General features: G+C 73.1%; 104 protein-coding genes and 4 pseudogenes. 48 read left to right on the forward strand and 60 right to left on the reverse strand.

Annotated elements, in window-relative coordinates:
* On the reverse strand, positions 1-672 hold a 672-nt coding region (locus tag ABZ899_RS28365; protein ID WP_361351229.1), incomplete at its 3' end, for a transposase.
* A gap of 25 nt (positions 673-697) precedes the next feature.
* Here ABZ899_RS28365 and tnpA point away from each other — a divergent pair.
* Both tnpA and ABZ899_RS28375 read left to right on the forward strand, forming a co-directional pair.
* Positions 698-1,128 (forward strand): annotated as a pseudogene (gene tnpA / locus ABZ899_RS28370) (IS200/IS605 family transposase).
* 290 nt (positions 1,129-1,418) lie between these two features.
* Positions 1,419-1,811, forward strand: a complete 393-nt coding sequence (locus ABZ899_RS28375) for a luciferase family protein (protein WP_361351231.1) — start codon at positions 1,419-1,421, stop codon at positions 1,809-1,811.
* Positions 1,812-1,826: 15 nt separating this feature from the next.
* Here the strand turns inward: ABZ899_RS28375 and ABZ899_RS28380 are convergent, their stop codons facing one another.
* The 5 genes from ABZ899_RS28380 to ABZ899_RS28400 form a co-directional block, all read right to left on the reverse strand.
* On the reverse strand, positions 1,827-3,155 hold the full coding sequence (locus ABZ899_RS28380; protein WP_361351233.1) for an enolase C-terminal domain-like protein: 1,329 nt from the start codon (positions 3,153-3,155) through the stop codon (positions 1,827-1,829).
* A gap of 68 nt (positions 3,156-3,223) precedes the next feature.
* Complete coding sequence (locus tag ABZ899_RS28385) at positions 3,224-3,688, reverse strand: TIGR03668 family PPOX class F420-dependent oxidoreductase (RefSeq protein ID WP_361351234.1); 465 nt, start codon at positions 3,686-3,688, stop codon at positions 3,224-3,226.
* A gap of 36 nt (positions 3,689-3,724) precedes the next feature.
* Positions 3,725-3,988, reverse strand: a complete 264-nt coding sequence (locus ABZ899_RS28390) for a hypothetical protein (RefSeq protein WP_361351235.1) — start codon at positions 3,986-3,988, stop codon at positions 3,725-3,727.
* 174 nt (positions 3,989-4,162) lie between these two features.
* Entirely contained in the window at positions 4,163-5,053 is an 891-nt protein-coding gene (locus ABZ899_RS28395) for an SDR family oxidoreductase (protein ID WP_361351237.1), read from the reverse strand.
* 118 nt (positions 5,054-5,171) lie between these two features.
* The gene (locus ABZ899_RS28400) at positions 5,172-5,573 is read right to left on the reverse strand and encodes an SseB family protein (RefSeq protein WP_361351239.1); all 402 of its coding nucleotides are present in this window, start codon (positions 5,571-5,573) and stop codon (positions 5,172-5,174) included.
* Between the two features lie 192 nt (positions 5,574-5,765).
* Here ABZ899_RS28400 and ABZ899_RS28405 point away from each other — a divergent pair, with 192 nt between their 5' ends.
* Both ABZ899_RS28405 and ABZ899_RS28410 read left to right on the forward strand, forming a co-directional pair.
* Positions 5,766-6,419 carry a phosphoribosyltransferase family protein gene (locus tag ABZ899_RS28405; protein ID WP_361351241.1) on the forward strand — a complete coding sequence of 218 codons (654 nt, stop codon included), beginning with the start codon at positions 5,766-5,768 and terminating at the stop codon, positions 6,417-6,419.
* Between the two features lie 45 nt (positions 6,420-6,464).
* Positions 6,465-7,037: a GNAT family N-acetyltransferase gene (locus ABZ899_RS28410; RefSeq protein WP_361351243.1), complete on the forward strand. Its 573-nt coding sequence runs from the start codon at positions 6,465-6,467 to the stop codon at positions 7,035-7,037.
* A 21-nt stretch (positions 7,038-7,058) separates the two neighbouring features.
* On the opposite strand, the gene ABZ899_RS28415 is transcribed toward ABZ899_RS28410, so the two are convergent.
* On the reverse strand, positions 7,059-7,838 hold the full coding sequence (locus ABZ899_RS28415; protein WP_361351245.1) for an SDR family oxidoreductase: 780 nt from the start codon (positions 7,836-7,838) through the stop codon (positions 7,059-7,061).
* Between the two features lie 103 nt (positions 7,839-7,941).
* Between ABZ899_RS28415 and ABZ899_RS28420 the strand changes: the two genes are divergently transcribed.
* On the forward strand, positions 7,942-8,505 hold the full coding sequence (locus tag ABZ899_RS28420; protein WP_361351247.1) for a hemerythrin domain-containing protein: 564 nt from the start codon (positions 7,942-7,944) through the stop codon (positions 8,503-8,505).
* A gap of 10 nt (positions 8,506-8,515) precedes the next feature.
* Here the strand turns inward: ABZ899_RS28420 and ABZ899_RS28425 are convergent, their stop codons facing one another.
* The 3 genes from ABZ899_RS28425 to ABZ899_RS28435 form a co-directional block, all read right to left on the reverse strand.
* A complete protein-coding gene (locus ABZ899_RS28425) occupies positions 8,516-9,043 on the reverse strand; it encodes a hypothetical protein (protein WP_361351249.1) in 528 nt (175 codons plus the stop codon).
* Between the two features lie 192 nt (positions 9,044-9,235).
* On the reverse strand, positions 9,236-11,452 hold the full coding sequence (gene katG, locus ABZ899_RS28430) for a catalase/peroxidase HPI (RefSeq protein WP_361351251.1): 2,217 nt from the start codon (positions 11,450-11,452) through the stop codon (positions 9,236-9,238).
* 24 nt (positions 11,453-11,476) lie between these two features.
* A complete protein-coding gene (locus ABZ899_RS28435; protein ID WP_361351253.1) occupies positions 11,477-11,926 on the reverse strand; it encodes a Fur family transcriptional regulator in 450 nt (149 codons plus the stop codon).
* A 209-nt stretch (positions 11,927-12,135) separates the two neighbouring features.
* Between ABZ899_RS28435 and ABZ899_RS28440 the strand changes: the two genes are divergently transcribed.
* Complete coding sequence (locus ABZ899_RS28440) at positions 12,136-13,509, forward strand: alpha-lytic protease prodomain-containing protein (protein WP_361351255.1); 1,374 nt, start codon at positions 12,136-12,138, stop codon at positions 13,507-13,509.
* Between the two features lie 60 nt (positions 13,510-13,569).
* Here ABZ899_RS28440 and ABZ899_RS28445 read toward each other — a convergent pair whose 3' ends face one another.
* From ABZ899_RS28445 to ABZ899_RS28465, 5 genes are read right to left on the reverse strand one after another with little or no spacing between them, the layout of a single operon-like run.
* Positions 13,570-14,643 carry a serine hydrolase domain-containing protein gene (locus tag ABZ899_RS28445; protein ID WP_361351257.1) on the reverse strand — a complete coding sequence of 358 codons (1,074 nt, stop codon included), beginning with the start codon at positions 14,641-14,643 and terminating at the stop codon, positions 13,570-13,572.
* Positions 14,640-15,560 carry a hypothetical protein gene (locus tag ABZ899_RS28450; RefSeq protein ID WP_361351259.1) on the reverse strand — a complete coding sequence of 307 codons (921 nt, stop codon included), beginning with the start codon at positions 15,558-15,560 and terminating at the stop codon, positions 14,640-14,642. Before ABZ899_RS28450 ends, ABZ899_RS28445 begins: the two co-directional genes overlap by 4 nt.
* Positions 15,557-16,522 carry a hypothetical protein gene (locus ABZ899_RS28455; RefSeq protein ID WP_361351261.1) on the reverse strand — a complete coding sequence of 322 codons (966 nt, stop codon included), beginning with the start codon at positions 16,520-16,522 and terminating at the stop codon, positions 15,557-15,559. Before ABZ899_RS28455 ends, ABZ899_RS28450 begins: the two co-directional genes overlap by 4 nt.
* On the reverse strand, positions 16,519-17,226 hold the full coding sequence (locus ABZ899_RS28460) for a hypothetical protein (RefSeq protein WP_361351263.1): 708 nt from the start codon (positions 17,224-17,226) through the stop codon (positions 16,519-16,521). Before ABZ899_RS28460 ends, ABZ899_RS28455 begins: the two co-directional genes overlap by 4 nt.
* Positions 17,227-17,256: 30 nt before the next feature.
* The gene (locus tag ABZ899_RS28465) at positions 17,257-17,442 is read right to left on the reverse strand and encodes a hypothetical protein (RefSeq protein WP_086872279.1); all 186 of its coding nucleotides are present in this window, start codon (positions 17,440-17,442) and stop codon (positions 17,257-17,259) included.
* A gap of 310 nt (positions 17,443-17,752) precedes the next feature.
* Here ABZ899_RS28465 and ABZ899_RS28470 point away from each other — a divergent pair, with 310 nt between their 5' ends.
* The 4 genes from ABZ899_RS28470 to ABZ899_RS28485 all read left to right on the forward strand — a co-directional run bounded on the left by ABZ899_RS28470 (position 17,753) and on the right by ABZ899_RS28485 (position 21,455).
* Positions 17,753-18,226, forward strand: coding sequence for a carboxymuconolactone decarboxylase family protein (locus tag ABZ899_RS28470; protein ID WP_361351265.1), 474 nt, complete (start codon positions 17,753-17,755; stop codon positions 18,224-18,226).
* A 74-nt stretch (positions 18,227-18,300) separates the two neighbouring features.
* Entirely contained in the window at positions 18,301-19,227 is a 927-nt protein-coding gene (locus ABZ899_RS28475; RefSeq protein ID WP_361351267.1) for an RNA polymerase sigma-70 factor, read from the forward strand.
* Positions 19,228-19,352: 125 nt separating this feature from the next.
* Positions 19,353-20,777: an amidase gene (locus ABZ899_RS28480; RefSeq protein WP_361351268.1), complete on the forward strand. Its 1,425-nt coding sequence runs from the start codon at positions 19,353-19,355 to the stop codon at positions 20,775-20,777.
* Between the two features lie 231 nt (positions 20,778-21,008).
* Positions 21,009-21,455 carry a type II toxin-antitoxin system PemK/MazF family toxin gene (locus ABZ899_RS28485; protein ID WP_361351269.1) on the forward strand — a complete coding sequence of 149 codons (447 nt, stop codon included), beginning with the start codon at positions 21,009-21,011 and terminating at the stop codon, positions 21,453-21,455.
* Here the strand turns inward: ABZ899_RS28485 and ABZ899_RS28490 are convergent.
* Positions 21,440-22,264, reverse strand: a complete 825-nt coding sequence (locus ABZ899_RS28490) for a TIGR02452 family protein (RefSeq protein WP_361351271.1) — start codon at positions 22,262-22,264, stop codon at positions 21,440-21,442. The genes ABZ899_RS28485 and ABZ899_RS28490 overlap by 16 nt on opposite strands.
* 313 nt (positions 22,265-22,577) lie before the next feature.
* Between ABZ899_RS28490 and egtA the strand changes: the two genes are divergently transcribed.
* The 5 genes from egtA (at position 22,578) to ABZ899_RS28515 (ending at position 27,260) form a co-directional block, all read left to right on the forward strand.
* Positions 22,578-23,912, forward strand: a complete 1,335-nt coding sequence (gene egtA, locus ABZ899_RS28495) for an ergothioneine biosynthesis glutamate--cysteine ligase EgtA (RefSeq protein ID WP_361351273.1) — start codon at positions 22,578-22,580, stop codon at positions 23,910-23,912.
* The gene (egtB, locus tag ABZ899_RS28500) at positions 23,909-25,228 is read left to right on the forward strand and encodes an ergothioneine biosynthesis protein EgtB (RefSeq protein ID WP_361351275.1); all 1,320 of its coding nucleotides are present in this window, start codon (positions 23,909-23,911) and stop codon (positions 25,226-25,228) included. Before egtA ends, egtB begins: the two co-directional genes overlap by 4 nt.
* On the forward strand, positions 25,228-26,019 hold the full coding sequence (gene egtC / locus ABZ899_RS28505) for an ergothioneine biosynthesis protein EgtC (protein WP_361351277.1): 792 nt from the start codon (positions 25,228-25,230) through the stop codon (positions 26,017-26,019). Before egtB ends, egtC begins: the two co-directional genes overlap by 1 nt.
* Entirely contained in the window at positions 26,016-26,978 is a 963-nt protein-coding gene (gene egtD / locus ABZ899_RS28510) for an L-histidine N(alpha)-methyltransferase (protein WP_361351279.1), read from the forward strand. Before egtC ends, egtD begins: the two co-directional genes overlap by 4 nt.
* 66 nt (positions 26,979-27,044) lie before the next feature.
* On the forward strand, positions 27,045-27,260 hold the full coding sequence (locus tag ABZ899_RS28515) for a dodecin (RefSeq protein WP_361351281.1): 216 nt from the start codon (positions 27,045-27,047) through the stop codon (positions 27,258-27,260).
* 10 nt (positions 27,261-27,270) lie between these two features.
* On the opposite strand, the gene ABZ899_RS28520 is transcribed toward ABZ899_RS28515, so the two are convergent.
* Positions 27,271-27,762 carry a hypothetical protein gene (locus tag ABZ899_RS28520; RefSeq protein WP_361351283.1) on the reverse strand — a complete coding sequence of 164 codons (492 nt, stop codon included), beginning with the start codon at positions 27,760-27,762 and terminating at the stop codon, positions 27,271-27,273.
* A 77-nt stretch (positions 27,763-27,839) separates the two neighbouring features.
* Here ABZ899_RS28520 and ABZ899_RS28525 point away from each other — a divergent pair, with 77 nt between their 5' ends.
* Both ABZ899_RS28525 and ABZ899_RS28530 read left to right on the forward strand, forming a co-directional pair.
* Positions 27,840-28,838, forward strand: a complete 999-nt coding sequence (locus tag ABZ899_RS28525) for an LLM class flavin-dependent oxidoreductase (RefSeq protein ID WP_361351285.1) — start codon at positions 27,840-27,842, stop codon at positions 28,836-28,838.
* Between the two features lie 90 nt (positions 28,839-28,928).
* Complete coding sequence (locus ABZ899_RS28530; RefSeq protein ID WP_361351287.1) at positions 28,929-31,262, forward strand: excinuclease ABC subunit UvrA; 2,334 nt, start codon at positions 28,929-28,931, stop codon at positions 31,260-31,262.
* Here the strand turns inward: ABZ899_RS28530 and ABZ899_RS28535 are convergent.
* Entirely contained in the window at positions 31,252-32,169 is a 918-nt protein-coding gene (locus ABZ899_RS28535) for a lysophospholipid acyltransferase family protein (RefSeq protein ID WP_361351289.1), read from the reverse strand. The genes ABZ899_RS28530 and ABZ899_RS28535 overlap by 11 nt on opposite strands.
* Entirely contained in the window at positions 32,166-32,936 is a 771-nt protein-coding gene (locus ABZ899_RS28540) for a GNAT family N-acyltransferase (RefSeq protein WP_361351290.1), read from the reverse strand. Before ABZ899_RS28540 ends, ABZ899_RS28535 begins: the two co-directional genes overlap by 4 nt.
* A 216-nt stretch (positions 32,937-33,152) precedes the next feature.
* Here ABZ899_RS28540 and ABZ899_RS28545 point away from each other — a divergent pair, with 216 nt between their 5' ends.
* From ABZ899_RS28545 to ABZ899_RS28580, 8 genes are read left to right on the forward strand one after another with little or no spacing between them, the layout of a single operon-like run.
* Positions 33,153-33,476 (forward strand): gas vesicle protein, encoded by a 324-nt coding sequence (locus ABZ899_RS28545; protein WP_361351292.1) that lies wholly within the window; start codon positions 33,153-33,155, stop codon positions 33,474-33,476.
* 35 nt (positions 33,477-33,511) lie between these two features.
* The gene (gene gvpJ / locus ABZ899_RS28550; protein WP_361351294.1) at positions 33,512-33,982 is read left to right on the forward strand and encodes a gas vesicle protein GvpJ; all 471 of its coding nucleotides are present in this window, start codon (positions 33,512-33,514) and stop codon (positions 33,980-33,982) included.
* 2 nt (positions 33,983-33,984) lie between these two features.
* Positions 33,985-34,734: a GvpL/GvpF family gas vesicle protein gene (locus tag ABZ899_RS28555; protein ID WP_361351296.1), complete on the forward strand. Its 750-nt coding sequence runs from the start codon at positions 33,985-33,987 to the stop codon at positions 34,732-34,734.
* Positions 34,735-34,738: 4 nt separating this feature from the next.
* Positions 34,739-35,002 (forward strand): gas vesicle protein GvpG, encoded by a 264-nt coding sequence (locus ABZ899_RS28560; RefSeq protein ID WP_361351298.1) that lies wholly within the window; start codon positions 34,739-34,741, stop codon positions 35,000-35,002.
* On the forward strand, positions 34,999-35,343 hold the full coding sequence (locus ABZ899_RS28565) for a gas vesicle protein (RefSeq protein WP_361351300.1): 345 nt from the start codon (positions 34,999-35,001) through the stop codon (positions 35,341-35,343). The genes ABZ899_RS28560 and ABZ899_RS28565 overlap by 4 nt, the downstream gene beginning before the upstream one ends.
* On the forward strand, positions 35,340-36,200 hold the full coding sequence (locus ABZ899_RS28570) for a GvpL/GvpF family gas vesicle protein (protein ID WP_361351302.1): 861 nt from the start codon (positions 35,340-35,342) through the stop codon (positions 36,198-36,200). Before ABZ899_RS28565 ends, ABZ899_RS28570 begins: the two co-directional genes overlap by 4 nt.
* Positions 36,197-36,445 (forward strand): gas vesicle protein, encoded by a 249-nt coding sequence (locus ABZ899_RS28575; protein ID WP_361351304.1) that lies wholly within the window; start codon positions 36,197-36,199, stop codon positions 36,443-36,445. Before ABZ899_RS28570 ends, ABZ899_RS28575 begins: the two co-directional genes overlap by 4 nt.
* Positions 36,442-36,735, forward strand: a complete 294-nt coding sequence (locus tag ABZ899_RS28580) for a gas vesicle protein K (protein ID WP_361351305.1) — start codon at positions 36,442-36,444, stop codon at positions 36,733-36,735. The genes ABZ899_RS28575 and ABZ899_RS28580 overlap by 4 nt, the downstream gene beginning before the upstream one ends.
* Positions 36,736-36,834: 99 nt before the next feature.
* Here the strand turns inward: ABZ899_RS28580 and ABZ899_RS28585 are convergent, their stop codons facing one another.
* The 3 genes from ABZ899_RS28585 to ABZ899_RS28595 are packed head-to-tail and all read right to left on the reverse strand — an operon-like array spanning position 36,835 to position 40,198.
* Positions 36,835-37,581 (reverse strand): succinate dehydrogenase/fumarate reductase iron-sulfur subunit, encoded by a 747-nt coding sequence (locus ABZ899_RS28585; RefSeq protein ID WP_361351307.1) that lies wholly within the window; start codon positions 37,579-37,581, stop codon positions 36,835-36,837.
* On the reverse strand, positions 37,578-39,524 hold the full coding sequence (locus ABZ899_RS28590; RefSeq protein ID WP_361351309.1) for a fumarate reductase/succinate dehydrogenase flavoprotein subunit: 1,947 nt from the start codon (positions 39,522-39,524) through the stop codon (positions 37,578-37,580). Before ABZ899_RS28590 ends, ABZ899_RS28585 begins: the two co-directional genes overlap by 4 nt.
* A gap of 2 nt (positions 39,525-39,526) precedes the next feature.
* Entirely contained in the window at positions 39,527-40,198 is a 672-nt protein-coding gene (locus tag ABZ899_RS28595) for a succinate dehydrogenase (protein ID WP_361351409.1), read from the reverse strand.
* Between the two features lie 119 nt (positions 40,199-40,317).
* Between ABZ899_RS28595 and ABZ899_RS28600 the strand changes: the two genes are divergently transcribed.
* Positions 40,318-41,202, forward strand: a complete 885-nt coding sequence (locus tag ABZ899_RS28600) for a LysR substrate-binding domain-containing protein (RefSeq protein WP_361351311.1) — start codon at positions 40,318-40,320, stop codon at positions 41,200-41,202.
* A gap of 3 nt (positions 41,203-41,205) precedes the next feature.
* Here ABZ899_RS28600 and ABZ899_RS28605 read toward each other — a convergent pair whose 3' ends face one another.
* The 4 genes from ABZ899_RS28605 to ABZ899_RS28620 all read right to left on the reverse strand — a co-directional run bounded on the left by ABZ899_RS28605 (position 41,206) and on the right by ABZ899_RS28620 (position 45,721).
* Positions 41,206-41,391, reverse strand: coding sequence for a hypothetical protein (locus ABZ899_RS28605; RefSeq protein ID WP_361351312.1), 186 nt, complete (start codon positions 41,389-41,391; stop codon positions 41,206-41,208).
* Between the two features lie 102 nt (positions 41,392-41,493).
* On the reverse strand, positions 41,494-43,629 hold the full coding sequence (locus ABZ899_RS28610) for an EAL domain-containing protein (RefSeq protein WP_361351314.1): 2,136 nt from the start codon (positions 43,627-43,629) through the stop codon (positions 41,494-41,496).
* Positions 43,626-44,438: an SAM-dependent methyltransferase gene (locus ABZ899_RS28615; RefSeq protein WP_361351316.1), complete on the reverse strand. Its 813-nt coding sequence runs from the start codon at positions 44,436-44,438 to the stop codon at positions 43,626-43,628. Before ABZ899_RS28615 ends, ABZ899_RS28610 begins: the two co-directional genes overlap by 4 nt.
* Before the next feature lie 299 nt (positions 44,439-44,737).
* Positions 44,738-45,721, reverse strand: coding sequence for an SCO0930 family lipoprotein (locus ABZ899_RS28620; RefSeq protein ID WP_361351318.1), 984 nt, complete (start codon positions 45,719-45,721; stop codon positions 44,738-44,740).
* A 360-nt stretch (positions 45,722-46,081) separates the two neighbouring features.
* On the opposite strand from ABZ899_RS28620, the gene ABZ899_RS28625 reads away from it, so the two are divergent.
* From ABZ899_RS28625 to ABZ899_RS28635, 3 genes are all read left to right on the forward strand, one after another.
* Positions 46,082-46,648, forward strand: coding sequence for a hypothetical protein (locus ABZ899_RS28625; protein WP_361351411.1), 567 nt, complete (start codon positions 46,082-46,084; stop codon positions 46,646-46,648).
* 17 nt (positions 46,649-46,665) lie between these two features.
* Positions 46,666-47,430, forward strand: coding sequence for a hypothetical protein (locus ABZ899_RS28630; RefSeq protein WP_361351319.1), 765 nt, complete (start codon positions 46,666-46,668; stop codon positions 47,428-47,430).
* A 226-nt stretch (positions 47,431-47,656) separates the two neighbouring features.
* Positions 47,657-48,169 (forward strand): hypothetical protein, encoded by a 513-nt coding sequence (locus tag ABZ899_RS28635; protein ID WP_361351321.1) that lies wholly within the window; start codon positions 47,657-47,659, stop codon positions 48,167-48,169.
* A 98-nt stretch (positions 48,170-48,267) separates the two neighbouring features.
* Here ABZ899_RS28635 and ABZ899_RS28640 read toward each other — a convergent pair whose 3' ends face one another.
* Positions 48,268-48,756: a hypothetical protein gene (locus tag ABZ899_RS28640; protein ID WP_361351323.1), complete on the reverse strand. Its 489-nt coding sequence runs from the start codon at positions 48,754-48,756 to the stop codon at positions 48,268-48,270.
* A gap of 331 nt (positions 48,757-49,087) precedes the next feature.
* Between ABZ899_RS28640 and ABZ899_RS28645 the strand changes: the two genes are divergently transcribed.
* Positions 49,088-49,747, forward strand: coding sequence for a class F sortase (locus ABZ899_RS28645; protein ID WP_361351325.1), 660 nt, complete (start codon positions 49,088-49,090; stop codon positions 49,745-49,747).
* A 31-nt stretch (positions 49,748-49,778) separates the two neighbouring features.
* Here ABZ899_RS28645 and ABZ899_RS28650 read toward each other — a convergent pair whose 3' ends face one another.
* Entirely contained in the window at positions 49,779-50,630 is an 852-nt protein-coding gene (locus tag ABZ899_RS28650) for a polysaccharide deacetylase family protein (protein WP_361351326.1), read from the reverse strand.
* Between the two features lie 92 nt (positions 50,631-50,722).
* Positions 50,723-54,004 (reverse strand): bifunctional lysylphosphatidylglycerol synthetase/lysine--tRNA ligase LysX, encoded by a 3,282-nt coding sequence (gene lysX, locus ABZ899_RS28655; RefSeq protein WP_361351328.1) that lies wholly within the window; start codon positions 54,002-54,004, stop codon positions 50,723-50,725.
* An 89-nt stretch (positions 54,005-54,093) separates the two neighbouring features.
* Here lysX and ABZ899_RS28660 point away from each other — a divergent pair, with 89 nt between their 5' ends.
* A complete protein-coding gene (locus tag ABZ899_RS28660) occupies positions 54,094-54,555 on the forward strand; it encodes a universal stress protein (RefSeq protein ID WP_361351329.1) in 462 nt (153 codons plus the stop codon).
* Between the two features lie 18 nt (positions 54,556-54,573).
* Here ABZ899_RS28660 and ABZ899_RS28665 read toward each other — a convergent pair whose 3' ends face one another.
* Entirely contained in the window at positions 54,574-55,389 is an 816-nt protein-coding gene (locus ABZ899_RS28665) for an alpha/beta hydrolase (RefSeq protein WP_361351331.1), read from the reverse strand.
* Between the two features lie 57 nt (positions 55,390-55,446).
* Here ABZ899_RS28665 and ABZ899_RS28670 point away from each other — a divergent pair, with 57 nt between their 5' ends.
* On the forward strand, positions 55,447-55,920 hold the full coding sequence (locus ABZ899_RS28670; RefSeq protein WP_361351333.1) for a MarR family transcriptional regulator: 474 nt from the start codon (positions 55,447-55,449) through the stop codon (positions 55,918-55,920).
* Positions 55,921-55,926: 6 nt separating this feature from the next.
* Here ABZ899_RS28670 and ABZ899_RS28675 read toward each other — a convergent pair whose 3' ends face one another.
* Entirely contained in the window at positions 55,927-57,072 is a 1,146-nt protein-coding gene (locus ABZ899_RS28675; protein WP_361351335.1) for a CapA family protein, read from the reverse strand.
* 212 nt (positions 57,073-57,284) lie between these two features.
* On the opposite strand from ABZ899_RS28675, the gene ABZ899_RS28680 reads away from it, so the two are divergent.
* The 3 genes from ABZ899_RS28680 (at position 57,285) to ABZ899_RS28690 (ending at position 59,297) form a co-directional block, all read left to right on the forward strand.
* Positions 57,285-57,830, forward strand: a complete 546-nt coding sequence (locus ABZ899_RS28680) for a sigma-70 family RNA polymerase sigma factor (RefSeq protein WP_361351336.1) — start codon at positions 57,285-57,287, stop codon at positions 57,828-57,830.
* Positions 57,831-57,976: 146 nt separating this feature from the next.
* Positions 57,977-58,492, forward strand: coding sequence for a hypothetical protein (locus ABZ899_RS28685; protein ID WP_361351338.1), 516 nt, complete (start codon positions 57,977-57,979; stop codon positions 58,490-58,492).
* A gap of 151 nt (positions 58,493-58,643) precedes the next feature.
* Entirely contained in the window at positions 58,644-59,297 is a 654-nt protein-coding gene (locus tag ABZ899_RS28690) for a zf-HC2 domain-containing protein (RefSeq protein WP_361351339.1), read from the forward strand.
* Positions 59,298-59,478: 181 nt separating this feature from the next.
* On the opposite strand, the gene ABZ899_RS28695 is transcribed toward ABZ899_RS28690, so the two are convergent.
* Both ABZ899_RS28695 and ABZ899_RS28700 read right to left on the reverse strand, forming a co-directional pair.
* Complete coding sequence (locus tag ABZ899_RS28695) at positions 59,479-60,342, reverse strand: DNA-formamidopyrimidine glycosylase family protein (protein ID WP_361351340.1); 864 nt, start codon at positions 60,340-60,342, stop codon at positions 59,479-59,481.
* 34 nt (positions 60,343-60,376) lie between these two features.
* The gene (locus ABZ899_RS28700; protein WP_361351342.1) at positions 60,377-62,467 is read right to left on the reverse strand and encodes a SpoIIE family protein phosphatase; all 2,091 of its coding nucleotides are present in this window, start codon (positions 62,465-62,467) and stop codon (positions 60,377-60,379) included.
* 166 nt (positions 62,468-62,633) lie between these two features.
* Here ABZ899_RS28700 and ABZ899_RS28705 point away from each other — a divergent pair, with 166 nt between their 5' ends.
* On the forward strand, positions 62,634-64,055 hold the full coding sequence (locus ABZ899_RS28705; protein WP_361351344.1) for a lipase maturation factor family protein: 1,422 nt from the start codon (positions 62,634-62,636) through the stop codon (positions 64,053-64,055).
* 141 nt (positions 64,056-64,196) lie between these two features.
* On the opposite strand, the gene ABZ899_RS28710 is transcribed toward ABZ899_RS28705, so the two are convergent.
* The 3 genes and pseudogenes from ABZ899_RS28710 to ABZ899_RS28720 all read right to left on the reverse strand — a co-directional run.
* Positions 64,197-64,505 (reverse strand): L-rhamnose mutarotase, encoded by a 309-nt coding sequence (locus ABZ899_RS28710; protein WP_361351346.1) that lies wholly within the window; start codon positions 64,503-64,505, stop codon positions 64,197-64,199.
* Positions 64,502-65,473 carry an aldo/keto reductase gene (locus ABZ899_RS28715; protein ID WP_361351348.1) on the reverse strand — a complete coding sequence of 324 codons (972 nt, stop codon included), beginning with the start codon at positions 65,471-65,473 and terminating at the stop codon, positions 64,502-64,504. Before ABZ899_RS28715 ends, ABZ899_RS28710 begins: the two co-directional genes overlap by 4 nt.
* Positions 65,474-65,556: 83 nt before the next feature.
* Positions 65,557-65,790 (reverse strand): annotated as a pseudogene (locus ABZ899_RS28720) (short-chain dehydrogenase); the annotation flags it as partial.
* 57 nt (positions 65,791-65,847) lie between these two features.
* Between ABZ899_RS28720 and ABZ899_RS28725 the strand changes: the two are divergent.
* Positions 65,848-66,033: pseudogene (locus tag ABZ899_RS28725) on the forward strand (GntR family transcriptional regulator); the annotation flags it as partial.
* Positions 66,034-66,095: 62 nt separating this feature from the next.
* Here ABZ899_RS28725 and ABZ899_RS28730 read toward each other — a convergent pair.
* Genes ABZ899_RS28730 through ABZ899_RS28755 form a run of 6 tightly spaced genes read right to left on the reverse strand, consistent with a single transcriptional unit; the run spans position 66,096 to position 75,535 of the window.
* On the reverse strand, positions 66,096-69,110 hold the full coding sequence (locus tag ABZ899_RS28730; protein ID WP_361351350.1) for a glycoside hydrolase family 38 C-terminal domain-containing protein: 3,015 nt from the start codon (positions 69,108-69,110) through the stop codon (positions 66,096-66,098).
* Between the two features lie 36 nt (positions 69,111-69,146).
* Complete coding sequence (locus tag ABZ899_RS28735) at positions 69,147-71,147, reverse strand: endo-beta-N-acetylglucosaminidase (RefSeq protein ID WP_361351352.1); 2,001 nt, start codon at positions 71,145-71,147, stop codon at positions 69,147-69,149.
* Positions 71,144-72,400 (reverse strand): glycosyl hydrolase, encoded by a 1,257-nt coding sequence (locus ABZ899_RS28740; RefSeq protein ID WP_361351354.1) that lies wholly within the window; start codon positions 72,398-72,400, stop codon positions 71,144-71,146. Before ABZ899_RS28740 ends, ABZ899_RS28735 begins: the two co-directional genes overlap by 4 nt.
* A gap of 37 nt (positions 72,401-72,437) precedes the next feature.
* Positions 72,438-73,346 carry a carbohydrate ABC transporter permease gene (locus tag ABZ899_RS28745; protein ID WP_361351355.1) on the reverse strand — a complete coding sequence of 303 codons (909 nt, stop codon included), beginning with the start codon at positions 73,344-73,346 and terminating at the stop codon, positions 72,438-72,440.
* The gene (locus ABZ899_RS28750) at positions 73,343-74,236 is read right to left on the reverse strand and encodes a sugar ABC transporter permease (RefSeq protein ID WP_361351357.1); all 894 of its coding nucleotides are present in this window, start codon (positions 74,234-74,236) and stop codon (positions 73,343-73,345) included. The genes ABZ899_RS28745 and ABZ899_RS28750 overlap by 4 nt, the downstream gene beginning before the upstream one ends.
* Positions 74,237-74,242: 6 nt before the next feature.
* Positions 74,243-75,535 (reverse strand): sugar ABC transporter substrate-binding protein, encoded by a 1,293-nt coding sequence (locus tag ABZ899_RS28755; protein WP_361351359.1) that lies wholly within the window; start codon positions 75,533-75,535, stop codon positions 74,243-74,245.
* Between the two features lie 252 nt (positions 75,536-75,787).
* Here ABZ899_RS28755 and ABZ899_RS28760 point away from each other — a divergent pair, with 252 nt between their 5' ends.
* A complete protein-coding gene (locus ABZ899_RS28760; protein WP_361351412.1) occupies positions 75,788-76,798 on the forward strand; it encodes a LacI family DNA-binding transcriptional regulator in 1,011 nt (336 codons plus the stop codon).
* A 31-nt stretch (positions 76,799-76,829) separates the two neighbouring features.
* Here ABZ899_RS28760 and ABZ899_RS28765 read toward each other — a convergent pair whose 3' ends face one another.
* Positions 76,830-77,936 (reverse strand): serine hydrolase domain-containing protein, encoded by a 1,107-nt coding sequence (locus ABZ899_RS28765; RefSeq protein WP_361351361.1) that lies wholly within the window; start codon positions 77,934-77,936, stop codon positions 76,830-76,832.
* Between the two features lie 212 nt (positions 77,937-78,148).
* Between ABZ899_RS28765 and ABZ899_RS28770 the strand changes: the two genes are divergently transcribed.
* Entirely contained in the window at positions 78,149-79,492 is a 1,344-nt protein-coding gene (locus tag ABZ899_RS28770) for an amidase family protein (protein WP_361351362.1), read from the forward strand.
* A 19-nt stretch (positions 79,493-79,511) separates the two neighbouring features.
* On the opposite strand, the gene ABZ899_RS28775 is transcribed toward ABZ899_RS28770, so the two are convergent.
* The 8 genes from ABZ899_RS28775 to ABZ899_RS28810 form a co-directional block, all read right to left on the reverse strand.
* A complete protein-coding gene (locus tag ABZ899_RS28775) occupies positions 79,512-80,693 on the reverse strand; it encodes a GDSL-type esterase/lipase family protein (RefSeq protein ID WP_361351363.1) in 1,182 nt (393 codons plus the stop codon).
* 16 nt (positions 80,694-80,709) lie between these two features.
* Entirely contained in the window at positions 80,710-81,288 is a 579-nt protein-coding gene (locus ABZ899_RS28780; RefSeq protein ID WP_361351365.1) for a WHG domain-containing protein, read from the reverse strand.
* Positions 81,289-81,511: 223 nt separating this feature from the next.
* The gene (locus tag ABZ899_RS28785; protein WP_361351367.1) at positions 81,512-81,685 is read right to left on the reverse strand and encodes a hypothetical protein; all 174 of its coding nucleotides are present in this window, start codon (positions 81,683-81,685) and stop codon (positions 81,512-81,514) included.
* Between the two features lie 450 nt (positions 81,686-82,135).
* On the reverse strand, positions 82,136-83,656 hold the full coding sequence (locus ABZ899_RS28790) for an SDR family NAD(P)-dependent oxidoreductase (protein ID WP_361351369.1): 1,521 nt from the start codon (positions 83,654-83,656) through the stop codon (positions 82,136-82,138).
* 121 nt (positions 83,657-83,777) lie between these two features.
* A complete protein-coding gene (locus ABZ899_RS28795) occupies positions 83,778-85,118 on the reverse strand; it encodes a wax ester/triacylglycerol synthase family O-acyltransferase (RefSeq protein ID WP_361351371.1) in 1,341 nt (446 codons plus the stop codon).
* A 226-nt stretch (positions 85,119-85,344) separates the two neighbouring features.
* Positions 85,345-86,565, reverse strand: coding sequence for a glucose-1-phosphate adenylyltransferase (glgC, locus tag ABZ899_RS28800; protein WP_361351373.1), 1,221 nt, complete (start codon positions 86,563-86,565; stop codon positions 85,345-85,347).
* 51 nt (positions 86,566-86,616) lie between these two features.
* Positions 86,617-87,768, reverse strand: coding sequence for a glycogen synthase (gene glgA, locus ABZ899_RS28805; RefSeq protein WP_361351375.1), 1,152 nt, complete (start codon positions 87,766-87,768; stop codon positions 86,617-86,619).
* Between the two features lie 38 nt (positions 87,769-87,806).
* On the reverse strand, positions 87,807-88,526 hold the full coding sequence (locus ABZ899_RS28810; RefSeq protein WP_361351377.1) for a (2Fe-2S)-binding protein: 720 nt from the start codon (positions 88,524-88,526) through the stop codon (positions 87,807-87,809).
* A gap of 229 nt (positions 88,527-88,755) precedes the next feature.
* Here ABZ899_RS28810 and ABZ899_RS28815 point away from each other — a divergent pair, with 229 nt between their 5' ends.
* Positions 88,756-89,799, forward strand: coding sequence for a DMT family transporter (locus tag ABZ899_RS28815; RefSeq protein WP_361351379.1), 1,044 nt, complete (start codon positions 88,756-88,758; stop codon positions 89,797-89,799).
* Here the strand turns inward: ABZ899_RS28815 and ABZ899_RS28820 are convergent.
* Positions 89,789-90,925: a transglycosylase family protein gene (locus ABZ899_RS28820; protein WP_361351381.1), complete on the reverse strand. Its 1,137-nt coding sequence runs from the start codon at positions 90,923-90,925 to the stop codon at positions 89,789-89,791. The genes ABZ899_RS28815 and ABZ899_RS28820 overlap by 11 nt on opposite strands.
* A gap of 290 nt (positions 90,926-91,215) precedes the next feature.
* On the opposite strand from ABZ899_RS28820, the gene gndA reads away from it, so the two are divergent.
* Positions 91,216-92,655, forward strand: coding sequence for an NADP-dependent phosphogluconate dehydrogenase (gene gndA / locus ABZ899_RS28825; protein ID WP_361351383.1), 1,440 nt, complete (start codon positions 91,216-91,218; stop codon positions 92,653-92,655).
* 801 nt (positions 92,656-93,456) lie between these two features.
* Positions 93,457-95,019, forward strand: a complete 1,563-nt coding sequence (locus ABZ899_RS28830) for an alpha/beta hydrolase (protein ID WP_361351385.1) — start codon at positions 93,457-93,459, stop codon at positions 95,017-95,019.
* Between the two features lie 395 nt (positions 95,020-95,414).
* Here the strand turns inward: ABZ899_RS28830 and ABZ899_RS28835 are convergent, their stop codons facing one another.
* Complete coding sequence (locus ABZ899_RS28835) at positions 95,415-95,759, reverse strand: GNAT family N-acetyltransferase (RefSeq protein WP_361351387.1); 345 nt, start codon at positions 95,757-95,759, stop codon at positions 95,415-95,417.
* 22 nt (positions 95,760-95,781) lie between these two features.
* The gene (gene panD / locus ABZ899_RS28840; RefSeq protein WP_361351388.1) at positions 95,782-96,204 is read right to left on the reverse strand and encodes an aspartate 1-decarboxylase; all 423 of its coding nucleotides are present in this window, start codon (positions 96,202-96,204) and stop codon (positions 95,782-95,784) included.
* Positions 96,205-96,760: 556 nt separating this feature from the next.
* On the opposite strand from panD, the gene ABZ899_RS28845 reads away from it, so the two are divergent.
* Genes ABZ899_RS28845 through ABZ899_RS28865 form a run of 5 tightly spaced genes read left to right on the forward strand, consistent with a single transcriptional unit; the run spans position 96,761 to position 101,324 of the window.
* Positions 96,761-96,871 carry a keywimysin-related RiPP gene (locus ABZ899_RS28845; protein WP_107407388.1) on the forward strand — a complete coding sequence of 37 codons (111 nt, stop codon included), beginning with the start codon at positions 96,761-96,763 and terminating at the stop codon, positions 96,869-96,871.
* A gap of 26 nt (positions 96,872-96,897) precedes the next feature.
* Positions 96,898-98,748, forward strand: coding sequence for a lasso peptide isopeptide bond-forming cyclase (locus ABZ899_RS28850; protein WP_361351391.1), 1,851 nt, complete (start codon positions 96,898-96,900; stop codon positions 98,746-98,748).
* Between the two features lie 37 nt (positions 98,749-98,785).
* Positions 98,786-99,040: a lasso peptide biosynthesis PqqD family chaperone gene (locus ABZ899_RS28855; RefSeq protein WP_361351392.1), complete on the forward strand. Its 255-nt coding sequence runs from the start codon at positions 98,786-98,788 to the stop codon at positions 99,038-99,040.
* Entirely contained in the window at positions 99,037-99,474 is a 438-nt protein-coding gene (locus tag ABZ899_RS28860; protein WP_361351394.1) for a lasso peptide biosynthesis B2 protein, read from the forward strand. The genes ABZ899_RS28855 and ABZ899_RS28860 overlap by 4 nt, the downstream gene beginning before the upstream one ends.
* Entirely contained in the window at positions 99,471-101,324 is a 1,854-nt protein-coding gene (locus ABZ899_RS28865; protein WP_361351396.1) for an ABC transporter ATP-binding protein, read from the forward strand. The genes ABZ899_RS28860 and ABZ899_RS28865 overlap by 4 nt, the downstream gene beginning before the upstream one ends.
* 174 nt (positions 101,325-101,498) lie before the next feature.
* Here the strand turns inward: ABZ899_RS28865 and ABZ899_RS28870 are convergent, their stop codons facing one another.
* The 4 genes from ABZ899_RS28870 to ABZ899_RS28885 are packed head-to-tail and all read right to left on the reverse strand — an operon-like array spanning position 101,499 to position 104,676.
* Entirely contained in the window at positions 101,499-101,831 is a 333-nt protein-coding gene (locus tag ABZ899_RS28870; protein ID WP_361351398.1) for a putative quinol monooxygenase, read from the reverse strand.
* 37 nt (positions 101,832-101,868) lie between these two features.
* Positions 101,869-102,894 (reverse strand): NAD(P)-dependent alcohol dehydrogenase, encoded by a 1,026-nt coding sequence (locus ABZ899_RS28875; protein WP_361351400.1) that lies wholly within the window; start codon positions 102,892-102,894, stop codon positions 101,869-101,871.
* Positions 102,891-103,673 carry an iron-sulfur cluster assembly protein gene (locus ABZ899_RS28880; RefSeq protein ID WP_361351401.1) on the reverse strand — a complete coding sequence of 261 codons (783 nt, stop codon included), beginning with the start codon at positions 103,671-103,673 and terminating at the stop codon, positions 102,891-102,893. The genes ABZ899_RS28875 and ABZ899_RS28880 overlap by 4 nt, the downstream gene beginning before the upstream one ends.
* Position 103,674: 1 nt before the next feature.
* The gene (locus tag ABZ899_RS28885; RefSeq protein ID WP_361351403.1) at positions 103,675-104,676 is read right to left on the reverse strand and encodes an amidohydrolase family protein; all 1,002 of its coding nucleotides are present in this window, start codon (positions 104,674-104,676) and stop codon (positions 103,675-103,677) included.
* Positions 104,677-104,849: 173 nt separating this feature from the next.
* On the opposite strand from ABZ899_RS28885, the gene ABZ899_RS28890 reads away from it, so the two are divergent.
* The gene (locus ABZ899_RS28890) at positions 104,850-106,424 is read left to right on the forward strand and encodes a GAF domain-containing protein (RefSeq protein WP_361351405.1); all 1,575 of its coding nucleotides are present in this window, start codon (positions 104,850-104,852) and stop codon (positions 106,422-106,424) included.
* Here the strand turns inward: ABZ899_RS28890 and ABZ899_RS28895 are convergent.
* Entirely contained in the window at positions 106,366-106,758 is a 393-nt protein-coding gene (locus tag ABZ899_RS28895) for a DUF2267 domain-containing protein (protein WP_361351407.1), read from the reverse strand. The two genes, ABZ899_RS28890 and ABZ899_RS28895, sit on opposite strands and share 59 nt — an antisense overlap.
* A 241-nt stretch (positions 106,759-106,999) precedes the next feature.
* A pseudogene (locus ABZ899_RS28900) lies at positions 107,000-107,410 on the reverse strand (cyclic nucleotide-binding protein); the annotation flags it as partial.

Below are 107,410 nucleotides of genomic sequence, written 5' to 3' on the forward strand. Positions count from 1 at the left end.
CAGCTTCTTCTGTGCGCGTCGCAGGAAGCGCGGGGAGTCGATCTTCGTGCCGTCGGACAGGACCGCGAAGTGCGTCAGGCCGAGATCGATACCGACGATGCGGTCGGTGTCGGGCATCCGGGTCGCATCGACGGCGGGATCGTTGTCGATGACGAAGGAGGCGAAATACCTGCCGGCCGCCTCCTTGACGACGGTGACGGAGGTGGGGGTGGCGGGCAGGGTGCGGGACCAAGTCACCTTCACCGCGCCGATCTTCGGCAGGTCCAGACGGCCACCGCCGGTGATGCTCCAGCGGGCGTTGGCGGTGAACCGGACCGACTGCCGGGCGTCCTTGCGGGACTTGAAACGGGGCGGACTGATCTTCGGACCCTTGCGGGTGCCTTTGAGGGAGGCGAAGAAGTTGCGGTAAGCGCTCTCGGCGTCCCGCAGGGACTGCTGGAGCACTACCGCGGAGACCTCACCCAGCCAGGACCGCTCGGCAGTCCGTTTCGCCTCGGTGATCAGGCGCGTGGACAGCTGACCGACCGTCGGGAAAGGCTGCCCGGCCCTACGGGCGTCCTCACGGGCACGCACCGCGTCGTTGAACACGACACGGGCGCACCCGAACGCCTTCGCCAACGCCCTCTGCTGGCCGGCATCCGGGTACAGGCGAAAGCTGTACCGAAGCTGCACGACCGTCACCCTACATACGTGGGTTATGGATGAGATGCAGGAGATCAGAACTGGCCGGCACTGTGCTTTCGTGATGCATGTGCACTTGGGTCTCGTGACGAAATTCCGGCACAAGGTGTTCACCCATGCCCACTTGAGGCGTATGGAGGAGATCATGCAGTCGGTGGTGCGGACTTCGAGTGCGAGCTGGTGGAGTTCAACGGCGAGGACAACCACGTCCACCTGCTGGTGAACTTCCCGCCCAAGGTCGCCGTGACCAAGCTGGTCAACTCCCTCAAGGGTGTCTCCTCCCGAAGGCTCCGCCAGGAGTTCCCCGACCTGGTACGCCACTACTGGCGGGCCAGCAAACACTGGTCCGGGTCCTACATCGCCGGAACCGTCGCCGGCGCCCCGCTCTCCGTGATCAGGCAGTACATCGAACAGCAGAACCGACCGGTGTCAGCACCACCCGGCTGAACCGGGAAAAGCCCTCGCGACGCTCCTCGCCGCAGGCAAAGAGCCACGCCGTCCGGCTCCGCCGGACCTGAATCCGCGACGCTCCGCGTCGCGACCAGTAGATCCGCTTCACCACCGGCCTGAAGGCCGATCACTGCGAATGAATTCTGGTAGCCGGTCCCCCTCCGGAGCACCTGCCGCGGGGCACGCCGCCCACCGCTCCGGCCGCGGGCGGCGTGTGCGACCTCACGCGCCGGTTACGGTTCGTCCAACCTCTGGTTGCCGGGCCGTGATCGCGCCACTATGGGGCCATGACACTGGCCCAACGCGCCATGGAACGCCTGGAAGTCTGGCCCGATCTCAGTGCGGGTCCGGCCGGCTGCGGCGCGGGGCGGGCACTGCGCTCAGCCCACAGCGAGATCGTGCACTTCCACTCGGACCGGGAGGTGGATCTGCATCTCACCCTTCCCGCGATCCAGCGTTTCGGGCGGGGCCTGTGGGACTCCACGGCGGTGCGGCTGGTGCCGGGTTCGCGCTGGGTGACGCTCCATCTGGGCTGCGAGGCGGACGTCGACCTGCTGATGAGCCTGGTCAGTGTCGCCCTGAAGGCCCATCAGGGCGGGCCGCCGGCCGACGGGCCTCCGCACCGGGCGGCGTGCAACTTCCGCCGGGTGACGGTGCTTCCGCGCGCCGAGGCCGGCTGACCCGGGCGAAGCCGGTCAGCGCACGAGGCAGGGCCGCTTGGGGTCGAAGGTCCAGCCCTCGATCAGATGCCGCATGCCGGCGGCGTCGTCCCGGCCCGACAGGGCCTTCTCCCGGTGGAGTTCATGGGCGGCGAGGAGCCGGTCCCGGTCCAGCCGGACGCCCAGTCCGGGGGTGTCCGGCACGGCGACCTCGCCGCCGGTGATCCTCGGCGGCTCGACGGTGAGCCGTTCGCGGCCCTCCTGCCAGATCCAGTGGGTGTCCAGGGCGTTGTACTCCCCCGGCGCCGCGGCGCCGCAGTGGGCCATCATCGCCAGCGAGATGTCGAAGTGGTTGTTGGAGTGGCACCCCCAGGTCAGTCCCGTCGCGTGGCAGAGCTGGGCGACGCGCACCGACCCCCGCATGGTCCAGAAGTGCGGGTCGGCCAGCGGGATGGACACCGAGTGCAGGGCGAGCGCGTGGGTGAGCTGCCGCCAGTCGGTGGCGACCATGTTGGTGGCCGTGGGCAGTCCGGTGGCCCGGCGGAACTCCGCGAGGACCTCCCGGCCCGAGTAGCCGTCCTCCGCCCCGCACGGGTCCTCGGCGTAGGCCAGGGTGCCGACGAGCGGACGGCACAGCTCGACGGCCTCGCGCAGCGACCAGGCACCGTTGGGGTCCAGGGTGATCCGCGCGTCCGGGAAGCGGTCCTTGAGCGCGCGGACGGCCTCCACCTCCCGCGGGCCGGGCAGGACACCGCCCTTGAGCTTGAAGTCCTGGAAGCCGTACAGGGCGTGGGCGGCCTCGGCCTGCCGGACGATCGCCTCCGGGGTCAGCGCCTCCTCGTACCGGACGCGGTACCAGTCGACCGGTGAGCCGGGGTCGCGCACGTAGTCCAGGCCGGTGCGGTCCGCGTCGCCGACGTGGAAGAGGTAGCCGAGCATGCGGACCGTGTCGCGCTGCTTGCCGTCGCCGAGCAGGGCGGCGACCGGGACCTCCAGGTGCTGCCCGAGCAGGTCCAGCAGGGCGGACTCGACGGCCGTGACCGCGTGCACGGTGGTGCGCAGGTCGAAGGTCTGCGCCCCGCGCCCGCCGGCGTCGCGGTCGGCGAAGGCGGCTTCGATCGCGCGCAGGATCTGCTTGTAGTCGCCCACGCGGGCGCCGACGACCAGCGGCCCGGCGTCGCGCAGGGTCCGGGTGATCGCCTCGCCGCCCGGCACCTCCCCCAGTCCGGTGCGGCCCTGGGAGTCCTCCAGGACGACGACGTTGCGTGTGAAGTACGGGGCGTGCGCGCCGGACAGGTTGAGGAGCATCGCGTCCCGTCCGGCGACCGGATACACGGACAGGCGGGTGACGACGGGCTGGGTCATGACGGGACGCCGATCTCGGGAGCTGTCTACATATGGAGACGGAGGTTACGTCCGTGGACAGCTCAGGGTCAATGGCCCGGTGGGCGGCTCCCCGGCGCGAACCTCCAGCCCGTCCAGCGCAGGACGGACACCGCGACGACCGGCCCCTGCGGCGGTCGTTCCACGTACTGCGGATACTTGGCCCGCAGCAGCTCCACCGCGTCCGCGTGCCCCGCGCGGGTCTCCTCGTCGGGCGCGCCGGGTTCGAGGACGCGGGCACCTCCGTCGGCCCGCACCCACCACAGCCGCTCCCAGTCCTCGTCGTACAGGTCCGCGAGCAGGCAGACGGCCGGGTGGACGGCGATGTCGCGCAGCCGCGCCGGGCGGAGGGTGCGCTTGGGCTTGTGGTCGATGGCGGTCACCACGACGTCGCCGCGCAGCGCGAAGACGACCGGCACCAGATGCGGACGCCCCGACGGGGCGATCGTCGCCAGTCTCGCGACCCGCTCCGCGGCGAACCGCTCCCGCGCCTCGTCCTGCTCCATGTCCGGCATGCCGGCTCCTTCGGCCAGGGGGCGCGGGCCGCGGCGTTAGGGGTCGGGCGACGCGTCCGCGGTGTCGTCCGACGCGCTGTCCGCGCTCCGCGCTGTCCAGTCGTAGGGCCCGCCGCCACGCCATTCGATCAGCTCGGGGTCGTCGACGGCCCGGTCCTCCGAGGGCAGGCCCGCGCGGTGGACCAGGTCCATGACGTCGAACAGGCTGTACGCGGTGCCCGTGGTCTCGCCACGGATCGTCACCGGACGTCCGCCGTCCGGCTGCGGCGGCTGCACCACCACGGGGGGACGCGTGCTCATGACACCACCATGCGCTCTCGACGGCCGCCGCGCAGCCCGGCGTACCGGACGGTCAGTCGGACGGCCCAGCGTCCTCGGGCGGGTCTGCTGCCAGTCATGCCGCCGCCCTACCCACGGACGCGGGACCCACACCCGGCGGCGGGTGAGAATCCCGTGTGCGCGGCCGGCGAGACGTTACGGCAGCGGGGTGCCGCCCGTCGCGTTGAGGATCTCCGCCGTGATGAAGCTGGCCTCCTGGGAGGCGAGATAGACATAGGCGGGGGCGATCTCGGCCGGCTGGGCCGGGCGGCCCATGGGGCTCTGCTTGCCGAACTCGGCCGTGTCGGGCAGCGTCGCCGGGATCAGCGGCGTCCACACCGGGCCCGGCGCCACCGCGTTCACGCGGATGCCGCGCTCGACGAGCATCTGGGCCAGGCCGTGGGTGAAGGTCACGATCGCGCCCTTCGTCATGGCGTAGTCCAGCAGGTGGGGGCTGGGCTGGTAGGCCTGGACCGACGTCGTGTTGATGACGCTGCCGCCCTCGGGGATGTGCGGCACGGCGAACTTGGTCAGCCAGAACATCCCGTAGAGGTTGGTGCGCATCACGCGGTCGAACTGCTCCGTGCTGATCGCCTCGATGCCGTCCGGCTGGGACATCTGGTAGGCGGCGTTGTTCACCAGCACGTCGATCCGCCCGAACTCCTCGACGGCCCGGTCGATCAGCGCCCGGCAGTTCTCCTCGTCCCGGATGTCGCAGGTCACGGCGACCGCCTTGCGGCCGGCCTCCTCCACCAGCCGCGCGGTCTCGCGGGCCTCGTCGGCCTCCTCCTCCAGGTAGGTGAACAGGACGTCTGCGCCCTCGCGGGCGAAGGCCAGCGCGACGGCCCGCCCGATACCGGAGTCGCCGCCGGTGATGACGGTCGCACGGCCCTCCAGCCGGCCGGAACCGCGGTAGCTGTCCTCGCCGTGGTCGGGCGGCGGGTCCATCGGGCCGGTCCAGCCCGGGTGCGGCTGGTCCTGTTCGGGGAAGTCGGGCTGCGGGTGCTGGGTGGCCGGGTCTTGCTGCCGGTGCTGCGGGTCGGTCACGACGGCCTCCTGGACCGGTCGAACGGGCACGATCCGGGACCGGGTTCCCGCTCGGCCGGAAGCCAAAAGCGATCAAGCCGGACGTCCCCCGGATGCCGGCGCGCCCCGCGCCCCGCCCTCAGGCGTCCTGGTTCCGGTCGAGCAGCGCCCGGACGCCCTGCGCGGTCAGCGCCAGTTGCTCGGGCGACCCGGCGTCGATGACCAGGGACAGTTCGTCGGACGGCCAGCCGTGGGCCAGCGCGCCGAGCCGGACCGTGTGGTGCCGGCGCGTCTGCGGCATGGCCTCCTCCAGCCGGTCCGACGACGTGAAGACCGGCACCAGGGAGGTGCCGTCCTGCTGTTCGAACACCGGCAGGGTCAGGGCCGCCGGGCCCGGGCCCTCGCCGTCCGCCGCGGCCGGGACCAGCACCTCGCTGTCCGCCAGCGTGCTCAGCGCCGTCTGGTCGGCGCCCTTCTCCACGACCGTGCGCAGGGCGTCCTGCGCGGCCGCTGCCGAGTTGTCGAAGTGGGGGTCGGTCATGGTGCGTCCCCTAGCCCTGGGAGTCGCCGCGGACCGGGTCACGGGCGGTGCGTCCGGTACGCGGCCGGACGCACCGGGTACCCCCGGCACGGCACCGTATGTGGGCGGGCGCCGGGCGGTCGGCCCCGTCCGGCGTTTCGCCGCGGGCGGGCCGGGCACCCGGCGCCCGCGCAGACGCCGAGGAGGAGTGCCATGTCCTTCCGCGACCGCACCCACGCCGGACGGGAGCTGGCCCTGCGGCTGACCGGCGGGACGGGCCCCGGTGATCCGTTCGATCCTGTCGTGCTGGCCCTGCCCCCCGGTGGTGTACCGGTGGCCGCCGAGGTGGCCCGCGCGCTGCAGGCGCCCCTGGACGTCCTGGTGGCCGGGGAGATCAGGACGCCGGTCCGGCCGGAGACCACGATCGGGGCACTCGTCGCCGACGACCCGCCGCTGTACGACCGCAACAGCCTGGCCATGATGCACCTGTCCGAGGACCGGCTCGGCGACATCGTCGTGAACGAGCGCAACGCGCTGCACCGGCGCGAGTACCGGTACCGCGGCCGACGCCCGCTGCCGTCCGTCGCGGGCCGCACGGTCTTCCTCGTGGACGACGGACTGACGACCGGGCTGACGGCCACCGCGGCCCTGCGGTTCCTGCGCCGTCACGGTCCCTCGCGCCTGGTGCTGGCGGTGCCCGTCGGCAGCCCTCGCACGGTCCGGGCTCTGCGGGCCGAGTGCGACGACCTCGTCTGTCTCGTGCAGCCGCCGCGGCTGCACGCGGTCGGCGAGTGGTACGAGGACTTCGGCGCCGTCTCCGAGGAGGAGGTCACCGGGACACTGCAGGCGTTCCGGACCCCCGCCTGACGAACGGCCCGCGCCCCGGCGGCGGCTCGTGGCATCGTGCCCGGCATGGAGTTCGATGTGCGCCCCGCCGAGGTCTTCGAGGACGTCCGTACCCTGATCGGTCCCCGGTCGCCGACGGCGAGCGTCTGCTGGTGCCTGAGCCACCGCCTCCCCGCGACGATCGAGAAGCGGTTGCGCGGCCCGGACCGCGGCGCGTACGTCGCCGGGCTCTGCCGCGCCGACCCGCCGCCCGGGGTGATCGCCTACGACGGCGACGAACCGGTCGGCTGGGCGGCGGTGGCGCCGCGCGCGGCCACGTCCTACGCCCGCAGCCGCACGATCCCGCACCTCGACGATCTGCCGGTCTGGTCGCTGTGGTGCCTGCGGGTGCGGCCCGGTCACCGCAAGCGGGGGGTCACCCACTCCCTGATCGCCGGGGCCGTCGCGTTCGCCCGCGACCGGGGCGCGCCGGTGCTGGAGGCGTACCCCCTGGACAACGGGGACGCCCGGGTCGACGTGACCATGGCCTACGCCGGCCTGCGCCGCAACTTCGAGCGGGCCGGGTTCGCGTACGCCGCCGGCACCACCTCCGTCCTGGCCGGGCACCCCCGCGTCCTCATGCGGCTCGACCTGCGTTGACGGGACGTTCGCGACCGCGCCTCAGTGCACGGAGAGACCACCGTCCACGAAGATCGACTGCCCGGTGACATAGGCGGAGGCGCGGCTCGCGAGGAACACGGCGGCGCCCGCGAAGTCCTCCGCCAGGCCGTTGCGCCCCAGGAGGGTGCGCGCGGCGAGCGCGGCGACCTTCTCCGGGTCGGACGACAGCTTGGCGTTCAGGGGCGTCATGACGAACCCGGGCACGAGCGTGTTGCAGGTGACGCCGTACGGCGACCACGCCTCGGCCTGGGAGCGGGCCAGCGACTCCAGGGCGCCCTTGGAGACGCCGTAGGCGCCGCTCTGGACGAAGGCGCGGTGGGCCTGCTGCGAGGTGACGTGGACGATGCGCCCGAAGCCCCGCTCGGCCATGCCGGGTCCGAACCGCTGCCCCAGCAGGAACGGCGCCTCCAGGTTCACGGCCATGGTGGCGTCCCAGACGTCCTCGCCGAGCTCGTCCAGCGGGGGACGCAGGTTGATGCCGGCCGAGTTGACCAGGATGTCGGGCTCGCCGAACACCGCGGCGGCCTCCTCGGCCGCGGTCCGCACGCCGTCGCGTGTGCTCAGGTCCCCGCTGACCCAGGCCGCACGGCAGCCGCGCTCCTCCAGCGCTTCGACCGTGGCGGCGAGCTCCGCCTCCCGGCGGGCGACGACCACGACCCGGGCGCCGGCGCGCGCCAGGGCCTCGGTGATCGCGCGGCCGATGCCGGAGCTGCCGCCGGTCACGACGGCGACCCGGTCGTCCAGGGAGAACAGTTCGGAGAGGTAGGTCTGCGAGGTCATGACCGCACCCTACGGTCGGGCCGTGTGAGCGCGGCCGGCGCGGGGCACTCGACGTCCGCGGCGGCCCGGCCGGGGCCGCCCGTGCGGACCGGAGGTGGAGAACATGGGGCACGGCGGAAACGTCATCGACGAGCTGATGACCGATCACCGCGAGGTCGAGGAGCTCTTCGGCAGGATCGAGGCTCTTCCGCCCGGTGACAAGAAGCGCAAGCTGTACGCCGACCAGGTCACCATCGAGCTGGTCCGGCACTCGGTGGCCGAGGAGGAGTATCTGTACCCGGCGGTTCGCAAGCATGTGGCGGGCGGAGACGCGATCGCCGACCGGGAGATCGAGGACCACGCCGAGGCCGAGCAGATCATGAAGGACCTCGAGGGCTGCGACGTCGAGGACACCGCGTTCAACCGGCTGATCAACCGGCTGACGACCGAGGTGCGGGCGCACATCGCGGACGAGGAGCAGAACCTCTTCCCGAGGCTGCGCGCGGCCTGCCCGCCGGAGGCGCTGGACGAGCTGGGCGACAAGGTGCGGCTGGCGAAGAAGACGGCGCCGACCCGGCCGCACCCGGCGGCCCCGGACAAGCCGCCGGCCAACAAGCTGCTGGCACCGGGCGTGGGCCTGGTCGACCGGATGCGCGACGCGCTGTCGGGCCGCGGCAAGAAGGCGTGAGCGCGCCCGCCTAGGCGACCAGGGGGGCCCGGCCCGGGTCCAGGCGCTCGTGCAGGGCGGGTCCGTGCAGCGCGGCCACGGGGGCCACGAGGTCGGGGTGGCGCAGCAGCGCGGCCGCCTCACGGTCGTACGGGTCGGGCGACACCAGACGGCGGAACTCGGCGGGCACCGAGGTCGCGTGGCCGACCTCGGCCGTCGCGGCCACGGCCCGCCGGGCCAGTTCGGGGTCGGTGAGCAGGCAGGCCGCCCAGCTGGCCACGACCTCGTCGACCCAGGAGCGCCAGGCGCTGTCCGTGTCGTCGGGGGCGGCCGCGTCGGCGCCGGTGATCCAGTCGAGGCCCGCCGAGCCGCCCGGGCCGGCCATCGACAGGAGCGCGACGTCGGTCGGGGTGGGGTAGCGCAGCCAGGCGGCGACGGTCACGGCCTGCCGGGCCTGGACCTCGCCGAGGGCGTCGGCGAGGGCGCCGCCGCACGCGGGATAGGAGCGGATCAGCCACTGGGTGGTCGCCGCTATGAGCGGGGAGAGATCTGCGAGCACTGCGGGACCGTCCGGGACTCACGAGGTGCTGGGGTCGCCGACACCGTAGCTCCGCGCCCTCGTCCGGGGACGTGGCCGCCGCCACGTTCTGCGCGTGGCCTCCCCCACACCTCCGCGCACCCGTGAGTACCGCCGCGTACGAGAACGTCCGGGCCGGCCGATGCGGCCGGCCCGGACGTCGCGCGGGAGTGATCAGACCAGGTCGTACCGGTCGAGGTTCATGACCTTGACCCAGGCGTCGACGAAGTCCTTCACGAACTTCTCCTTCGCGTCGTCGCTCGCGTAGACCTCGGCGAGCGCGCGCAGCTCGGAGTTGGAGCCGAAGACCAGGTCGGCGCGGCTGCCGGCCCACTTCAGCTCACCGGTCGCGGCGTCCCGGCCCTCGAACGTGGTCTGGTCCGAGGACGTCGACTTCCACGCGGTGCCCATGTCGAGCAGGTTGACGAAGAAGTCGTTGGTCAGGGCACCGGGGGTGTCGGTGAAGACGCCCAGCTGCGACTGCTGGTGGTTGGCGCCCAGCACGCGCAGGCCGCCGACCAGGACGGTCATCTCGGGGGCGGTCAGCGTGAGCAGGTTGGCGCGGTCCAGCAGCAGGTACTCGGCCGGCAGGCGGTTGCCCTTGCCGAGGTAGTTGCGGAACCCGTCGGCCGACGGCTCCAGCGCTGCGAACGACTCGACGTCGGTGTGCTCCTCCGTCGCGTCGACGCGGCCCGGCGTGAACGGCACCTGGACGTCGAACCCGCCGTCCTTGGCGGCCTTCTCCACGGCCGCGGAGCCGGCGAGGACGATCAGGTCGGCCAGGGAGACCTTCTTGGCGCCGGTGTTGAACTCGCTCTGGACGCCCTCCAGGACCCGCAGGACCTGGGCGAGCTGGTCGGGGTCGTTGACCTCCCAGCCGCGCTGCGGCTCGAGGCGGATACGGGCGCCGTTGGCACCGCCGCGCTTGTCACTGCCGCGGAAGGTCGAGGCCGACGCCCAGGCGGTGCTGACCAGCTGTGAGACGGTCAGGCCCGACTCCAGGATCTTGGCCTTGAGGACCTCGACGTCGGAGGCGTCGATGGGCTCGCCCTCGGCCTCCGGCAGCGGGTCCTGCCACAGCAGCGTCTCCTCGGGGACCTCGGGGCCGAGGTAGAGGGACTTGGGGCCCAGGTCGCGGTGGGTCAGCTTGTACCAGGCGCGGGCGAAGGCGTCCGCGAACTCCTGCGGGTTCTCGTGGAAGCGCTTGGAGATCGGGCCGTAGATCGGGTCGAAGCGCAGCGCCAGGTCGGTGGTGAGCATCGTGGGCAGACGCTTCTTCGACGGGTCGTGGGCGTCGGGGATGATCGCCTCGGCGTCCTTGGCGACCCACTGCTTGGCGCCGGCCGGGGACTCGGTGAGCTCCCACTCGTGGCCGAACAGGATGCCGAAGAAGTCGTTGGTCCACTGGGTCGGCTTGGTGGTCCAGGTGACCTCCAGGCCGGAGGTGATGGCGTCGCCGCCCTTGCCGGTGCCGTAGGTGGACTTCCAGCCGAGCCCCTGCTCCTCCATGGAGGCGGCCTCGGGGTCGTTGCCGACGGCGTCGGCCGGGCCGGCGCCGTGGGTCTTGCCGAAGGTGTGGCCACCGGCGATGAGGGCGACGGTCTCCTCGTCGTTCATCGCCATGCGGCGGAACGTCTCACGGATGTCGCGGGCCGCGGCGACCGGGTCCGGGTTGCCGTTGGGGCCCTCGGGGTTGACGTAGATGAGGCCCATCTGGACGGCGCCGAGCGGGTTCTCCAGCTCGCGGTCGCCGCTGTAGCGCTGGTCGTCGAGCCAGGTGGTCTCGGGGCCCCAGTAGACGTCCTCGTCGGCCTCCCAGACGTCGGCACGGCCGCCGCCGAAGCCGAAGGTCTCGAAGCCCATGGTCTCCAGGGCGACGTTACCGGTGAGGATCATGAGGTCGGCCCAGGAGATGGACTGGCCGTACTTCTTCTTGACCGGCCACAGCAGACGGCGGGCCTTGTCGAGGTTGCCGTTGTCCGGCCAGCTGTTCAGGGGGGCGAAGCGCTGCTGGCCGCGGCCGGCGCCGCCGCGGCCGTCGCTGATGCGGTAGGTGCCGGCGCTGTGCCAGGCCATACGGACCATCAGCGGGCCGTAGTTGCCGAAGTCGGCCGGCCACCAGTCCTGCGAGTTGGTCAGGACCTCGGCGATGTCGCGCTTCACGGCGTCGAGGTCGAGGGCCTCGAACGCCTGGCGGTAGTCGAAGTCCGCGCCGAGCGGGTTGGCGACGACCGGGTCCTTGGCGAGGATCTTCAGGTTGAGCCGTTCAGGCCACCACTGGCGGTTTCCGCCGCCCTGGGTCGGGTGCGCTGCGCGATCGTGCGCGACGGGGCAGCCGCCTGTGCCCTCCGCCTTCGCATCGGTGACGATCGCATCGGAGTTCTCAGCCATGGGAAACCTTCCGGACTAGGTGAATCACAGTGCGCGGGGCGCACCGGTGGGGGTGGAGCAGTCGGGGCACAGGCCCCAGTAGATGACCTCGGCCTCGTCGATGGCGAAGCCGTGGTCGTCGGAGGCGGTCAGACAGGGTGCCTCGCCGACCCCGCAGTCGACGTCGGCGACGACACCGCACGAACGGCAGACGACGTGGTGGTGGTTGTCACCGACGCGGCCCTCGAACCGGGCGGGGCTGCCGGCCGGTTCGATACGACGTATGAGTCCGGCCGCGGTGAGGGCGTGCAGCCCTTCGTACACGGCCTGGAGGGAGACATGACCGACGCGATCGCGCACCCCCGAGGCGATGGCCTCGACGCCGAGGTGGTCACCGGCGCGGACGGCTTCCAGCAGCGCGACACGCGCGGCGGTCACCCGCAGGCCGGCGCCGCGGAGCTCCTCGGCGGGGGTGGGGGTCTGGGCTGCGGTCATGACCACAACCTATCGCGCTAAACACGAACGACTCAAGAAAACGAACGATGAAAGTCTGAGGGCCCAAGAGGCCCGGCCACTGGTGCACATGACACTTCACGAGACCCCCCATAGCGCTAAAAAGCATTTTTTCTGACATTTACTGATCACTTCGCGTCAAGGCCTCCCCTTGGTCGCAGACCAAGCGAACTCGATGGAGGTACTCACGCATGCTCGGCAGACCCACAGACGGCCGCCGCGCCGCCCTGACCGCTCTCGGCGTCCTCGCCGTCACCGCGATGACCACGGCCGCGGCGGCCGCACCGCCCCCCGCGCCGCTGCCCGCGTCCACCGCCGCCCAGACGGTCGGCGCCGACCGGCCCCCGGCCCAGGTGCTGCGGGCCCTGGAGCGGGATCTGAAGCTGACGTCCGCTCAGGCGGCCGAGCGCCTCGTCAACGAGGCCGAGGCGGGTGCGCGCGCGGGCCGGCTGCGTCTCTCCCTCGGGCAGCGGTTCGCCGGCGCCTGGCTGACGGGGGCGACCGCCGCCGAGCTGACCGTGGCGACGACGCACTCCTCGGACGTGTCGGCCATCGAGGCGCAGGGCGCGAAGGCGGCCGTCGTGAAGCGGCCGCTCGCCGACCTCGAGGCCGTCAAGGAGAGGCTGGACAAGGCCGCCGCCGGCGCCGCGACGAAGGACGCCCCGGTCTGGTACGTGGACATGCCGTCGAACCGGGTCGTCGTGCGGGCGGCCCGGCGCGCGGCCGCCACGTCGTTCATCAAGGCGGCCGGCGCCCAGGACGCGGGCGTCGCCGTCGTCGTCTCGGCCGAGCGGCCCCGGCCGCTGGCGGACCTCGTGGGCGGCGAGGCCTACTACATCGAGAACTCCGCCCGCTGCTCCATCGGGTTCTCCGTCACCAAGGACCAGCAGCAGGGCTTCGTCTCCGCGGGCCACTGCGGCAACCCGGGCAACACGACGACCGGCGCCAACCAGGCCGCGCAGGGCGAGTTCCAGGCGTCCACGTTCCCCGGCAAGGACATGTCCTGGGTGGCCGCGAACAGCGACTGGACCGCCACCGCCGACGTCAAGGGCGAGGGCGGGCAGAAGACCCAGGTCACCGGCTCCGTCCAGGCGCTCGTCGGGGCGTCGATCTGCCGTTCCGGCTCCACCACCGGCTGGCACTGCGGGACCATCCAGCAGCACGACACGAGCGTCCGCTACTCCGAGGGCACGGTCGGCGGGGTCACCAGGACCACGGTGTGCGCCGAGCCCGGCGACTCCGGCGGCCCCTACCTGTCGGGGTCGCAGGCCCAGGGCGTGACCTCGGGCGGCTCGGGCGACTGCACGAGCGGCGGCACCACGTACTACCAGCCGGTCAACCCGATCCTGAGCGACTTCGGCCTGGTCCTGAAGACGGCGACCGCGCAGAAGGGCACGCAGGCCACGCAGGACGAGGCGGCGAACGACCAGTGGGCGGCGGGCCGCGTCTACGAGGCCGGCAGCACGGTGACCGTCGCCGGGGTGCGCTACCAGTGCCTCCAGAGCCACCAGGCGCAGACCCGGTGGGCGCCGGCCGGCACACCCGCCCTGTGGCAGCGGGCGTAGCCGGACCGCAGGACGCACCGCGGCCGGTGCGGGGCCGGGCCCCGCACCGGCCGGTGTGCGTCAGTCCTCCGCGAGGAGCGCGTACGCCGTGGGCGTGAACGGGTCGCGGGCGCGGTAGCGGCGGGTGCACACCGCGACCAGCGCTGTCCCGGTGTCCGGGCGGAAGCCGAGGAAGGCCTGCTGGCCGAGGGTGGCCCCGCTGTGGAAGTACATCGGGCCGCCGTCGGTGGGGTGCCGGAACCACGCCACGGTGTGCTCGTGGACGTGTCCCCGGCCGCGCCGCAGCACCGGGGTGCGCACCGCGCGCAGCGCGCCGGCCGCCGGGGAGCCGGCCGGGTCGAGGTGCGCCTCCAGGAAGGTGAGCAGGTCGTGCGGGGTGGCCCGGACGGCACCGGCCGCGTCGAAGCCGCCCGCGTCGAAGGGGAGGGTGGGGGTGCGGCCGTCCTTGCCGTGCCCGGTCGCGTCGGTCTTGGGGTCCTCCGGGCGCAGCGAGGTGCCGTTCAGGCCGAGCGGGCGCAGCACCCGCTCGGCCATCAGCTCCTCCCAGGGCGTGCCGGTCACGGCGGCCAGGGCGTGCCCGAGCACGGCGACGCCGAAGTTGGAGTAGTGCCACCGGGTGCCGGGCCGGTGCCGGGGGCGGTGGCGCAGGAAGGCGTCGACGACCCGTTCGGCGGGGTAGCGGCCGTAGGGGTTGGTGCGCCAGGCGGGTAGCGCGGCGCGGTGGAAACCGGGCGGCAGGGCGGGCAGTCCCGCGGTGTGCGTGACGAGGTGGGCGAGGGTCACGGGGCCGGCGCCGGTGGGGCGGCCCGGTCGCAGGCAGGCGGCGGCGGGTTCGCCCCCGGTCAGCAGGCCGCGTTCGACGAGCCGCGCGAACAGCAGTCCGGTGAACGCCTTGGAGGCCGAGCCGATCTCGTAGCGCAGGTCCTGCCGGGGCACCGCCGGGGACACAGCGGTGCCCCCGCAGTGCAGGGTGCGGCGGCCGTCGCGGGACACCGCGAAGACGACGTCGGGGGCGTCCACGGCGTCGACGGCCCGCACCAGCCGCTCGGCCAGGCCGTCGTCCCCGTGAGGGGCGGCGGCCTGCCGAGCGGTGTCCTCGGCCGCGCCCGGCCAGGGCGTCGCGGGGGCGCTCATGCGGTGGCGTGGGCGAGGGCGGTCAGGGCCCGGGAGGTGGCGAGCACCGAGGCGAACGCGGCCACCAGCGTCGGGTGGTAGACGATGTCGAACACCTCGTCAGGGTCGCCCTCGGGCATCGACCGCACGGCCGGCATGGCGCCGTCGGCCTGCTGCGCGGCGGCGAATCCCGCCCAGGCACGCCCGTCCAGGGTGGGGCGGGGCAGACAGGCGTCGACGACGAGGAGTTCGCCGAGCAGGTCCCAGCGCTCCAGGTCCAGCCAGTCGTCGATCCAGACCGGCAGCCAGGTGGTGAGGTAGTCGGCGAGACGCGGCGGCAGCCCTTCGGGGCGCGCCCCCCACTCGGTCAGGTGGAACACGGTGTGCGTGACGTCGTAGGCGATGTGCCCGCCGACGGTCCACGGTTCGGGGGTGTGGCCCAGCCAGGTGGCGCCCGCGAGGTCCGCCTCGGGGGTGCGCGGGGCGAGGCCGAATCGGCGCTGGAACGCGGCCAGCCCGAGCCGGCGATTGGGGTCCACCTCGAGCGCCGACCAGCTCTCCAGCCGGTGGTAGAGGCGCACCGCGCGCTCCACCTCGGGCTCGGTGTAGCCGAGTTCCTTGTACGGCAGGTACACCTCGAAGGGGATGGGCGACAGCGGTTCGACGCGCTGGCCGCGGGCCAGCATGCGGCCGCCGTCCAGGGTTTCGCGCCAGGTGTGGTCGAGGAGCCGGCGGGCCAGGTCGGCCTGCCGGGACCCGGCCACGCCCTCGCGGAACAGCACCCGGCAGATCAGGGCCAGTTCGCCGACGGGTTTGAAGCGGTCCAGGAAGCCGATCTCGGGATCGGCGTCGGGTTCGAGGCGGAATCCGTCGCGGTGGGCCCACAGCCACTCCAGGGCGCGGACCCCGACGGTGTGCATGAGACGGGTGTCGGTCATCCGGGCACTCCTTGTCCCCTGTACCGGTGGTGTCCGCCCGGGCCGGCGGCGGCCTCGGCGGTCAGGTGTGCGAGGCACTGCGCGGCGGCGAAGGCGGCCATGAGCGTGGAGTGGTAGCAGTGCAGGAAGTCCGGCTCCCGGCCGTCGCCGTACTCCTGCTGCGGGAGGGCGCCCGAGGCGCACTGGGCGTCGGCGATCCGGGGCCAGGCGTCCCGCAGGACGCCGGGGTCGGGCGGGTCCGGCAGGCTCGCCGCCACGACGAGCAGTTCGCAGCTCAGGTCCCACATGCCGGCGTCGAGGCAGGTGTCGAGCCAGGCGGGCAGCCAGTGGGCGAGATAGGCGGACAGGTCCGGGGGGACGGCGCCGGGGGCGCGGCCCCAGTCGGTGAGGTGGAAGACGACGTGGGTGAGCGCGTACCCGGCGGAGCGCTCGAACGTCCAGGGTTCCGGGAGGCCGCCCAGCCAGGTCCGCCGCAGGACCCGCGAGGCGTCCTCGGGCCGGTGGATGCCGGCGCGCCGCTCGGCCTTGAGCACGCCGAGCCGGCGGGTCGGGTCCTGTTCCGTCAGCCTCCATCCCCGGGTGCGGGCGGTGACGGCGGCGGCCGTCTCGTAGCCGGAGTGCCGCAGTCCCGCCGAGGCGAAGACCGAGTAGATCTCCAGGGGGTACGTCGCGAACGGCTCCAGACGCTGGAGGTGCAGGAACAACTCCCCCTGCCCGGTCTGGCGCCAGGCGAACCGCAGCAGGCCGGCGGCGGCCTCGTGGAGCGGGTCGCCGGCCGGGCTGCGCGCGCAGACGCTCGCGCAGGTCTGGGCCAGTTCCCCGAGGGGTTTCCAGGTCGCGTCCACCTGGCCGTCGGCGGCGAGCGCACCCTCCCCGAGAGCGAACTCGTCCCGGTGGGCGGACAGCCAGGCGAGCGCCGCGGCGCCCACCTCCTGGATCCGCGCGGCGTCCGTCGCCGTCATACGAGTGCTCCGGCGGCCCGCATGATCCGGGCGGCCTGCACCTGGAGCGCGACCCGGGGGTCGGTGCCGCCCATCAGTTCCACGAAGTCGAGGCCCGCCTCGAGCCCCAGCGTGTCCGGCACCCCGTCGACGAGGGTGAGCCAGCGTCCCGCTCCGGCCGCCTGCTGCCAGTCCCGGCGGCGTACCGCCCGGACGAAGCCGCGGGCGAGGTCCACGGGACGGCCGCGGGCCACGCGGGCCACCGCGCTGTCCTCCCCGGGCACGGCCAGGGCGGCCAGGACGGCGAGTTGATGGGTCAGGACCTGCCAGGTGGCCGTCTCCAGCCAGGCGGTCCCGGGTTCCCCGGTGTTCGTGCCGGGCGGCGCGGGCAGGGGGGAGCCGAGGCGCGCGAGGGTTCGGCGCATCGCCCAGTGGCTCCAGTGGACGGTGGGGGCGGTGTCGGGGCGGGGCGGGTACGCCTCGGCCGTGCGGCGGAAGGCGGCCAGCGCCTCGGGTACGGGCGGGGCCGGGAAGAGGACGTGAGGGAGGAGCAGATCCGCTCCCAGTACCCGCACGGCCGCGAGGATGAGACTGCCCTCGACGTCGTCCATGGCGGAGGTGCCGGACATGCGCACATGGTCTCCGCCCCGAAGGGCGGAGACCACGTCGGACGCAAGGTCCTGCACCGCGCCCTGCAAGAGGGCCGAAGTGCCTGACTGCTCCATTCAGCGTGCTCCTGTCGGGTTCGCCGGTCCTCAGCCCTTCTTGGGCCGCGGGGTCGGCGGGGACAGCAGCAGCTGGGTGTCTGCGGAGAGCAGCGCCAGGGCGGCGCACTCCCGGCTGTCACGGAACACTCCGTCAGGCTCGGCGGGGTCGAGTGCCGCGTCGAGGTCCGTGCGGACGCCGGTCGTGTCCTTGGTCGCCTTGTCCATGGAAGGCATATCACCATCTCCTCTGGGGTCAGCCATAGCCTCCACAACCCAGATGACCACACCGCCTCAGAACGCGCATCTTTTCTCACCAGTGCACATACGTCCCTTCTTAAACATTTCGGATCAAGAAGGCCCGAGGCGCCGAAGAGCTCGGCCCGCTCGACCGAAACCGCGTGCCACCATGGGAGTTGAGGACTCGAAGCGGTGAAGGGACGCCCTCCGCAGCCGTGGTGACGCACGCCATACGGCCCCCGTGTCACAACCGCGGGGCCGGATCGGTCAGTGAGGTGTATCCCCTCTTACCTTCTGGGAGTTCACAGTGGAACCGCGTCTCGACTTCTTCGGCAGCCCGCTCGCCGGCAAGGTGCTGCAGCACGTCAACTCCGCCGGCAAGGCCATCTCGGACTCGTCGCTGCCCGGCACCGTCCAGGAACTGGTGAAGATCCGCGCCAGCCAGATCAACGGCTGCGGCTTCTGCACCGACATGCACACCAAGGACGCCGCGCACGCCGGCGAGAGCGCCCAGCGCCTCCACCTGGTGGCGGCCTGGCGGGAGGCCACGGTCTTCACGGACGCCGAGCGCGCCGCCCTCGAACTGGCGGAGCAGGGCACCCGGATCGCCGACGCGTCCGGCGGTGTCACCGACGAGGCGTGGGCCCGGGCCGCCCAGCACTTCGACGAGGAGCAACTCCTGGCGCTGATCTCGCTGATCGCCCTCATCAACGCCTACAACCGCGTCAATGTCATCAACCGGCAGCCCGCCGGGGACTACCGTCCGGGCCAGTTCGGCTGACCGGCGCCGGTTCCGTCCGCCGGGGCGCTCCGGCGGACGGACAACTAGCATGGTGGTCCGGGACGGGAGGCACGATGCGCGACCGGGACGACGGCGAACCCCTCGAACGGGCCATGGACGACGGGAACTCGCTCGAACACGCGATGAAGGACTTCCTCGCGGCGCGTCCCCAGCTCTTCGGCATCGCCTACCGCATGCTCGGCAGCGTGGCGGACGCCGAGGACATCCTCCAGGAGACCTGGCTGCGGTGGCAGCGCACCGACCGCTCGGCCGTCCGGGAGCCCGCGGCGTTCCTGACGACCGTCACCACGCGCCTGGCCGTCAACTCCACGCGGTCCGCCCGCAGGCTGCGGGAGACGTACGTGGGGCCGTGGCTCCCGGAGCCGGTCGACACCCGCGCCGATCCGCAACTGGGCGCGGAGCGGGCGGAGGCCGTCGACCTGGCGGTCCTGCTGCTCCTCGAGCGGCTCAACCCGGTGGAGCGCGCCGCGTACGTGCTGCGGGAGGCCTTCGACTACCCGTACGGGCGGATCGCGGGGATTCTTGAGACGAGCGAGCCGAACACCCGTCAGCTGGTGAGCCGCGCCCGCAAGCATCTGAAGGCGGCGCGCCGGGAGCCGGTGAGCGACGACGCGCACCGGCGGCTGCTGGAGACGTTCCTCGAAGCGGCGCGAGGCGGCACGCTGACGGCACTGGAGGACCTCCTCGCCGAGGACGTCGTCAGCTACGCGGACGGCGGCGGGATGCGCGGGGCGTCCCGGGTCCCGGTCGCCGGGCGGGAGCGGGTGGCCAGGTACCTCGTGGCCTTCGCGCCGCGGTTCTGGCCGCGCTCGCAGGTGCGCTGGGTGGAGGCCAACGGCAGGCCCGCGGTGCTCGTGCGGCGCGAGGGCCATCCGGTGGCACTGCTGTGCGCGGACGTCTCGGACCGCGGGATCGAACGGCTGATGTGGGTCATGAACCCGGCCAAGCTGGCGCCGTATGTATCCGCGGTCGCCGGCTGACGACCCGTCCGCGCGGGTGGCGGTGCGGCTTCCAGGTCCTGGGAGCCACACCGGGCGAAAACGTTTCGCCCCGGCCCGCCGGAGGTTACCGTTCGGTAGACATCGTCGTCCCGGAGGTGCCCCGTATGACGCCCGACCGTGCCGCAGGTCTCGTGGAGTCCGCCCGCGCGCTGGCCGGCGGGGAGGTGACCTCGCGGGCTCTCGTCACCGAGGCGCTGGCGCGCATCGAGGCCACGCAGGGGTCTCTCAACGCGTTCCGCGTGGTCCGGGCCGAGGCCGCCCTCGCCGAGGCGCGGGCGGCGGACGAGCGGCTGGCCTCCGGTGAGCGGCTGCCGCTGCTCGGTGTGCCGGTCGCGGTCAAGGACGACATGGACGTGGCGGGCGAGCCCACCGCGTTCGGCTGCCGCGGGGAGTTCCCGGCGGCCGCCGAGGACGGGGAGGCGGTACGGCGGCTGCGCGCGGCCGGGGCGGTGATCGTCGGCAAGACCAACACCTGCGAGCTGGGGCAGTGGCCCTTCACGGAGGGGCCCGCCTTCGGCGCCACCCGCAACCCCTGGCACCCGGACCACACGCCGGGCGGCTCCTCCGGCGGGTCGGCCGCCGCGGTCGCGGCCGGTCTGGTGCCGGCGGCCCTGGGCTCGGACGGCGCGGGATCGGTCCGCATCCCGGCCTCCTGGACCCATCTGATCGGCATCAAGCCCCAGCGGGGACGCATCTCCACCTGGCCGCGCGGCGAGTCCTTCAAGGGCATCACCGTCAACGGCACCCTCGCCCGCACGGTCGCCGACGCCGCGCTGCTGCTGGACGCGGCCGCCGGCAACCACCCGCGCGACCCGCACCGCCCGCCCGCCGTCGACGCCTCGGCCGCCGTGGGCCGCGACCCGGGCCGGCTGCGCATCGCGCTCTCCCTCAAGCCGCCGTTCACCGCGGTGCCCGCCCGGCTCCAGCGCGAGGTGCGGGCCAAGGTCGTCGAACTGGCCGCACGGCTCGCGGCGTTGGGCCACGACGTGGAGGAGGCCGACCCGCCGTACGGCCGGATCGGACTGACGTTCGTGCCGCGCGCCACGGCCGGGATCGCCGAGTGGGCTGCCGACGTGCCGTCCCCCGCGCTCCTGGACCCGCGCACCCGCAGCGCCGTCCGGCTGGGCCGGCTGCTCGGCGGGCCCCCGCTGCGGGCGGCCCGCCGCGCGGAGGCGGTCCTGCACCACCGGATCGGCCGGTTCTACGAGGCCTACGACGTCGTCCTCACGCCGACGACCGCCGCTCCCCCGCCCCGGATCGGCGCGCTGGCCGAGCTCGGCGGCTTCGCCACCGACCGGGCCATGATCGCCGCCTGCCCGTACGCGTGGCCGTGGAACGTGCTGGGCTGGCCCGGTGTCAACGTGCCGGCCGGGTTCGTGGGCTCCCTGCCCGTCGGCGGTCAGCTGCTCGGGCCGGCGCACAGCGAGCCGCTGCTCATCTCCCTCGCCGCACAACTGGAGTCGGAGCTGCGCTGGCACGAACTGTGGCCCCCGCAGCAGGGCGAGACGGCGCCGGTCGCGGCCGGCTGACCCCGGGGAGAGGCGCCCGGGACCACCCGGGGGGTGTCTTGCCGGTCAGCCCGGATCAGCGAGCGGTCCGGGGCGTGCGTCGCGAGGCGGAGGGGGGCCGACGCGACGGGGGTCCCCCGATCGGGCGAAGCCGGGAGCGCGGGAATCGGCGACCGGCGACAACGCCGCGAGGCGCGGTGCCGGACGAGGGGAGCCCGGCATGACCGACGGGACACCCCCTAGGGTGCCTCCGTGAACACGTACACCGAAGAGAACGTCCCGGGCCGTCACGGCCGTTCCGCCACCACGGAGGCCGACCCGCGCGCGGTGGGCAAGGTGCGCACCGAGTACTCGCCCGCCCACGACGGCGACCCGGACCCCGGGGAGATCGTCTGGACCTGGGTGCCCTTCGAGGAGAACGACGGCCGGGGCAAGGACCGCCCGGTGCTGGTGGTGGCGCGCGAGGCCACCGGGACCTTCCTCGCGGTGCAGCTGTCCAGCAGGAGCCGCCACGGCGACCGTGAGTGGGTGGCGATCGGCAGCGGCCCCTGGGACCGCACCGGCCGGGACTCCTGGGTGGGGGTCGACCGCGTGCTGCGGCTGTACGAGGAGGGGATGCGCCGGGAGGCGTGCGCCCTGGACCGGGGCCGCTTCGACCTGGTCCGGCGCCGTCTGCACGAGCGCTACGGCTGGACCTGACCCGTGGGGAAGGCCCGGGCGAACGCCGCGCGTGTCGCGCCGTCCCGGGTGCGGTCGAGCACCCCGAACACCACGCGCTCGAACGCGGAGTCGAACCGTCCGCCCGGTCCGAGCAGGCCCCGGAACGCCTCCGCGACCCGCGCCGGGTCGTTCTGGAAGACGCCGCAGCCCCAGGCGCCGAGCACCAGTCGCCGGTAGCCGTGCGCGGCGGCGGTCTCCAGCACCCGCTCGGCGCGGGTGGCGAGCGCACGGGGCAGTTCGGCGGCGCGCTCGGGGGCCGTACGCCGTACGACGCCCGCGTTCGGTGCGGCGGCGGTCAGGAAGCCGGCCGTGTACGGCTCGGCGAGCAGCAGGCCCCGGTCGTCGCGGAAGACGGGCACGGCGGGTGAGTGGATGACGCGGTCCGTGTAGAACGGGTCGCGCCGGGCGCGGTGGTGGTCGTAGAACCCGGGCGCCGCCCGCAGGCAGGTACAGAGGGCCGAGGCGCGGCACAGGGCCTCCTCCTGGGCCTGCGCGCCGTTCAGGAAGCCGCCGCCGGGATTGCGGGCCGAGGCGAAGTTCAGCACGGCGGTGCCGGCGCCGAGGCGGCGGGCCGCCTCCAGGCTGCTCTCCCCCGTGACCTCGAACGACGTCGTCACCGGGGCCGTATCCGGCACGGGGACGGGCTCGGGGCCGTACATCCGCGTCCCTTCGCGGGCCGCGCGGACGGCGGCGGCGATGAGCACCTCGCGGCCGTCCGGCGCGCGGTAGGAGCCCGCCGCGACGATCCGCTCGGTCTCCTCGGCGATGCCGCGCAGGCGCGCGCTCATGGCGCCACCCCCGTGCGCGCCATGCGCCCGCGACCGCGCGGGCCGCTCGTGCTCTCCCCCGCCGTGCTCACCTGAGCATCCTGGGCGATGCTGGTGCTGCGCCGCAACAGGAATTCCAGCGGTCCGGCGACCGTGCGGGACGGCCGGAAAAGCCCCAGCACACGCCGCGGAAAGGGAGATGACCGACCCCGAACCTGCCGGACACGCACTCTTGTGCGACTCGTCGTGAACGTCTTGGGTGGGACGAGTGTGCCGCTCCGGACCGCGAGATCCGCGGGCCGGTGGCATCGTGGTTTGTCAGGAGGATCTAAATATGTCCGACTCGGTCAGTGACTGTACGGAGCACTCCCGCACCCTGGTCACCGAAGCCGAAGTGGAAGCCCTGGTCCGGGGCATCTGCTTCAAGACTGGCCCGCCCCGCACGCTCGGGGTGGAAGTGGAATGGATAGTGCAGGAGCTGCGCGACCCGCGGCTTCCCGTGACATCCGAACGACTCGAAGCGGCCTACGCCGCCGTGCGCTCCCTGCCTCTGAGGTCGGCTCTCACCGTGGAGCCCGGCGGGCAGCTGGAGCTGAGCTCGCCGCCCGCCGGCTCGCTCACCGAGTGCGTCGGCATCGTCTCCGCCGACCTCGCCGCCGTCCGCGCGGTGCTGGCCGGACAGGGACTCGCCCTCGCCGGCTTCGGCGCCGACCCCTGGCACCCGCCGCGCCGGTTCCTGCGCGAACCGCGCTACGACGCCATGGAGGCCGTCCTGGACCGCAGGGGCCCGGCGGGACGCGCCATGATGTGCACCTCGGCCTCCGTCCAGGTCTGCCTGGACGCCGGGTACGAGGAACCCGGCCCGCTGGGCCACGGCCGGCGCTGGTGGCTCGCCCACCAGCTGGGCGCGGTCCTGGTCGCCGCCTTCGCCAACTCCCCGCTGACCGGGCGGGAACCGACCGGCTGGGTCTCCACCCGGCAGCGGTTCTGGATGGACATCGGCCCGGACCGCGCGGGCGCGCCCCCGCTGAACGGCGACCCGAGGACCGGCTGGGCGCGGCACGTGCTGGACGCGCCCGTGATGTGCGTCCGCGGCGAGAACGGCCCGTGGGAGGTGCCCGAGGGGCTGTCCTTCCGCGAGTGGACCCGGACGGGAGCGCCGAGGCCGCCCACCCGGGCGGACCTCGACTACCACCTGACGACGCTGTTCCCGCCGGTCAGACCCCGTGGCCATCTGGAGCTGCGGATGATCGACGCGCAGCCCGGCGACGACGGCTGGGTGGTGCCGCTCGCCGTGACCGCCGCGCTGTTCGACGACCCGCAGGCCACCGAGACCGCCTACCGGGCCGTGAAGCCGCTCGCGGAGCGGACCCTGTCCCGGCCCGCGCCGCACAACCCGCTGTGGGCCGGGGCGGCCCGCTCGGGCCTGGCCGACCCCGAGCTCCACGAGGTGGCGGTCATCTGCTTCACGGCGGCCCAGGAGGCCCTGCCGCGCCTCGGCGCGGGCACCGCGGTCACGGACGCGGTGGCGGCCTACCACGACCGCTATGTCGCCCGGGGCCGCTGCCCCGCCGACGACCTGCTCGACCGGCACCGCGGCACAGGCCGCCCGCACCCCCGGCTCCGCTCGCACGCGGGGACCCCGCACGGGAAGGACATCCATCCATGACCGACCCCGCCCTCGACGCCGAGACGCTCCGCGAGCGGGCCCTCACCACCCTCACCACGGCCCGCGCCCGTACGACCCTGCTGACGAGCTGCGTCGACGAGCCGGACCTGACCGCCCAGCACTCCCCGCTGATGTCCCCGCTGGTGTGGGACCTCGCCCACATCGGCAACCAGGAGGAGCAGTGGCTGCTCCGGGCGGTCGCCGGACGGGACGCGATGCGCCCCGAGATCGACGGCCTCTACGACGCCTTCGAGCACCCGCGGTCCGAGCGCCCCTCGCTGCCGCTGCTGGCGCCGGCCGAGGCCCGCGCGTACGCGTCCGAGGTGCGCGGCAGGGTCCTGGACCTGCTGGACGGCACCGCGTTCCACGGGACGCGGCTGACCGAGGCCGGCTTCGCGTTCGGGATGATCGCGCAGCATGAACAGCAGCACGACGAGACGATGCTGATCACGCATCAGCTCCGCAAGGGCCCGCAGGCCCTGACCGCCCCCGACCCGGACCCGGCTCCCCCGTTCACCGGGCCGTCCGAAGTCCTGGTCCCCGGCGGCCCGTTCACGATGGGCACCTCCACCGAGCCATGGGCACTGGACAACGAACGTCCCGCGCACCGGCGCGAGGTGGCGCCCTTCCACATCGACACCACACCCGTGACGAACCGCGCCTACCAGGCGTTCATCGACGACGGCGGCTACGACACCGAGCGCTGGTGGACGCCGGAGGGCTGGGCGCACATCCGGCGGCACGGCATCCACGCCCCGCTGTTCTGGCGCCGGGACGGCCGCCAGTGGCTGCGCCGGCGCTTCGGCGTCACCGAGCCCGTACCGCCCGACGAGCCGGTGCTGCACGTGTGCTGGTACGAGGCCGACGCCTACGCCCGCTGGGCCGGACGCCGGCTGCCCACCGAGGCGGAGTGGGAGAAGGCCGCTCGGCACGACCCGGTGTCCGGCCGCTCGACGCGCTACCCGTGGGGCGACGCCGACCCGGCGCCCCGGCACGCCAACCTGGGCCAGCGCCATCTGCGGCCGGCCCCGGCGGGCAGCTACCCGGAGGGCGAGTCGCCTCTGGGCGTACGGCAGTTGATCGGTGACGTGTGGGAGTGGACGGCGAGCGACTTCCTGCCGTACCCCGGTTTCCAGGCCTTCCCGTACAAGGAGTACTCGGAGGTGTTCTTCGGACCGGAGCACAAGGTGCTGCGCGGCGGGTCCTTCGCGGTGGACGCGGTGGCCTGCCGGGGCACGTTCCGCAACTGGGACTACCCGATCCGGCGGCAGATCTTCTCCGGGTTCCGCACCGCACGCTCCGCCGAGGGCGCCTGATGTGCCGTCACCTCGCCTATGTAGGGCCCGGGGAGCCGCTCGGCCGGCTCCTCGTGGAGCCCCCGCACGGCCTGTACCGGCAGGCGTGGGCGCCGCGGCAGCAGCGGTACGGGACCGTCAACGCCGACGGTTTCGGCGTCGGCTGGTACGCCGAGGAGGATCCGGTGCCGGCCCGGTACCGGCGCGCCGGACCGCTGTGGGCCGACCCGTCGTTCGCGGACCTCGCCCGGGTGGTGCGCAGCGCCGCGCTGCTCGCCGCCGTGCGGGACGCGACGGTGCCGGGCGCCGACCAGGAGGCCGCGGCGGCCCCGTTCGCCACCGGGACCTGGCTGTTCAGCCACAACGGCGCCGTGAAGGGCTGGCCCGCCTCGCTCGCGCCGCTCACCTCGACGCTGCCCGCCGTGGACCTGCTGTCCATGGAGGCCCGCAACGACTCCGCGTTCGTGTGGGCGCTGGTGCTCGCACGGCTGCGCGACGGGGACGAACCGGGGCAGGCGCTGGCCGACACGGTCCTGGAGGTCGCCGAGGCGGCCCCCGGCTCCCGGCTGAACCTGCTCCTCACCGACGGCGCCACCATCACCGCGACCACCTGGGGCGACACCCTCTGGTACCTGCGCCGCACCGGCGGCGGCACCGTCGTGGCCTCCGAGCCCTACGACGACGACCCGCACTGGCAGGAGGTCCCCGACCACACCCTGCTCGCCGCGAGCCGCACCGACGTCCTGCTCACCCCGCTCAAGGAACCGAGCGGCGCCCCTGCCTACGCACCACGCAAGGAGCCCAGCACGTGAGTCCGTTCCACATCACCCGCACCCTCCCCGAGGACGCCACGTCGGCCGCACTGCGCGCCGACGTCCTCGCGGGCCTGACCAGCACTCCCAAGACACTCCCGCCGAAGTGGTTCTACGACGCCCACGGCAGCGAACTCTTCGAGAAGATCACCGAGTTGCCCGAGTACTACCCGACGCGCGCGGAACGGGAGATCCTCACCGGCCGGGCCGGCGAGATCGCCGCCGCCACCGGCGCCCGCACCCTCGTCGAGCTGGGCTCCGGCTCCTCCGAGAAGACCCGCTACCTGATCGACGCCCTCACCGGGCTGCACACGTACGTGCCCGTCGACGTCAGCGAGAGCGCCCTCACCCAGGCCGGGCGGGCACTCGCCGAGGAGCGGCCGGGGCTGGACGTGCACGCCCTGATCGCCGACTTCACCGCGGGCCTGGACCTCCCGGACACGCCGGGGCCCCGGCTGGTGGCCTTCCTCGGCGGCACCGTCGGCAATCTGCTGCCGCCGGAGCGCGCGGTGTTCCTCGCCTCGGTGCGGGCGCTGCTCTCCCCCGGCGACGCGCTGCTGCTCGGCACGGACCTGGTCAAGGACGAGCGGGTCCTGGTCGACGCCTACGACGACGCGGCCGGGGTGACGGCCGCCTTCAACAAGAACGTCCTCGCCGTGATCGACCGGGAGCTGGGCGCCGACTTCGACCCCGGCGCCTTCGACCATGTGGCGGTGTGGGACGCACGGGAGGAGTGGATCGAGATGCGGCTGCGCGCCCGTACCGCGCAGACCGTGAAGGTGCCCGCGCTGGACCTCGCCGTGCACTTCGCCGCGGGCGAGGAGATGCGCACCGAGGTGTCGGCGAAGTTCCGCCGGGACGGGGTGCGCGCGGAGCTCACGGCGGCCGGCCTGGAGCTGACGCACTGGTGGACGGACGCCGAGGGCCGGTTCGCGCTCTCGCTGAGCACGGCGCGGTGACGGACGGCTCGCGCGATGCCCCGCGGTGGGGCACGGTGGAGTGACGCGTGTGAGAGGAGCACCCACATGTCGAACCACACCTACCGGGTCACGGACATCGTCGGCACCTCGCCCGACGGCGTGGACCACGCCATCCGCAACGGCATCGCGCGGGCCTCGCAGACCCTGCGGAACCTGGACTGGTTCGAGGTGACCGAGGTACGCGGCCAGCTCGACGGCGGTGACATCGCGCACTGGCAGGTGACCATGAAGGTCGGGTTCCGGCTGGAGGGGTCCGAGTAGGGCCCTCGCGTCAGGTCCGTCCCTCGCGCTCCTGCGCCTCCTTCAGCGCGGCGGACGGGGCCGTCCAGCGCGCGCGCACGACCGGGAAGCCGGCCCGCTCCGCGTCCTCGCACACCAGCTCGTCGTCGTCCACCAGGACCCGGATCTCCCGGGTGCGGGCGAGGCGGCGCAGCGTCTCCAGCTTCGTGCGCCGGGCGGGCCTGCGGTCGTCGTCGCGCCGCATGTGCAGGTCCCCGTCGGGCAGTCCGTGGGCGGCGAGCCAGTCGAGCGTGTCGCGCCGGCAGCGCGCGGGCCTGCCGGTCAGGTAGACGATCTCGCACTCCTTCGCGGTCTCCCGGGCCAGCGCGACGCCTTCCTCGAGAGGCGGGTCCTGGGGCGCGGCCGCGAAGAAGCCGTCCCAGTCGCGTGGCCTGCTCTCCAGGAAGTGCTGGCGGTGCCCGGTGTCGGCGAGGGTGTTGTCCAGGTCGAACACGGCGAGCGGACGTCGGCTGCTGTCGGTCACGCCCGACAGCGTACGGTCCCCGTGCCGCCGGACCCACCGGACAGGAATCTCCCGCGCCGCCCGGTGTTGAACCCTGTATGAGCTCCGTGATCGCCTCCACCCGCTTCTCCGTCCTCGACCGCTCGCGTACGCGCGAGGGGCACACGGCTCCGGAGGCGCTGCGGGACACCGTGCGGCTGGCGCGGGTGGCCGAGGAGCTCGGCTACCACCGCTTCTGGGTGTCGGAGCACCACGGGGTGCCTGGTGTCGCGGGTTCGGCGCCGACCGTGCTGGCCGCCGCCGTGGCCGGCGCGACGCGCACGATCCGGGTCGGCACGGGCGGGGTGATGCTGCCCAACCACCGGCCGCTGGTGGTGGCCGAGCAGTTCGGGGTGCTGGAGTCGCTGTTCCCGGGCCGGATCGACATGGGGCTGGGCCGTTCGGTCGGCTTCACCGGCGGGGTGCGCCGTGCGCTCGGCCGGGACAAGGAGGACGCGGAGGACTTCGGGGCGCAGCTGGAGGAGCTGCTGGGCTGGTTCCGCGGCACCTCGCCGACGGGGGTGCACGCCCGGCCCCCGGAGGGCCTGACGGTGCCGCCGTTCGTGCTGGCCATGGGCGAGGGGGCGGACATCGCGGCCCGCGCCGGGCTGCCCATGGTGATCGGGGACCTGCGGGACCGGGAGCGGATGCGGCGTGGCATCGACCGGTACCGGGAGCGGTTCCGGCCCTCGGAGTGGGCCGGCGAGCCCTACGTCGTGATCTCCGGCACCGTCGCGGTGGCCGCCACGCCGGAGGAGGCCCGCCGGCTGCTCGTGCCGGAGGCGTGGTCGATGGCGTACTCCCGTACGCACGGCACCTTCCCGCCGCTGCCGCCCGCCGCACGGGTGGCGGCGCTGTCCTTGTCCGGCCGGGAGCGCGAGTTCTACGAGCGGGGGCTGGACGGGCAGGTCGCGGGCACCGAGGAGCAGGTCGCGCACGAGCTGGAGACGCTGCTGAAGGAGACGGGCGCCCAGGAGGTGCTGGTGACGACCAGCACCTACGACCGGGACGCCCTCGTGGACTCCTACCGGCGGCTGGCCCGGATCGTCCACGCCTGACGCGGGCCCGCCGCGGCGGCGGGACGGCCCGTGACCCGGTTGCCTACGCTGGGTAGCTCTGTCCTCGCCGTCCTCCCGGAGCACCGCCCCATGCACTCCCCGCACGACCCCTACGTCCGCGTCCGCGGTGCCCGCGAGCACAACCTCCAGGGTGTGGACGTCGACATTCCGCGCGACGTACTGGCCGTGTTCACCGGGGTGTCCGGCTCCGGGAAGTCGTCGCTGGCCTTCGGCACGATCTACGCCGAGGCGCAGCGCCGCTACTTCGAATCGGTCGCCCCGTACGCCCGCCGGCTGATTCACCAGGTCGGCGCGCCGAAGGTCGGGGAGATCACCGGGCTGCCGCCCGCCGTCTCGCTCCAGCAGCGCCGCTCCGCGCCGACGTCGCGCTCCTCCGTCGGCACGGTCACCAACCTCTCCAACTCGCTGCGGATGCTGTACTCCCGGGCGGGCGACCACCCGCCGGGGGCGGAACGGCTCGACTCGGACTCCTTCTCGCCCAACACCGCCGCCGGGGCGTGCCCGGAGTGCCACGGGCTGGGCCGGGTGCACCGGACGACCGAGGAGACGCTGGTCCCCGACCCGTCGCTGTCCGTCCGGGACGGCGCGATCGCCGCGTGGCCGGGGGCCTGGCAGGGCAAGAACCTCCGCGACATCCTCGACGCCCTGGGGTACGACGTCGACCGGCCGTGGCGGGAACTGCCGGCCGAGCAGCGGCAGTGGATCCTGTTCACCGACGAGCAGCCCGTCGTCACCGTCCACCCCGTGCGCGACGCGGACCGTATCCAACGCCCCTACCAGGGCACGTACATGAGCGCCCGGCGGTACGTCATGAAGACGTTCGCCGACTCACGCAGCGCGACGCTGCGGGCCAGGGCGGAGCGGTTCCTGACCGCCGCGCCCTGCCCTTCGTGCGGGGGCCGCAGGCTGCGGCCGGAGGCGCTGGCGGTGACCTTCGCGGGGCGGACGATCGCCGAACTGGCCGCGCTGCCGCTCGTGGAGCTGGCCCAGACGCTGGACGGCGGCGCTTCGGAGACCGCGCGGGTGCTGACCGGGGACCTCAGGGCCCGGATCGCGCCCGTGGTCGAACTGGGCCTCGGCTATCTGAGCCTCGACCGGGCGACGCCGACGCTGTCGGCGGGCGAACTGCAACGCCTGCGGCTGGCCACGCAGTTGCGGTCCGGACTGTTCGGCGTGGTGTACGTCCTGGACGAGCCGTCGGCGGGGCTGCACCCGGCGGACACGGAGGCGCTGCTGCGGGTGCTGGACCGGCTGAAGGAGGCCGGGAACTCGGTGTTCGTGGTGGAGCACCACCTCGATGTGATGCGGGCCGCGGACTGGCTGGTCGACGTGGGGCCGCGGGCCGGCGAGCACGGCGGGCGGGTGCTGCACAGCGGGCCGGTGGCGGAGCTGGCGTCGGTCGCCGACTCGGCGACGGCCCGCTTCCTCTTCGACGACGCCCCGGCCGCCCGGCGCCCGGTGCGGGCGGCGCGCGGCCGGCTGACGGTGGGGCCGGTCACCCGGCACAACCTGCGCGGGGTGACCGCCGCGTTCCCGCTCGGTGTGTTCACGGCCGTCACCGGCGTGTCGGGTTCGGGCAAGTCCACGCTGATCGGGGAGATCACCGAGGAGCTGCCGGGGGTGGGCCGGCTCGTCTCGGTCGACCAGCGGCCGATCGGCCGTACGCCGCGCTCCAACCTCGCCACCTACACGGGTCTGTTCGACGTGGTGCGCAAGGTGTTCGCGGCGACCGGCGAGGCCCGTGCGCGGGGCTACGGGGCCGGGCGGTTCTCCTTCAACGTGGCGGGCGGCCGCTGCGAGACCTGCCAGGGCGAGGGGTTCGTCAGCGTCGAGCTGCTGTTCCTGCCGAGCACCTACGCCCCGTGCCCGGAGTGCGGAGGGGCCCGCTACAACGCGGAGACCCTGCGGGTGCGGTACCGGGGGCGCAGTGTCGCCGAGGTGCTGGACCTGACGGTCGAGGCCGCCGCGGAGTTCTTCGCCGACACCCCGGCCGTGGCCCGCAGTCTCGCCACCCTCCTCGACGTCGGTCTCGGCTACCTGCGGCTCGGCCAGCCCGCGACCGAACTGTCCGGCGGCGAGGCCCAGCGCATCAAGCTGGCGAGCGAACTGCAGCGCGGCCGGCGCGGGCACACGCTGTACCTCCTGGACGAGCCGACGACCGGACTGCACCCGGCCGACGTCGAGGTGCTGATGCGTCAGCTGCACGGCCTGGTCGACGCCGGGAACACCGTGGTGGTGGTCGAGCACGACATGTCGGTCGTCGCGGGTGCCGACTGGGTGATCGACCTGGGCCCCGGCGGCGGCGACGCGGGCGGCCGGATCGTGGCGGCCGGCACCCCGGCCGAAGTGGCGGCGACGCCGGACAGCGCCACGGCACCGTATCTGGCGGACGTCATGCGGTGACCCCCGCGCGGGGCATGCCGTCTCCCGCCAGGACGTCCTCGCCGGCGAGGACCGCGTCCCCCGGTGTCCCCACCGCCCTCTCGGCCGCCCCGGCCAGCGCGCGGCGGTCGGTCGTGGGGTCCGCCACGAGGGGCGCCCGTACCTCCACCTCGGCGCTCAGGCCCCGTGCCCGGACCACCCGCCAGACCGAGCCGAGCAGCGTGTCGTCGCCGACGAAGGCCGGGAGCGTGGCCGGTGGGCCGCCGGAGACCCGGTAGCGCAGACGTACGGGCAGGACGGGGACGGCCGCGTCCAGGGCGGCCTGGAAGGCGGCCCGGCGGAAGCGGCCCCCGGCCCGGCCGCACCAGGTGCTGCCCTCGGGGAACACGGCGACCGCCGCGCCGGACCGCAGCGCCCCGGCGATCCGGGCGACCGTGCCGGGCAGCGCGCGGATCCGGTCCCGGTCGATGAACAGGGCGCCGCCGAGGGCGGTCAGCCGGCCTGCGACCGGCCAGGAGCGGATCTCCCACTTGGCGAGCATCCGTGCCGGGCGGACGGCGGCCAGCAGGGGGACGTCCAGCCAGGACACGTGCCGGGCGACGATCAGCACGCCGGTGCCGGGTACGGCCCCGCCGTCGATCCGGACCCGCACGCCCGCGGCCCGGACCACCCAGCGGCACCAGTGGCGGACCGGGCCCGGCGGCAGACGGACGCCGAGCGGCGCGGTGGCCAGCCGCACGGTCAGTCCGGCGGCCAGCAGGAGCAGCAGGGCCGTCACCCGCAGGACGGCCCACGGCAGGGCCCGCGTCCGCACGGCGGGCTCGACGCAGTTGCGCGGGGTGCAGGGGGCGCTCGGCCGCCAGAGGGTCCCGGCGTCGGCGGCGTGCGCGGGGGCAGGGGCGGCCCCTCCGCCCGTCGGGGCCGTCACGCCGGGACGAGGGAGAGGAAGTGCCGCAGATAGCGCGGGTCGATCCGGCGCATCGACAGCAGCACGTACAGGTCGGCCACCCCGAACTCGGGGTCGTGCGCGGGTTCGCCGCACACCTGGGCGCCCAGGCGCAGGTATCCGCGCAGCAGGGCGGGGAGTTCGGCGCGCCGGGCGGGTGCCGGGCCGGCCGGCCGCCAGGGCCGCAGCGGCCGTACGCGGTGCTCCTCGGGCGCGAGGTGCCGGGTGCGGACCCGGTCCCAGGTGGCGGCGGCGAGGGTGCCGCCGTCGGCGAGCGGGATCGAGCAGCAGCCCGCCAGCCACTCGTGGCCGCGGTCCACCATGTAGCGGGCGATGCCCGCCCAGATCAGCCCGATCACGGCGCCGTCGCGGTGGCCGGGGTGGACACAGGAGCGGCCGACCTCGACCAGGTCCGGGCGGATCGCGTCGATCGCGGTGAGGTCGAACTCGGTCTCGGAGTAGAGCCGTCCGGCGACGGCGGCCCGCTCGGGCGGCAGCAGCCGGTAGGTGCCGACGACCTGTCCGGACGACTCCTCCTGGACGAGCAGATGGTCGCAGTACGCGTCGAAGGCGTCGATGTCGAGCCCCGGCAGCGGGGTGGACAGCGAGGCCCCCAGCTCACCGGCGAAGACCTCGTGCCGCAGCCGCTGGGCGGCGCGGACGTCCTCCTCGTCGCGGGCGAGCCGGACGGTGTAGCGGGTGGGTGCCGTGGGCTGCGGGGGACGGGCGAGCGTGGAAGCGCCTGTCATGGCTCTCTCCTGGTCACGGGGCCGGTGCGGCGGGGCGGGGGCGCCCGTGCGGTGTCGCGCGGGGCGCCGACCCTGTTCTCCCGACCGCGGCTGACCTGCGCGTGTCCGGCGCGGGGAGCGGGGGTGTGGGGTGGCTGAACGGCTCGCGCCGGGCGGGCGCACCCGGACGGCCTAGCTGCGCACGCGCGCACCGGCCGCCTTGGCGAGAGTGGGTCCATGACCGAATCGGGAACCGGCGAGCGCCGCAAGGGCTCCGCTCCGTCCACCGGCCGCCGCCGTATCGTGCGCGGGGCCGGAGGGGCCGCCCGCAGTGCCGCCGAGGCACTCACGGAGCTGATCAGGCACCCCCTCGAAGGAGTGTCCGCGGTGTGCCGGGGCGAGGACGGCGGCTGGGTCGTCGACGTCGACGTGCTCGAACTGGCGCGCATCCCCGACACGACCAGTCTGCTCGCGACGTACCAGGTGGAGCTGGACGCCGCGGGCGAACTGACGCAGTACCGCCGGACCGCACGTTACCGGCGCGGCGCCCAGGACCACTGAGCGCGCCTCACCGCTCGACGGGAAGGACCTCCCGCATGGCCGTCCACAGCGACGAGATCGTCTACGCACCTCGCGCCGGCAACGTCTACGACGTGCTGGAGCTGATCCTCGACCGCGGCATGGTGATCGACGTCTTCGTGCGCGTCTCCCTGGTCGGCATCGAGATCCTCAAGATCGACGCACGCATCGTGGTCGCCAGCGTCGACACGTATCTGCGTTTCGCCGAGGCGTGCAACCGCCTGGACCTGGAGCACGATCAGCGGTCCAAGACCGTGCCGGAGCTGTTCGGCGGGCCGGTCGCCCGGACCATCGGCAAGGCCGGCGCCAAGCGCACCGCCCGCTCCCTGACCGACAAGGTGCGCGACGTCCTCAGCCCGGAGTCCGACGAGGAAGAGGAGGAGGAGGAGGCCGAGGCGGCCACCGAACCCGCCCGCCGGCCCGCCCGCAAGCGCCGTACCGACGAAGACCGCCCGCGGCCCCGGCGCCGCGTGGCCGAGGAGGAGTGACCGTGACGACCACCGCCGCCCCCACCACCGGCACGCTGTACGTCTACGGCATCGCCCCCGAGGGCGCCCGTCCGCCGAGCACCACCGGGGTGGGCGGTGCGCGGGTGCGGCTGCTGACCGGGTCGGGGCTGTGCGCGGCGGTCTCGGACGCCCCGGCGTCCCTCCGCGCACGGCGACGCGACCTGACGGCACATCAGGCGGTGCTGGCGGAACTCGCCGGTCAGGGCCCGGTGCTGCCCATGCGGTTCGCCGTGCTCAGCCCGGACCCGCAGGAGCTGCTCCACCGGCTGCGCGCGCACCGTGACCAGCTGACGGCCCAGCTTGAGGCGGTGCGGGGCTGCGTCGAGATGAACGTGAAGGGCGCCGTCGTGCCCGGGTACTTCGCCGACCTCGTGAGCCGCGACGGCACCCTGCGGGCGCTCGCCCGCCGGACCCGGCAGCGCCCCGGCTACGAGGCGAACGTGCGCCTCGGCGAGGCCCTGGCGAAGGGGGTCGTACGGGAGGCCCGCGGCGCGGCCCGGGAGGTGCTGGACCGGCTCACCCCGCTCGCCGTGCGCACCGCGCCGGGCCCGGTCGACGACGAGCAGGTGCTCAGCACGTCGTTCCTGCTCCGCGCCGCCGACGAGGAGCGCTTCCGGGAGGCCGTGGCCGAGCGGGCCCGGGACGTCGGGGACCGGCTCACGCTCAGCCTCACCGGTCCGCTGCCCTGCTACAGCTTCGTGGACACCCCGTCCGCGCCGGCCGGTCGGTGACCCGATGGGACTCCTGACCGAGCTCCTGCTGCTGCCGCTGGCCCCCGTGCGCGGCACGCTGTGGGTCACCGACCAGCTCCGCCAGGAGGCCGAGCGGCAGATGACCGACCCTCGCGCGGTACAGGCCCGGTTGGTCGCGCTGAACCAGGCCCTGGACGAGGGTGTCATCGACGAGGCGGCCTTCGAGGAGGAGGAGGAGCGGTTGCTCGCTCTCCTCGGCAGTCCCGTCCCCGCCACCGGGCTCCCGCACCGCGGAGGCGCCCTGTGACCGACCTCGGCACCTGGCCGGCGGGCCCGGACCCCCAGCCGGCCGGGCCCGCCTGCGGAAGCCTCGCGGATCTGCTGGAGCGCGTACTGGACAAAGGCATCGTCATCGCCGGCGACATCAAGATCGACCTGCTCGACATCGAGCTGCTGACCATCCGGCTGCGCCTGTTCATCGCCTCGGTCGAGACCGCGAAGAAGGCCGGCATCGACTGGTGGGAGACGGACCCGGCGCTGTCCTCACGCGCCGCGCGGGACGCGCTCACCGAGGAGAACGCCCGGCTGCGCGCCCGTCTGGAGGCCCTGGACGAAGCCGGCACCGACACCACGGAGGTGACCCGATGAGCACGCTCCCGGCCGGCCGGGCGACGACGGCGGAACCAGAGCCGCGGCCCCCCACCCTCACCTGCGTCTTCGCGGTGACGGACTCCCCCGTGCCACGGGAGGTGCTCGCGCGGACGCCGGGCCATGACGGCGGCGGCCCCCTGCGCACCCTGGCCGCGGGCCCGTTCCACCTGGTCGTGCAGGACGTGCCCGCCGCGGACTACGGCGAGGCGGCGCTCGCGGAACGGCTGAACCGGCCGGACGTGCTGGAGGGCTGCGCCCGCGCCCACCACAGGGGCGTGGAGACGGCGGCGAGCGCGGGCCCCGCCGTCCCGCTCCCGATGGCGACGCTGTACCTCGACGACGGGAACGCGGTCCGGGCCGTGACCGCCCGGGAGGCGTCCCTGCGGGCCCTGCTGGAGCGGCTGCGCGACCGCACGGAGTGGGCGGTGAAGGTCCACGGCCCCGCGGCCGGGCCCGGATCCGCCGCCGACGGGGACGGACCGGCAGACGGGCGGTCGTACCTGCGCCGGGCCAGCGCCCGCCGGCGCACCGAACGGGAGACGCGCGAGCAGGCCCTGGCCCGGGCCCATGCCGTCGACCGGGAGCTGCGGCGGTACGCCGCGGCCGCGACCCGGCACCGGCCGCAGAGCGAGCGGATGACCGGCACGAGCGTCCCGCAACTGCTCAACGCCGCCTATCTGGTCGACGACGCCCGGCGCGAGGAGTTCGTACGGGCCGTCGGCTCGCTGGCCCGCGCGGCCGGGGCCACCGGTCTGGAGGTCACCGTGTCCGGCCCCTGGATCCCGTACTCCTTCGCCCGGCTGGTGGACACGGACGCGGTGGAGCCCGGCGCCCGGCAGGAGGTGGTCGCATGACCGTGCCGGAGGCGGAGGGAGCCGGACGGACCCCGGTGCCGTGGGACGGCCCGGAGCCGTACGCGCCCGTGGGGGTGCCCCTGGTCGACCTGCTGGACCGGGTGCTGGCGGCCGGTGTCGTGGTCAGCGGCGACCTGGTGCTGGCCATCGCCGACGTGCCGCTGGTGCGGATCTCCCTGCACGCCCTGCTGGCGTCGGTGGGCGACCGGGTGCCCGCGCCGTGGCCGGACAGCGGGCCGCTGTGACCGCGCCCCGCGCCCACGCCGTGGACCTCGACCCCGAGCGGGTCACGAACGATCTGGCGGCGCTGGTCCTGACCGTGGTGGAGCTCCTGCGGCAGCTCATGGAGCGGCAGGCGGTGCGCCGCTTCGACGAGGGCACGCTCACCGCCGAGCAGGAGGACCGGCTCGGCACCGCGCTGATGCTGCTCGACGAGCGCATGGACGAGCTGTGCGCGCAGCACGGGCTGCGGCGCTGCGACCTGAACCTCGACCTCGGCCCGCTGGGCCCTCTCCTCGCCGACCCCGGCCGGTGACCCGGAGACACCAGACGGGACCGGGAGGAGCACCGCTCCCGGTCCCGCCCGTCCGCACCTGTCGGCGAACGTCTCGAACGGGGTCAGGCCCCGAGGGTGTTACCGCTTGGCCTTCCGGGTGGCCCGCAGCCACTCCTTGTTCATGCTGGTGATGGACATGAGCGGGATGCCCTTGGGGCAGGCGGTGGCGCACTCGCCGGTGAGGGTGCAGCCGCCGAAGCCCTCCTCGTCCATCTGCGCCACCATGTCGAGCACGCGGGTCTCGCGCTCGGGCGCGCCCTGCGGCAGCACGTTGAGGTGGTTGACCTTGGCGGAGGTGAACAGCATCGCCGCGCCGTTGGGGCAGGCCGCCACACACGCCCCGCAGCCGATGCACTCGGCGTGCTCGAAGGCGAGGTCGGCGTCCGGCTTGGGCACGGGGGTGGCGTGCGCCTCGGGGGCCGCGCCGGTCGGCGCGGTGATGTAGCCGCCGGCCTGGATGATCCGGTCGAACGCCGTGCGGTCGACGACGAGGTCCTTGATCACCGGGAAGGCCGACGCCCGCCACGGCTCGATGTCGATCGTGTCGCCGTCCTCGAAGGACCGCATGTGCAGCTGGCAGGTCGTGGTCCGCTCGGGCCCGTGGGCGTCGCCGTTGATGACGAGCGAACAGGCGCCGCAGATGCCCTCGCGGCAGTCGTGGTCGAAGGCGACGGGGTCCTCGCCCTTGAGGATGAGCTCCTCGTTGAGGGTGTCGAGCATCTCCAGGAAGGACATGTCGGAGGAGATGCCGTCCACCTCGTACGTGGACATGGCGCCTTCGGCTTCGGCGTTCTTCTGCCGCCAGACGCGCAGGGTGAGCTTCATGCGTAGCTCCGCTGGGTGGGGTGGACGTACTCGAAGACCAGGTCTTCCTTGTGCAGGGTCGGAGCCTCGCCGGTGCCGGTGAACTCCCAGGCGGCCGCGTAGGCGAACTCGTCGTCCTTGCGGGCCGCTTCGCCGTCCGGGGTCTGGGACTCCTCGCGGAAGTGGCCGCCGCAGGACTCGGTGCGGTGCAGCGCGTCGAGGCACATCAGCTCGGCGAGCTCCAGGTAGTCGACGACGCGGTTGGCCTTCTCCAGCGACTGGTTGAACTCCTCGCCGGTGCCGGGGACCTTAATACGGCGCCAGAACTCCTCGCGGATCTGCGGGATGCGTTCCAGGGCCTTGCGCAGTCCGGAGTCGGTGCGGGCCATGCCGCAGAACTCCCACATCAGTTCGCCGAGTTCACGGTGGAAGGAGTCCGGGGTGCGGTCCCCGTCCACGGCGAGCAGCAGATTGAGCCGGTCCTCGGTCTCGGCCAGCACCTCCTGGACGGCGGGGTGGTCGTCGGTGACCCGCTCGTGGTGGGGGTTGCGGGCGAGGTAGTCGTTGATGGTGGCGGGCAGGACGAAGTAGCCGTCGGCGAGGCCCTGCATCAGCGCGGAGGCGCCGAGGCGGTTGGCGCCGTGGTCGGAGAAGTTGGCCTCGCCGATCGCGAACAGGCCGGGGATGGTCGTCTGGAGGTCGTAGTCGACCCACAGGCCGCCCATCGTGTAGTGCACGGCGGGGTAGATCCGCATGGGCACCTGGTACGGATCCTCGTCGGTGATCCGCTGGTACATGTCGAAGAGGTTGCCGTACTTGGCCTCGACGGCCTTGCGGCCCATGCGCTGGATCGCGTCGGCGAAGTCCAGGTAGACGCCCTGGCCGCCGGGGCCCACTCCCCTGCCCTCGTCGCAGACGTTCTTCGCGGCGCGGGAGGCGATGTCACGTGGGACGAGGTTGCCGAAGGACGGGTAGATGCGCTCCAGGTAGTAGTCGCGCTCGTCCTCGGGGATCTGGTGCGGCGGGCGGGTGTCGCCCTTGGCCTTGGGCACCCAGATACGGCCGTCGTTGCGCAGCGACTCGCTCATCAGCGTCAGCTTGGACTGGTGGTCGCCGGTGCGCGGGATGCAGGTGGGGTGGATCTGCGTGAAGCAGGGGTTGGCGAAGTAGGCGCCGCGCCGGTGCGCCCGCCAGACGGCGGTGGCGTTGGAGTTCATGGCGTTCGTCGACAGGTAGAAGACGTTGCCGTAGCCGCCGGAGGCGAGGACGACGGCGTCCGCGAAGTAGGTGCCGATCCTCCCGGTGATCAGGTCCCGCGCCACGATGCCGCGCGCCCGCCCGTCGACGACGATCAAGTCGAGCATCTCGGTACGGGGGTGCATCTCCACGTTGCCCGCGGCGATCTGCCGGCTCAGCGCCTGGTAGGCGCCCAGCAGGAGCTGCTGGCCCGTCTGGCCGCGGGCGTAGAAGGTGCGGGAAACCTGGACGCCGCCGAAGGAGCGGGTGTCGAGCAGGCCGCCGTATTCGCGGGCGAACGGCACACCCTGGGCGACGCACTGGTCGATGATCTCGACGGAGATCTGCGCGAGGCGGTGCACGTTGGACTCGCGGGCGCGGAAGTCGCCGCCCTTGACGGTGTCGTAGAAGAGGCGGTGGATCGAGTCGCCGTCGTTGCGGTAGTTCTTCGCGGCGTTGATGCCGCCCTGCGCGGCGATGGAGTGGGCGCGGCGCGGGGAGTCCTGGTAGCAGAACTGGACGACGTGGTAGCCCTGTTCGGCGAGCGTGGCGCCGGCGGAGCCGCCCGCGAGGCCGGTGCCGACCACGATGACGGTGTGCTTGCGCCGGTTGGCGGGGTTGACCAGCCTGGCCTCGAAGCGGCGCGTGTCCCAGCGCTCGGCGACGGGGCCGGAGGGGGCCTTGGTGTCGGCGACGGGTTCGCCGGTCGTGTAGTCGGTGTAGGTCATCTTCAGCTCACCACTCCGGTCATGACGCCCACGGGCACGGCGATGAAGCCGGCCGTGAGCAGCAGCGCGAGGACGTCGGCCGTGGCCTTCAGGGCGCGGTCGCGGGTGCGGCTGCCGGCGCCGAGGGTCTGGGCGGCGCTCCAGAAGCCGTGCCGGACGTGCAGTCCGACGGCGAGCATCGCCACGATGTAGATGGTGTTGCCGTACCAGGTGGAGAAGGTGTCCACGACGTTCTGGTACGGGCGGCCCTCCTGGAAGCCGCCGGAGTGCACGGTGCCGGTGGTCAGGTCCAGGATGTGCCAGACGATGAACAGCGCGAGGATGACGCCGCCCCAGCGCATGGTGCGCGTGGCGTAGGAGGCGCGCGGCTTCTTGTGCACGTACTTGGTGGGGCGGGCCCTGATGTCGCGGCGGCTGAGCTGGTACGCCGAGACCGCGTGGGCGGCGACGGCGACGACCAGGACCACCCGGACGATCCAGAGCGTCCACTCGTAGTGCATGAACGGCTCGCCGACGGTGCGCAGCCAGTGCGCGTAGTGGTTGAAGTCACCGGCGCCGAAGAAGATCTTCAGGTTGCCGATCATGTGGAGGACCAGGTACAGCAGCATGATCAGTCCGCTGACCGCCATGACGGCCTTCTTGCCGACGGTCGAGTCCCACACCGTGCGTGCCAAGGACGGCCGTCGGTCCGTCCGCGTTGCCAGAGCCATGCGAACGACGCTACGGCCGGACCGCCCGATCGGTCCAAGACATGGTGCGCCTCGTTTCCATAGCCGGCACCTATGATGGCTGTATGCAGTTCCAGCAGCTCCAGTACTTCGTGGCGGTCGCCGAGACCCGGCACTTCACCCGTGCCGCCGATCTGGTGCACGTGGCACAGCCCTCGCTGTCGCAGCAGATCAAGGCCCTGGAGCGGGAGCTCGGCGCGGACCTGTTCCTGCGGGCCCGGGGCAACATCACGCTGACGGACGCCGGGGAGGCCCTGCTGCCGCTGGCCCGGCGCATCCTGGCCGACGCCGACACGGCCCGGCACGAGGTGCAGGAACTGGTGCAGCTGCGCCGGGGCCGGGTCCGGCTCGGCGCCACCCCGAGCCTGTGCACGGGCCTGCTCCCGGACGTCCTGCGCGCCTTCCACGACCGCTACCCCGGCATCCGCCTGCTGATCGAGGAGGGCGGTTCGCACGACCTGGTGCGCGAGCTGGCACGCGGCGCCCTCGACCTCGCCCTCGTCGTCCTGCCCCTGCCGACGCCCTCCCCCGCGCTGACGACGGTGGAGCTGCTGCGCGAGGACCTGGTCGTCGTGTCCTCGCCGGAGGCCCCGCCGCCGGGCGGCGGCGGGCGCGCGGTGCGCATCGCCGACCTGGAGGGCGAACGCCTCGTGATGTTCCGGCACGGCTACGACCTGCGCGAGCTGACGGTGGCGGCGTGCCGCGCCGAGGGCTTCGAACCGGAGTTCGCGGTCGAGGGCGGCGAGATGGACGCCGTGCTGGAGTTCGCACGGGCGGGGCTGGGCCTGGCCGTCGTTCCGCGCATGGTGGCGGCGCGGTCGGGCCGGGGGCTGCGGGTCACCCCGCTGGCCCGGCCCGGTCTGCACCGGACGATCGCCCTGGCCCACCGCAGCGACGTGGCGCCGCCGCGGGCCGCGCGGGAGCTGCAGCGGATGCTGCTGGAGCGGTGAGCGTCAGCCGCGCACGGCCGGCATGCCGGCTCGCGCGCCGAACTCGGCACGGACGGCGCCGGCGACGTCGCTGACCCGCGCGGAGCCGTCGTCGGCCGGGCCGACGGTGGTCCGGGACGGCCGCTCGCCGTTCGCGGCGCGGGCGACGTCGGCGCCGCCCGGTGCCGGTGCGGCGGGCGCCCTGCCCACCTCGCCCGTGAGCCCGCCGTACAGGGCGTCGCACTCCTCGGCGGTGGCCGTGTCCTCCGGGGGCCACCGGGCGGCGGAGCGGCCCGGCGCACCCGGCAGGGCTCACCCCGTCGCGTCCACCAGCGCCAGTTCGTGCAGCCGGTCCGGCGGGCCCGGGCGGGCGTAGTACCAGCCCTGGGCGGTGTCGCAGCCCAGGATCCGCAGCTGCTCGGCCTGGGCGCCGGTCTCCACGCCCTCCACGGTCACCGCCAGGTCCAGGCTGTGCGCCAGGGAGACGATCCCTTCGACGATCTTGAGGTCGACGGGGTCGGCGGGGAACCGCTGCATGCTCTGGGTGAACGAGCGGTCCAGCTTGAGCACGCTCACCGGCAGCCGGCGCAGGTTGGCGAGGTTGGAGTAGCCGGTGCCGAAGTCGTCCAGGGCGATGTCGACGCCCATCTCGGCCAGCCGGCGCAGCGGTTTGAGCAGGGCGTCGTCGGCGCCGATGAGAGCCGACTCGGTCACCTCCAGGCAGAGCGCGTCGGGTTGCACGCCCGCGCGCTCCAGGATGTCCACGGTGTCCTGGACCAGACCGGGGTGGGTGAGCTGGCAGGGCGAGAGGTTGACGTTGATGCGGAGCGGACCGCCGTCGTGGTGCCGCTCCCGCCAGGCGCGCGCCTGGCGCACCGACTGCTCCAGCACCCACCGGCCGAGCGGGACGATGAGACCCGTGTGCTCGGCGAGCGGGATGAACCGGTCCGGGCCGAGGATGCCGTGCTGCGGGTGCAGCCAGCGCACCAGGGCCTCCGCGCCGCGCACACTGCCGTCGCCGAGGTGGACCAGCGGCTGGTACTCGATGAAGAACTCGCCCCGCTCCAGGGCGGTCGGCAGCGCCGTGGTCAGCCCGTGCCGGGTGATGGCGCGGGCGTCGGCCTCCGGGTCGGCCAGCTCGAAGCGGTTGCCGCCCGCCGACTTGGCCCGGTACATGGTGATGTCGGCGCTGCGCAGCACCTCCGCCGCGCTGCGCTCCCCGGCCGGCCCCTCCACGACGCCGATGCTGCCGCGCACGGTCAGGTCCCGGCCGTCGACGCTGATCGGCGCGAGCAGCGCGTTCATGATCCGGGAGGCGAGCTCGTCGACCTCGTGCTCGGTGTCGGGGCCGGTGGTCAGGGCCACGAACTCGTCGCCGCCGAGCCGCGCGACCATCTCGCCGGGAGCGGTGGCGCAGGACTGGAGCCGGTCGGCGACCTCGACGAGCAGCCGGTCGCCGGCCGCGTGGCCGAGGCTGTCGTTGACGGTCTTGAAGCCGTCCAGGTCGAGGTAGCACAGGCCGAAGCGCTGTCCCTCGCCGGCGGCCAGGGCTTTCTCCAGGCGCTCGAAGAAGAACGTGCGGTTGGGCAGGCCGGTCAGGGCGTCGTGGGTGGCCTCGTAGCGCAGCCGCAGATTGAGCAGGCGGCGCTCGGTGGTGTCCTCCATCAGGGCCAGCTGGTACTGCGGGGCGCCGTCGGCGTCCCGCAGCAGCGACACCGTGAGGTTGGTCCACAGGGCGGTCCCGTCGGGACGGTAGAACGCCTTCTCGAGGTGGTAGTGCTCGCGTTCGCCGCGGACCAGCTCCTCGTAGAGCTTCCAGGTCTGCGGGGCGTCCTCGGGGTGGGTCCAGTCCAGGACGTTGCGGGTCTGCATGGTCTGCCCGGAGATGCCGAACATCCGCAGCAGCGCGCCGTTCACCTGGAGGATGTTGCCGTCCAGGTCGGCGATGCCGATGCCTATGGCGGCGCCCTCGAAGACCGCGCGGAACCGCGCCTCGGTGGCGTGCAGGGCCTGGGCGACCACGCCCTGGGCCCTGAGCGCCGCCGCGGAGATCGCCTCCTGCTCGGCGAGGGTGCGGGCGCGCAGCGCCTGGGCGTACCCGGCGGCCATGGCGTGCTGGAGCCGTGCCGAGCGGGCCCGCAGGTCCTCCTGGTCGCCGTCGCCGCCGCAGTAGAGCACGAGGTAGGCGTCGACGCAGTCCAGCGAGCGGCTGAGCGCCTCCGGGTCGGTGCAGTGGGCGCCGACCAGAGCCGCGCCGACCGCCTTGCCCTCGTCGGCGTCGAAGGCGCGCTTCCTGAGCGCGCCGCTCAACCGCCGGGCCAGCGGCAGCAGTTGCTCCTCGAACTCCGGCCGGGTCGACGACGTCGCGGTGACCGGGAAGACGGCCCGGCTCCAGATGGTCGCGAACCGGCGCAGTCTGTCCTCCGGCTCGTCGGGCGCCCCGCTCACGCGGTACGCCCCACGCCGGCGAACCCGGAGGAGGCCCATGGGTCGTCGTCCTCCGGTGGGGTGTCCGGGCGCCAGAGCGGCATCGGCACCAGTCCGGGTTCCACCATGTCGTACCCCTCGAAGAACCGCGCGATACCGTCGCGCGAACGCATGATCAGCGGGTTGCGGATGTCCTCGTACACGTCGACCGTGCCCTTGGCCCTCTCCTCGGACAGCGGGATGCCCTCGTACGAGGCGTGCGTGAGCACCAGCATGCTGCCGGGCGCGAGCGCGTCGCGCAGTTCGGCCACCGCTGCGTACGGGTCGTCCTCGTCCTCCACGAAGTGCAGTATGGCAACGAGAAGCAGGGCGACCGGCCGGTTCAGGTCGATGAGGCGCTCGACCTCGGAACTGGCCAGGATCTCCCGGGGCTTGCGCAGGTCCGCGGCGACGACGCCCGTGCCGTCGTCACCGGCGAGGACGGCCTCGCTGTGGGCGACGGCGACCGGGTCGTGGTCGACGTACACCACCCGGGCTCCGGGGTCGGCCGCGCGGGCGACCTCGTGGACGTTGCCGAAGGTCGGGATGCCGGAGCCGATGTCGAGGAACTGGGTGACGCCCTCGCCGACGGCGAACCGCACCGCGCGCCGCATGAACGCCCGGTTGGCCTGCATGATCTTGGGCAGGCCCGGCATGAACTCCATGGCCTTGCGGGCCGCTTCCCGGTCGACCTCGAAGTTGTACGAACCGCCCAGGTAGTAGTCGTAGATGCGCGAGACGCTGGGGACCGAGATGTCGATGTTCCGTGGGGCCCAAGCGGGACGCTCCATCTGACTCTCCAACGCATCGGCGATCCAGTGTTCGAGCTGAGGCTACTGATCGCCCGCCAATGGAGCGAGCAGAAACGGAAATTGACCATCCGTTCCCGGTCACTGCCAGTGGCACGTGCCGCGTCGGCACCCCCCTCATTTCCCCTGAAAACCACCGAAGCGCTCCGCGGAGCCGCGAAGCTGGGGAATCCGGGTGAGCGCGGCCGGCCGGGACAGCACAGGCGTCCGCCCCCTGAGCGGTGGGTTTCAGGGGGCGGACGAGGCCGTGCGCGCGGATCAACCCTGGGGAGGTCTGATCCTCACTTCTCCGACGCGCCGACCGGCTTGCCGTCGGGGCGGATGGCGAACCAGGTGCCGCCGACGCCCTGACCGTTGGTGTCGCCGGGCTTCTTGTCCCCGGCGAAGGTGTAGATCGGCACACAGTCGATGGTCTGCTGCTTCAGCCCGTCGGGCCGGTCGAAGACCACGTAGCCCTGACCGCGGGGCCCGGACCCCTTCAGGTCGATGCCCTTGGTGTCCTTGGCGTCCACCGGCTCGATGACCGGCCACTTCGTCAGGCACTCGCCGGTGCAGGCCGTCTTCATCGGCCAGGGCGAGTCCTTCATGAAGCGGTAGACGGTGTGCCCGTTGCCGTCGACGACGATCTCGCCGAGCTTGGGGTCGTTGCGGGTGGACAGGCCGGGCCGGTCGCCGGCCTGCGTGCCGGAACCGCCCTGCGCCTTCTTGCCGTCGGGGGCGAGCGCGTACCAGGTGCCGCCGACGCCCTGGCCGTTGACGTCACCGGCGTTGATGTCCTTGGCGAAGCGGTACGCCGGCCAGCCGGCGACGGTGAGCTGCTTGGTGCCGTCGGACCGGGTGACCGAGCCGAGCAGGGCCTTGTCGATGCCGGCGCCGGCCTCGGCGTCGTCGGCGGGGACCGGCGGCCACTTCTTGGCGCACTCGCCGTCGCAGTTGGACTTGGCGGGCTCGGCGGTGTCCTTGTCGAAGCGGTAGAGCGTCAGACCGCCGCTGTCGGTCAGCACCTTGCCGAGTTCCGCGTTGGTGGAGACGGACAGTTCACCGGCGGTGGAGGTCTGCGCGCCGATGCCCTCCTCACCCGGCGCCCCGGCGTCGGCACCGCCCAGACCGGTGCCCGCGGACCCGTAGCCGCCGCCCGTGGCGGCCGTGGCTCCCACGTTCTGGCTGCTCGCCGGCGGCGTCGTCTCCTGCCCGCATGCCGTCGTCAGCGCCAGCAGCGCCGCGGCGCTCACCGCGAGCGAGGCGCTCCGCCACGAGGTCTTCATCGTCAACTCCCAGAATCACACCGGTGTCGCAGCGCCCTGCTGCGCCGCCGCACGACGAGGAGTACGCAGCGGAACCCCGTGCGTGTTCAACGAGCGGCCGAAATTCTTTCGGGAAGCCGTGAGACCCCTCCCGCCCCACCCGTCCTCCTGGCCACGCGCGTGCCGCCGCCCCGGCCCGTACGCGCGTGCGCCTCGCGCGCCCGCCACCTGCCCCGGGGCCAAACCCGCCGCGCAGCGACCGTCCCCCGTTCGGGGCAATCCGCCCGTTCCTCGGCGTGTGACGGTCCGCGTGGACACAAGATCTTCGTCGTGCACCGACCCGAACCCACACAATCCACCCTTACCTCACGGCTGTTGGCCGTGACGGTGCTGACCTGGCTGCTGGTGACGGCACCGGCCGGGGCGACGGTGGCCGACGCCTGCGCCTACGCGGACACGGGACCCGGCGGGGTCCAGGCCGTCGCGGTCGCCGGCAGCCTCACCTGGCCCAGCCCGCCGCAGTGCCCCCCGCCGACCCCGACGCCCACGCCCACCCCGACCCCGACACCCACCCCGGCACCGACCCCCGAACCGCCGCCTCCGCCTTCGCCGCCTCCGCCGCCTCCCCCGAAGCCGACACCGACGCCCACTCCCGAGCCCGAGCCGCCGCCCGCCCCGGCACCAAAGCCCTCGGCACCGAAGCCGCCAACCCCCCGGCCCACGCCGCCCCCCGCGCCCAAGCCCGCCCCGGTCCCGGCGCCCCCGCCGAAGAGCGAGGCGAAACCGCCGCCGCCCGCACCCGAGCCCGGCCCGACCCGCGTCCACTACCCCCCGCACCGCGCCACCCCGCAGCGGCAGGCGGCGCACAGCGCCCCGTCGCCCCTGGCCTTCGTCCTGCTGATCGCGGCCCCCGCCATCGCCGCGGTCGCCGCCCTGCGCCCCCGCTGACCCCCTGGAGGACCCCCTTGCCGGAATGGCTTGTTCTCACCCTCGCGATGCTGGCCGCCTGTGGTGTGGTGGTGATCATCACCCTCGTGCGGCACAGGACCGCCCCCGAGGACGAGGACCCCTCCGAGACCCCGGACGTCATCGAGTACATGACGATGTGGATCGGCGTGGTGTACGCCATCGTCCTGGGTCTGGCCATCGCGGGCGTCTGGGAGGGCCGCAGCGCCGCCCAGGACCACGTCCAGGCGGAGGCCGTGGCGCTGCACGAGATCACGGAACGCGTCCGGGTCTATCCACCCGAGGTCCGCGACCGCATTCGGGAGGATGTCAACGCCTACATCGGACACGTCGTCACCACCGAGTGGAGGTCCATGGCGGACGACGGCGAACTCACCGACCGCGGCACCGCGCTGCTCCAGCGCCTCCGCGAGGACGTCACCGACCACGAACCGAGGACCGACTTCGAGGCCCAGGCGTACCAGCCGCTCGTCGACCAGGTGACCGCGGCCGACCAGGCGCGGATCGCCCGCGGCGACTCCACCGGCGCGACCATGCCGGGTGTGGTGTGGTTCGGCCTGCTGGCCGGGGCGGTGATCACCATCGGCATGGTGTTCGCCCTGCAGATCCGGCGCACCCCGCGTGAGCTGATCCTCGCCGGGCTGTTCTCCGCGCTGATCGCGTTCCTGCTCTTCCTCATCTGGGACTTCGACTCGCCCTACGGCCACGGGGCCGCCGAGGCGGCGCAACCGTTCCTCGACCTGTTCCCGCGCGCCAAGGGCTGACCGTGCCCTCATCCCGCCGCAGGGCCGGGGGACGTACGCCGCCGCACCGGCCGCGTCGCCCGGCCGCAGCAACGCGTTCCCCTGGGCGGACCAGACGGTTGCCCCGTTCGTACGACAGCGATCGCGCAGGTGTGCGCCCGTTCCTAGCGTTCCGGACATCGAGGTGCGTGTCCGGCGCAGGCGGCGGAAGGTCCGCCGCCGTTCCTCGGAGACCGGGAGGAACACCATGCGAGCGATACGCGTCGCGTCGGCCGCGCTGCTGGGCGCCAGCGCCCTCGCCGCGACCGCGCCGGCCGCCCACGCGAGCGGTGACGACTCGGGCTTCTGGGCCAGGGTGGTCCCCTCCGCCGTGGAGCCCGGCGGACAGGTGAGGCTGCACGCCAGCGGCTGCGAGCAGAGCGTGACCGTCTCGTCCGGGGTCTTCGACACGGTCGTGATCCCCCGGTGGCGGACCACGGCACGGGTCACCGTCGACCGGGACGCGAAGCGGGGCGCGGTGTACGAGGTGTCGTTCTACTGCGGCACGTTCTGGCAGAGCGCCGACCTCCGGATCACCGGCGGCCGGCCCGAGCCGCGGCCCCGTCCCGCGCACCTGGACAAGGGCGTCAAGGCCGGTGCGGGCGGGACGCCCGCGGGGTTCGATCTCAAGGAGATCGGTCTGGGCGCCGCACTGGTCACGGGCGCGATCGGCACCGCGTACCACCTCTCCCGGCGGCGCACCGACGAGAGCGACGCCTGACACCGCTCCCCCTCCACGGACCTTCGCCCCGGCTTCCCCACAGGGAAGCCGGGGCGAAGGTCCGTGGAGGGGCGTGCGACGGACGAAGAGGTGGCCGGTCAGATCTGCCTCTCCGCCCGGCGCCGCATCCAGAACAGGCCGCCGCCCGCGAGGGCCGCGGCGATGAGGCCGCCGCCGATGGCCATGTCGGCCGTCGTCGCCCCCGTCGACGTGCTGCCGCCGAGGCCGCCGCGGACACCGCCGACGACGGTGAAGGCGGCGGGGTTCGTCAGGGTCCGGCCGCCGCAGTTGACGGTGATGCTGTGCGAGCCCGGACGGGCCTTGTGGTCGATGGTGGCGGTGCCCCGGGCGCTGCCGCCGCCGGTCGGCGACAGCGTCGTGGGCCGGAACGCGTCCGAGGTCGCGGTGCCTCCCGAAGGGCAGCCGTCGACGGTGATGGTGAGCTGTCCGCCGCGGGCGATGACGCTGGGCAGCGCCACGATGTTCCTGGGGCCGGGCATGCCGTCCCGCGCGACGGCCGCCGGGGCGGCGACGCCGAGAGCGGCAACCGCGGTGGCAGCGGCCGCCAGGGTACGAGTGGTACGCATGTGATCCTCCGCGGAAGACGCCCCGGGTCCCGTCCCCGGTCCGATCGGCGAGAAAGCGCCTCCCAGAAAGACCCTCAGATGCCCTGCCCGGGGCCGCATTTCGGCGCTGGTCCGTCCTGGTGAGGGGACACGCCGGGCGACGCTCCCGCGAGATGGATCACCGCAGGTCACGGACCGTCAGAATTTCTCGGCACCCGGCACCTCGTATGGCGCACCGAAAAGTGCCGGGCCACCCGTTCGTATCCGCCCCGTCGCCGGTCCGCCGTGGGGGACTTAGCGTTCCGGTATGCGCGAAGGACACGGCGACGGCCGGGTCGAGAGGGGTTGTCGAATGTGTGGGTGCGAGCTGGAGCAGGCGGAGGAGCGGCGCAGGAAGCGCGCGCCCTGGGGCGTGATAGCGCTGGTGCTGCTGACCGGTCTCGCGCTGATCCGCAACGGGTCCGGCGAATTCGACGTCGGCCCGCCCCAGCCGGCGTCGGCGGCGGCGGCCGACAGCCACCTGCCCGGCCGGCTCGCGCGGTCCGTGCGGCCCCTGCCGTACGCCATGCCGAACCAGGTCCGGATTCCCGGCATCCGGGTGGACGCGCCGATCATCCCCGTCGGGCTGGACGCGGACGGCTGGGTCGCCGCGCCGCCGCCGGAGGACCCGAACCTCGCGGGCTGGTTCACCGGTTCCGTGACACCGGGCGAGAAGGGCACCGCGGTGGTCGTCGGTCACGTCGACAACACCCAGGGGCCTGCGGTGTTCTACGGGCTGGGGTCGCTGGAGAAGGGCAAGCGCGTCGAGATCGCCCGCGAGGACGGCAAGACGGCCGTCTTCCAGATCTACGGCATCGAGGTGTTCGAGAAGAACGACTTCCCCGGCGACCGGGTGTACGCCTCGAAGGGCACCGCCGAGCTGCGGGTCATCACCTGCGGCGGCGGCTTCTCCAAGCAGACCGGCTACGACGGGAACGTGGTCGTCTTCGCCGGCCTGGTCGAGGTCCGCTGAGGGGTCCCGGCCGGCCGGCGGGCCGGCCGCGTCAGAGGAGCCGCCGGTCGGGGACGGTCAGGTGGTACCCGGCGTCCAGCAGTTGCGGCAGATAGGTCCGCAGGGCCGCGACGCTCTGCGAACGGTCGCCCCCGGCGTCGTGCGAGAGCAGCACGACGCCGGGGGCGGCGCCGTCCCACACCGCGTGAACGATTCTGCGGGTGCCCGGCGTGGTCCAGTCGAGGGTGTCCACGGTCCACGCCAGGGGCTCCATGCCCAGGTCGGCGCCGAGCTGGAAGGCGGTCCGGTTCCAGGCGCCGTAGGGGGCGCGGAACCAGACGGGGCGCTCGCCGCAGGCGTCCTCGACGACGTCGCTGGTGCGTTCCATCTCCTCGCGCATCCGGCGGCGGCTGAGCCGGGTCAGCAGCGGGTGCGACCAGGTGTGGTTGCCGACGACGTGGCCCTCGTCGGCCATGCGGGCCACGAGGTCCTTGTTGTAGTCGGCCATCTCGCCGCACACGAAGAACGTGGCGCGTACGTCGTACGCGCGCAGGGTGTCCAGGACGCGCGGGGTGTAGCGGCGGTCGGGGCCGTCGTCGAAGGTCAGCAGCATGATGCGGCCGCGGCCCGGCATCCGCAGCAGGGGCGCCTGCCGCACGAGGGGCCGGCGGGGGGCCGCGCGGGGCGGGCCGTACCCGGTCAGGGGCTGCAGGCGGTAGGAGCTCGGCTTCCGGGCGGGGTGCGCCTGGGGGCCCGCGGGCGGGGCGGTGGCCGGGACCGGCTCGTCGTCGCCCGCGACCGCCGCGAGGACTCCGGCCGTGCCGGCGGCCGAGACGGCGGCGGCTCCGGCGACCAGCAGACGGCGGCGGGTGAGCAGACGCGGGGGCAGCTGATCCTTCGTCATGAATCATCAGTCGCCCGGCCACGGACCGGCGCACCAGTGCGGCACCGGGACGGCGGCATCGAAGCACCCGGGCGGCCGAGCCCCGGTCGTGGTCAGCGGCGCCGGACGAGCGGGAAGGGCAGGGTCTCCCGGATGGTCAGGCCGGTGAGGAACATGACGAGCCGGTCCACGCCGATGCCGAGCCCTCCGGTGGGCGGCATGGCGTACTCCAGGGCGCCGAGGAACTCCTCGTCGAGCTCCATGGCCTCCGGGTCGCCGCCGGCGGCCAGCAGCGACTGGGCGGTGAGGCGGCGGCGCTGTTCGACGGGGTCGGTGAGCTCGGAGTAGGCGGTGCCGAGTTCGGTGCCGAAGGCGACGAGGTCCCAGCGTTCGGCGAGCCGGGGGTCCTCGCGGTGCCGGCGGGTGAGCGGGGAGACGTCGGTCGGGAAGTCCTTGTAGAAGGTGGGCAGCCGGGTCGTCTCCTCGACCAGCCGTTCGTACATCTCCAGGACGACGTCGCCGTGGCCGTCGTCGGCGGTGTAGGGCACGCCCACGCGGTCGCAGTGCCGGTGCAGCCGCAGCAGTTCGGTGCCGGGGCCGATCTCCTCGCCGAGCACCTCGGAGATCGCGCCGTACACCGTCTTGACCGGCCAGCGCCCGGAGATGTCGTACTCCTCGCCGTCCTTGCGGGCGATCTCCGCGCCGAGGGCCGCCCGGGCGCAGCCCTGGATCAGGTCGCGGACGAGGTCGAGCATCACGTCGTAGTCGGCGTACGCCTGGTAGGCCTCCAGGATGGTGAACTCGGGGTTGTGCTTGTGGTCGACGCCCTCGTTGCGGAAGGTGCGGCCCATCTCGAAGACCTTCTCCACGCCGCCGACGCACAGCCGCTTCAGGTACAGCTCGGGGGCGATGCGCAGATAGAGGTCGAGGTCGTAGGCGTTGATGTGGGTGGTGAAGGGCCGGGCGTTGGCGCCGCCGTGGATCTGCTGGAGGACCGGGGTCTCGACCTCCAGGTATCCGCGGTCCAGCAGGCCCTGGCGCAGGGCCTGGACGGCGGTGGAGCGGGCCCGGACGGTGTCGCGGGCGGCGGGGCTGGAGACCAGGTCGAGGTAGCGCATGCGGACCTTGGTCTCGGGGTCGGCGAGGCCGCGGCGTTTGTCGGGCAGCGGGCGCAGGCACTTGCCGATGAGCTGCCAGGAGGTGACGAAGACGGTGGGTTCGCCCTTGTCGCTGACGCCGGCCCGGCCGGTGGCGCTGACGAGGTCGCCCATGTCGCAGTCGGCGGTGAAGCGGTCGAGGGCGGCGCCGGACTCGGCGCGGGTGAGGGCGAGCTGGTGGTCGCCGGACCAGTCACGCAGCACGGCGAAGACGAGTCCGCCGAAGTCGCGGACGAGCATGACGCGGCCGGCGACGGTGACCCGCTGGCCGGCGGGGACGTCGGCGAGGGCGTGGGTGCGCGCGGGGATGCCGACCGGGTAGGGGTCGACGCCCGCCGCGCGGAGCCGGTCGAGGGTGCGGTGCCGGACGCGGACCTGCTCGGGGAGTCCGGCGTCCGGGGCGGCCGCCTCGGCCTCGTCCCCTCCGTCGAGGCCGAGGGCCGCGAGCGGGGGCAGGCCTTCGGTGGTCGCGGGGCGGGGCCCGTTGGGCGGGCGCCCCTTGCGGTGCAGCTTGTGGAGCGACGGTACGGGGACGAAGCCCTCGGCGATGCCGGAGGCCAGACCGATGCGGGCGAGGGACGCGGCCTCGCCGTAGCACAGGAAGCGCGGGTACCAGTGGGGCCGGTACTTGGCGTTGGAGCGGTACAGAGCCTCCAGCTGCCACCAGCGGGAGAAGAACAGCAGCAGGCGCCGCCACATCCGCAGCACCGGCCCGGCGCCGATACGGGCGCCCTCCTCGAAGACGGAGCGGAAGACGGCGAAGTTCAGCGAGATCCGGCGGATGCCGAGCTTGGGGGCGGCCGCGCACAGTTCGGCGACCATGAACTCCATGACGCCGTTGGGGGCGCGGCGGCGGTCGCGGCGCATCAGGTCCAGGGAGACGCCGTCGCGGCCCCAGGGCACGAAGGAGAGCAGCGCGATCAGGCCGCCGTCCTCGTCCCGGGCCTCCACGAGGAGGCAGCCGCCGTCGGCCGGGTCGCCGAGTCGGTCCAGGGCCATGGAGAAGCCGCGTTCGGTCTCGGTGTCCCGCCAGGCGTCGGCGCGGCCGGTGATGTCGGCCATCTCGGCCGCGCCGAGGGCGGAGTGGCGGCGGACCCGGCAGTGGGCGCCGGTGCGCCGGACCCGGTGGACGGCCTGCCGGGTGACGCGCATGTCGCGGCCGTCGAGGTCGAAGTCCTGGACGCGCAGGATCGCCTCGTCGCCGAGCTGGAGGGCGCCGAGCCCGGCGCGGGCGTAGGCGGTGGCGCCGTCCTCGGAGGCGCCCATCACGGCGGGCGCCCAGGCGTGGCGGCGGGCCAGGTCCTGCCAGGCGGCGATGGCGTGCGGCCACGCCTCCCGGTCACCGACGGGGTCCCCGCCGGCCAGGCAGACGCCGGCCTCGACGCGGTAGGTGACGGCGGCCTTGCCGCTGGGCGAGAAGACGACGGCCTTGTCGCGGCGGGTGGCGAAGTAGCCGAGGGAGTCCTCGTCGCCGTAGGCCCGCAGCAGGGCGCGGATGCGGTCCTCCTCGTCGCCGTGCAGGGCGGCCTCCATGCGCTGCGAACGGAACAGGGTCGCGGCGGCGTCGAGGAGGGCGAGCGCGCCGAACAGGCCGAGCACGAAGGACAGGGGCCGGGGCGGGCGGCCGTCGTAGCTGGTGCCGGAGACGAGTCCGCCGCAGACCCGGTCGGCGGCCCAGGCGAGCCGCTGGCCCTGCGGCAGGGTGCCGGGGAACAGCTCGACGAGGCCCCAGCCGATCAGGATGCCGGCGGCGAGACCGGCGACGAGGACGCCGAGGGCCCGGCGTACGGCGGCCCGGCGGGACGCGGCGTAGAACTCGCCGCGGGCGACGATCAGCAGCACCAGGGCGAGCGCGCACACGACGAGGGAGGGGACGGAGTCGGCGTAGTCGCCGACGACCGTGCCGAGGATGTCGGAGAGGACGAGCAGGCCCAGGTAGATCACGACCAGCCACCAGGCGACCTTCTTGCGGGCGGCGGTCGCGGCGGCGAGCAGGAAGAGGAAGACGGCGTAGGCCAGGTTCGCGCTGACGGGGACGACGATCTGGTCGAGGGCGCGGACGACGGGGCGCAGCGCCGTGCGCAGCGGCGGGATCAGGGCCAGCAGCACGCAGAGCAGTCCGAGGGCGCCGAAGAAGGCCGCGACATACTGGGGGACCTTGCCGAGGACCCCGTTTCCGGGGCGCCTCGTCGAGCCCGTGGCGCCCTTCCTGCGGGCGGTCTCCACGGTGGCAGTCATTCTTCGACTCTAGGAAGGCGGCCGCCTCCCCGCCCGTCGAGCGGCCTGCCCGGTCGGCCGGGGCTGGGGCTTCCGATAACCTCCGTGCCGTGACGGAACAGGACGCGCACCGGTTCGAGCGGGGTACCGACGGGCCCAAGGTCATCGTGGTCGGCGTGGACGGCTCGGACTCGTCGCTGCGGGCGGCGGCCTACGCCGCGGGGCTGGCCCGCCGGCAGCGGGCGCTGCTCGCCCTCGTGTACGTGCAGCCGGTGATGACGGCGGGGGTCGCGCTCGGGGCGCCGGTCGCGGAGACGACGGACGAGATCGCCGAGGAGCTGATCGCCTATCTGCGGGAGGCGACCGAGCGGGTGAAGGGGATATTCGATCTGCGCTGGGAGTTCCACACCTTCCGCGGCGACCCCTACAGCGGTCTGGTGAAGGCGGCGGACGAACTGAAGGCGGACGCGGTGGTGGTGGGCGCCTCGGAGCAGGCCGGGCACCGGATCGTCGGCTCGGTGGCGGTACGGCTGGTCAAGGCCGGGCGCTGGCCGGTGACCGTGGTGCCGTAGCCCCGGGCCGGGCCGCGGTCAGAGGGTGCGCAGGAAGTCGAGCACGACCGCGTTGAAGTCGTCCGGCTTCTCCATGTTGAGGTAGTGGCCCACGTCGTCGAGGGTCGCGGTGCGGCCGTGCGGGACGGCCCGCGCGAGCCGTTCGGCGGCGTCGAGCATGTCGGCGGGTTCCAGGGAGCCGTTGAGGGCCAGGAGCGGCACATCGAGCTGGGGCAGCCGGGCCCAGGAGCCGGTCACCCGCACGAGCCGGTCCTTCTCGTCCGGGGTGTGCTTGGAGATGGTGTGCAGGGCCATCTCGCGCAGGCTCCGGGCGATCTCCGGGTCGATGTCGGCGGCGGCGCGGTGTGCGCCGGGGATCACCCGCAGGAAGGCCCGCAGCCAGCCCTCGATGTCGCCGGCGCCGAGGGTGCGCGCGTATTCGGCCTGGATGCCCTTGGTCCACGGGTCGGTGTAGGTGAAGTCGCCGGTGGCGGCGCCGCAGGTGACGACGGCGCGGACCAGTTCCGGGTGTTCCAGCGCGGTGTCGGTGGCGATGACGCCGCCCATGGAGACCCCGACGAGGACGGCGGGGCCGGTGCCGAGGTGGCGCAGCAGGGCGGCGAGGTCGTCGGCCCAGCGGAAGGGTTTCGTGGCGTTGCCGGAGAGGCCGTGGCCGCGCACGTCGGGGGCGATCACCCGGTGGTGGGCGGCGAGCGCCGGTATCTGCCCGGCGAAGGCGCGGTGGTCGACGTAGCCGGGGTGGAGCAGGACCACGGGGTCGCCGGAGCCGGTGTCGAGGTAGGCGAGGTCGCCGTCGGCCGAGGCGAAGTAGCTGGGTTCCGCAGCAGCTGTCATGACAACCAAGGTGTCATCTTCTCGCCGTTTTGACAACCGAGATGTCATGATGGCCGGGTGAACGACACCGGCAAGCCCCTCCCCGCCGACGAGCTGGCCCACCGGCTGACCGAGGTCTTCGACCTGGTGGGCCCGCTGTACCGGCTCACCCAGCACAGCGTCGAGCAGGGCGCGGCCGCCGAGGGCCTGTCCGTCACGGTCCGGGCGGTCCTGGACCTGCTCCACGGGCGCGGGCCGCTGACCGTGCCGGCGATGGGCCGCGCCCTGGCCGTGAGCCGTCAGTTCGTGCAGCGCACGGTGAACGAGGCCGCGGCGCGGGGACTGGTGGAGAGCGTCCCGAACCCGGCCCACCGCCGGTCCTCCCTGATCCGGCTCACGGACCCGGGACGGCGGGCGATCACGGCCGTGCTCGCGCGCGAGCACCGCGCGCTGCGCGAGACGGGCGGCGACCTCACGGACGCGGACGTGACGGCGTGCGTGCGGGTGCTCGGCGAGCTGCTGCGCCTGATGGAGCGCGCCGACGGCGGCTGACCGCGGCTACTTCGCCATCCGCAGGCCGTCCTCCGCCGCGCCCCGGCTGAGGACGACGTCCCGGATGCGGTCGCGCACGCCCCGCAGGTCCGCGCCGCCGGCGATGGCCCGGTTGAGGTCGACCACCCGGCCGGCGTCCACGTCGAAGAGCTGCGGAAGGAACTCCGCCTCGGTCACCTCCCAGCGTCCGCCCTTCTCGGCGGGCGGCGCGAAGGTGAAGCGGCCCAGGGTGGACTCGTTGCCGCGCGGGTCCTGCACGCCCTGGTCGTTGTACATCGCGCCGGCGATCTGGTCGCCCATGCCGTAGACCACCCAGGTGCCGTTGACCTTCTCGTAGGCCTGCGGGACATGGGCGTGGGTGCCGAGGATCAGGTCGATGTCGGGACGGTCGCCGGTGCGCGCGGCGGTGAGGTCGCGGGCCAGGGTCAGCTGCTCGTCGTCCGGGGCGTCCTGCCACTCGGTGCCCCAGTGCAGGGACACCACCACGACGTCGGCGCCGGCCTTCCGGGCGGCGCGGGCGTCCGCCACGATCCTCTCCTGGTCGATGAGGTTGACCGCCCACGGCTGGCCGGGAGGCAGCGGGAGGTCGTTGACGCCGTACGTGTACGCCAGATGCGCCACCCTGGCCGGTCCCGCCCGCAGCACGGTCGCGGTGCGTGACTCGCCCTCCGCCCGCGCGGTGCCGGCGTGCTTCACCTTCGCCCGGTCGAGGGCGTTCAGCGTGCGCAGGATACCGGCGGCGCCGTCGTCGAGGCTGTGGTTGGAGGCCGTGGAGCAGCCGTCGTAGCCGGTGGCGGCGAGACCGCGGGCGACCTCGGGCGGCGACTTGAACAGGGGGTAGCCGGTGTACTCGCCGTTCTCGCCGTAGACGGTCTCCATATGACACAGCGCCAGGTCGGCGGCGGAGACGACGGGCTTGGCCCCGGCGAGCATCGGACGGAAGTCGTACCCCTTGCCCCCGGCGTCGAAGCGCGCGCGGTCGATGACGGACGTGTGCGGCAGCACGTCGCCGGAGGCGACGAGCGTGAAGCCGCGGGGACCGGCGGACGCACCCGACCGGCCCGCGACCTCGCGGTTGTGGGCCTGGCAGGCGGCACCTGCGGCGAGGACGGCTGTGACAGCGATGGCCACAAGCCGACTGCGTGCGATCATCAGCTCACCCCTTGTGGTCGTATATACGCATCAAATAGGTACGAAGCGGGACACCATCGCAAACAATTCGGCCACTCCGATTAGCCCGTCCGCGCACCCGCCGCAGGCGGAAGGGACCGTTCACCGCACCGTTCGCCGACGCGATCGACCGTCCGCCGCAGGCCGTTGCGCGCGCCCTGTCCCCCGATCGGGGGTTGCGCTGCGATACGGCCATGACGGCCGGAACCACCCTCACGACCAGGACGACCGCCGAGCACGAGCTCGCCGCACTGCAGCGCGAGCACGGCCGGCCCCTCTTCGCGCTCCTCCTCCGGCTCTGCGACGGAGACCGGCAGCGGGCCGAGGATCTGGCACAGGAGACGCTGGTGCGCGCCTGGCAGCATCCCGAGGCCCTGCGCGCCGACGACTTCGACTCCGTCCGCCCGTGGCTGATGACCGTCGCCCGGCGGCTCGCGATCGACGCGCGGCGGGCCCGGCAGGCACGTCCGGCCGAGGTCGGGGACGCGATACTGGAGAACGCCCGCGTCATGTCCGATCACGCCGAGCGGGCCGCCGAGGCGCTCGACGTCCGCGAGGCTGTGAAGACTCTCACTCCCGAGCACCGTGACGTCCTGGTGCTGGTGTACTTCCAGGGGGCGAGCGTGGCGGAAGCGGCCCGGGCCCTCGGGATTCCGCCCGGTACGGTGAAGTCGCGCGCCTACTACGCGCTTCGCGCCCTGCGCAGGGTGCTTCCGGGATACGCGCCCGACCTGCGGTGAAACCGACGGCCGAGTCAAACCTCCGTAAAGCGCCTTGCTGAACACCCCGGTTGAGTAATCGGCTGTCCCCATCCGTGTTCCGGATAGGGCAAGGGCCCACGACCCCGGGGTGGGGCGACGCACCCACCGGAGGAAGGCAGGAAGGGATGCTGCACACAGGTCAGGAGAGCACGGACGGCACAGGCGGCGGCGAACTCACCGTCCCCATGGCGTGGTTGTACGCCGAGTACATCGCCGACGAGCTGCTGCGCACCGGTGATCTGATGCCACCGACGTCCTTCGAGTTCCGCGCCGGCCGTGACGCGCTGGCGCTGACCATCTTCCTGTCGGACACCGAGGGCGAGCTGTCCGGCATCCGGGTCGTCACCCAGCTGGAGACGTGGCTGTCCCTGACCGCCTACGACCAGCCGTGGCAGCACTGGGTGCGCGAGACGATGGCCGCGCTCGCGGGGCGGGCCGCCGAGTCGGGGGGGCCGGACCCCGATCTGCGGCTCGCCGAGGCGGCCTGGCGCTGGCTGCGGGAGACCGAGCTGCTCGCCCCCGACCTGAACGCGGTGCCGGGGGGTGGCACCTCGGGCGGCGAGGACGAGGGTCCCAAGGTCTGGACGCCCGCGTGGCAGCTCGGGCTGCCCCTCGGACACCTGGCCATCCACCTTTTCTGAGAATTTCTCCCGCGGGACCAATCCTCGGCGCCGACCGCTCCGAATCCCCTGGTTGCGATTCTGTGTGTGGCTTGAGTGTTTCGGCGGCCCGGTGCGTACCAATGGGCGCACGGAGTAACACACCCCACACCCAACGGCACGAGGATTCGGCATGAGGTCCCTGGAGAGGCATCGCGACGTCGCCGCGTACGCGCTCGGCGTGCTCAGCGAGGCGGAGGCGTTCCGCTTCGAGGACCACCTCATGGAGTGCGCTCAGTGCAGCGCACACGTGACCGAGTTCGGGCCCGTCACCCGCCAGTTGATGCTGTACCGGCGGTCCACGCCGCGCTTCGTGCACCCCATGACCCAGCCGGGCCCGCAGATGCTGAACCGGCTGCTCGACACGGTGGCCGCACGGCACCGCGCCGGCCGCCGGCGCACCCTGTACGCGCTGGCCGCCTCGGTGGTGATAGCCCTCGTCGGCCCCGGGGTGGCGCTCATGGCGACCGGCGAGGAGCACACCCGCCAGGTCGTCGAGGCCACGGACGCGCGCTCGGGGGTGTGGGCGCAGGTCAGAACGGAGAACGAGGTCTACGGCACCCAGGTCGAGCTCAAGGTCAAGGACGGCGCCGGCCCGCGCGCCTGCCATCTGATCGCCGTCGGCCGGGACGGCGCCGAGGAGACGGTGACCAGCTGGTCGGCCGCCCGCCACGACGCCCGCGAGAACACCATGAAGGGCGCCTCGGCGATGCACACCGACGAGATCGCGCGCTACGAGGTGCGGACCTCGGACGGGGAGCACCTGGTGACGATCAAGCCCGGATGACACGGCTGAACCGTGGGGTTCCCTCGGCCCGGCGGACCGTGCCCGCGCGTGAGCAGCGCGAAAAGGGCTCGACGTGGACCGGGTGACGGCCGTCCCGGGGAGCCGGCACCGCCCGGCGCGCGGGCCGTGGACCCCGCCCAGCCCGGCGCCCCGCCAGCCTCGCGGGGCCTGACCTGAGGGGCTACTTCAGGAGCCGTGACAGCCTGCGGTCCGCCAGTGGTTTTCCGCCCGTCTGGCAGGTCGGGCAGTACTGGAGCGAGGAGTCGCTGAAGGAGACCTCGCGGATGGTGTCGCCGCACACCGGACAGGGCTCGCCCGTGCGGCCGTGCACGCGCAGGCCGCTCTTCTTCTCCGCCTTCAGGCGCCCGGCCGCGATCCCGCGCGAGCGCTCGACCGCCCCGGTGAGCGTCGTCCGCAGCGCCTCGTACAGGCGGGTGACGTCCTCGGGGCTCAGCGACGCCGCCAGCTTGAACGGCGACATCTTCGCGGCGTGCAGGATCTCGTCGCTGTAGGCGTTGCCCACCCCGGCGATCAGGCTCTGGTCGCGCAGGGCGCCCTTGATCTGGCGGCGTTCGTCCTTCAGCAGGGCGGCGAACCGCGCCTCGTCGAAGTCGTCCGCGAGCGGATCGGGGCCGAGACGGCTGACCCCGGGCACCTCCCGCGGGTCCGCCACGACGTACACCGCGAGCCGCTTCTGGGTGCCGGCCTCCGTCAGGTCGAAGCCGGCCCCGGTCTCCAGAGCCACCCGCAGCGCGAGGGGCCCCTTGCCGGGGCGCGGCAGGCCGCTCGGCAGCTGGTCCTTCCAGTGGAGCCAGCCCGCCCGCGCCAGGTGGGTCACGAGACGGGGCCCGCCGTCCGTCTCCAGATCGAGGAACTTGCCGTAGCGGTGCACGGCGGTCACCCGGTGGCCCTCCAGCGCGCCGACGGGCGGGTCGTACGTCTTCAGGACGCTGATCGCGACGGGCAGCACCCGGACGATCTCGTGTCCGACCAGGTGTTCGGTGAGGAAGTCCTTGAGCGCTTCCACCTCGGGGAGTTCCGGCATACGTCAAGAGTGCCATCCGCCACCGGCAACGCCATCAGGCCCGCTCCGGCACCACGAACTCGCACCACACGGCCTTGCCGCCGCCGCGCGCCTCCACGCCCCACACGTCGGTCAGCAGGTCGACCAGGAGCAGGCCCCGGCCGGACACCCCGGACTCCCCCGCCTCGCGGCGCCGCGGCAAAGCGCTGGAGGAGTCCTCCACCTCGACGCGCAACCGGCGGTCGGTGCCGGCGAGGACCCGCAGGGTGACCACGGCGGCACCCTCGGTGTGCATGAGGGCGTTGGTGATCAGCTCGTCGGCGACCAGTTCGATCTCGTCTGCGCGGTCACCGGCGCTCCAGGCGCGCACGGCGGCGCGGATCATGTGCCGGGCGCCGGTCAGCGCCTCCGGGTCGCCGGGGGCGACGTGCTGCTGGAGCCGGCCGCCGGCCTGCGGGGTGTCGAGGACGCGGCGGCGCAGCAGGAGCAGGGCCACGTCGTCGTCGCCGCCGCGCTCCTCGGCGACGTCGATGAGCCGGTCGGCGAGTTCCCGGACGTCCAGGGGGCCGGCGCCGATGAGCCCGGTGAGGGTGCGCATGCCCTCGTCGAGGTCGGCGCCCGGCAGTTCGACCAGGCCGTCGGTGCACAGCAGGAGCGTGTGGTCGGCGTCGAGCTCCAGCGTGCCGACCGGGTACTCGAGGCTGCCGAACTCGGCGGACAGTCCGAGCGGCAGCCCGCCCTCGACGGGAACGCGGCGGCAGGCACCGCCGGGCTCGCGCAGCATCGGGTCGATGTGGCCGGCGCGGACGACCTGGACGACCCCGGTGGACAGGTCGGCCTCCGCGTAGAGGCAGGTCGCGAAGCGGTCGGTGTCGAGTTCGTGCAGGAAGACGGAGGCGCGGGCCATCACGGTGGCCGGGGTGTGGCCCTCGGCGGCGTAGGCGCGCAGCACGATGCGGAGCTGGCCCATGACGGCGGCGGCGTGCGTGTCGTGGCCCTGGACGTCGCCGATGACGGCGCCGACCCGGCCCCCGGGCAGCGGGATCAGGTCGTACCAGTCGCCGCCGATGTCCCGTCCGAGGGTGCCCGCGGCCCCGGCGGCGCGGTAGCGGACGGCGACCTCGGCGCCGGGCACGCTGGGGATGGTGCGCGGCAGCATGGCCTGCTGGAGGCCCGTGGCGAGGTCCTTCTCCTGTTCGTAGAGCATGGCCCGCTGGAGGCTCTGGGCGATGCTGCTGCCGAGGGCGACGAGGACGTTGCGGTCCTCCGCGGAGAACCCGCCCCGGTCGCTGTAGAGGAGGCCGATGGCGCCGATCGGGCGGGCCTGCGCGATCAGCGGCAGGTAGGCGGCGGCGGTGATGTGCAGGCCGGTGATGTGCGGCCAGAGGATCGGGTAGTTCTCGGCGAACTCCTCCGGCGACTCGATGAAGCGGGGGCTGAGGGTCCGGACCACCTCGCTCATCGGGTACGGCTCGTCGATCCGGGTGACCAGGGTGCCGGGGACGAAGCTGCCCGCGGGGCCCTCGGCGACGAGCCGGATGCGGCTGCCGGCCTCGACGAGGCCCACGACGAGGCTCTTGGCGCCGAGGAGGGTGAGGCCCTGGGTGTCCTTGAGGATGTCGATGACGTCCTGGACGGTGCGGGCGTGCGCGAGAGCCGCCGTGGTGAGCTGCACGACGTTGGTCTGCCGGCGCCGCGCCTCGTCCTCGGCGGCCTGTTCGAGCCGTTCCTCGCTCTCGGCGAGTTCGTCGGTGGCGTCGCGGACGATGCCGATGATGCGGCGCGGCCGGCCGGTCTCGTCCCGCCGGATGTAGCCCTGGGTGTGCGTCCAGCGCAGCGTGCCGGCACGGGTGCGGATGCGGAAGTAGGCGCCGTAGTTCTCGCTGCCGTCCTTCAGGGCCTGGGAGACCAGTCCGTCGAGGCGGAAGGCCTCGGCCCGCGGGACCCGCGCGGACAGGCTCTCGGGGCGGCCGTCGTACTCGTCGGGGCGCAGGTCGAAGACCTCGTGGGCCTGGGCGTCCATGTGGAACAGCCCGCTGTCCAGGTCCCAGTCGAAGCTGCCCATGCGGTTGAGCGCCAGGATCGGTTCCGGGTGGGTGGGCCAGTCGTCCGGGAGTGACAGGGCGCTCGCTCCCCGATCAACCATGGGGCCACCTTGCCAGCATTTACCCGATTCTTCGACTGGGGCGGCGGGAGGGAGCACGCGCGACGCGCGAAGGAGTGACAGGCGGGGCGGCAGGTGTGCCCGGGGCGCGACCATGGCAGGGCGAGAGCATGGCGGAGCGTCGGCACCGGGAGAGGAGGGCGCGGCCGTGGACTGGTTCGTCGCACCGGCGTACGAGACGAGCCGGCTGGTGTTCCAGCGGGCCCTGGCGGCTGTCTACCTGGTCGCGTTCCTGACGGCGGCCCTGCAGTTCCGGGCGCTGATGGGGTCGCGGGGCCTGCTGCCCGTGCCGCGTTTCGTGGCGCGGGTGCCGTTCAGAGCCGCGCCGAGCGTGTTCCAACTGCACTACTCGGACCGGTTCTTCGCCGTCTGCGCCTGGTCGGGCTGCGCGGTGTCGGCCGCGCTGCTGGCCGGTGCGGACTCCCTGGTGCCGCTGTGGGCGGCCCTGCTGCTGTGGCTGGTGCCGTGGGCGCTGTACCTGTCGATCGTGAACGTCGGCCAGACCTGGTACTCCTTCGGCTGGGAGTCGCTGCTCCTGGAGGTCGGCTTCGCGGCGGTCTGGCTGGGCAACGACGAGGTGGCCCCGCCGGTCGTGGTGCTGTTCCTGCTGCGCTGGATCCTGTTCCGCGTGGAGTTCGGCGCCGGGCTGATCAAGATGCGCGGCGACGCCTGCTGGCGGAAGCTGACCTGCCTGGACCACCATCACGAGACGCAGCCGATGCCGGGGCCGCTGAGCTGGTTCTTCCACCATCTGCCGAAGCCGCTGCACCGGGTCGAGGTGGCCGCCAACCACGTCACCCAGCTGGTGGTGCCGTTCCTCCTCTTCGCCCCCCAGCCGGTCGCGACGGCCGCGGCGGCCCTGATGATCGCCACCCAGCTGTGGCTGGTGCTGTCCGGCAACTTCGCCTGGCTGAACTGGATCACCATCGTGCTGGCCCTGTCGGCGGTCGCGTTCCCGGCCGATCCGCCGGACCGGCCGGACGCACCGCTGTGGTACGAGGTCACGGTGCTCGCGGTCGCCGCCGTCCTGGTCGGCCTCAGCTACCGGCCGGTCGCCAACATGATCTCCCGCCGCCAGGTCATGAACCGGTCCTTCGACCCGCTGCACCTGGTCAACACCTACGGCGCCTTCGGCAGTGTCAGCCGGGTCCGCTACGAGGTGGTGATCGAGGGCACCGCGGACGGGACGCCGCGCGAGGACTCGGACTGGCGGGAGTACGAGTTCAAGGGCAAGCCCGGTGATCCCCGGCGCTGGCCCCGCCAGTTCGCCCCCTACCATCTGCGGCTGGACTGGCTGATGTGGTTCGCCGCGCTGTCGCCCTCGTACGCCGGGTCGTGGTTCGGGACGCTGGTGGAGCGGCTCCTGGAGAACGACCGCGCCACGCTGAGACTGCTGCGCCGCTCGCCGTTCCCGGCACACGAGCCGCCGCGCTTCGTACGGGCCCGGCTCTTCCGCTACCGGTACACGACGTGGCGCGAGCTGCGGGAGACGGGCGCGTGCTGGGAGCGGACGTATGTGCGCGAGTACCTGCCGCCGACCCGGCTCGCGGGCGACCCCCGGAGGCCGTAGACGCGGACGGCCGTGCGCTCGTAGACCTGCCGGTGGCCTACGGGGCCGGTGAGTCCACGTGCCGCGTCGCGCACCTGCCCGTACGAGGCCGCCGGCGTGCGCACCGGCCGGTCCCGATGTGGTGGTGGGCGTCGACGACCGTCACGGCGGCTCCCGCACCACCGGGAGGCCGGCGCCGGCGCGGGAGTGGTCGTGCGCCACGTCGAGGAGCCGGGCCGTGCGGGCCTGCCGGGCCACGTCGACGGGCAGTTCCTCCAGCTCGGCGAGGAGACGGCCGTAGTCCTCGCACTCCAGGACGTGGAAGAGGTCGAGGCCGCCGCGCCAGATCGTCCAGGAGGTCGCCCCGGCCGCGCGGGTGGCGTCGGTGAGCTCCTCCGGGACGTCCCGGTGGGCGGCTTCGTACGCGTCGACACGGTCGGTGCGGACTTCGGTGCGCAGGGCGACTCTCATGGCGACGCCTCCTCGGACAGCAGACCGGACTCGAGCAGGTCCTGCCAGAACCCCGTCGGCACGGGCGTCGCGAACTGCTCGACGCAGTCCGTGACTTCGGCGGCGGACCGGGCGCCCACGAGGACGCTGGCGACGGCCGGGTGGGCGGCGCAGAACGCGAGGGCGGCGGCCCGCACGGTGATGCCGTGGCGTTCGGCGAGTGCCTTGACGCGCAGTGCCCGCTCCACCAGGTGCGTCGGCGCCTGGGCGTAGTCGTAGGTCGCGCCGGGCCGCGGGTCGGCCAGCAGGCCGGAGTTGAAGGCGCCGCCGACGACGACGGACGTGCGGCATTCGACGGCCAGGGGCAGCAGGTCGTCCAGGGCGCTCTGGTCCAGCAGCGTGTAGCGGCCCGCGCACAGCACCACGTCGACGTCGGTGTCCGTGACGAAGCGGGTCAGCATGGCGGTCTGGTTCATCCCGGCCCCGATGGCGCCCACGACGCCCTCGGAGCGCAGCTTCTCCAGGGCGGGATAGCCCTCGCGGAAGGCCTGTTCACCGTGGTCGTCGGGGTCGTGGAGGTAGACGACGTCGACCCGGTCGAGACCGAGCCGCTCCAGGCCGGCCTCCAGGGTGCGGCGTACGCCGTCCGCGCTGAAGTCCCACACGCGGCGCCGGTCGGCGGGGACGGCGAACCCGTCGGCCAGGTCGTCGCCCGTGGGACCGGGCACCGGCTCCAGCCGGCGGCCGACCTTGGTGGAGATCGTGTACGTGTCGCGCGGGTACTGCCGCAGGGCGGCGCCGAGGCGGCGTTCGGACAGGCCGAGTCCGTAGTGGGGGGCGGTGTCGAAGTAGCGGACGCCCGCCTGCCAGGCGGCGGCCACCGCCTGGTGCGCCTGCTCCTCGCCGACCTCGCGGTAGAGGTTGCCGATGGCGGCCCCGCCGAAGCCGAGGGGGCTGACCTGGACGCCGGTGCGGCCGAGCCGGTTCACCGGGCGACCGGCCTGTGGAGCGGTCCCCGCGTGCCGCCGTCGACGGCGAGGGCGGTTCCGGTGGTGGCGCCGGGCCGTGGGCACCGCGGATGCGGGAGCGCGCCGCGGGCCCCGCGGACCATGCCGACGCCGTCGACGTCCAGGGCCCGGTGCCGCTCGGTGTCGTCGTCGTGCTCGACGGCGGCGTGGTCCGCGAGCAGCGGTCTGTCCCGGTCGGACGGGTCGAGGTCGAGGACGCCGACGCGGGTGCCGCGTCCGGCGAGGAGGCCGCAGGCGCCTCCCGTCACCAGCGCCGTGAGTCCGTCGAAGTCGGTCATGCCGTGTGCCCCTTCCGTCGGGTCCGGAGGTCGGCGGCCCGGAAGGCGCCGGCCGGGTCTATGGCCGCGATGCTGGAGGACCTGTCGTCGCGCACCTTCGCATCCGGGTGTGGCCCGCGGCTACCAGGAGGGTGCCCTTCGAGCGCACCCGCCGCGAGGACGCCGCGATCCACCGCGCCGTGGCCGCCCACGCCCCGGAGGCGGCCCGCGGCGCACGTGGGCGAGGTGGAGGAATGGCTGCGCCCCAGCCAGACGCCCTCTGACGGCAGGGGGCGGGGCCGGACGGCGCCCGCCCCGCCGCCGCCTCACGTCCGCCGCAGCCGCAGCGTCACCAGTTCGAACGGCCGCAGCCGCAGCGCGACGTCCCGGCCGGTGTGCTCCGGCGTCTCCGGCAGGGGGCGTTCCAGCAGGTCGGTCGCCGTCACGTCCGCCACCTCGAAGCCGGCCCGCAGCGTGGCCCGCACCCGGCCGCCGTGCGCCTCGTGCAGACGGACCACCACGTCCCCGCTGCCGTCGTCCGCCAGCTTCACGGCGGTGACGACCACGGCGTCCCGGTCGACGGTCACCAGCGGGGCCACCTCGCGGCCGCCGGCCAGCCGCCGCTCGGGCAGGTTGATCCGCCAGCCCTCCCGCACCGCGTCCCCGATCCCCGCGCCCGGCACCAGGGCGTGCCGGAAGCGGTGCACGCCCTGGTCGGTCTCCGGGTCCGGGAAGCGCGGGGCGCGCAGCAGCGAGACGCGGACCGTGGTGCTCGTGCCCCGGTCCCCGTCGGTGCGGACGGTCCGGGTCACGTCGTGGCCGTACGTCGAGTCGTTGACGACGGCGACGCCCCAGCCGGGCTCCTCCACGTGCACGAACCGGTGGTTGCACGCCTCGAACTTGGCCGCCTCCCAGCTCGTGTTGGTGTGGGTGGGCCGGTGGAAGTGCCCGAACTGCGTCTCGGACGCGTAGCGTTCGGCGTGCACGTCGAGCGGGAACGCCAGCTTCAGGAACTTCTCCGTCTCGTGCCAGTCGACCTCGGTGTCGAACAGCACCCGCCGCTCCCCCGGGGCCAGCGACAGCACTTGGACGACCCGGGACTCCCCGAAGGACCGCACGACGCGCACCGAGGTTCCGTCGGTGCCGGGCGCGATCTCGTCCGCGTCGGTGAGGTCGGTGACGGTGTGCCGGTAGAAGGCGTCGACGTCCCAGGCGTCCCACATGTTCGGGAAGTCCGGGTGCAGCTGGAGGAGGCCGGCGGCCCCGCCCGGCGCGACCGTCTCGCGCTCTGCCTCGACGTCGTACGCGGACACGACGAGTCCGCGCGCGTCGATCTCCACGCGCAGCAGGCCGTTGTCGAGGACGAAGCCGCCGTCCGGGCGCGGAGCGAGAGAGGTGCGGCCGTCGGTCACCGGTGGGCGCGCGCCGCCCGCCGGCACCCCCGCGCGGGCGTGCGGCGCGGCGTTGAAGACGAGCTCGGTCGTCCCCTCCCCCGCCAGGGCGCGCTGGGCCGCGTCGATGATCGCCTCCAGCTCACCGGCCAGCCGGGCGTACGTGGCGCGGGCCTCGCGGTGCACCCAGGCGATGGAGGAGCCGGGCAGGATGTCGTGGAACTGGTGCAGCAGCACCGTCTTCCAGATCCGGTCCAGCTCCTCGTGGGGGTAGGGGAAACCGGTGCGCACCGCGGCCGTCGCCGCCCACAGCTCCGCCTCGCGCAGCAGGTGCTCGCTGCGCCGGTTGCCCTGCTTGGTCTGCGCCTGGCTGGTGAGGGTGGCCCGGTGCAGCTCCAGGTACAGCTCGCCGACCCAGACCGGGGCGTCCGGGTACTCGGCCTCGGCCTTGCGGAAGAAGGCGTCCGGGGTCTCCCAGACCACGGTCGCCGAGCCCTCCAGGTCGCGCAGCCGGGCCGCCTTGGCGATCATCTCGCGGGTCGTGCCGCCGCCTCCGTCGCCCCAGCCGGTCGGGGCCAGCGAGTGCCGGGCGCGGCCCTTGTCCTTGAAGTTGCGGGCCGCGTGCGCGATCTCGCTGCCCTTCATCGAGCAGTTGTAGGTGTCGACGGGCGGGAAGTGGGTGAAGATCCGGGTGCCGTCGATGCCCTCCCACCGGAAGGTGTGGTGGGGGAACTTGTTGGTCCGGCTCCAGGAGATCTTCTGCGTCAGCAGCCACTTGGAGCCGGCGGCCTTGATGATCTGGGGCAGTCCGGCGGCGAAGCCGAAGGTGTCGGGCAGCCACGCCTCGTCGTTCTCGATGCCGAACTCGTCGAGGAAGAACCGCTTGCCGTGCACGAACTGCCGGGCCATCGCCTCGGAGCCGGGCATGTTGGTGTCGGACTCCACCCACATGCCGCCCGCCGGGACGAACCGCCCGTCGGCGACGGCCTTCTTCACCCGTGCCCACACCTCGGGCCGGTGCTCCTTCACCCACGCCCACTGCTGCGCCTGGGACATGGCGAAGACGAAGTCGGGTTCGTCCTCGATGAGGGCGGTCATGTTGGAGGTGGTGCGGGCCACCTTGCGCACGGTCTCGCGCAGCGGCCACAGCCACGCCGAGTCGATGTGCGCGTGCCCGACGGCGCTGACGCGGTGGGCGGACGGTACGGCGGGCGCCGCGAGGACGTCGGTGAGGCGGGCGCGGGCCGCGGCCGCGGTGCCGTTGACGTCCTGGAGGTCCACGGCGTCCAGGGCCCGTTCCACCGCCCGCAGGAGGTCCCAGCGCCGGGCCGAGTCGACCGGCAGTTCGGCCATCAGCTCGCCGAGCACCTCCAAGTCGATGACCAGGTGCCAGACCTCCTCGTCGAGGACGGCGAGGTCCATCCGGGTCAGGGTGTACTGCGGTGCGCCGCCCGCGGTCTCCTTGTCGCCCAGCCGGGTGGGAAGGAAGGGGTGGTAGTCGAGGATGACGGGGTTGGAGGCCGCCTCGATGTGCAGCCACACCTCCTCGCCGCCCTCGGCGGGCGCGGCCACGCGCACCCACTGGTTGCGGGGGTTGAGCCCCTTCACCGGGGTGCCGTCGGGCCGGTACACGAGGCCCTCGCACTGGAAGCCGGGCATGTTCTCGTCGAAGCCGAGGTCGAGCAGCGCCTCGACGGTCCGCCCGGCCCACGCCTCGGGGACGGTCCCGGTGACCCGGAACCAGCTGGTGCCCCAGGGAGCGCCCCAGCGGGCTCCGACCCCGATCGGCTCGGGCGTGGCGGCGAGCCCCTCGGCGACCGGCACCGGCTCGCCCGGCGCGTGCCACACGGCCACGTCCAGCGGCACGGACTCCGGGTACACGGCGGGGCGGATGCGTTCGTCGAGGACGCGCTTCAGGCGGGCTTCGACCAGGGCGCGGTCGTCATGCATGCGGGATGCTCCATCGGTAGGTCGTCCGGGCGGTGGTCACCAGCGGTGGGTCACGGTCACGGGGGCCGACGTGGTGTACAGCTCCCCTACGGCGCGCAGTTCGAACCGTGCCGCCGGCTCACCCGGTTCGGGCCGCAGCCCTCCGGTGAAGAAGGCGTGCTGGCAGGTGCCGCCGAGGAAGCGCCGGGTGCCGTCGGGCAGCACGCGGTGCAGGGTGTGGTGGCGGGTCGCGCCGGGCGCGGGGTTCCAGGCGAAGCGCAGGTCGCCGCCGGACGCGCCGGTGACGCGGAAACCCGAGGGGGCGGCGGGCGTGGGGGCCGCGTCGTGCACGGCGATGCCGCCGAGCCGCCAGCGCACGGGACCGCCGCCGGCCGGGGTGAGCCGCACCCCGAGGGCGTGCACGGTGCCGGTGAGGCCGGTGAGCCGTACGGTCGTGGTCGTCCAGCCGTCGCCCGTGGTCACGGGGTGGTAGGTGTACGGCGGGGCCTCCCCCGGTCCGCCCGGGTCGGCGGTGGCGACGGCGAGCTCCACGTCGACGCGTCCGGCGTCGGTGCGGTGGGTCAGCTCCACGACCGTGTCCCGGGTGAGCGGCAGCCGGGTCGCGTACAGGTCCAGGACGGCGGGCCGGTCGAGTTCCCCGGCGGCGAGCACACTGGACCCGCCGTGCCAGGCGTCCTCGAAGTCGAAGGCCACCGTGGGCCGTCGCCCGTCGGTGCGGACGACCCAGCGGCGGGAGGGCAGCCGGTCCTGGAGTCCCAGATGGTTCCAGGGCGTGTCCGAGGTCACCACCCCCTTCTCGTACCAGCGCAGCCCGTGCCCGGTGTTGAAGACGCTGGCGAACGGCAGCGCGGTCACCGTGGACCGGTCGGCGACGGAGACGGCCGGGGCCCGCCAGCCGTCGGTGGCGTCCGGGCGTGACGGGTCGAGGGACCGCCCGGTCCAGAAGAGGTCGTCGGCCCGGTGGAAGTCGCCGGGCGTCCTGCGGTCGGCGGGCAGCTGGTTGCGGGTCCACTCGGGCCGGTAGAAGCCGAGCGACACCACGTGGGAGCGGTCGCGGGGCACGACGGCGTCCCAGTCGACGGACGTGTTCCAGCCGTTGGACTCGACGTCGACGCCCGCCCACAACGCGTACCGGTCGCAGCCCAGTTGCTCCGCCCGCTGCCCGGAGGTGGCCAGCTTCGCCGCGGTCCAGCGGAAGTCGACGAACAGGTCGTCGGCGGCCTGGAAGAAGGGTTCGTTCTGTGCGTTCAGTGCACCCTGCCAGCTCACGGAGCCGTTCACGGTCATCGCGTCGTACCAGGTGACCCGCTGCCCCTCGGCGCGGGCGCGGGTCCTCAGCTCCCTCAGGAAGCCGAGCATGTCCGCGCCGAGCGCGGCGTCGCCGCCCCCGGTCTCGGCGTTCACGAACCAGCCGTCGAAGCCGTACGCCTTCGCCACCTCGACCAGCTTCGCGGCCAGCGGATACCGCCCCGCCGCGTCCCGCCGCACCAGGTCCCGGGTCCACCGCAGCTGCCCGCCGTAGGCGACGGGCGGCAGGAAGACATTGCCGAGGACGGGCACGCCGTGCCGGTGGGCCGCGTCCACGATCGGCGCGTTGGGCGCGAGGATCAGTCCCTCGCCGGAGGAACCGCCCCAGAACACCAGCTCGTCGATGTACGCCCAGTGGGTGAGGGCGTAATGGTCGGCGGTGGCCGACCCCTGCGAGGGGTTGCCCGCGGTGGGCCCGAAGGACACCAGGGACTGGATGCGGGCCTGGCCCGCGCGCGCGGTCGGGTTGGCCGGGGCCGGGGTGAAGCGGGGGGCGAGCGGGACGGTGGACGCGTTGAAGGCGAGGTCGGTGTCGTCGGCCGGGTGCCAGGCCTTCAGGCTGCGCCAGGTGATGCCGGGGCCCGGCGTCCCGGCGGGCAGGGAGTCCGGGTACCAGTAGGACGCGTACGGCGGGCCCGCCGGGGCCTTGGCAGCGGCGTGCGCGGGGAGGGACGGCAGAAGCGCGGCCGTGGCGCCGGCGATGAGGACGGTGCGTCTGGTGGGGTTCACGAGCGGGTGCCTCCATGGGGGGTGGGGAGTACCTGATCGGGAGCGACGGCTTCGGTGATGCCGCGTGCGCGGAGGTGGGCGCGGTCGTCCGCGCGGGTGTCGAGGACGGTGGTGGGGCGGACGCCGTCGGCGGTGAGCCGGAAGAAGGCGTCGAAGACGGGGCCGCCCGGGGCGCAGAGCGAGCGGCGGGCCGGATCGGCGGGGACGATCAGGGCCGTCGTGCGGGGCGCGGGCGTGCGGGGTGCCGCGCGGGCCGCCCGCTCCAGCACCCGGGCGGTGTCCTTCGGGGTGCGGTCGTTGGCCAGCAGGCCGAGCCCGTACTCGAGTTCGGGGAAGTCGGCGAGGTCGCGGGACACGTCGTGGGAGCACCACCAGGTGACGCCCCACAGGCCGGGGCAGTCCAGGGCGTTCGCGACGGTCGCCTCGGTGAACGCGGCGGCGTGCTCGGGCGGTACGAGGGGCGCGGGCGCGCCGACCTCCTGGAGCCACACCGGGCGGTGCGGGTCGTCGGCCCACGCCTTGCTGAGCTCGATCAGGTAGGCGGCGTGGTGCTCGGAGGGGACGGAGGAGCGGCCGTGGCGCTGGGCGGTGCCGTTGAACACCCAGGAGTGGACGGCGGTGACGGCGCCGTGCCGGGCGGCCTGGGCGGGGGTGAACGGCTGGTCGTCCTGGTACCAGGTGGCGTCGTACTCGGCGTGCAGGTGCAGCCGGCCCGGGGCGCCCTCCTCGCAGGCGGCGAGCATGCGGGTGAGCCAGCGGTCGATGTCGTCCTCGGTGGCCCGGTCGGGATCGGGGTGGGGGCCGGCGGAGAACTGGTTGACCTCGTTGCCGAGCGTCATGCCGAGGAAGTTCGGCCGGCCGGCGAGGGCGGCGGCGAGGGTGCGGAGGTAGGCGGCCTGGCCGTCGAGGACGTCCGGGTCGGTGAAGAGGTTGCGGCGGTGCCAGGTGCGGGTCCAGGCCGGCAGGAAGTCGAAGCTGCTCAAGTGGCCCTGCAGACCGTCCACGTTGACGTCGAGGCCGCGTTCGGCGGCGGCGTCGACGAGCTGGAGCAGATGCTCGACGGCCCGTCCCCGGATCAGGGTGCGGTTGGGCTGGAAGTAGGGCCACAGCGGGAAGACCCGGATGTGGTCCAGGCCCAGCGCGGCGATGGAGTCGAGGTCGGCGCGCACGGAGTCCAGGTCGAAGTCCAGCCAGTGGTGGAACCACCCTTCACTCGGGGTGTAGTTGACGCCGAAGCGCACGGCAGGAGGCATGCGTGTCCTTGTGACGGAGATGCGGGGAAGGTCGTGTTCAGCCCTTGACGGCGCCCTCGCCGACCCCGCGGAAGAAGTACCGCTGGAGGCAGGCGAACAGGGCGATCAGCGGGGCGACGGCGATGATCGTGCCGGCGGCGACGAGGCGTTCGTCGTTGGCGAAGGTGCCGTGCAGATAGTTGAGGCCGATGGTCAGGGTGAACTTGGACGGGTCGCTGAGGACGATGAGCGGCCACAGGAAGTCGTCCCAGGCGCCCATGAAGGCGAAGATCGCGACGACCGCGAGGGTGCCCTTCACGGACGGCACGGCGACGCGCAGGAAGCGCTGCCAGACGTTCGCGCCGTCGACGAAGGCCGCCTCCTCGATCTCGTACGGCAGATTGAGGAAGGCGTTGCGCATCAGCAGCACGTTGAGGGCGCTGACGCAGCCGGGCAGGACGACCCCGATCAGGGTGTTGTTCAGGCCGAGCTCCCGCATGGTGGTGAACTGGGCGATGATGATGCCCTCCACCGGGACGAGCATCGCGAGGATGAAGACGAGCGTGGCGGCCGTGCGGCCCCGGTAGCGCAGCCGGGCGAGCGCGTAGCCCGAGAGGGCCGCGCCGACGCAGTTGGTGACGACGTTGGCGGCGGCGACCTTGAGCGAGTTGAGGGCGTAGTCCCAGACCGGGATGGTGTCGGCGACCCGTTCGTAGTTGTGCGGGGTGGGGTCGGCGGGCAGGAAGCGGGGCGGGGAGCTGAAGATGTCCTCGGTGGGCCCCTTGAGGGACGTCGAGAGCTGCCACAGGAACGGGCCGACGGTGAGGGCGAGCACCCCGAGCAGCAGCAGGTAGCGCAGGGCGAGTTCCCAGACGCGCACGCGGCGGCCGTGTTCGTCGGTGATCCGGGGTCCGCGCGGGGCGGCCGGCCGCGCGGGGGCGGGGGGCGCCTTGTCGATGACGCTCATGACGCGTCCTTCCGGTCGGCCCGCAGCACGAGCAGCATCAGGGCGACGGTGACGGCGAAGACGACGACCGAGATCGCGGAGGCGTAGCCGACCCGGCCGGTCAGTCCGGTGCCGGTGCGCTGGACGAGCATGACGAGGGTGGTGTCCTCGCCGGCCGGGCCGCCGCTCGGGCCGGCCATCAGGTACACCTCGGAGAACACCTTGAAGGCGGCGACCGAGGACAGCGCGCCGACCAGGACCATGGTGGAGCGCACGGCGGGCACGGTGACGGTGAGGAAGCGCCGGACGGCGCCCGCCCCGTCGACGGCGGCGGCCTCGTGCAGTTCGCGGGGCACGTCGGCGAGCGCGGCCAGGTAGATGATCATGTAGTAGCCGAGGCCCTTCCACACCGTCACGGCCATGGCGCTCAGCAGGAGCAGCCACTGGTCGCTGAGGAAGCCGACCCTGCCCACACCGACGGCCTCCAGCAGGGAGTTCACCAGGCCGCGTTCGTCGAGCAGCCACACCCAGATCAGTCCCACGACGACGATCGAGGCGACGACCGGGGTGTAGAAGGCGGACCGGAAGAAGGTGATGCCGGGGATGTTCTTCTGCACGAGCAGCGCGAGCAGCAGGGGCAGGACGACGAGGGCGGGGACCACGACGAGGACGTACAGCGTGCTGTTGCGCAACCCGATCCAGAACATGTCGTCGTGGAGCAGTTCCCGGAAGTTCGCGAGGCCCACGAAGCGGCCCGGGATCAGGGTGCGGCGGTCGGTGAAGGCGTTGACCAGGGTGGAGACGAACGGGTAGAGGATGAACGCGCCGGTGATCAGCAGGCCCGGGGCGGCGAACAGCCAGGGGCTGGACGGCAGTTGCCGCCGCACCCGGGACACGGTCGGGCTGGCCATGGTCGGCTAGCCCTGCTGCTGGAGGAGCCGGTCGCAGGCCGCGACAGCGTTGTCGAGCGCTTCCTTCGGGCTCTCCTTGCCCTGCAGCGCCTTGGCGACCTCGTTGCGCAGCGCCGTCTTCATCTGCTCGCTGAACAGCACGGGCGTGTAGTTCACCGCGTTCTTCAGCGACTTGGCGGCGGCGACCCGCACACGGGTCTCGTCGGTGCCGTCCTCCTCGGTGAAGTACGGGTCGTCGAGGGAGCCGGCGGTGCTGGGGAAGATGGCGACCTTCTTGGCGAAGGACATCTGGTGCTCGGCGTCGGTGACGTAGTGCGCGAAGGCGACGGCGGCGGGGGTGCGCTTGGTCTGCGCGTTGACCATCACGCCCATCACGTACATGTTGACGTGCCCGGTGCTGGTGATCTGGTCGGTGATCCCGATGTTCTTGTACAGGTGGGGCGCCTGCTTCTTGAAGGTGCCGAGGTCGAGCGCGCTGCCGGGGTTCATGGCGACGGCACCGGTGAGGAACTTCTTGCCGGAGGACTCGGGGGTGGCGGTGAGCGCCTGCGGGTCGAGCGCCTTGGCGTCGTACAACTCCTTGTATTTGGTGAGGAGTTCGATGCCCTTGGCGCTGTTGAATGCGAAGGCGGTGCCCTCCTTGTTCATCAGCGGGACGCCGTAGCGGCCGAAGTCCTCGATGGTGGGGACGTTGGCGAGGGTGGCGACCTTGCCGTCCGTCTTCTCCGCCATGGTGAGGGCGGCGTCGAAGACCTCGTCGTACGTCTTCGGCGGCTGCTCGGGGTCGAGGCCGGCCTTTTCGAAGAGCGTCTTGTTGTAGAAGAGCGGGCCGGTGTTGAGGTACCAGGGGAAGGCGTACGTGCCCTGCGTGCCCGGCACCTGGTGGCTGGCCCAGGCGCCGTCCAGGTACTCCTTCTTGTACTTTCCGGCCGCCTTGTCCAGGTCGAGGGCGAGGCCCGCCTTGGCGAGCGGGGCGACGAGGTCGGGCGAGACGTTCACGACGTCGGGGAGCGTGCCGCCCGCCGCGTCGGCGCTGATCTTGTCCGCATAGCCCTCGGCGGGCTGGTCGATCCACTTGACCTCGGTGCCGGGGTACTCCTTCTCGAAGCCGGCGATCACGCCTTCGAAGTAGTCCTTGAAGTTGGCGCGCAGGTTCCAGGTCTGGAAGGTGATGTCCCCTTCGACCTTGCCGGAGGCGTCGGCGCCGGCGCTGTCGCCCCCTGACGAACCGCAGGCGCTGAGGGGGAGCGCGACACAGACGGCGAATGCGGCAGCGAGGGCTCTATGGGAGAGGGGCACCGTGAACCGGCCTCCTTGATGGGCGGGTTGGTGGGACGGGGCAGACCCTGCACGCCGTCGCGCGGGAGCGTCAATGACTCTCGCACAGCTAATTGCATTAGTGACTAATGCGCATTAGACGATCGGAGCTGAAGCGCATTAGGATCACGCCACTGAACCGCATTAGTGCGCCCGCCGCACAAATGCGTCCTGGATGGGGGGATCTCGATGACGGCGACTCCGGGCAGACGGTCACCGGCCCGGCGGCCGACGATGAAGGACATCGCGCGGCACTCCGGTGTCTCGCAGAGCGCCGTCTCCTTCGCGCTGAACGGCCGGCCCGGGGTGTCCGAGGACACCCGTGAGCGGGTGCGGCGGGTCGCCGAGGACCTGGGCTGGCGGCCCAGCACGGCGGCGCGGGCCCTGTCCGGGGAGGGCGCTGCGACGGTCGGCTTCGTCCTGGCGCGCCCCGCCGACACGCTGGGGGTCGACTCGTTCTTCCTCCAACTGGTCTCCGGCATCCAGGAGGTGCTGGCGGAGCGGCATCTGGGGCTGCTGTTCCAGGTCGTGGAGGACGTCGCCGACGAGTGCGCGGTGTACCGGCGCTGGTGGGCCGAGCACCGGGTCGACGGTGTCCTGGTGGTCGACCCGCGCACCGACGACCCCCGTCCGGACCTCCTGGACGAACTCGGCCTGCCCGCGGTCGTGATCGGCGGCGCCCCGGACGACCGGCACCCCGGTCTGTCGACGGTGTGGGCGGACGACGCGGGCGCGATGGCGTCCGTGGTGGAAGGGCTGTACGCCCTCGGCCACCGGCGGATCGCGCACATCGCCGGGCTGCCCGGGCTGGCCCACACCGAGCGCCGGATCCGCACGCTGCGGGCCGAGGCGGGGCGGCGGGGCCTGTCCGAGGTGCGGTCGGTGACGACGGACTACTCCGACGCCGAGGGCGCGGCCGTCACCCGCCGGGTGCTGGAGGGCACCGCTCCCCCGACCGCGCTCATCTACGACAACGACGTGATGGCGGTGGCGGGCGCCGCCGCGGCGACCGAACTCGGTTTCTCGGTGCCGGCGGACGTCTCGGTGGTCTCCTGGGAGGACTCGGCCCTGTGCCGCATGGTCAAGCCCTGGCTGTCGGCCCTGTCCAGGGACAGCGGGGAGTTCGGCCGTACGGCGGCCCGCGAACTGATCGCCCTGCTGGACGGGGGGTCGGCGCGGGCGGTGGGGGTGCCGGTGCCGCGGCTGATCGAGCGCGGGAGCACGGGGTTGGCGCGGAGCGCGTGACGGGCCGGCCGCACAGCCCCCGTCGCACCGCTCAGCGGCCCAGTCCCTGAAGCCCTTCGTACGCCGCCGTCACGATCTCCATCCCCCGGGTGTCCTCGGCGGGCTCACGCATCTGGTGGGTCACGTAGGCCACCACCAGCCGGCTGTCGGGATCGATCACCACCAGCGACCCGCCCCAGCCGCCCCAGCCGCACGCGCCGCCGAACAGGCCGTAGCCGAGACCCCACCGCGTCGGCATCCCCAGCACCCGGTCGTCACCGTCGAACTGCACCTCACGGGCGCGGTCGCAGCCGGCCGGTGACAGCAGGCGTACGCCGTTCACCTCTCCCCCGCAGGCCAGGACCGACTGCGTCAGCGCGACCGAGCGGGCGTTGCCGTAGCCGCTCGCGGCGGGGATCTGCGCGCGGCGCCAGGCCAGGCTGTTGCCGTCCCGGACGCGCATCCCGTTCCCCGCCTCGGAGCCCGCCGGATCGCCGGGCGCGCTCGACGCGTAGTCCTCGTCCCGGCCCGCCGGAGGGATCGCCGGGGCGACCCGGTGGTCGTGCTCGGCCGGCAGCCCGATGTGGAAGTCGGCGCCCAGCGGCCCGGTCACCTCTTCGGCGAGGAACTCCCCCACATCGCGGCCGGTGATCCGGCGCACCACCTCGCCGACGAGGAAGCCCTGGGTGAGGGAGTGGTATCCGGCGGCGGTGCCCGGCTCCCACCGGGGCGCCCGCGCCGCCAGCCGGGCGGTGACGGCGGGCCAGTCGTAGAGGTCCTCGACCGACCCGTCCCAGTCGGGCAGTCCCGCGGTGTGCGCCAGGAGATGCCGTACGAGCACCTTGTCCTTGCCCGCCGCCGCGAACTCCGGCCAGTACCTGGCCACGGGTGCGTCCGGGTCGAGTTCGCCCCGGTCGATCAGGACGAGGGCGCACAGGGCCGTCATCGTCTTGGTCACGGACCAGACGTTGACGAGGGTGTCCCGCTCCCAGGGGGCGGTCCGTTCCGCGTTCGCGTACCCTCCCCAGACGTCCACCACCGGCTCGCCGTCCACGAAGACGGCGGCGGAGCCTCCCGCGTCACCGGCGTCCAGCATGCCGGCGAGTGCGTTCGGGACGGCGAGGAAGAGGGTGTCGTACGAGCCTTGAATGTCGGCCATGTGCCCATCCAGCCCCCACGGCACCCCTCCGGTCAACCGGATTTCGCGGCCGGCGGCCGCACCCGGGCGTGACCCGGCCGCCGGCACCGGGCGCCGCCCGGAGAAGTCCCACCCGACACTCCCGGACATCCGAGCCCGGCGCCCCCTCGACTCGGGGCCCGGCGAGGGGCAGAGTTCTCCTGCATACCCGTCAGTACGCAGAAGGAGCGCCCGTGACCAGCTGGGTCGGCAGGACCGCCGCCGAGATCGCCGCCGCCGTACGCGAGAAGCGGGCCACGCCCCGGGAGGTGGTGGCCGAGCACCTGTCGAGGATCGAGCGGCTCGACGGGCACGTGGGCGCCTTCCGGGTGGTCCGTGCCGAGGCGGCGCTCGCCGAGGCCGACGAGGTGGCCTCGCGCGGCGATCTCGCCGAACTGCCCCTGGCCGGTGTGCCGGTGGCCGTCAAGGACAACCTCGCGGTGCGCGGCGAGTCGATGCGGGTCGGCTCGGCGGCGACGCCGGACGCCCCGGCCGCCGAGGACCACGTCACGGTGGCCCGGCTGCGCGCCGCCGGAGCGGTGGTGGTGGGCCTGACGAACGTGCCGGAGCTGTGCGTCTTCGGCACCACCGAGGGCGTCCACGGCACGGCCCGCAATCCCTGGGACACCTCACGGACGGCGGGCGGTTCGTCCGGCGGCAGCGCGGCCGCGGTCGCCGCGGGCCTGGTGCCGCTGGCCCTCGGCAACGACGGCATGGGGTCCCTGCGCATCCCCGCGGCCAACTGCGGCCTGGTCACGATCAAGCCCGGCAACGGGGTGGTCCCGGCCGGCATCGGCGACGGCGACTGGTTCGGGATGTCGGAGAACGGCCCCCTCGCCACGACCGTCGAGGACACCCGGCTGATGCTGTCGGTCCTCGCCGGCACCGAGGTGGCGGCGCCGGCGACGCCGGAGACGTACCGGATCGCGGTGTCGCTGCGCAGCCCCATCGCCGGCGTCACCATCAGCAAGCCGTACGCGAGCGCAGCCCGGGAGGCGGCGGCGCTGCTGATGAAGGCCGGTCACCAGGTGCGCAGGGCCGATCCGCCGTACCCGATGTCGCTGGGCGTCACCTCGCTGACGCACTGGACGGCGGGCACGTCGGTGGACGCCCGGGGCGTGGACACCGCGCTCCTCACCCGCCGGACGCGGGTGCACGCGGCCGTGGGCCGGCGGTTCGTCGGCCGGGCGCGGACCGGTGAGGACCGGGAGCGGCTGCGCACCCGGCTGGAGCCGTTCTTCGCCGAGCACGACGTGCTGCTCACCCCGGCCCTCGCACGCCGCTCGCCCCGTTCCGTGCCGTGGCACGAGCGGGGCTGGCTGCGCAACGTGCTGGCCAACACCAACTACTCGCCGCTGACCCCGCCGTGGAACCTGACCGGATGGCCGGCGATGGCGGTGCCGTTCGGGACCCTGCCGTCCGGAGCGCCCACCGCCGTGCAGCTCGTGGGGCGCCCCGGCTCCGAGGCGGCGCTGCTGGCCCTCGCGGAGAGCGTCGAGCAGTTGCGTCCGTGGCGCAGGACGGCGCCGCTGGACTGAGCGGGCCGACCCGTCCGGCTCACACCTCCCGCGCGAAGGGCCCGTCGACGCCGAAGACCAGCTTCGCGAACCGCTCACCCATACGGCGGTGGGTCGTCGCGTCGGGGTGCAGGTCGTCGGGGAGCGGGAGCTCCTCGAAGTCGGCCTCGCCGTAGAGCTCGCGGCCGTCGAGGTAGTGCAGGTGCGGGTCGTCGGCGGCCCGCTCCCGCACGATCCGGGACAGCTCGTCGCGGATGACGTTCAGTGTCAGCTTGCCGGCCGCGCGCTCCGCCGGGTCGCCCATCGCCGCGAACCGCAGCCGGCCCTCGCGCAGACCCGTGAAGTCCGGGGCGCAGGGCCCGGGGGTGTCCTCGTGGATCGGGCACAGGATGGGCGAGACCACCAGCAGCGGTGTGGTGGGGTGCCCTTCGCGGACGGTGTCGAGGAAGCCGTGGACGGCGGGCCCGAAGGCACGCACCCGCATGAGGTCCAGGTTGACCAGATTGATGCCGATCTTGACGCTGATGAAGTCGGCGGCGGTGTCGCGCAGGGCGCGGGCGGTGAACGGGTCGAGCAGGGCGCTGCCGGCCAGACCCAGATTGATCAGCTCCACGTCGCCGAGGGCGGCCGCGGCGGCGGGCCAGATGCCGGTGGGGCTCGCGGCGTCGGAGCCGTGGCTGATGGAACTGCCGTGGTGCAGCCACACCTTGCGGCCGGGATCACGGGCGGGCTCGACGGGCGCGTCGGTGCGCAGGGCGATCAGCTCGGTCGTCTCGTTGTGCGGCAGCCAGATCTCGACGTCCTTGTCGCCTTCGGGCAGCCCTTCGAAGCGCACGGTGCCGGGCGGTCCCGAGCGGTGCTCGTCGGTGCCCGCCGCCATGTCGACGGTCACGACGTTGCCGCCGCCGACGCTGCCCTGGGCCACGAGGTGCCCGTCGACGAGCAGGTCGTACACGCCGTCGGGGCGCTCGGGCACGCCGACGTAGCTGCGCCGGGTGCGCAGGGCGTCGAGCTCGACTCTGGTCGCCCGGGTGCGGAAGGCGAGCCGTACGCCGGACGGATGCGACTCGGCCATGGCCAGCTGCCCGTCGGTGTTCTGCGCACGGGCCCGGGCGGGCAGCCGGTGCGGCAGCAGCCCGTGCTCGGTCCGCTCGGTGTCGAGGGCGCCGCGCAGCAGGTCCGCGGTGACCGTCGTGGTGATCCAGTCGTGCTCGGTGTTCATGTCCTCAGCCTGTCGATCAGGAGGTGGGCTCGGTGGGCCAGTTGCGCAGCAAGGAGTCCAGGGCGTCCAGGATCCGGTTCCAGGTCTCCTCGGAGTCGGGCGCGCTGTGCCGGAAGCCGCCCGCCGACTCCAGGCTGGAGTACCCGTGGAAGACGCTTCCGAGCAGCCGGACGGCGTGGGTGGCGTCCGGTTCGGCCAGGTCGTAGCCGCGCAGGATCGCCCGGGTCATCTGCGCGTGCCGCGGCCCGGCACTGGCGGCGGCCGTCTCGGGGTCGAGCGGCGTGCGCGCGGCGGCGGCCCGGCCGGGGTGCTCGCGCTCGTAGTCGCGGTAGACGTTGGCGAAGGCGACCAGGGCGTCCTTGCCGGCCCGCCCGGCGACGGCGTCGGCGGCCCGGTCGGCCATCTCCTCCAGCGCGAACAGGGCGATCCTCGTCCGCAGGTCCTGGGTGTTCCTCACGTGCGAGTACAGGGACGCGACCTTGACGCCGAAGCGCCGCGCCAGTTCCGACGCGGTGACCTGCTCGAAGCCGATCTCGTCGGCCAGCTCGGCGCCGGCGCGGACCAGCCGGTCCGGGGTGAGTCCTACGCGTGCCACAACCATCCTCCCGCTTGCCATGACCGAGTATGCATTCACCTAAAGCCTTTAGGCAAATGATTGCGCGATCAAGGGCGAGAGTACGTGGGTGGCACGGACGGGCAGCGACGATCCGGGGCGGGAAAAGCGGGAGCCGCGGCCGTTTCCCGGCCGCGGCTTCTCCCGGCGGCATGGGCGTGTGTCCGGCACGTCCATGCGGTCGGCGATGTGTGGGATCCGCCCGTCAGTCGACGCTGGGCAGGATGTGGGGCTCGGCGAGGTCCTCCTCGTAGCCCGCCAGCCGGATGGGGGCGGACCGGGCCCACACGTCGAGGCTGCCGATCTCCTTCGGCCTGCGGCCCACACGCTCCGTGCGTTCCTTGGGGCGTTGTTCGGCGTTCGTCTTCTCAGGTGTCACCGCGCACTCCTTCTGTGTCGGATCACCCTCGGGGGGCGGAGCCGGCCAATCTGCGGTCCGGTGCCTGACACCCCTTCGGGTCCAGCTCAACGTCGATTCGGACGCGGTGGCGTCAGTGACAGGTGTGCAAGCAGGCCGTTGTGCACCGGCTTGTCCCGGGACGGACCATGGGTGTGGGTTGGGACCCTTGACGCTGTCCGTCCACTCCAGATTAACCAAATGAGCGCATGCCTGCTCGATGGGGCTGCAAACAACGTGTAAATCTCCGAAGTCGACCGGTAACCACCCGCCCGACATCGCCTGTTCTTCCCCTGGACACGGCTTTTGCGTATCACTCGCCCGGCGCAGCACGGCCCCGATCCGGGATCCAACTCACCCCGGACCGGCGGAGCACCCCGCCGGGTCCGGCCAACACACCCCGAACCGCCGCGATTCGGGGCGGTGCGGGCGTCACCACTTGCCGGGCGCGTAGTCCTTCAGGAAGACGCCGTACAGGTCCTCGCCCGCCTCGCCGCGCACGATCGGGTCGTAGACCCGGGCCGCTCCGTCGACCAGGTCGAGCGGGGCGTGGAAGCCGGCCTCGGCGAGCCGGAGCTTGTCGTAGTGCGGGCGCTCGTCGGTGATCCAGCCGGTGTCGACGGAGGTCATCAGGATGCCGTCGGTCTCGAACATCTCCTGCGCGCTGGTGCGGGTCACCATGTTCATCGCGGCCTTGGCGGCGTTGGTGTTGGGGTGCCCGGCGCCCTTGTAGCCGCGACCGAAGACACCCTCCATCGCGGAGACGTTCACCACGTACGCCCGTCCGCTCGCCGCCTTCTTCGCGGCCTCGGCCATGCTCGGCCGCAGGGCGCTGATCAGGATGAAGGGCGAGGTGTAGTTGCAGAGCTGGGTCTCCAGCAGCTCGACCGGGGAGATCTGGTCAATGGTCTGCACCCAGGTGTTGGACTCCACCACGTCGGGCACCAGGCCGCCGGCGTCGATGGCGGTGCCGTCCAGGTGCCGGGCGACGCTGGCGTTGCCCGCGACCAGGGCGAGGTCGGCCACCTTCTGGGCGTCCAGGCCGCCGGTGATCGCCGGCAGCGCGGTGAGACCGTCGACCGCGCCGGAGCCGAAGGCCCCGATCACCTGGTGGGCGGGCAGCTCACCGGCGGGCAGCGGGGCGCTCTCGCCCTCGACCAGCGCGGCGTAGGCGGAGGGCAGCCGGCGCACGGTCTGCGTCGCGTTGTTCACGAGGATGTCGAGCGGGCCCGCCTCGGCGACCCGCTCGGCGAGGGCCACGGCCTGCGCCGGGTCGCGCAGGTCGATGCCGACGACCTCCAGGCGGTGGATCCAGTCCCCCGAGTCGTCCATCGCCTTGAACCGGCGGATGGCGTCCTTCGGGAAGCGCGTGGTGATCGTGGTGTGGGCGCCGTCCCGCAGCAGCCGCAGGGCGATGTACATGCCGATCTTGGCGCGGCCGCCGGTGAGCAGGGCGCGCTTGCCGGTGAGGTCGGCCCGCGTGTCGCGCTTGTCCCGGTTCAGCCGGGCGCAGTCCTGGCAGAGCTGGTGGTAGAAGTAGTCGACCTCGACGTACCGGGTCTTGCAGGTGTAGCAGGAGCGCGGGCGCTGGAGTATCCCCGCGATCCGCCCCTCCTCGGTACGGGAGGACGGCAGCAGGCCCTCGGTCTCGTCGTCGATGCGCTGGGCGGAGCCGGTCGCGGTGGCCTCCGTGACCGCCTTGTCGTGCGCGGTCTTCGCCGCCCGGCGCTCCTGGCGCCGGCGCTGCTTCACGGTGCGGTAGACACCCGCGGTGGCCCGGCGCACGGCGATCGCGTCGGGGTGGTCGACCTCCAGCTCGTCGAGTTCCTCGAGCACCGCGAGGCAGACCGCCAGCCGCTCGGGGTCGATACCGGGGCCGTACACGACACCGTCGGCGGGCTCCTGTCCGGCCTCGGTCCTGGTCGCCGTCGAGCCGTCGTCTGTCACCGTCATCGCCGCTGCCGTTCCCTGATCACCCGCGGCGCTCCGGTCGCGCTCGCTTTCGAACGCGGAAGTCTACGGAGCGCCGGGCCCCTCCTCCAAAATCCGGCGGAAGGGCCCGGGGGCCGGCGGGTCAGGGATCACAGGCGGTGATCAGCCCGGCCACCTCCTCGGAGATCGCCCGGGCGAGCACGTCGAGGTCCGGTACGGCCTGCGCGTCGGCGACGAGGCCGAAGTGCACACCGCCCCGGTACGTCGAGATCGCGACGGCCAGGGACTGGCCGCGGGCCAGCGGGGCGAAGGGGTAGACCTCGGCCACGGGGTGGCCGCCGAGCTTCAGCGGGATCCCGGGCAGCGGCACGCTGGTGACGAGGATGTCGAACCAGAGCCGGGCGGCCTGGGCGACCAGCGGTCCGGCGAAGCGGTGCCCGAGCGCCGGCACGTGGTCGGCGAGCAGGGCGACGGCCCCGGCGCCCCGGTAGGGGCCCGCGTCCTTGTTGCGGTCCATGGCGGCACGGACCGCGGCGAGGCGGCGCAGCGGGTCCGCGTCCTCCACCGGGAGCCGCATCAGATAGCCGGAGAGACGGTTGCCCTGGGGGTGCGCGGTGCGCGGGCGGCGCCGGGAGACCGGGATCAGGGCGCGGGGCGCGACGCCCTCGCTGCCGTCGCCGCGCTCGTCGAGCCAGCGGCGCAGCGCGCCGGCCACGACCGCGATCAGGACGTCGTTGACGGTGCCGCCGACGGCCTTGCGGACGAGGTGGACGTCGTCGATGTCGACGACGACGCCGGCGGTACGGCGGGTGCCGCTCGGCTCGGCCGTGAGCGCGGCCGTGGAGCGGGTGGCCAGGGTCGACACGGCGACGGAGGCCCCGATGTCCAGAGCCCGGCCCACGTCGGACACGGCGCCGCGCACCAGGTCGGGGAGCCCGCGCACATCGGGCAGACGGCCGCGCCCGGGCTCCTCGGGGCGGGGCCGGCGGACGGGCAGGTCCATCGGGTCGAGGACGGCCGCCGCGAGCGTCAGGGCCCGCAGGCCGTCGGCGAGGGCGTGGTGGAACTTGAACAGCACGGCGAACGACACTCCGTCCTCGCCGGGCAGCACATGCGCCTCCCAGGGGGGCCGGCCGCGCTCCAGGGGGCGCTCCATCAGCCGTCCGGCCGCCGCCTGGAAGTCGGCGGCCGGCGCGTGCAGCCGGACGTGGTCGAGCGGGTCGAAGTCGGGGGCGGGCTCGCGGGCGGCACCGCCGAAGGAGAACGGCGCCCGCAGCAGACCGCGTGGGCGCCAGGCGTCGCGGATGCGCATGCGCAGCCCCGGCACGGCCGCGGCCCGCGCGGCGAGCAGGTCGGCCGCGTGGGCGCCGGCGGTCGGTGTGTGCGCCGCGAACACGCCGAGCGCCCCCAGGTGCATCGGGTGTTCGGCGGACTCGATGTTCCAGAACGCAAGGTCGAGAGGTGCGAGCAGGTCGGAAGTCAATGGCTTGCCTCGCGTCGGCGAAGGATGGATCAGCAGTCAATCGCTCACTGGCGATTACAGTCAAGTACGATCAGGCTACGCACAGTTAACACCAGATTACATCCCGCCTCGCGGGGAGGCAGCGGACTCATGGTGCCTGTGAGGTCACCCCACCACAGGGAGCGGCACCGGGCATCTTGTGCGCGTCACCCGGGAGGCGTCATGCAGCGGCCGTCGCCGACGGCCGCTACGGCACCCGCTGGCCCTTGCCGAGCGCGATCACACCGCCCGGGGAGACCGTGTAGAGCTCCACGTCCCGGTCGGGGTTGACGCCGATCGTGGCGCCCGGCGGCACGTCGACGTTCTTGTCGAGGACGGCGCCGCGCACCACCGCGCCCCGCCCGATGTGCACGTTGTCGTGCAGCACCGACCCCTGCACGACCGCCCCCGGGTCGACCACCACACCCGGCGACAGGACCGACCGGGTGACCTGCCCGCGGATGAGGCAGCCGGCGCTGATGATGGACTCGCCGGCGATGCCGCCCGCGTTGAAGCGGGCCGGGGAGAGCTGGCCCGAGTGGGTGTAGATGGGCCAGCTGCGGTTGTACAGGTTGAACGCGGGGCGCTCGGCGATCAGGTCCATATGGGCGTCGTAGTACGCGTCCAGGGTGCCCACGTCCCGCCAGTAGCCGCGGTCGCGGCTGGTCTCGCCGGGGACGTGGTTGGCGCTGAAGTCGTACAGCTGGGCCTCGCCCCGCTCGGTGAGCTGGGGCAGGATCGAGCCGCCCATGTCGTGCACGGAGTGCTCGTCCTCGGCGTCCCGCTGGAGCGCCTCGATGAGCGCCTTGGTGGTGAAGACGTAGTTGCCCATGGAGGCGAACACGCTCTCCGGGTCGTCCGCGAGGCCCGGCGGGTCGGCCGGCTTCTCCAGGAAGCTCCGCACGGTCTGCCCGTCCGGGCCGGCGCTGATCACCCCGAAGGCCGAGGACTCCGCGCGCGGCACCCGGATGCCCGCCACCGTGACGCCCGCGCCGCTGTCGATGTGCTGGGCCAGCATCTGGCGCGGGTCCATGCGGTACACGTGGTCGGCGCCGAAGACGGCGACGTACTCGGGGCGTTCGTCGTGGATCAGGTTCAGCGACTGCAGGATGGCGTCGGCGCTGCCCAGGTACCAGCGCGGACCGAGCCGCTGCTGGGCCGGGACCGGGGTGACGTAGTTGCCGAGCAGGCTGGACATCCGCCAGGTCGTGGTGATGTGCCGGTCCAGCGAGTGCGACTTGTACTGCGTGAGGACGCAGATGCGCAGGATTCCGGCGTTGACGAGGTTGGACAGGACGAAGTCGACGAGCCGGTAGGTGCCGCCGAAGGTGACCGCCGGTTTCGCGCGGTCGGCGGTCAGCGGCATCAGGCGTTTGCCCTCCCCGCCCGCAAGAACTATGCCGAGTACCGAAGGTCCACCACCGCGCATGGCCGCTCCCTCACCCCTGGTTGATTCCCAGCCTGCCCGGAGCGGCGCGCGCTAAGCCTGTTTCAGGATCTCCCCGTAGAGCCGGACCGTGCGGCGGGCCACGGCGTCCCAGCCGAACTCCCCCACCGCGCGCTCCCGCCCGGCCTCGCCCATCCGCCGGGCCGCCTCCCGGTCCCCCACCACCGCGTCCAGGGCCCGTGCGAGGCCCGCCTCGAAGTCGTCGTCCAGCGGGACCAGCAGTCCCGTCCGGCCGTCCTCGACGACCTCCGGGATGCCGCCGACCCGTGACGCCACGACCGGGGTGCCGCAGGCCATCGCCTCCAGATTGACGATGCCCAGCGGCTCGTACACCGAGGGGCAGACGAACACCGCCGCGTGCGTGAGGAGTTGGATGACCTCCGGGCGCGGCAGCATCTGCGGGATCCAGTGCACCCCCGCGCGCACCCGGCTCAGCTCCTCGTACAGCTCGCGGAACTCGCGGTCGATCTCCGGGGTGTCGGGGGCGCCCGCACAGAGCACGACCTGCGCGGCGGGGTCGATGTGCCGTACCGCGCGCAGCAGATGGGGCACGCCCTTCTGACGGGTGATGCGGCCGACGAACAGCACGTAGGGACGGTCGGGGTCGAGTCCGAAGCGGGCGAGGACGTCGGTGCGCGGGTCGGGGTGGTACAGGGCGGTGTCGATGCCGTTGTGCACGACGTGGACGCGGTCCGGGTCCAGCGCCGGGTAGCAGCCGAGGATGTCCTCGCGCATGGCGCCGGAGACGGCGATCACCGCGTCGGCGGACTCGACGGCGGTGCGCTCCGCCCAGCTCGACAGGGCGTACCCGCCGCCCAGTTGCTCGGCCTTCCAGGGCCGCAGCGGTTCCAGGGAGTGCGCGGTCAGCACGTGCGGGATGCCGTACTGGAGCTTGCCGAGGTGGCCGGCGAGGTTGGCGTACCAGGTGTGGGAGTGGATCAGCTCGCGTCCGGCGAGCGCGGCGGCCATCGCCAGGTCCACCGAGAAGGTGCGCAGCGCGTCGTTGGCGGTGTCGAGCGCCGGCCAGGGGCGGTGCCGTCGCACGCCGACCGTGCGGCCCTCACCCCAGCAGTGCACCTCCAGGTCGACGAGCTCTCGCAACTCCCGCGCCAGGAACTCGACATGGACGCCCGCGCCGCCGTACACGTCCGGCGGGTACTCCCGGGTCAGCAGTCCCACTCGCACCCGGAACCCCCTGTCTCGACGGCTGATTGTCCTCATGGTCACCCAGATGGGGCGTGTGGGGAAGAGCGCGGGGGCCGGGTGAGGCAGCAGTCGCCGCACAGGCCGCCGCCGGGCACCCGGTAGTAGAGGCAGCAGCTGCGGCGCCGGAAGGCCGTCCCCGTGCGGGTGCCGGTGCCGGCGAGCAGGGGGTGGGCGAGGAGCCGGGCGGTCAGGTCGCGGGAGCGGGCGGCGGCGTCGGACCGGCCGTGGGCGCGGGCCCACCCGTCGAGCTGACGGGCGGCCGCCGCGAGGGCGGACGCGGCGTTGCCCCACAGCAGGCCGTGTGCCACCCGGTGCCGTCGGCCCAGCGCGCCGGCGAGGGGTTCCAGGTGCCCGTGCAGGACCACGTCGGCGACGGTCCCCGGGTCGGCGCGCCGTGCGCGCACCTCGCCGAGCCACAGGTCGTCCGGCGCGGCGGCGCCGGGGTCCCAGTGCAGCAGCTCCGGGTCGAGGTCGGGGACGCTCCCGTACAGCGCGGCGCAGCCCAGGGCGACCGACCAGAGGCGGGCGGCCAGGCCCTGCTGGGCGACGGACGCCGCGACCCGGTCCTCCCCGGTCCGCAGGACGCGCGCGACATGCCGCAGCCGCAGGTCCAGGGGGTTCCCGTCCGCGTACGCCCGGGCCAGGGGCGTCCCGGCCCGCGGCGCGTCCAGGGAGGTGCGCAGGACGAAGAACCCGCCGAGCGGGCGGAGCGCGCCGAGGCCGGGGTCCAGGTCCACGAGAAGCAGTAGTACCAGGCCCCTGCGAGCACACCGGCCACGGGTGTCCTCCCTCCGGGCACCCGACTGGAGGATGACACCGCCGCCGTCGTACTCCATCAGCAGTACGACACAGTGCGTGCTCTGGGACGACGACGGGAAGAGCCGCGCACGGCATCGTGTTGGGCATGAAGGCCGACCGTTCGCCGCGCCGGGGTCACGGCCCCCGCCCTGCGCAGAGGAGCTGCCCATGAGCGCCCTCGCGTTGTCCGTGCTGCTCTCCCTGGTCTCGGCCGTCGCCTACGCGGGCGGCGCGATCGTGCAGGAGCGGGTCGCGGTGTCCTCCCCCGGGCAGCAGTTCGCGCCGATGCGCCGGCCGGGCTGGTGGGCCGCGGTCGCGCTGAACGGCCTCGGCGGAGTGCTGCACGTGGCGGCGCTGGCGTTCGGCCCGCTGAGCCTGGTGCAGCCCCTCGGCGCGCTGACGATCGTGTTCGCGCTGCCGATGGCGGCGCTCTTCGTGGGCCGCAGGGCCGGCGCGACGGCCTGGCGGGGTGCCGTGATGGCGACCGTCGGCCTGGCGGGCCTGCTGTCCCTGGTCGCCGCGTCCCCGGCGCAGTCGCTGGACGCGGCCGAGCGGGTGGCCGTGGCCCTGGTGACCGGCGGAGTCGTCGTGGCGCTGATGGTGGCGGGCCGGGCCGCCCACCGGCACCCGGCGGTGCGCAGCACGCTGCTCGCGACCGGGTCGGGCGTAGCGTTCGGCATGTCCTCGGTGTTCACCAAGGTCGTCGCGGTCGACTGGGACGGCGGGGTGTCCCCCGGCGACCTTCCGGCGCTCGGTACCATCGGGGTCTTCGCGACGGCCGGCCTGCTGCTGTCGCAGGCCGCCTACCGGGGCGCGGGCCTCGCGGCGCCGCTGGCCACGCTGACGGTGGTGAACCCCGTCGTGGCGGCAGCCGTCGGCCTCACCCTGTTCGGTGAGGCCTTCCGGTACGGCACCACCGGGACGGTGCTCGCGCTCGGCTGCGGTGTGGTGGCCGCGGGCGGCCTGATCCTGCTGACGACGGAGCGCCTCGTGTCCGCCGCACCCGTCCCGGCGCCGGAGGCGGTCCCCTCCCCGCCACGCGGGGAGATCGTCGTCCCGGACGTGCTCGACGACCTGCTCGTCCCGGAGCGGGCGCCCCAGGCGGCCGCACGGGACCCCTGGCCGCAGCCCGTCTGCCTGTACGGCCTGTTCCCCGGCCCCCACGACCCGCCGCCGGCGCTCGACCCGCACCGGGTCGGGGTCACATCCTGACGCCGCCCGCCCGCAGATAGGCCACCGGGTCGACGTCCGAGCCGAAGCCCGGGCCCGTACGCACTTCGAAGTGCAGGTGCGGGCCCGTGCTGTTGCCCGTGGACCCGGACCGCCCGATGCGCTGCCCGGCGCCGACGGACTGCCCGTCCTTCACGGAGATCGCGGAAAGGTGCGCGTACTGGGTGTAGCGGCCGTCGGCGTGCCGGATCACCACCTGGTAGCCGAACGAGCCCTCCCAGCCGGCGCCCACCACCGTCCCGGAGCCGACGGACCGCACGGATGTGCCGGTCGGAACGGGGAAGTCGACCCCCGTGTGGTAGCCCTTCGACCAGGACGAGCCCGCCTTGCGGTAGGGCGTGCCGGTGCTCGCGCCGACCGGCGCGACCAGCGAGTGGCCGCTCTTCGCGACGCGTTCCTCGCGGTCGGTGGACGGCTTCGCCCGGGCCGGCTCCTCGGCGGGCTTGCGGGCGGGGGCCTTCGGGGCGGCCTTGCCGTGCAGCGCGAGGCGCTGGCCCGGCAGGATCAGGTCGGGGTCCGCGCCGACGGTCGCGCGGTTCGCGGCGTACAGGCCCCGCCAACCCCCTCGCACCTTCCGCTCTTCCGCGATCCGGGACAGCGTGTCACCCGCCACCACCGTGTACATCTCCGCCGTGCCCGCGCGGGACTGGGGCGTGGTCTGCGGCTGGACGTCCTGGACGGAGGTCTTCCTCGTGGCGGCCGAGGCCGGGTGGACGCCGAGGTCCTCCTCGCCCCTGGTCAGCCCGGCCCGGACCGAGCACACCGGCCAGGCACCGGGCCCCTGCCCGTCGAGCACCTTCTCGGCCACGGCGATCTGCTGGTCCCTGGTGGCCAGATCGGCGCGGGCCGCGTACCGGGTGCCGCCGTACGCCTCCCAGGTGGACTGGGCGAACTGCAGACCGCCGAAGTAGCCGTTGCCGGTGTTGACGTGCCATCGGCCGGTGGACTCGCAGGCGGCGACCTTGTTCCAGGTGTCCATGTCGGCGGCCTGCGCGACGCCGGTGCCGATGAGCGGGAGCGCGATCCCCGCGCCGCCCGCGGTGACGGTGAGCGAGGCGCGGTTGATCCTGTTCGGCTGGTACCGGCGGTGCCGGCCGCGTACGGCCATGGAGGAGCCCCCCTCGACGTGCGTCAGGAGGGGCAAAAGTAAGCGCCGCGAACAGGCCATGACAAGACGGCAAATCAGCCGCCTGTTCGCGCCAAGTGGCGCGGAAGGGGCGCTCTTTGGCGTACGCGCGGTACGACTGAGTGCGCCGGGGCCTTCCGTGCGTATGTGCCTGCGACATCACGCCACCCTGATGCGCGGTCGCCGTAGCGGCACGTCAGGATGGACGAGGGGCAATACTGGCGGGCGTGACCGGCACCGCTGCCATTTCGAGATCACTAGGAGCCAACGGCATGAGCACTTCGGCGCAGATCGGCGTCACGGGTCTCGCGGTCATGGGCCGCAACCTCGCCCGCAACTTCGCCCGCAACGGCTACACGGTCGCGGTGCACAACCGGACGCCCGCGCGCACCCGGGCCCTGGTGGACGAGTTCGGCGACGAGGGCGACTTCATCGCGGCCGAGACCGCCAAGGAGTTCGTGGCGGCGCTGGAGCGCCCGCGGCGGCTCGTCATCATGGTGAAGGCCGGTGAGCCGACCGACGCCGTGATCCAGGAGTTCGCGCCGCTGCTCGAACCCGGCGACATGATCATCGACGGTGGCAACGCGCACTTCGCGGACACCCGCCGCCGTGAGCGGGACCTGCGGGAACAGGGCATCCACTTCGTCGGCATGGGTGTCTCCGGTGGTGAGGAGGGCGCCCTCAACGGGCCGAGCATCATGCCGGGCGGCCCGAAGGAGTCGTACGACTCGCTGGGCCCGATGCTGGAGAAGATCTCCGCCAAGGCGAAGGACGGGGCGCCCTGTGTGACACACGTCGGCCCCGACGGCGCCGGGCACTTCGTGAAGATGGTGCACAACGGCATCGAGTACGCCGACATGCAGCTCATCGGTGAGGCGTACCAGCTGCTGCGGGACGTCGCCGGCTACGAGCCCGCGCAGATCGCGGAGATCTTCCGCACCTGGAACCAGGGCCGGCTGGACTCCTACCTGATCGAGATCACCGCCGAGGTGCTGTCCCACGTGGACGCGGCGACCGGCAAGCCCTTCGTGGACGTCGTCGTCGACCAGGCCGAGCAGAAGGGCACGGGGCGCTGGACCGTGCAGATCGCGCTCGACCTCGGGGTGCCGGTGTCCGGCATCGCGGAGGCCGTCTTCGCCCGGTCGCTGTCCGGGCACGCGGCGCTCCGCGAGGCGTCGCGGGGGCTGGCCGGCCCGAAGGCCGCGCCGCTGAGCGAGTCGGAGGCCGCGGCCTTCGCCGACCGCGTCGAGCAGGCGCTGTACGCCTCGAAGATCGTGTCGTACACGCAGGGCTTCCACGAGATCGACGCGGCCCGCGCCGAGTACGACTGGGACATCGACCTGGGCGCCGTCGCGGCGATCTGGCGCGGTGGCTGCATCATCCGCGCGGCGTTCCTGGACCGTATCCGGGCCGCCTACGACACCCGCCCCGACCTGCCGAGCCTGCTGTCCGACGAGACCTTCGCGCAGGAGATCGCCGACGCGCAGGACGACTGGCGCGAGGTGCTGATCGCCGCGACCCGCGAGGGCGTGCCCACGCCGGGCTTCGCGGCGGCCCTCGCCTACTACGACGCGCTGCGCGCGGAGCGGCTGCCGGCCGCGCTCACCCAGGGGCAGCGGGACTTCTTCGGCGCCCACACCTACCGACGGGTCGACCGGGACGGCTCGTTCCACACGCTGTGGGGCGGGGACCGCTCGGAGGTCCCCGCCTAGCCTCCGCGTCCGCCTCGTCGGTTCGTCCGCCCCGCGCCCGGTCCTCGACCCGGGCGCGGGGCGGACGGCTGTCCGGGTGAGCCCGGCCGCCCCGAGTGGCGCCCCCCGGGTGGCGGGCGCCCGGCCACCCGCCCAGGCTGTCCTGCGCCGGGGCCGCCACGATCCGTGAAGACGGGCGACGCCCCAGGCGACGTCGACGCCGGTGTGGCAGGGACACCTCAGGGACGGCATCACATGGCGGAACAGGACATCGGCACGCGCTGCCCGCCGCCCGGTCACGGCCGCGCCCGGCACGGGAGGCGCGGGCTAGGGGCACTCCGCGGCGGCCTTGGTCACGGCGGGAGCGGTTCTCCTCGTCGCTCTCGGCCCCGCGGCAGGCGCCGCCGAACCGCGGCCGCTGGTGCCGACGGGCTTCGTGCCCGATCCCTGCCCCGACGGCCGAGCCGGTGACCGGCCGGGGCGGACACCTGGGGACGTCGGACCGGACCGCCGTCCAGCGGGTGACGACCACGAGCACGGTGCCTACGCTGGTCCTGTCGGGGGCGTTCGGCGCGCAGACCGGGGCCCGCTGAGGCGTCTACGTTGCCCGCACCCCGTCCCGCTCGACCACGGTCCGCATCCCCGGCGTCGGCCACTGCGTCGTACCGCGGTCGCCGTGCGCGCAACGGGTCCTCGCCTCCTTCCCGACCCGCCCGACCGCACCCGGCACCGGCCGCGTGGCGGGACCGGCCCCGAAGCCGTTCACGCTCACTTCCCCACCGAAGCCCGTGTCCTCCACTCCCCTTTCCCACCGGAGACCGCATGACCGCCGCCCGTCCACGGCCCTGGCTGCTCGCCGCGGCCGCCGCCGGCGTTCTCGTCACCGGTCTCGTGGTGCCACCCGCCCACGCCGACGGCGGCGGGGCGGCCCCGCTCGGCACGGTCGCCCGCACCGCGGGGTCCGCCCGCTACACGCCCGGCCCGTGTCCGAGGACCGCCGATCCGGTGCCCGCCCTGGAGGGGGCCCGCTGCGGCACCCTGACGGTGCCCGAGAACCGGTCGCGGCCAGGCGGACGCCGGATCACGCTCGCGGTGGCGGTCGTCCCGGCGGTCACGCGGCGGGCGTCCGACCCGATCGTGTGGTTCGCGGGAGGGCCCGGCGACGACGCGGTGTCCGAGGCCCAGCTCGCCGTGGACGGCGGCCTGAACCGCGACCGGGACGTCGTGTTCATGTCGCAGCGCGGCACCTACTCGGCCCACCCCGCACTGACCTGCCCGAACATCGACAAGTTCAACGCCCGCTCGGTCGGCCTCGTCCACGGCGCCCCGTCCACCGGCCGGCTGCACGTCCGGGCGACCCACGCGTGCCGGGACCGGCTGGCCCGCCTCGGCGCGGACCTGCCGGCGTACGACACGTCCGAGAGCGCCGCCGACTACGCGGACCTGCGGGCCGCGCTGGGTCTGCGCCGGTGGAACGTCTTCGGCATCTCCTACGGCACCGACCTCGCGCTCACCTACATGCGCCGGTACCCGCAGGGCGTCCGGTCCGTCGGCATCGACGGCGTCCTGCCGCCCTCCCTGGCGGGCGCGGGCCTGACCTGGAGTGCGGCACGGCAGGGCTTCGACGGGCTGTTCCGCGCCTGCGCCGAGCAGTCGGCGTGCGCCCGCCGCTACCCGGATCTGCGCGGTACGTTCGAGCGCCTGGTACGCCGGCTGGAGGCCCACCCGGTCACCACCACGGTGCGGGTGCCGGACCGGCCGGACCCGGTGAGGGTCGTGCTGGACGGCGGCGTCCTGGTGAACTGGCTGACCTCCGCGACCCATGTGCCGGCCGGCGTGCCACGGTCCATCGACGCGCTGGCCCACGGCGACCCGACGCGGATCGCCGAGCAGTGGGCGGGCGGCAAGCTCAGCCCGCAGGCCGTCGGACGGCTGGCCCACGGCCTGGCGTACGGCGTCTTCTGCCGGGAGTGGACACCGTACGAGAGCGAGGCCGACGTGATCCGCGCCGGGCGGCGCGCGTTCCCCTCGTTCCCCCGCTCGGTGCTGGCCAACGCCCCGCAACTGCCGTTCCTGCACGCGGACTGCCGTGCCTGGAACGTCCCCCCGGCGCCCGCGTCGATCCGGAACAAGACCCGCAGCGCCATCCCGACGCTCGTCATGTCGGCCGGTTTCGACGCGCAGACAGGCGAGAGCAACGGGGCGTACGTCGCCCGCACCCTGAGCCGGTCCACGGTGGTCACGGTCCCCTACGTCGCCCACGTCGCCTTCGCGGATTCGCCGTGCGCGCAGTCCCTCACGGTGTCGTTCTTCCGGACGCCGGCCGCGGCGGACCGGTCGTGCCTGGCGACCGTGCGCCCGCCGCGGTTCGAGACCGCGCCGTAGCCCGCCCGGACCGGCGGGTCAGCTCAGCGGCGGCCCGGGCTCGGGGTTCGGCACCGGTTCGGGCCCCGGCGGGATCGGCGACGGGGCGGGCCCCGGCGGCACGGGGTCCGGCGGCGACGGCGGGCCCGGCGGCACCGGATCCGGTGACGGGGGCGGGCCCGGCGTGGGCGGCGGCGGCCCGGGGGCCGGGGGCTGGGGAGCCGGCGGGGGCTCCGGGGTCGGGACCGGATGGGGCTCCGGGGCCGGCGCCGGTCCGGGGACCGGATCCGGATACGGGTTCGTCATGGCGTCCTCCAGCCACTCGACGCACGTCGGCTCTGGACTACTGCCCCGCATACCCGGGACGGGCGCGGGCAGTCACCCGCCCGCACCACGCACGGCCCGCCCCGAGACCGTCAGAACCGCCCGGGATGCGCCCGCAGCCATTCCTTCGCGGCGGCGAGCAGCTCCGGGTCGGCCGCGGGGGCCTCGTCCGGGTGCCGCTCGGCCCACTTGGCGACGTACGGGCAGAGGGGTACGACGGCGACGCCCTCGCGCTCCGCCATGCGGTACAGCTCGCGGGCGAGGGAGCCGGCGATGCCCTTCCCCTCGTGCGCGGGCTCCACGACGGTGTGGACGGGGACGAGGGCGCGGGACGGTTCGTCGAGGACGAAGTACTCGATACGGCCGACCACCTCGTCGCCCTGGACCGCCTCCAGACGGCCCGCCGCCCGATCGTCGCGGATCTCGATGTCGCTCATCGCACGCTCCTGCTCCTTGGACTCAGGCCACCGGCACGGCCTGCGGGCTGCGCTCCTGGTCGGAGCCCGGCACCGGCTCGGACGGGTCCGCGCCGAGGGCGACGATCCGGTTGGCGCCGTCCACGTGCACGACGCGCGGCTCGAACTCCCGCGCCTCGGCGTCGGTCATCTGAGCGTAACTGATGATGATCACCAGATCGCCGGGGTGGACGAGATGGGCGGCGGCCCCGTTGATCCCGACGACGCCGGACCCGCGCTCGCCCTCGATGACGTACGTCTCCAGACGGGCGCCGTTGGTGATGTCGACGATGTGGACGAGCTCCCCGGGCCACAGATCGGCGGCGTCGAGCAGATCCGCGTCGATGGTCACCGATCCCACGTAGTGCAGGTCGGCCTGGGTGACGGTGGCGCGGTGGATCTTGGACTTGAACATGGTGCGCAGCATTTTCAACTCCTGGAAGACGGCTCCCTGCCCGCTTTGTGCAGGTCAAAGGCGTCGTTCACTGTACACGGGCGTGCCTTCGACTCGAAGACCCTCCACACCATCGTGCGCCGTGGCGAGCGGGCTTCTCACCTGCGCGATCTCTGGCGACCGATTCGAAGCGGAGCGGAGCGAACGCATCGAGGGCACGGAGCGCGCCCCGGCGGCGCCCACCCGTGCCGGCCGTCGAACGCGTCCTGGCAGCTGCGGCGAGCAACTACCGGAAACGCACGTCAAAACGTTCATTCGAGCATGCGTACACCCAGGTCACACAACAATGCTGCGCGGACGAAAACCGGAACGAGAGCGGGTGCACAACCCAGGGGGATTCGAATTTTGCATATCATCCGAGCTTCGCAAGGACTCTTGCCTTGATCCCGCGCTCTGCAGCTAGCTATTGCTGCGCCCGCTTCCTGGCCCGGGTTCCCGATGAACCCTGGGCCGACCGACGGCACATCGGCCAGTCCCCTGGGCCGTCGGTCAGGGATGTGGTCGCGCAACCTGCACGTGAGGAGTGGTCATGAAGAAGGCATACGAGGCACCGACGCTCGTCCGGCTCGGTACCTTCCGGAAGGAGACGGGGCTTCTCCAGCGCCACGGCAACGACCGGCTGATCCTGAGCAAGAACTGACGACCGACGGCCCTTGACCCGACGTCATGACTGAACTGCACGAAAGTGCGGGGACGGGCCCCGGCGACGCGCACTTCGCGGTCTTCACGGACCGTGCGGACGCGGCCGCCGCGGCCCGCTCCTTCGCCCGCCCCGGAAGCCGGACCCTCGCGCACCCGTCGGGCCGGCCCTGGCTGGTCGGCCACTGGCACGACGACGAGGTCGTCACGGCCGGCGCCGGCGGCGCCTCCCTCGCCGTCGTCGGCTGCTGTCCGGTCGACGCCGACGATTTGCAGCGCCGGGCCGCACGGTTGCGTGATCTCACGGAGCTCGACGCGCTGGCCCGATCCCTCCCTGGCAGTTTTCACCTCGTCGGCGCCCTCGACGGACAGATCAGGGTCCAGGGCACCGCCTCCGGACTACGACTCGTCTTCCACGCGGAGATCGACGGCGTGCGCGTGGCCGCGACCCGCGCCGACATGCTGGCCACCGTCCTGGGTCTGGACCCCGACGTGGAGGAACTGGCCGTACGGTTGCTGTGGCCCGCCCCGTATCCGCTCTTCGAGACTTCGATGTGGCGTGGGGTCACCGCCGTCCCTCCGCAGGCCGCCGTGGTCGTCGCAGCGGACGGGCGCACGGTACGGCACACTCAGTGGTGGACGCCGCCGGAGCCGGTCCGGCCGCTCACCGAAGCGGCGCCCCTGATCCGGAGGGCACTGCAGGAGGCCGTCGACGCGCGTACCCGTCAGGGCGGCGTGGTGAGCTGCGACCTGTCGGGTGGCCTGGACTCGACCTCCGTCTGCTTCCTGGCCGACCGCTCTCCCGCCCGCGTGGTGGCCAGTACGTGGCCGGGACGTGATCCGGCGGACACCGACCTGTCCTGGGCCGAGCGGGCGATGGGGTACCTGCCGGACGTCGAGCACGTGGTCTGGGACGCCGACGCCTCGCCGCTGGTCTACGAGGATCTGCTCGGCATCGACGACCTCCTCGACGAGCCCACCATCGGCGTCATGGACCGCTCCCGGGTCCTGCACCACCTGCCCGGCCTCGCCGCACGAGGCAGCCGGTTGCACCTGACCGGCATCGGCGGCGACCACGTGGCATGGTGCTCCGAGGCGTACTACCACCGGCTGCTGCGCACCCGTCCTCTTTTCGCCCTGCGCCAGTTGCGCGGGTTCCGGGCGCTGTGGCAATGGCCGCTCGGCGGCACACTCCGCGCTCTCGCCGACTTCCGGCCGTACGGGAAGTGGCTCGCCGACGCCGCCGGTGGCCTACGTGGCCCGCTGCCCCCGTCCGTCGCAACGGGTCTCGGCTGGGGCATGGCTCCTCGCCTGTTCGGCTGGGTGACCCCGGAGGCCGAGCGGATGGCCCGCCGCGCACTGCTCGACGCCGCGGCGACGGCCTCCCCGCTGCACCCGGACCGCGGGCTCCACACCGACCTGGAGCAGATCCGCTCGTGCGGCCGTGTCATCCGGCAGTGGGACCGGATGGCGGCCCGCGCCGGCCTGCCGATGGCCTCCCCCTTCCTCGACGACCGGGTCATCGAGGCGTGTCTCGCCGTACGTCCGGGCGAACGCGTCACGCCCTGGCGGTACAAGCCCGTCCTGAGCGCCGCGATGCGCGGGATCGTGCCCGAGCAGTGCCTGCGACGCAGCAACAAGGCCGCGGCCTCCATGGACGCGTCCAACGGGCTGCGTGAACACCGCGCCGACCTGCTGGCCCTGTGGGAGGACTCACGGCTGGCAGAGCTGGGCCTGGTGGACGACGCCGAGCTGCGCCGCCTCGCCCGGCGACCCGCCTCCCCAGGGCTCTCCGACGCCATCCTCTACTCCACGATCGCCGCGGAGGTGTGGCTGCGCGGGCTCGCCCGCGGCCGCACCCGGGTCCCGCAGCCCTGACCGCATCCTCTCTCGCACACGACAGAAAGGCGCTCACATGCCCCTGCGCTTCGGCGACAACGTCTCCGCGGCCGAGACCGACTACGGCACCGTGCTGCTGGACGAACAGGCTGGTGCGTACTGGGAGTTGAACCCGACGGCCACCTTGGTGGTACGGACGCTGCTGGACGGCGGCGAGGAGGCGGAGGCGGCCGCCGCCCTGGTCCGGGAGTTCGACATCGACCAGGCCCAGGCCCTGCGGGACGTCGAGACGCTCGTACGGGAGCTGCGCGACTCGGGGCTCGTCTCATGACGACGCCCAGCGCGCTGGAGCGGCCCACCGGTGTGCCCCTGGCCCGACGCCTGACCGCCCGCCTCGTCCTGCTGCCGGCCATCGCCTTGGCCCTGCTGCCGCCCCGCCACCTCCGCACCGTGCTCGGTGTGCTGCGGCGCGGCGCCGCGCCGGCGACCACCGCACAGGCCCAGAACGCACGCGACGCCATGTGCGCCGCCAGTCTGCGCTGCGCCGGACCGAAGGGGTGCCTGCCGCGCTCCCTGGGAGCGGCACTGCTGTGCCGGCTGGGCGGAACATGGCCGTCCTGGTGCACCGGCGTACGGGTCACGCCGCCCTTCACCGCGCACGCCTGGATCGAGGCGGAGGGCCGTCCCGTCGGCGAGGGCGTCCCGGAGGGCTACTTCGCCCGGCTGGTGGCCGTCGATCCGCTGCCGCGGCCTACTGAACGATGACCGGCGCGACGGTCCCGCACGGCGGACGGGCCGCCGTCACCGAAGCCGACAAGTCCACCCTGGCGGCGGTGGCCACGATGTACCGGCTCACCGCCGGGCATCGCAGCTCCATCGCCGTCGCCAGCGTACTGACCCTCGTGGGCTCCGCCCTGGGACTGGCCCAGCCACTCGTCGCCAAGCAGGCCGTCGACGCGAGCGGCCGCGGGCAGGTCATCTGGCCGCTGCTGGCACTCCTGGGCACGCTCTTCGTCGTCGAGGCGGCGACGGGGGCCGCAGGACGCTTCCTTCTGGAACGGATGGGCGAAGGCGTCGTACGGCAACTCCGGCACGGGCTGGTGGATCGGCTGCTGCGGCTGGAGATGAGGGAGTACCACCGCCACCGGGGCGGCGACCTCATCTCCCGGGTGACGGCCGACACCACCTTGCTGCGGGAGGTCGTCTCGCAGGCCCTGGTCGATCTCGTGACGGGAAGCCTGGTCGCCGCCGGCGCGATCGCCCTCATGGCGTGGCTGGACCTTCTGCTGCTGCTCCTGGTCGCCGTGACCGTGGCAGCGGCGGCCGTGGTGGTCGCCTCACTGCTCACGGGCATCAGGAACGCGTCCGAACACATGCAGGGCTCGGTCGGTGCCGTCGCCGCCGATATGGAACGCGCCCTGGGCGCCCTGCCGATGGTCCGCGTGCACGGCGCCGAGGAGCGCGAGGCGGCCGGTATCGGCGCCCGCGTGGAGGCGGCCTACGGCGCGGGGGTGCGCACGGCGAAGCTCGCCTCCGTGATGAGCTCCGCCGTCGAACTCGCCGTTCAAGGCTCCTTCCTCATCGTCCTGGTCGTCGGCGGCCTGCGCGTGGGCGGTCATGCCGGCTCCCTCGGTGACCTCGTGGCGTTCCTGCTGTACGCCTCGTACCTCGTCCTGCCGCTGTCCTCCGTCTTCCGCGCCGTGGGCCTCGTCCAACGCGGGATGGGCGCCTACCAGCGCATCGACGAGGCACTCCGCCTTCCTGTGGAGCCCACCGCGCCCCAGATCCCGAAAGACCGCGCACCCACACTGCGGCCGACCCTGCCGTCCGGCTCCCGCGAGCAGCCCGTCCTCGCCCTGCGCGACGTCCACTTCGGCTACGACCCTGAGCGGCCAATCCTGCGCGGTGTCTCGTTCGCTGTCCCGAAGCGCCGGCACGTGGCCCTGGTGGGCCGGTCCGGCGCCGGGAAGAGCACGGTGTTCGCCCTGGTGGCGCGGTTCTACGAGCCAGACGCGGGCACCTTGCTCTTCGATGGGCGGCCTGCGGCCGAACTCACCCGTGGCGCCTGCCGCCGGCGTATCGCCGTGGTCGATCAGAACGCCCATGTCGTCCACGGCACCTTGCGCGACAACATCACCTACGCGGTGCCCGACGCCACGGAGGCGGAGATCCGGCGCGTCGTCGAACTGGCCAGGCTCGACGAGGTCGTCGACCGGCTGCCCGGGGGCCTGGCCGCTGTCATCGGTGAACGCGGCGGCAATCTCTCTGGCGGTGAACGTCAACGCGTCGCCCTCGCCCGCGCGCTGCTGGCCCGCCCTTCACTGCTTCTGCTGGACGAACCCACCTCCCACCTCGACGCGATCAACGAATCGGCGCTCACCTCCGTCATGAAGGACGTCGCCCAGGAATGCGCCCTGTTGGTCATCGCCCATCGCCTGTCCACCGTGCAACACGCCGACCACATCGTGGTGCTCCAGGACGGCCGCACGGCCGCCGGCGGACGCCACGAGGAATTGCTGGTCAGCAGCGCCCTCTACCGCGAACTGGCCGCGAGCCAGATGCTCCGGGCCGGCGGGAAGCCCGGGACCGGCAAGCGAGGGCGGGCGGGCGGTTGAAGCGTTCTGCGTTCGCGACCCGGCCGGCCGAGATCCGGACCCATGTACGGGCCACCGGCCATTCTCCAAGGGAATGTCTCGAAGATGGTCCAGGTCACCGGCTCGGCCAGGGGCTTGTGACGCCCCGGCGTTGGGGCGCCACCGGGGACTGCCTGTCAGGCAGGCAGTCCCCTCTCAGTCTCGTTCCGGAACGGCCATTTCCCCGAGTAGTGACCAACCCTCCTGCGGAACCGTGACGTTGACGATCTCCGGGGTCCGTACGAGGTGGGGCGGCAGGGTGCTCCGTGCCGCGGTGAAGTGGTCCGAGGTGACGTGGGCCACCCCGGCCTCGTCATCGCGGAAGGCTTCGACCAGCACGTAGACCGTGGGGTCCTCGACACTGCGGGACCAGTCGAACCACAGGCATCCGGGCTCGGCGCGGGTGGCCTGGGTGAACTCGCGGGTGATGTCCGGCCAGGCGTCGGCGGATTCGGGCAGAACGTGGAACTTGGCGGTGATGAAGATCAAGGGGGGTCTCCCTGAGGCGTATCGGTCGGCGATCCGTTCACGGAACGAGAATCGCCCGTCCTCGTACCCGGCCTGCGTCGAGGTCGTCCAGGGCGTCCTGGAAGCGGTCAAGGGGGTACGGGGTGGTGTGCAGCCGTACCTTGCCCCGGGCCGCGAGCACCATCAGTTCGCACAGGTCGTTGTAGGACCCGACGAGGTTTCCGATGAAGTTGATCTCGGCGGAGATGATGTCGATGGTGGGTACGTCGATGTTCTCACCGTAGCCGACCACGTGGTAGTCGCCCGCCCGTCGCAGCATGCGCACGCCGTCGCGCGTGGCGCCGCCTTCGCCGACGAAGTCGATCACGGCTTCGGCTCCGTCCCCGCCGGTGAGGGCGAGGACCTCCTCGACCTGATCGCCGCCGCTCAGGACGCCGTGGTCCGCTCCGATCGAGAGGGCCAGCTTCAACGCGTCGGGATTCCGGTCGACGACCACGATCTCGGCGGCGGTCAGTGCCTTGAGGACCTGCACGCCGATGTGTCCGAGTCCGCCCGCGCCGATGACCACGCACCGGTCGCCCGGGCGGAGACGGCGGGCCGCCTTGGCCACGGCGTGGTAGGCGGTGAGACCGGCGTCGGCCAGCGCCGCGACGTCAGCGGGTTCCAGGGAGTCGTCGATACGGACGACGCTGCGGGCGGAGGTCTTGAGGTACTCGGCGTAACCGCCGGCGGTGTCGATGCCGGGGAACTGGCTCTGCTCGCAGTGCACGTCATCGCCCGAGCGACACGCCCGGCACAGCCCGCAGGTGATCAGCGGGTGGACGATGACCTTGTCGCCCTCGGCGACGTTGGTGACGGCACTGCCCACCGCGTGCACCCAGCCGGCGTTCTCGTGCCCGATCGTGTACGGCAGCGTGACGCCCGACTTCTCGGCCCACTGGCCCTCGAGGATGTGCAGATCGGTGCGGCAGACGCCGGCCCCGCCGATCTTCACGATCACGTCGTACGGGCCGGTGACCGAGGGAGCCGGTACGTCTGCCAGCTCGAGGTTGCGGTCGTATCCGACGACCTGGACTGCCTTCACGGGGTGGGCTCCTTTTCGGGGCTGAGGAGAGTGGTGTCTTCCGGGCGGGGCGACTGGTCCGGGGCGGCGTCCGGGTAGCGGGTGCGCAGAAGGGCACGGCAGAAGTGCGCGTTGCCGTCGATCGACAGGCGGACCGACCGGGCGAAGCGCAGCCGCAGCGGGATCTCGCCCGCCGGGTAGGGCAGTCCATGGTCGTCGACCATGGCGGGGTCGGAGGGTGATATGCCGAGCCCCAGGGCCTCGCGGCGTTGCAGCAGGGCGCGTGTCGCTTCGGTGCTCGGAAGATCGCCGAGCACGATGCCGTGCAGTCGTTCCTCGGTGAGCGAGGTGTCCTGCCGCAGCAGCGCGGCGAGCGCGCGTTCCATGGCGGCGGCGTGGGCTTTGCGGCGGAAGATCAGCCGCAGTTCCTCGAGGTCCTTCTCCGCCTCGGCTCCGAAGGTCCCGCGGTAGCCGGCGTCGGCGGCCAGTCCGCGGTTGATCAGGTCCGAGTCGTGATGGTCGTCGAGCAGCACCGTGACCGCGCCGACGCCGGGGAGGGCCGTCAGGACGTCTTTCGCGTCGGACGCCATGAGGTAGGCGAAGTTCGGCGCGCAGAACGAGGTCGGCAGCCGCAGGTGCACGGTCAGCCGGTGATCGCCGTCGGTCTCGATGGACCGTACGAAACCGAGGTCCGTGATCGGTTCGTCCAGCTCAGGATCGAGGACCTTGTCGAGCGCCTGCCGGGCCCGCTCCTCCAGTGTCGCGGCACGTGTCTCGCGCGCCGGGGCGTGCACCGCCATCTCACACCCCCGCCGGCTGGGCCAGGGCGTGTTCGGCGGGGACCGGGATGTCGTACAGGGCCGCCGCGTTCAGCCCGAGGATCTTCTTCTTCTGTTCCACGGTGATCGGCGGGTACTCCTCCTGCATGTCCTCGGGGATCTGGAAGTCGACGAACCTCTCGATCAGCCAGCGGGGAGTCCACAGCGCGTAGTCGCTGGAGAACTGGATGCGGTTCTCGTCGAGCCAGAACAGGAGCTCGCCGATGATCTGTGCGAAGTACCGGGGACGGCGGTGGATGAAGGGCATGGCGACCGCGAGACCGGCGTGCACGTTCGGTTCCTGCGTGGCTATCCAGCAGAAGTCCTCGAGGCGGGGCAGTCCGCAGTGCTCCACGACGAAGTTCAGTTCCGGGAAGTCGCTCGCGGCCTTGTCGACATCCGCTACGTCGAAGGCGTCCCTGTCGAGCGGCCGGATCGTCGGACCCTTGTGGATGTGGATGTTCTTGATGCCCACTTCCTGGGCTGCCTCCAGGTAGCGGTACGACCACGTGTCGTCGAGTTTGTAGCCGCGTGAGTCGCCGTGCCATTCCGCGGTGTACAGCTTGGCGCCCTTGAGCCCGAACCGTGCCGCGTCCCGGCGGAGCTGTTCGAGCCCCTTCTGCTCGAGACGTGGGTCCCAGCAGTGGTTGTAGGTCAGCCGGTCGGGGTGCTGCTGCGCCAGCGCGAAGGCTTCTTCGGCCTGGCCGAAGCCGCTTTCGAAGAACGCTCCGAGATGGGCGGGCTGGAAGATCGCGTGGTCGACGTGCCCGTCGTCGAAGAGGTCCTTCATCAGGCGCCGACCGCCGTAGTAGAGGAAGTCCTCGTACGGCCACAGCTCGGCTTCCGGGCTGAGGTTGCGGTGATAGTCGTAGAAGCAGTCGATGAACTGCTTGCCGTGGATGTTGAGCTGGTTCGAGGGGCGCGCGTCCCACAGTGCGACGTGCGCGTCCACGATGAAGTAGTTCTCGCCGTCCTTGGCGTACATGTCGGTCTCCGTCCCGGTGACGACCGTGTTTCGGAGAGCGACGTTAGGCAGTGTCACGGCGATGGGGCAGGCCCGTACCGTCTCACTTTGAGACAGTCGGCCGGGAACGCTGTCCGGCACCCGCGTCGTAGCCTGATCGCAGATCGACGCACGGGCTCAGTGTGGAGGCCGCAGTGGACCAGAACCGCAATCCGGCGCCCGTCGCCCGCCACGAGGACGAGGCGACGGCCGCAGAAACAGCCCTGCTGACGCCCCGCCTGCAGGCATCATGGCAGCGCAGCCGACGGTACGGCCTGACTCCGGAGGACCTGCAGCCCGACTTCACGGGCACGGTGGACACCGAGTGCCTGCTCTACGAATGCGGCCACGAGGTGCTTCAGGGACTCAAGGACACGCTGGCCAACGAACCGGTCGGCATGATGCTCACCAGCAGCGACGGCTTGGTGCTGTCCCGCTCGTGCAGCGACTCCTCGGTCAGCCGGTCCCTCGACCGAGTCAACCTCGCCCCCGGCTTCTCCTTCTCCGAGAGCAACGCCGGCACCAACGGGATGGGCCTCGCCCTCGCCGACCGCGCACCCTCGTTGGTACGCGCCGAGGAGCACTACTGCACCAGCCTGCGGCAGTACACCTGCGCTGCGGCACCTGTGCTCGACCCCCTCACCGGGGAACTCGCGGGCAGCATCAACCTCACCACCTGGTCGGACTCCTCATCGAAGCTGCTCCTGGCGCTGGCGCAGGCGGCGGCAGGGAACACGGCCGCCCTGATGCTCGCCCGCACCACCGGCAGGAAGCCGCGTCCGGCTCCTCGCGGCGAGGTGTTTCAGGTGTTCGTGCACCGGGCCCAGCCGGGGAGCGAGTCCCTCCTCCTCTCCTCACGCTGGACGGACGCGGTCGCGGAAGCCCGTACCGCCCTGGCCGAGGGCCGGCTCCTCGCCGTGGTGGGAGAGTCCGGAACGGGCAAGTCGACCCTTGCGGCCCTCGCCCGGCGCCAGGTGCGATCCCGGGAACGCATCCTGTGCGCCCGTCCGCCGCTGGCCGCCGACATCACGCCGTGGATGGGGATCTGGGCCCCGGAGCTGGCCAAGACCGACACCTGCGTCATCACCACAGGGGTCCACACACTGCCCGCGTGGGCAGCCGAAGACCTGGCCGAGCTGCTCTCCGGCGGACCGCGCGGGAACACCGCGGACCAGCACCCCGACCTGCACCCGGCCATCATCACCGCCGAGAACTACGCGCGCATCCCCCAAGCCCTGCGCTCACTGGTCGGCGCCGTGGTGGAAGCGCCCACCCTGCGTTCCCGCCCCGACGACATCCTTCCCCTGGCGGACCACTTCGCCCGCGGGTTCCGGGGCCGCCCCCTCACCTTCTCCCCTGCCGCCGCCCGGGCGCTGTCCGACTACCACTGGCCGGAGAACAGCAGGCAGCTCCAGCGGACCGTACGCGACGCCGCTTCCCGCACGGACGTCGTCGACCTCCGGCACCTCCCCGCCGAGGTCTTCGTCGGCACGCCCCATCGGCTCAGCCGGATACAGGCCATGGAACGGGACGAGATCGTCAGATGTCTCACCGAACCGGCCACCACAGTGGCGCAGGCTGCGGACGCCCTCGGCATGAGCCGGGCGACCATCTACCGCAAGATCGCCCAATACGACATCACCATTCCCCGCCCGTACCCGATGAGCAGGCTCAGTCCGCGAGGTCGGCCTTGCCGAACAGGACCGCGTAACTGGAGGGGAGCTGGCTGAGGATCTGGTTCAGCTCTCCGCCGGTGACAGCGTCGGCGACAGTGGTCAGGACCGCGCTGGCGTCCCATTCCGCCGTACGAGGCCGGGCATCGGTGCGCTCGGCGACCCGGCGGTAGAACTCTTCGATCCCGAAGCTTCGCGCCTGCTGCGGCATGGCATCGTCCAGGACTTGCCGCAGCGGGCCGGGCAGCTGCGATGCGAGGTCCTTGACCTCACCCGGGCTGATCCGTTGGGCCAGCACTTCCAGCACGGCGTTGGTGACGTCCGCGGCTTCGTTCTGGTCGTTGTATTCGCCTCGCTCGCGCACACGGGCGAGGAATCCGTCGTATTTCATAGCTGACTTCCTTCTGCCTTGGTCACCGCTGGCTCATAGGGGGCGCCCACTGCGTCGTCGGGGCGGGGCCGGGTCCGTCCGCCGGCGCGCAGCTGCCGTTCGCAAGGCCCTTGGCCCGGTTGGTCGTCGAGGCGTTGTCCTCGGCGCATTCAGGGCGCTGCCCGGTCCGGTGCCCGGGCGGTGACGGCGGGCTCCTGATCGCCTCCTTCCTCCTTCTCCTGATCTCATCGTCCGCCGTTCGTCATGCGAGCCATGCGGACTCTTTGTGGCGTGTGTGGGGGGAGGCGTCCGAGTGGCCCGCGACGGCTGATGTGCCCGTGGTGCCGGGGACGGCCGAGTGTCCCAGGTGTCGGTGGATGTAGTGGATGCTCATTGAGCCTTCGCCGGCTGCGGAGGCTACGCGTTTGACGGAGCCGCTGCGGACGTCGCCGACGGCGAAGACTCCGGGGAGGCTGGTTTCCAGGCTCATGCAGGTGCGTCCGCGGCTCTGCCAGGTTTCGGGGGTGGTGCAGGCTTCCTGGGCTTCGGGTCCGGTGAGGATGAAGCCGCGGGAGTCGAGGGCGAGGGTGCCGGTGAGCCATTCGGTGTGGGGGTCGGCGCCGGTGAAGACGAACAGGCTTCGTGCGGGCAGGCGGCGGTGCTCGCCGGTGCG

Origin of the sequence: Streptomyces sp. NPDC046859, from assembly GCF_040645135.1 — a bacterium.
Lineage (GTDB): Bacteria > Actinomycetota > Actinomycetes > Streptomycetales > Streptomycetaceae > Streptomyces.

What these genes read in the sequence shown, in the direction of transcription:
- ABZ899_RS28700 (WP_361351342.1), bottom strand. Translation starts at nt 62,467, where the DNA reads ATGGTTGATCGGGGAGCGAGCGCCCTGTCACTCCCGGACGACTGGCCC.
- ABZ899_RS28585 (WP_361351307.1), bottom strand. Translation starts at nt 37,581, where the DNA reads ATGAAGCTCACCCTGCGCGTCTGGCGGCAGAAGAACGCCGAAGCCGAA.
- ABZ899_RS28465 (WP_086872279.1), bottom strand. Translation starts at nt 17,442, where the DNA reads ATGCCTTCCATGGACAAGGCGACCAAGGACACGACCGGCGTCCGCACG.
- ABZ899_RS28740 (WP_361351354.1), bottom strand. Translation starts at nt 72,400, where the DNA reads ATGCCTCCTGCCGTGCGCTTCGGCGTCAACTACACCCCGAGTGAAGGG.
- ABZ899_RS28545 (WP_361351292.1), top strand. Translation starts at nt 33,153, where the DNA reads ATGACCGAATCGGGAACCGGCGAGCGCCGCAAGGGCTCCGCTCCGTCC.
- ABZ899_RS28540 (WP_361351290.1), bottom strand. Translation starts at nt 32,936, where the DNA reads ATGACAGGCGCTTCCACGCTCGCCCGTCCCCCGCAGCCCACGGCACCC.
- ABZ899_RS28635 (WP_361351321.1), top strand. Translation starts at nt 47,657, where the DNA reads ATGCGAGCGATACGCGTCGCGTCGGCCGCGCTGCTGGGCGCCAGCGCC.
- ABZ899_RS28640 (WP_361351323.1), bottom strand. Translation starts at nt 48,756, where the DNA reads ATGCGTACCACTCGTACCCTGGCGGCCGCTGCCACCGCGGTTGCCGCT.
- ABZ899_RS28570 (WP_361351302.1), top strand. Translation starts at nt 35,340, where the DNA reads ATGAGCACGCTCCCGGCCGGCCGGGCGACGACGGCGGAACCAGAGCCG.
- ABZ899_RS28405 (WP_361351241.1), top strand. Translation starts at nt 5,766, where the DNA reads ATGTCCTTCCGCGACCGCACCCACGCCGGACGGGAGCTGGCCCTGCGG.
- ABZ899_RS28760 (WP_361351412.1), top strand. Translation starts at nt 75,788, where the DNA reads ATGAAGGACATCGCGCGGCACTCCGGTGTCTCGCAGAGCGCCGTCTCC.
- ABZ899_RS28830 (WP_361351385.1), top strand. Translation starts at nt 93,457, where the DNA reads ATGACCGCCGCCCGTCCACGGCCCTGGCTGCTCGCCGCGGCCGCCGCC.
- ABZ899_RS28880 (WP_361351401.1), bottom strand. Translation starts at nt 103,673, where the DNA reads ATGGCGGTGCACGCCCCGGCGCGCGAGACACGTGCCGCGACACTGGAG.
- ABZ899_RS28390 (WP_361351235.1), bottom strand. Translation starts at nt 3,988, where the DNA reads ATGAGCACGCGTCCCCCCGTGGTGGTGCAGCCGCCGCAGCCGGACGGC.
- ABZ899_RS28415 (WP_361351245.1), bottom strand. Translation starts at nt 7,838, where the DNA reads ATGACCTCGCAGACCTACCTCTCCGAACTGTTCTCCCTGGACGACCGG.
- ABZ899_RS28375 (WP_361351231.1), top strand. Translation starts at nt 1,419, where the DNA reads ATGACACTGGCCCAACGCGCCATGGAACGCCTGGAAGTCTGGCCCGAT.
- egtB (WP_361351275.1), top strand. Translation starts at nt 23,909, where the DNA reads ATGACCGACCCCGCCCTCGACGCCGAGACGCTCCGCGAGCGGGCCCTC.
- ABZ899_RS28420 (WP_361351247.1), top strand. Translation starts at nt 7,942, where the DNA reads ATGGGGCACGGCGGAAACGTCATCGACGAGCTGATGACCGATCACCGC.
- gvpJ (WP_361351294.1), top strand. Translation starts at nt 33,512, where the DNA reads ATGGCCGTCCACAGCGACGAGATCGTCTACGCACCTCGCGCCGGCAAC.
- ABZ899_RS28400 (WP_361351239.1), bottom strand. Translation starts at nt 5,573, where the DNA reads ATGACCGACCCCCACTTCGACAACTCGGCAGCGGCCGCGCAGGACGCC.
- ABZ899_RS28675 (WP_361351335.1), bottom strand. Translation starts at nt 57,072, where the DNA reads ATGATCGCACGCAGTCGGCTTGTGGCCATCGCTGTCACAGCCGTCCTC.
- ABZ899_RS28865 (WP_361351396.1), top strand. Translation starts at nt 99,471, where the DNA reads ATGACCGGCGCGACGGTCCCGCACGGCGGACGGGCCGCCGTCACCGAA.
- ABZ899_RS28790 (WP_361351369.1), bottom strand. Translation starts at nt 83,656, where the DNA reads ATGACGGTGACAGACGACGGCTCGACGGCGACCAGGACCGAGGCCGGA.
- ABZ899_RS28410 (WP_361351243.1), top strand. Translation starts at nt 6,465, where the DNA reads ATGGAGTTCGATGTGCGCCCCGCCGAGGTCTTCGAGGACGTCCGTACC.
- katG (WP_361351251.1), bottom strand. Translation starts at nt 11,452, where the DNA reads ATGGCTGAGAACTCCGATGCGATCGTCACCGATGCGAAGGCGGAGGGC.
- ABZ899_RS28490 (WP_361351271.1), bottom strand. Translation starts at nt 22,264, where the DNA reads ATGAGCGCGCGCCTGCGCGGCATCGCCGAGGAGACCGAGCGGATCGTC.
- ABZ899_RS28695 (WP_361351340.1), bottom strand. Translation starts at nt 60,342, where the DNA reads ATGCCGGAACTCCCCGAGGTGGAAGCGCTCAAGGACTTCCTCACCGAA.
- ABZ899_RS28575 (WP_361351304.1), top strand. Translation starts at nt 36,197, where the DNA reads ATGACCGTGCCGGAGGCGGAGGGAGCCGGACGGACCCCGGTGCCGTGG.
- ABZ899_RS28455 (WP_361351261.1), bottom strand. Translation starts at nt 16,522, where the DNA reads ATGACGGCGACGGACGCCGCGCGGATCCAGGAGGTGGGCGCCGCGGCG.
- ABZ899_RS28380 (WP_361351233.1), bottom strand. Translation starts at nt 3,155, where the DNA reads ATGACCCAGCCCGTCGTCACCCGCCTGTCCGTGTATCCGGTCGCCGGA.
- ABZ899_RS28895 (WP_361351407.1), bottom strand. Translation starts at nt 106,758, where the DNA reads ATGAAATACGACGGATTCCTCGCCCGTGTGCGCGAGCGAGGCGAATAC.
- ABZ899_RS28885 (WP_361351403.1), bottom strand. Translation starts at nt 104,676, where the DNA reads ATGTACGCCAAGGACGGCGAGAACTACTTCATCGTGGACGCGCACGTC.
- ABZ899_RS28745 (WP_361351355.1), bottom strand. Translation starts at nt 73,346, where the DNA reads ATGAGCGTCATCGACAAGGCGCCCCCCGCCCCCGCGCGGCCGGCCGCC.
- ABZ899_RS28445 (WP_361351257.1), bottom strand. Translation starts at nt 14,643, where the DNA reads ATGAGCGCCCCCGCGACGCCCTGGCCGGGCGCGGCCGAGGACACCGCT.
- ABZ899_RS28680 (WP_361351336.1), top strand. Translation starts at nt 57,285, where the DNA reads ATGACGGCCGGAACCACCCTCACGACCAGGACGACCGCCGAGCACGAG.
- ABZ899_RS28690 (WP_361351339.1), top strand. Translation starts at nt 58,644, where the DNA reads ATGAGGTCCCTGGAGAGGCATCGCGACGTCGCCGCGTACGCGCTCGGC.
- ABZ899_RS28450 (WP_361351259.1), bottom strand. Translation starts at nt 15,560, where the DNA reads ATGACCGACACCCGTCTCATGCACACCGTCGGGGTCCGCGCCCTGGAG.
- gndA (WP_361351383.1), top strand. Translation starts at nt 91,216, where the DNA reads ATGAGCACTTCGGCGCAGATCGGCGTCACGGGTCTCGCGGTCATGGGC.
- ABZ899_RS28440 (WP_361351255.1), top strand. Translation starts at nt 12,136, where the DNA reads ATGCTCGGCAGACCCACAGACGGCCGCCGCGCCGCCCTGACCGCTCTC.
- ABZ899_RS28860 (WP_361351394.1), top strand. Translation starts at nt 99,037, where the DNA reads ATGACGACGCCCAGCGCGCTGGAGCGGCCCACCGGTGTGCCCCTGGCC.
- ABZ899_RS28385 (WP_361351234.1), bottom strand. Translation starts at nt 3,688, where the DNA reads ATGCCGGACATGGAGCAGGACGAGGCGCGGGAGCGGTTCGCCGCGGAG.
- ABZ899_RS28615 (WP_361351316.1), bottom strand. Translation starts at nt 44,438, where the DNA reads ATGGAGCGTCCCGCTTGGGCCCCACGGAACATCGACATCTCGGTCCCC.
- ABZ899_RS28845 (WP_107407388.1), top strand. Translation starts at nt 96,761, where the DNA reads ATGAAGAAGGCATACGAGGCACCGACGCTCGTCCGGCTCGGTACCTTC.
- ABZ899_RS28480 (WP_361351268.1), top strand. Translation starts at nt 19,353, where the DNA reads ATGACGCCCGACCGTGCCGCAGGTCTCGTGGAGTCCGCCCGCGCGCTG.
- ABZ899_RS28645 (WP_361351325.1), top strand. Translation starts at nt 49,088, where the DNA reads ATGTGTGGGTGCGAGCTGGAGCAGGCGGAGGAGCGGCGCAGGAAGCGC.
- ABZ899_RS28525 (WP_361351285.1), top strand. Translation starts at nt 27,840, where the DNA reads ATGAGCTCCGTGATCGCCTCCACCCGCTTCTCCGTCCTCGACCGCTCG.
- ABZ899_RS28620 (WP_361351318.1), bottom strand. Translation starts at nt 45,721, where the DNA reads ATGAAGACCTCGTGGCGGAGCGCCTCGCTCGCGGTGAGCGCCGCGGCG.
- ABZ899_RS28850 (WP_361351391.1), top strand. Translation starts at nt 96,898, where the DNA reads ATGACTGAACTGCACGAAAGTGCGGGGACGGGCCCCGGCGACGCGCAC.
- ABZ899_RS28600 (WP_361351311.1), top strand. Translation starts at nt 40,318, where the DNA reads ATGCAGTTCCAGCAGCTCCAGTACTTCGTGGCGGTCGCCGAGACCCGG.
- ABZ899_RS28650 (WP_361351326.1), bottom strand. Translation starts at nt 50,630, where the DNA reads ATGACGAAGGATCAGCTGCCCCCGCGTCTGCTCACCCGCCGCCGTCTG.
- egtC (WP_361351277.1), top strand. Translation starts at nt 25,228, where the DNA reads ATGTGCCGTCACCTCGCCTATGTAGGGCCCGGGGAGCCGCTCGGCCGG.
- ABZ899_RS28530 (WP_361351287.1), top strand. Translation starts at nt 28,929, where the DNA reads ATGCACTCCCCGCACGACCCCTACGTCCGCGTCCGCGGTGCCCGCGAG.
- ABZ899_RS28765 (WP_361351361.1), bottom strand. Translation starts at nt 77,936, where the DNA reads ATGGCCGACATTCAAGGCTCGTACGACACCCTCTTCCTCGCCGTCCCG.
- ABZ899_RS28710 (WP_361351346.1), bottom strand. Translation starts at nt 64,505, where the DNA reads ATGAGAGTCGCCCTGCGCACCGAAGTCCGCACCGACCGTGTCGACGCG.
- ABZ899_RS28435 (WP_361351253.1), bottom strand. Translation starts at nt 11,926, where the DNA reads ATGACCGCAGCCCAGACCCCCACCCCCGCCGAGGAGCTCCGCGGCGCC.
- ABZ899_RS28820 (WP_361351381.1), bottom strand. Translation starts at nt 90,925, where the DNA reads ATGGCCGTACGCGGCCGGCACCGCCGGTACCAGCCGAACAGGATCAAC.
- ABZ899_RS28515 (WP_361351281.1), top strand. Translation starts at nt 27,045, where the DNA reads ATGTCGAACCACACCTACCGGGTCACGGACATCGTCGGCACCTCGCCC.
- ABZ899_RS28775 (WP_361351363.1), bottom strand. Translation starts at nt 80,693, where the DNA reads ATGAACACCGAGCACGACTGGATCACCACGACGGTCACCGCGGACCTG.
- ABZ899_RS28590 (WP_361351309.1), bottom strand. Translation starts at nt 39,524, where the DNA reads ATGACCTACACCGACTACACGACCGGCGAACCCGTCGCCGACACCAAG.
- ABZ899_RS28685 (WP_361351338.1), top strand. Translation starts at nt 57,977, where the DNA reads ATGCTGCACACAGGTCAGGAGAGCACGGACGGCACAGGCGGCGGCGAA.
- ABZ899_RS28855 (WP_361351392.1), top strand. Translation starts at nt 98,786, where the DNA reads ATGCCCCTGCGCTTCGGCGACAACGTCTCCGCGGCCGAGACCGACTAC.
- ABZ899_RS28460 (WP_361351263.1), bottom strand. Translation starts at nt 17,226, where the DNA reads ATGGAGCAGTCAGGCACTTCGGCCCTCTTGCAGGGCGCGGTGCAGGAC.
- ABZ899_RS28750 (WP_361351357.1), bottom strand. Translation starts at nt 74,236, where the DNA reads ATGGCCAGCCCGACCGTGTCCCGGGTGCGGCGGCAACTGCCGTCCAGC.
- egtA (WP_361351273.1), top strand. Translation starts at nt 22,578, where the DNA reads ATGTCCGACTCGGTCAGTGACTGTACGGAGCACTCCCGCACCCTGGTC.
- ABZ899_RS28815 (WP_361351379.1), top strand. Translation starts at nt 88,756, where the DNA reads ATGAGCGCCCTCGCGTTGTCCGTGCTGCTCTCCCTGGTCTCGGCCGTC.
- ABZ899_RS28560 (WP_361351298.1), top strand. Translation starts at nt 34,739, where the DNA reads ATGGGACTCCTGACCGAGCTCCTGCTGCTGCCGCTGGCCCCCGTGCGC.
- ABZ899_RS28835 (WP_361351387.1), bottom strand. Translation starts at nt 95,759, where the DNA reads ATGAGCGACATCGAGATCCGCGACGATCGGGCGGCGGGCCGTCTGGAG.
- glgC (WP_361351373.1), bottom strand. Translation starts at nt 86,565, where the DNA reads ATGCGCGGTGGTGGACCTTCGGTACTCGGCATAGTTCTTGCGGGCGGG.
- ABZ899_RS28475 (WP_361351267.1), top strand. Translation starts at nt 18,301, where the DNA reads ATGCGCGACCGGGACGACGGCGAACCCCTCGAACGGGCCATGGACGAC.
- ABZ899_RS28730 (WP_361351350.1), bottom strand. Translation starts at nt 69,110, where the DNA reads ATGCATGACGACCGCGCCCTGGTCGAAGCCCGCCTGAAGCGCGTCCTC.
- ABZ899_RS28665 (WP_361351331.1), bottom strand. Translation starts at nt 55,389, where the DNA reads ATGACAGCTGCTGCGGAACCCAGCTACTTCGCCTCGGCCGACGGCGAC.
- panD (WP_361351388.1), bottom strand. Translation starts at nt 96,204, where the DNA reads ATGCTGCGCACCATGTTCAAGTCCAAGATCCACCGCGCCACCGTCACC.
- lysX (WP_361351328.1), bottom strand. Translation starts at nt 54,004, where the DNA reads ATGACTGCCACCGTGGAGACCGCCCGCAGGAAGGGCGCCACGGGCTCG.